Annotated in this window: 91 protein-coding genes and 2 pseudogenes (1 of these 93 only partly in view); 43 read left to right on the forward strand and 50 right to left on the reverse strand. The window is 71.7% G+C overall.

Going from position 1 to position 83819, the window contains the following annotated elements; translation table 11 throughout:
- Window positions 1–641 carry the 5' portion of a PaaX family transcriptional regulator gene (locus tag FZ988_RS08230; RefSeq protein WP_149203516.1) on the reverse strand. The gene continues 166 nt to the left of window position 1, outside the view, so the window shows 641 of its 807 coding nt (coding positions 1–641); its start codon is at window positions 639–641; its stop codon lies beyond the left edge, outside the window.
- Window positions 638–1228 carry a GNAT family N-acetyltransferase gene (locus FZ988_RS08235; RefSeq protein WP_149203517.1) on the reverse strand — a complete coding sequence of 197 codons (591 nt, stop codon included), beginning with the start codon at window positions 1226–1228 and terminating at the stop codon, window positions 638–640. The genes FZ988_RS08230 and FZ988_RS08235 overlap by 4 nt, the downstream gene beginning before the upstream one ends.
- 27 nt (window positions 1229–1255) lie before the next feature.
- Here FZ988_RS08235 and FZ988_RS08240 point away from each other — a divergent pair, with 27 nt between their 5' ends.
- Window positions 1256–2275, forward strand: a complete 1020-nt coding sequence (locus tag FZ988_RS08240; protein ID WP_246169320.1) for an alpha/beta hydrolase family protein — start codon at window positions 1256–1258, stop codon at window positions 2273–2275.
- Here the strand turns inward: FZ988_RS08240 and FZ988_RS08245 are convergent.
- Both FZ988_RS08245 and FZ988_RS08250 read right to left on the reverse strand, forming a co-directional pair.
- Window positions 2242–2754, reverse strand: coding sequence for an SRPBCC family protein (locus tag FZ988_RS08245; RefSeq protein ID WP_149203518.1), 513 nt, complete (start codon window positions 2752–2754; stop codon window positions 2242–2244). The two genes, FZ988_RS08240 and FZ988_RS08245, sit on opposite strands and share 34 nt — an antisense overlap.
- On the reverse strand, window positions 2751–3074 hold the full coding sequence (locus tag FZ988_RS08250; RefSeq protein WP_223145062.1) for an ArsR/SmtB family transcription factor: 324 nt from the start codon (window positions 3072–3074) through the stop codon (window positions 2751–2753). The genes FZ988_RS08245 and FZ988_RS08250 overlap by 4 nt, the downstream gene beginning before the upstream one ends.
- A gap of 89 nt (window positions 3075–3163) precedes the next feature.
- Between FZ988_RS08250 and FZ988_RS08255 the strand changes: the two genes are divergently transcribed.
- From FZ988_RS08255 to FZ988_RS08265, 3 genes are all read left to right on the forward strand, one after another.
- Window positions 3164–4294 (forward strand): serine hydrolase domain-containing protein, encoded by a 1131-nt coding sequence (locus FZ988_RS08255; RefSeq protein ID WP_188079030.1) that lies wholly within the window; start codon window positions 3164–3166, stop codon window positions 4292–4294.
- A gap of 83 nt (window positions 4295–4377) precedes the next feature.
- A complete protein-coding gene (locus tag FZ988_RS08260) occupies window positions 4378–6489 on the forward strand; it encodes a bifunctional copper resistance protein CopD/cytochrome c oxidase assembly protein (protein WP_149203520.1) in 2112 nt (703 codons plus the stop codon).
- A gap of 107 nt (window positions 6490–6596) precedes the next feature.
- Window positions 6597–6827 carry a DUF6458 family protein gene (locus tag FZ988_RS08265; protein ID WP_149203521.1) on the forward strand — a complete coding sequence of 77 codons (231 nt, stop codon included), beginning with the start codon at window positions 6597–6599 and terminating at the stop codon, window positions 6825–6827.
- A gap of 264 nt (window positions 6828–7091) precedes the next feature.
- Here the strand turns inward: FZ988_RS08265 and FZ988_RS08270 are convergent, their stop codons facing one another.
- The 5 genes from FZ988_RS08270 to FZ988_RS08290 form a co-directional block, all read right to left on the reverse strand.
- Complete coding sequence (locus FZ988_RS08270) at window positions 7092–7460, reverse strand: hypothetical protein (RefSeq protein WP_149203522.1); 369 nt, start codon at window positions 7458–7460, stop codon at window positions 7092–7094.
- The gene (locus FZ988_RS08275) at window positions 7457–11332 is read right to left on the reverse strand and encodes a phage tail protein (RefSeq protein WP_149203523.1); all 3876 of its coding nucleotides are present in this window, start codon (window positions 11330–11332) and stop codon (window positions 7457–7459) included. Before FZ988_RS08275 ends, FZ988_RS08270 begins: the two co-directional genes overlap by 4 nt.
- A 57-nt stretch (window positions 11333–11389) precedes the next feature.
- Window positions 11390–13042, reverse strand: a complete 1653-nt coding sequence (locus FZ988_RS08280) for a methyl-accepting chemotaxis protein (RefSeq protein ID WP_149203524.1) — start codon at window positions 13040–13042, stop codon at window positions 11390–11392.
- A 358-nt stretch (window positions 13043–13400) separates the two neighbouring features.
- A complete protein-coding gene (locus FZ988_RS08285) occupies window positions 13401–13772 on the reverse strand; it encodes a hypothetical protein (RefSeq protein ID WP_149203525.1) in 372 nt (123 codons plus the stop codon).
- Window positions 13773–13793: 21 nt separating this feature from the next.
- A complete protein-coding gene (locus FZ988_RS08290; RefSeq protein ID WP_149203526.1) occupies window positions 13794–14282 on the reverse strand; it encodes a flagellar protein FlhE in 489 nt (162 codons plus the stop codon).
- Between the two features lie 84 nt (window positions 14283–14366).
- Here FZ988_RS08290 and FZ988_RS08295 point away from each other — a divergent pair.
- Window positions 14367–14737, forward strand: a pseudogene (locus tag FZ988_RS08295) (transposase); the annotation flags it as partial.
- Window positions 14738–14739: 2 nt separating this feature from the next.
- On the opposite strand, the pseudogene FZ988_RS08300 reads toward FZ988_RS08295, so the two are convergent.
- Window positions 14740–14907 (reverse strand): annotated as a pseudogene (locus FZ988_RS08300) (IS256 family transposase); the annotation flags it as partial.
- A gap of 217 nt (window positions 14908–15124) precedes the next feature.
- Between FZ988_RS08300 and FZ988_RS08305 the strand changes: the two are divergent.
- Window positions 15125–15829, forward strand: a complete 705-nt coding sequence (locus tag FZ988_RS08305) for a shikimate kinase (RefSeq protein ID WP_149203527.1) — start codon at window positions 15125–15127, stop codon at window positions 15827–15829.
- A 311-nt stretch (window positions 15830–16140) separates the two neighbouring features.
- On the opposite strand, the gene FZ988_RS08310 is transcribed toward FZ988_RS08305, so the two are convergent.
- The 4 genes from FZ988_RS08310 to merA all read right to left on the reverse strand — a co-directional run bounded on the left by FZ988_RS08310 (window position 16141) and on the right by merA (window position 20738).
- Window positions 16141–16959, reverse strand: coding sequence for an AAA family ATPase (locus tag FZ988_RS08310; RefSeq protein WP_149203528.1), 819 nt, complete (start codon window positions 16957–16959; stop codon window positions 16141–16143).
- Window positions 16956–18368, reverse strand: coding sequence for a Mu transposase C-terminal domain-containing protein (locus FZ988_RS08315; RefSeq protein WP_149203529.1), 1413 nt, complete (start codon window positions 18366–18368; stop codon window positions 16956–16958). The genes FZ988_RS08310 and FZ988_RS08315 overlap by 4 nt, the downstream gene beginning before the upstream one ends.
- Window positions 18369–18375: 7 nt before the next feature.
- A complete protein-coding gene (locus FZ988_RS08320; RefSeq protein WP_149203530.1) occupies window positions 18376–18975 on the reverse strand; it encodes a recombinase family protein in 600 nt (199 codons plus the stop codon).
- A 374-nt stretch (window positions 18976–19349) separates the two neighbouring features.
- Window positions 19350–20738: a mercury(II) reductase gene (gene merA / locus FZ988_RS08325; RefSeq protein WP_149203531.1), complete on the reverse strand. Its 1389-nt coding sequence runs from the start codon at window positions 20736–20738 to the stop codon at window positions 19350–19352.
- A 98-nt stretch (window positions 20739–20836) separates the two neighbouring features.
- On the opposite strand from merA, the gene FZ988_RS08330 reads away from it, so the two are divergent.
- A complete protein-coding gene (locus tag FZ988_RS08330; RefSeq protein ID WP_019285885.1) occupies window positions 20837–21226 on the forward strand; it encodes a heavy metal-responsive transcriptional regulator in 390 nt (129 codons plus the stop codon).
- 116 nt (window positions 21227–21342) lie between these two features.
- Here the strand turns inward: FZ988_RS08330 and FZ988_RS08335 are convergent, their stop codons facing one another.
- Window positions 21343–21936, reverse strand: a complete 594-nt coding sequence (locus FZ988_RS08335; protein WP_149203532.1) for a cadmium resistance transporter — start codon at window positions 21934–21936, stop codon at window positions 21343–21345.
- Between the two features lie 146 nt (window positions 21937–22082).
- On the opposite strand from FZ988_RS08335, the gene FZ988_RS08340 reads away from it, so the two are divergent.
- The 11 genes from FZ988_RS08340 (at window position 22083) to lnt (ending at window position 32931) form a co-directional block, all read left to right on the forward strand.
- Window positions 22083–22466, forward strand: coding sequence for an ArsR/SmtB family transcription factor (locus FZ988_RS08340; protein ID WP_425457962.1), 384 nt, complete (start codon window positions 22083–22085; stop codon window positions 22464–22466).
- A complete protein-coding gene (locus tag FZ988_RS08345) occupies window positions 22463–24427 on the forward strand; it encodes a heavy metal translocating P-type ATPase (RefSeq protein WP_149203534.1) in 1965 nt (654 codons plus the stop codon). The genes FZ988_RS08340 and FZ988_RS08345 overlap by 4 nt, the downstream gene beginning before the upstream one ends.
- Window positions 24428–24459: 32 nt before the next feature.
- A complete protein-coding gene (locus tag FZ988_RS08350) occupies window positions 24460–24954 on the forward strand; it encodes a signal peptidase II (RefSeq protein ID WP_013882300.1) in 495 nt (164 codons plus the stop codon).
- Between the two features lie 87 nt (window positions 24955–25041).
- Complete coding sequence (locus tag FZ988_RS08355; protein WP_149203535.1) at window positions 25042–25437, forward strand: ArsR/SmtB family transcription factor; 396 nt, start codon at window positions 25042–25044, stop codon at window positions 25435–25437.
- A 79-nt stretch (window positions 25438–25516) separates the two neighbouring features.
- The gene (locus FZ988_RS08360; protein ID WP_246169322.1) at window positions 25517–26110 is read left to right on the forward strand and encodes a TlpA family protein disulfide reductase; all 594 of its coding nucleotides are present in this window, start codon (window positions 25517–25519) and stop codon (window positions 26108–26110) included.
- Between the two features lie 2 nt (window positions 26111–26112).
- Window positions 26113–26853: a cytochrome c biogenesis CcdA family protein gene (locus tag FZ988_RS08365; protein ID WP_246169323.1), complete on the forward strand. Its 741-nt coding sequence runs from the start codon at window positions 26113–26115 to the stop codon at window positions 26851–26853.
- A gap of 30 nt (window positions 26854–26883) precedes the next feature.
- Window positions 26884–27522, forward strand: coding sequence for a thioredoxin-like domain-containing protein (locus FZ988_RS08370; protein WP_013882296.1), 639 nt, complete (start codon window positions 26884–26886; stop codon window positions 27520–27522).
- Window positions 27522–28211, forward strand: a complete 690-nt coding sequence (locus FZ988_RS08375; RefSeq protein WP_149203634.1) for a DUF305 domain-containing protein — start codon at window positions 27522–27524, stop codon at window positions 28209–28211. The genes FZ988_RS08370 and FZ988_RS08375 overlap by 1 nt, the downstream gene beginning before the upstream one ends.
- Window positions 28212–28411: 200 nt before the next feature.
- A complete protein-coding gene (resB, locus tag FZ988_RS08380) occupies window positions 28412–29917 on the forward strand; it encodes a cytochrome c biogenesis protein ResB (protein ID WP_246169325.1) in 1506 nt (501 codons plus the stop codon).
- Between the two features lie 2 nt (window positions 29918–29919).
- The gene (gene ccsB / locus FZ988_RS08385) at window positions 29920–30906 is read left to right on the forward strand and encodes a c-type cytochrome biogenesis protein CcsB (protein WP_149203537.1); all 987 of its coding nucleotides are present in this window, start codon (window positions 29920–29922) and stop codon (window positions 30904–30906) included.
- Window positions 30907–31080: 174 nt separating this feature from the next.
- Window positions 31081–32931 carry an apolipoprotein N-acyltransferase gene (gene lnt / locus FZ988_RS08390; protein ID WP_246169326.1) on the forward strand — a complete coding sequence of 617 codons (1851 nt, stop codon included), beginning with the start codon at window positions 31081–31083 and terminating at the stop codon, window positions 32929–32931.
- A 10-nt stretch (window positions 32932–32941) separates the two neighbouring features.
- Here lnt and FZ988_RS08395 read toward each other — a convergent pair whose 3' ends face one another.
- Entirely contained in the window at window positions 32942–33934 is a 993-nt protein-coding gene (locus FZ988_RS08395; protein ID WP_149203538.1) for a cytochrome c oxidase assembly protein, read from the reverse strand.
- A 129-nt stretch (window positions 33935–34063) separates the two neighbouring features.
- Here FZ988_RS08395 and FZ988_RS08400 point away from each other — a divergent pair, with 129 nt between their 5' ends.
- From FZ988_RS08400 to FZ988_RS08420, 5 genes are all read left to right on the forward strand, one after another.
- Window positions 34064–34441: an ArsR/SmtB family transcription factor gene (locus FZ988_RS08400; RefSeq protein WP_013882290.1), complete on the forward strand. Its 378-nt coding sequence runs from the start codon at window positions 34064–34066 to the stop codon at window positions 34439–34441.
- Window positions 34441–35355, forward strand: a complete 915-nt coding sequence (locus tag FZ988_RS08405; protein WP_013882289.1) for a cation diffusion facilitator family transporter — start codon at window positions 34441–34443, stop codon at window positions 35353–35355. Before FZ988_RS08400 ends, FZ988_RS08405 begins: the two co-directional genes overlap by 1 nt.
- A 595-nt stretch (window positions 35356–35950) precedes the next feature.
- Window positions 35951–36187, forward strand: a complete 237-nt coding sequence (locus FZ988_RS08410; RefSeq protein ID WP_149203539.1) for an antitoxin VbhA family protein — start codon at window positions 35951–35953, stop codon at window positions 36185–36187.
- Window positions 36187–36981, forward strand: a complete 795-nt coding sequence (locus FZ988_RS08415; RefSeq protein WP_149203540.1) for a Fic/DOC family protein — start codon at window positions 36187–36189, stop codon at window positions 36979–36981. The genes FZ988_RS08410 and FZ988_RS08415 overlap by 1 nt, the downstream gene beginning before the upstream one ends.
- Before the next feature lie 7 nt (window positions 36982–36988).
- Window positions 36989–37573 carry a recombinase family protein gene (locus tag FZ988_RS08420; protein WP_149203541.1) on the forward strand — a complete coding sequence of 195 codons (585 nt, stop codon included), beginning with the start codon at window positions 36989–36991 and terminating at the stop codon, window positions 37571–37573.
- Between the two features lie 559 nt (window positions 37574–38132).
- Here the strand turns inward: FZ988_RS08420 and FZ988_RS08425 are convergent.
- Together FZ988_RS08425 and FZ988_RS08430 are read right to left on the reverse strand one after the other, a co-directional pair.
- On the reverse strand, window positions 38133–38477 hold the full coding sequence (locus tag FZ988_RS08425; protein WP_149203542.1) for a hypothetical protein: 345 nt from the start codon (window positions 38475–38477) through the stop codon (window positions 38133–38135).
- 898 nt (window positions 38478–39375) lie between these two features.
- A complete protein-coding gene (locus FZ988_RS08430; RefSeq protein WP_149203543.1) occupies window positions 39376–39876 on the reverse strand; it encodes a hypothetical protein in 501 nt (166 codons plus the stop codon).
- Window positions 39877–40017: 141 nt separating this feature from the next.
- Between FZ988_RS08430 and FZ988_RS08435 the strand changes: the two genes are divergently transcribed.
- Window positions 40018–41985 carry an NHL domain-containing thioredoxin family protein gene (locus FZ988_RS08435; protein ID WP_149203544.1) on the forward strand — a complete coding sequence of 656 codons (1968 nt, stop codon included), beginning with the start codon at window positions 40018–40020 and terminating at the stop codon, window positions 41983–41985.
- Window positions 41986–42112: 127 nt separating this feature from the next.
- Here the strand turns inward: FZ988_RS08435 and FZ988_RS08440 are convergent, their stop codons facing one another.
- Window positions 42113–43087 (reverse strand): helix-turn-helix transcriptional regulator, encoded by a 975-nt coding sequence (locus tag FZ988_RS08440; protein ID WP_149203545.1) that lies wholly within the window; start codon window positions 43085–43087, stop codon window positions 42113–42115.
- A gap of 80 nt (window positions 43088–43167) precedes the next feature.
- On the opposite strand from FZ988_RS08440, the gene FZ988_RS08445 reads away from it, so the two are divergent.
- On the forward strand, window positions 43168–43902 hold the full coding sequence (locus FZ988_RS08445; RefSeq protein WP_149203546.1) for an alpha/beta fold hydrolase: 735 nt from the start codon (window positions 43168–43170) through the stop codon (window positions 43900–43902).
- 93 nt (window positions 43903–43995) lie between these two features.
- On the opposite strand, the gene FZ988_RS08450 is transcribed toward FZ988_RS08445, so the two are convergent.
- From FZ988_RS08450 to FZ988_RS08460, 3 genes are all read right to left on the reverse strand, one after another.
- On the reverse strand, window positions 43996–44496 hold the full coding sequence (locus tag FZ988_RS08450; RefSeq protein WP_149203547.1) for a CinA family protein: 501 nt from the start codon (window positions 44494–44496) through the stop codon (window positions 43996–43998).
- A gap of 307 nt (window positions 44497–44803) precedes the next feature.
- On the reverse strand, window positions 44804–46282 hold the full coding sequence (locus FZ988_RS08455; RefSeq protein WP_149203548.1) for an amino acid permease: 1479 nt from the start codon (window positions 46280–46282) through the stop codon (window positions 44804–44806).
- A 31-nt stretch (window positions 46283–46313) separates the two neighbouring features.
- Complete coding sequence (locus FZ988_RS08460; RefSeq protein WP_149203549.1) at window positions 46314–46913, reverse strand: TetR/AcrR family transcriptional regulator; 600 nt, start codon at window positions 46911–46913, stop codon at window positions 46314–46316.
- A 55-nt stretch (window positions 46914–46968) separates the two neighbouring features.
- On the opposite strand from FZ988_RS08460, the gene FZ988_RS08465 reads away from it, so the two are divergent.
- The gene (locus FZ988_RS08465) at window positions 46969–47496 is read left to right on the forward strand and encodes a DinB family protein (protein ID WP_149203550.1); all 528 of its coding nucleotides are present in this window, start codon (window positions 46969–46971) and stop codon (window positions 47494–47496) included.
- A 694-nt stretch (window positions 47497–48190) separates the two neighbouring features.
- Here FZ988_RS08465 and FZ988_RS08470 read toward each other — a convergent pair.
- Window positions 48191–49432: a GGDEF domain-containing protein gene (locus tag FZ988_RS08470; RefSeq protein ID WP_149203551.1), complete on the reverse strand. Its 1242-nt coding sequence runs from the start codon at window positions 49430–49432 to the stop codon at window positions 48191–48193.
- A 98-nt stretch (window positions 49433–49530) separates the two neighbouring features.
- Here FZ988_RS08470 and FZ988_RS08475 point away from each other — a divergent pair, with 98 nt between their 5' ends.
- Window positions 49531–50295 carry a copper homeostasis protein CutC gene (locus FZ988_RS08475; protein WP_149203552.1) on the forward strand — a complete coding sequence of 255 codons (765 nt, stop codon included), beginning with the start codon at window positions 49531–49533 and terminating at the stop codon, window positions 50293–50295.
- 164 nt (window positions 50296–50459) lie between these two features.
- On the opposite strand, the gene FZ988_RS08480 is transcribed toward FZ988_RS08475, so the two are convergent.
- Window positions 50460–50825 carry a winged helix-turn-helix transcriptional regulator gene (locus FZ988_RS08480; RefSeq protein WP_223145063.1) on the reverse strand — a complete coding sequence of 122 codons (366 nt, stop codon included), beginning with the start codon at window positions 50823–50825 and terminating at the stop codon, window positions 50460–50462.
- A gap of 141 nt (window positions 50826–50966) precedes the next feature.
- Between FZ988_RS08480 and FZ988_RS08485 the strand changes: the two genes are divergently transcribed.
- Window positions 50967–51374, forward strand: coding sequence for a RidA family protein (locus FZ988_RS08485; RefSeq protein ID WP_149203554.1), 408 nt, complete (start codon window positions 50967–50969; stop codon window positions 51372–51374).
- 45 nt (window positions 51375–51419) lie between these two features.
- On the forward strand, window positions 51420–52019 hold the full coding sequence (locus FZ988_RS08490) for a class I SAM-dependent methyltransferase (protein ID WP_149203555.1): 600 nt from the start codon (window positions 51420–51422) through the stop codon (window positions 52017–52019).
- Window positions 52020–52083: 64 nt separating this feature from the next.
- Here FZ988_RS08490 and FZ988_RS08495 read toward each other — a convergent pair whose 3' ends face one another.
- The 6 genes from FZ988_RS08495 to FZ988_RS08520 all read right to left on the reverse strand — a co-directional run bounded on the left by FZ988_RS08495 (window position 52084) and on the right by FZ988_RS08520 (window position 56094).
- Entirely contained in the window at window positions 52084–52647 is a 564-nt protein-coding gene (locus FZ988_RS08495) for a DUF6318 family protein (RefSeq protein WP_149203556.1), read from the reverse strand.
- A gap of 156 nt (window positions 52648–52803) precedes the next feature.
- Window positions 52804–53334, reverse strand: coding sequence for a DinB family protein (locus FZ988_RS08500; RefSeq protein WP_149203557.1), 531 nt, complete (start codon window positions 53332–53334; stop codon window positions 52804–52806).
- Window positions 53335–53539: 205 nt separating this feature from the next.
- Complete coding sequence (locus FZ988_RS08505; RefSeq protein ID WP_223145064.1) at window positions 53540–54412, reverse strand: PKD domain-containing protein; 873 nt, start codon at window positions 54410–54412, stop codon at window positions 53540–53542.
- Complete coding sequence (locus FZ988_RS08510; protein WP_149203558.1) at window positions 54409–54993, reverse strand: DUF6318 family protein; 585 nt, start codon at window positions 54991–54993, stop codon at window positions 54409–54411. Before FZ988_RS08510 ends, FZ988_RS08505 begins: the two co-directional genes overlap by 4 nt.
- Window positions 54994–55074: 81 nt before the next feature.
- Window positions 55075–55596 (reverse strand): hypothetical protein, encoded by a 522-nt coding sequence (locus FZ988_RS08515; RefSeq protein ID WP_149203559.1) that lies wholly within the window; start codon window positions 55594–55596, stop codon window positions 55075–55077.
- 135 nt (window positions 55597–55731) lie between these two features.
- The gene (locus FZ988_RS08520) at window positions 55732–56094 is read right to left on the reverse strand and encodes a nucleotide pyrophosphohydrolase (RefSeq protein WP_223145065.1); all 363 of its coding nucleotides are present in this window, start codon (window positions 56092–56094) and stop codon (window positions 55732–55734) included.
- 204 nt (window positions 56095–56298) lie between these two features.
- Here FZ988_RS08520 and FZ988_RS08525 point away from each other — a divergent pair, with 204 nt between their 5' ends.
- A complete protein-coding gene (locus tag FZ988_RS08525; RefSeq protein ID WP_223145066.1) occupies window positions 56299–58158 on the forward strand; it encodes a DUF2075 domain-containing protein in 1860 nt (619 codons plus the stop codon).
- Window positions 58159–58213: 55 nt separating this feature from the next.
- Here the strand turns inward: FZ988_RS08525 and FZ988_RS08530 are convergent, their stop codons facing one another.
- Window positions 58214–58522 (reverse strand): type II toxin-antitoxin system TacA family antitoxin, encoded by a 309-nt coding sequence (locus FZ988_RS08530; RefSeq protein WP_149203560.1) that lies wholly within the window; start codon window positions 58520–58522, stop codon window positions 58214–58216.
- Between the two features lie 123 nt (window positions 58523–58645).
- Between FZ988_RS08530 and FZ988_RS08535 the strand changes: the two genes are divergently transcribed.
- A complete protein-coding gene (locus FZ988_RS08535) occupies window positions 58646–61231 on the forward strand; it encodes a helicase C-terminal domain-containing protein (RefSeq protein ID WP_149203561.1) in 2586 nt (861 codons plus the stop codon).
- Window positions 61232–61343: 112 nt separating this feature from the next.
- Window positions 61344–61751, forward strand: coding sequence for a nitroreductase/quinone reductase family protein (locus FZ988_RS08540; protein WP_188079031.1), 408 nt, complete (start codon window positions 61344–61346; stop codon window positions 61749–61751).
- A gap of 112 nt (window positions 61752–61863) precedes the next feature.
- Here FZ988_RS08540 and FZ988_RS08545 read toward each other — a convergent pair whose 3' ends face one another.
- The 7 genes from FZ988_RS08545 to FZ988_RS08575 all read right to left on the reverse strand — a co-directional run bounded on the left by FZ988_RS08545 (window position 61864) and on the right by FZ988_RS08575 (window position 67245).
- Window positions 61864–63069, reverse strand: a complete 1206-nt coding sequence (locus tag FZ988_RS08545; protein ID WP_149203563.1) for a hypothetical protein — start codon at window positions 63067–63069, stop codon at window positions 61864–61866.
- A gap of 7 nt (window positions 63070–63076) precedes the next feature.
- Complete coding sequence (locus FZ988_RS08550) at window positions 63077–63715, reverse strand: ABC transporter ATP-binding protein (RefSeq protein WP_188079032.1); 639 nt, start codon at window positions 63713–63715, stop codon at window positions 63077–63079.
- Window positions 63706–64734, reverse strand: a complete 1029-nt coding sequence (locus FZ988_RS08555; RefSeq protein WP_188079033.1) for a peptidoglycan-binding protein — start codon at window positions 64732–64734, stop codon at window positions 63706–63708. The genes FZ988_RS08550 and FZ988_RS08555 overlap by 10 nt, the downstream gene beginning before the upstream one ends.
- Before the next feature lie 28 nt (window positions 64735–64762).
- Window positions 64763–65392 carry a hypothetical protein gene (locus FZ988_RS08560; RefSeq protein ID WP_149203565.1) on the reverse strand — a complete coding sequence of 210 codons (630 nt, stop codon included), beginning with the start codon at window positions 65390–65392 and terminating at the stop codon, window positions 64763–64765.
- Window positions 65393–65400: 8 nt separating this feature from the next.
- Window positions 65401–65709 (reverse strand): hypothetical protein, encoded by a 309-nt coding sequence (locus FZ988_RS08565; RefSeq protein WP_149203566.1) that lies wholly within the window; start codon window positions 65707–65709, stop codon window positions 65401–65403.
- Between the two features lie 149 nt (window positions 65710–65858).
- Window positions 65859–66488, reverse strand: coding sequence for a DUF1795 domain-containing protein (locus FZ988_RS08570; protein WP_149203567.1), 630 nt, complete (start codon window positions 66486–66488; stop codon window positions 65859–65861).
- Window positions 66489–66567: 79 nt separating this feature from the next.
- Entirely contained in the window at window positions 66568–67245 is a 678-nt protein-coding gene (locus tag FZ988_RS08575; RefSeq protein ID WP_246169327.1) for a TetR/AcrR family transcriptional regulator, read from the reverse strand.
- A gap of 175 nt (window positions 67246–67420) precedes the next feature.
- On the opposite strand from FZ988_RS08575, the gene FZ988_RS08580 reads away from it, so the two are divergent.
- Both FZ988_RS08580 and FZ988_RS08585 read left to right on the forward strand, forming a co-directional pair.
- Window positions 67421–69340 carry an oxidoreductase gene (locus tag FZ988_RS08580; RefSeq protein WP_149203568.1) on the forward strand — a complete coding sequence of 640 codons (1920 nt, stop codon included), beginning with the start codon at window positions 67421–67423 and terminating at the stop codon, window positions 69338–69340.
- 187 nt (window positions 69341–69527) lie between these two features.
- Window positions 69528–69944, forward strand: coding sequence for a transferase (locus FZ988_RS08585; protein WP_149203569.1), 417 nt, complete (start codon window positions 69528–69530; stop codon window positions 69942–69944).
- Window positions 69945–69971: 27 nt separating this feature from the next.
- Here the strand turns inward: FZ988_RS08585 and FZ988_RS08590 are convergent, their stop codons facing one another.
- Both FZ988_RS08590 and FZ988_RS08595 read right to left on the reverse strand, forming a co-directional pair.
- On the reverse strand, window positions 69972–70481 hold the full coding sequence (locus tag FZ988_RS08590) for a GNAT family N-acetyltransferase (RefSeq protein ID WP_149203570.1): 510 nt from the start codon (window positions 70479–70481) through the stop codon (window positions 69972–69974).
- A 41-nt stretch (window positions 70482–70522) separates the two neighbouring features.
- Window positions 70523–71995, reverse strand: coding sequence for a vWA domain-containing protein (locus tag FZ988_RS08595; protein WP_188079034.1), 1473 nt, complete (start codon window positions 71993–71995; stop codon window positions 70523–70525).
- A 283-nt stretch (window positions 71996–72278) separates the two neighbouring features.
- Here FZ988_RS08595 and FZ988_RS08600 point away from each other — a divergent pair, with 283 nt between their 5' ends.
- The gene (locus FZ988_RS08600) at window positions 72279–72842 is read left to right on the forward strand and encodes a membrane lipoprotein (protein WP_149203572.1); all 564 of its coding nucleotides are present in this window, start codon (window positions 72279–72281) and stop codon (window positions 72840–72842) included.
- Window positions 72843–72855: 13 nt separating this feature from the next.
- On the opposite strand, the gene FZ988_RS08605 is transcribed toward FZ988_RS08600, so the two are convergent.
- Window positions 72856–73056 carry a hypothetical protein gene (locus FZ988_RS08605; RefSeq protein WP_149203573.1) on the reverse strand — a complete coding sequence of 67 codons (201 nt, stop codon included), beginning with the start codon at window positions 73054–73056 and terminating at the stop codon, window positions 72856–72858.
- 490 nt (window positions 73057–73546) lie between these two features.
- On the opposite strand from FZ988_RS08605, the gene FZ988_RS08610 reads away from it, so the two are divergent.
- A complete protein-coding gene (locus FZ988_RS08610) occupies window positions 73547–73957 on the forward strand; it encodes an NUDIX hydrolase (RefSeq protein ID WP_149203574.1) in 411 nt (136 codons plus the stop codon).
- 164 nt (window positions 73958–74121) lie between these two features.
- Here FZ988_RS08610 and FZ988_RS08615 read toward each other — a convergent pair whose 3' ends face one another.
- Entirely contained in the window at window positions 74122–74769 is a 648-nt protein-coding gene (locus tag FZ988_RS08615) for a response regulator (RefSeq protein ID WP_149203575.1), read from the reverse strand.
- Window positions 74766–75914, reverse strand: coding sequence for a sensor histidine kinase (locus tag FZ988_RS08620; RefSeq protein ID WP_149203576.1), 1149 nt, complete (start codon window positions 75912–75914; stop codon window positions 74766–74768). The genes FZ988_RS08615 and FZ988_RS08620 overlap by 4 nt, the downstream gene beginning before the upstream one ends.
- Window positions 75915–76076: 162 nt before the next feature.
- Here FZ988_RS08620 and FZ988_RS08625 point away from each other — a divergent pair, with 162 nt between their 5' ends.
- Window positions 76077–76610, forward strand: a complete 534-nt coding sequence (locus tag FZ988_RS08625; RefSeq protein ID WP_149203577.1) for a DUF6326 family protein — start codon at window positions 76077–76079, stop codon at window positions 76608–76610.
- Here FZ988_RS08625 and FZ988_RS08630 read toward each other — a convergent pair.
- The 3 genes from FZ988_RS08630 to FZ988_RS18500 all read right to left on the reverse strand — a co-directional run bounded on the left by FZ988_RS08630 (window position 76574) and on the right by FZ988_RS18500 (window position 78633).
- On the reverse strand, window positions 76574–77254 hold the full coding sequence (locus tag FZ988_RS08630) for a DUF6348 family protein (protein ID WP_149203578.1): 681 nt from the start codon (window positions 77252–77254) through the stop codon (window positions 76574–76576). The two genes, FZ988_RS08625 and FZ988_RS08630, sit on opposite strands and share 37 nt — an antisense overlap.
- 66 nt (window positions 77255–77320) lie before the next feature.
- The gene (locus FZ988_RS08635) at window positions 77321–78004 is read right to left on the reverse strand and encodes a hypothetical protein (RefSeq protein WP_149203579.1); all 684 of its coding nucleotides are present in this window, start codon (window positions 78002–78004) and stop codon (window positions 77321–77323) included.
- Window positions 78005–78354: 350 nt separating this feature from the next.
- Window positions 78355–78633 (reverse strand): hypothetical protein, encoded by a 279-nt coding sequence (locus tag FZ988_RS18500; RefSeq protein ID WP_188079035.1) that lies wholly within the window; start codon window positions 78631–78633, stop codon window positions 78355–78357.
- A gap of 279 nt (window positions 78634–78912) precedes the next feature.
- Between FZ988_RS18500 and FZ988_RS08640 the strand changes: the two genes are divergently transcribed.
- On the forward strand, window positions 78913–79221 hold the full coding sequence (locus FZ988_RS08640) for a hypothetical protein (RefSeq protein ID WP_188079036.1): 309 nt from the start codon (window positions 78913–78915) through the stop codon (window positions 79219–79221).
- 491 nt (window positions 79222–79712) lie between these two features.
- Window positions 79713–80207, forward strand: coding sequence for a hypothetical protein (locus tag FZ988_RS08645; RefSeq protein WP_188079037.1), 495 nt, complete (start codon window positions 79713–79715; stop codon window positions 80205–80207).
- 193 nt (window positions 80208–80400) lie between these two features.
- Here FZ988_RS08645 and FZ988_RS08650 read toward each other — a convergent pair whose 3' ends face one another.
- Window positions 80401–80706: a hypothetical protein gene (locus FZ988_RS08650; protein WP_149203581.1), complete on the reverse strand. Its 306-nt coding sequence runs from the start codon at window positions 80704–80706 to the stop codon at window positions 80401–80403.
- A gap of 90 nt (window positions 80707–80796) precedes the next feature.
- On the opposite strand from FZ988_RS08650, the gene FZ988_RS08655 reads away from it, so the two are divergent.
- Window positions 80797–81297: a hypothetical protein gene (locus tag FZ988_RS08655; protein WP_149203582.1), complete on the forward strand. Its 501-nt coding sequence runs from the start codon at window positions 80797–80799 to the stop codon at window positions 81295–81297.
- A 28-nt stretch (window positions 81298–81325) separates the two neighbouring features.
- On the opposite strand, the gene FZ988_RS18505 is transcribed toward FZ988_RS08655, so the two are convergent.
- The gene (locus FZ988_RS18505; protein ID WP_188079038.1) at window positions 81326–81490 is read right to left on the reverse strand and encodes a hypothetical protein; all 165 of its coding nucleotides are present in this window, start codon (window positions 81488–81490) and stop codon (window positions 81326–81328) included.
- A gap of 438 nt (window positions 81491–81928) precedes the next feature.
- Between FZ988_RS18505 and FZ988_RS08660 the strand changes: the two genes are divergently transcribed.
- The 3 genes from FZ988_RS08660 (at window position 81929) to FZ988_RS08670 (ending at window position 83387) form a co-directional block, all read left to right on the forward strand.
- Entirely contained in the window at window positions 81929–82393 is a 465-nt protein-coding gene (locus tag FZ988_RS08660; protein WP_149203583.1) for a hypothetical protein, read from the forward strand.
- Entirely contained in the window at window positions 82390–82677 is a 288-nt protein-coding gene (locus FZ988_RS08665) for an Imm31 family immunity protein (RefSeq protein WP_149203584.1), read from the forward strand. Before FZ988_RS08660 ends, FZ988_RS08665 begins: the two co-directional genes overlap by 4 nt.
- Before the next feature lie 146 nt (window positions 82678–82823).
- The gene (locus FZ988_RS08670) at window positions 82824–83387 is read left to right on the forward strand and encodes a hypothetical protein (protein WP_149203585.1); all 564 of its coding nucleotides are present in this window, start codon (window positions 82824–82826) and stop codon (window positions 83385–83387) included.
- On the opposite strand, the gene FZ988_RS08675 is transcribed toward FZ988_RS08670, so the two are convergent.
- Together FZ988_RS08675 and FZ988_RS08680 are read right to left on the reverse strand one after the other, a co-directional pair.
- On the reverse strand, window positions 83380–83583 hold the full coding sequence (locus tag FZ988_RS08675) for a hypothetical protein (RefSeq protein WP_149203586.1): 204 nt from the start codon (window positions 83581–83583) through the stop codon (window positions 83380–83382). The genes FZ988_RS08670 and FZ988_RS08675 overlap by 8 nt on opposite strands.
- A 44-nt stretch (window positions 83584–83627) precedes the next feature.
- Window positions 83628–83819: integrase core domain-containing protein (locus FZ988_RS08680; RefSeq protein ID WP_149203587.1), on the reverse strand; the 192-nt coding region annotated here is incomplete at its 5' end.

An 83819-nucleotide genomic window follows, 5' to 3' on the forward strand; every position in this document is an offset into this window, starting at 1 on the left:
TCGAGCGCGTCCGCGAGCCGGAGCTGCCGCACGGCGACAGGGACCGAGGTGTCATGCGCGTCCTGCGCGAGCGCGGTGGCCAGGGTTCGGTAGGCGCTCCTGACGGGTGCGGCCGGCCAGAGCGTCTCGGCGAGAGCCCGAGGGTCGCGGGTGCCGCGGACGTCGAGGTCGGCGGTGGTCGCCGTCGTCAGGTGTGCGCGCGCGACGGGGGAGAGCGTGTCGGCGAGGTCGTGAGGACTGACGTACAGGCCGGTGGACACGGCGACCGCACCCAGCTCGCGGAGGTCGCGCCGCAGGGCGTCACGCAGCGCGCGCTCCTGCTCGGGGACGCTGAGCGCGACCAGCCGCCACCGCCCGTCCCACGGTGCCGCGCCGGCGTCCTGGGCGTGAGCCAGCGCGAGACCCATGCGGTCCCGATGAAGGCGGTCGCGTCCCGCCGTGGTCAGCGACAGGGCTCCGGACCGGCCGCGTCCCGCCTGGACCACGTCGCCCGCGGCGACCATGCGCCGGATCGCCAGGCGCAGCGGCTGGTCGTCGACGCCGGCGAGGTTCGCCGTGTCGTAGACCGCGGCGAGCGGCACCGTCCCCTCGGCAGGCAGGAATGCCTCGACGACCGTCCGGGGCGCGATCGCCGCCCTCACCGGGCGACCGCCCGTTCCATGACGGTGTACCCGGAGAACCCGTAGACGGCACCGAACGGGCCGAGCGACCCCGAGCCGGCGGGCTCGAAGCCCAGGCGGTCGTACAGGGCCCTGGCGCGTGGGTTGGTGTCGACGACCGAGAGCCGGACCGCCCGGGCCCCACGGCTCCGCGCGTGGTCGGTCGCGGCCTCGAGGAGCGCTGACCCGATGCCGCGGCCGCGCAGCGCCGGGTCGACGCAGATGCCGTCGAGCACGAGCGCGTCGCGCTGCGCTCTCCGGGACAAGGGGGCGAGCAGGAGCAGCGCGCGGACGGACGCAGCGGCGGACAGCCGGCCGCGCAGGCCCGCCCAGGTGAGGTCCACCGCTCCCTTGTTCCCCTCGTAGAAGCCGCAGATGCCGACGACGGACCCGCCCGCGCGTGCGACGAGGACCCGGTCCGGGCTCAGTGCCGTGCGGACGAGGGCAAGGCCCGTCGCGTCGTCGACCAGGGCGGGACGCAGCTTGCGGCTGAAGGCCTCCCAGTAGAGGTCGGCGGCGCGCGCTCGCTCGTGCTCGGTGAAGCCGCGGCTCGTCCGGGGTGCGTCCATGCAAGAACTATCGCATACGCTACGACCGTGAAGAGAAAGACACATCGAGTCCGGACGACCATGCTCTGCCTCGCCGCGGTGCTCGTCGGGCTCGCGGGGGTGGCCCTCGTCGGGAACGACTTCCGGTACGTCCAGCGCGCGGTGACGATCGACGGCCCCGCAGGCCGGCTCGACGGCGTGCTGACCTCTCCGGCGGACGGTCCCGTGCGCGGGCTCGTGCTCATGGTGCACGGCGACGGGCCCGTGGACGCGACCCAGGGCGGTCTCTACGCGCCGTGGTTCGAGGCTGCGGCCGACGCCGGGTACGTCACGCTCTCGTGGAGCAAGCCCGGAGTCGGCGCCTCCGAGGGCGACTGGCTCGCCCAGAGCATGGACGACCGGGCGGAGGAGGTCGGGGCGGCCCTGGACTGGGCGCACGATCAGGGCGACCTCCCCGTCGACACGGTCGTGCTGTGGGGGGCGAGCCAGGCAGGCTGGGTCGTGCCCAAGGTGGTCGCCGCCCGCCCCGACGTGGACGCCGTCGTCGCGGTGGGGACCGCCGTCAGCTGGCTACGGCAGGGCCGGTACAACCTGCTCGCCGAGCTCGACCACCGCGGCGTGGACCCGGAGGAGCGTGCCGGTGCCCTCGCGAGGAGCGACGAGACCCGCGCGCTGCTCCGCCGAGGCGCGAGCTTTGACGAGTACCGGGAGCAGACCACCGACCCGGAGCCGATGACCGCCGAGCGGTGGGGCTTCGTCCTGCGCAACGTCCGCTCGGACGCGACCGACGACCTGCGTGCGGCGTCGGCGCGCGACATCCCGGTCCACCTGATGATCGGCACCGGCGACCGCAACGTCGACGTCGACGAGACCGAGAGCGCCTACCGGGAGGCCTTCGGTACGCGGCTCAGCGTGGAACGCCTCCGAGCGGCGCACTCGCTCGCCCGTCCCGTGATGGAGGACGTCCCGGCCGTCGGGCTGGTCACGGCCGTGGTGTGGCCCCGGGCACTTCTGGCCCCCGGTGCGCTCGAGAGCTACAGGGAATTCTTGGCGTCGGCCGCGCCCTGACGCCCGCCGCGCACGTAGTCCGCGTACCGGGCGAGGTACAGCGGCCAGCCGTCGTCGTCCGCGACGCCGTCACGGACGTCGCGCCAGTCGGCGCCGTGCCGCTCCAGGTTGCGGTGCTCGACCTCGACGCGCGTGCGCTCCGGGGTCTCCGCGATGAAGCGGACCTCGACCTCGCTCGTGCGCGCGGGGTCGGGCTCGAGCTGCCACTCGGGGCTGATGTCCCAGCTGAACACGAGCCGGTCCGGCGGGTCGAAGGCCAGGATGCGTGCCCATCGGCACTCGCTCCCGTCGGCGCCGCGGTCGACGATGTGGCCGCCGACCTTCGGTTCGAGCACGGTCTCCACGACCGGGACACTCAGGAGGTTGTGCTCAGGTGGCTTGATGTCGCCGAAGTTGTCGGTGAACACCGCGAAGGCCCGCTCGATGGGGGCCTCGACGACGACCTGCATCATCACGGCGTCGTCTGCTCGCTGCTTCATGGTGTCTCCTCGGAGGGTTGCTCGACCAGGTGCTGGTAGCCGCTGAGCGTCCGGGTCCAGAAGGTCTCCAGCTGGTCCCGCAGAGCGTTCATCGCGATGGGGTCGAGCCGGTAGACCCGGCGGGTCCCCGACGGCTCGTCCACCACGAGCCCCGCGTCCTTGAGCACCTTGAGGTGCTGGGACACCGCCGGGCGGCTGATGGGCAGCTCGGCCGCCAGCTCCCCCACGGCCAGGGGGCGCTCGGCGAGGCGCGCGACGATCGCCCGACGGCTGGGGTCGCCCAGGAGGTCCCAGCCGGTCGCTGCTTGGTTCGTCGCCACGAACGGTAAGTTACGACTTACGGGCCTGTCGGTCAAGACCAGGGTCTTCCCCGATGGCCCGGGTCGCACCGCCCTGTGACGATCACGTCATGACCCGACGCCACCTCTCCCTGCTCCTGCTCGCACCGCTCCTCCTCGCCGGATGCGGGTCGCCGGACCGTGGCCCGGCCACCTCCCCCTCGCCCGAGCCCAGCACCTCGGCGTCCGAGACCGAGGCCGCTGACTGGCAGACCTGGCTCGACGAGCACGCGACCGCGGCGGTCGCGGACGGTGTGGCGCCCGGGTTCGCGATGGCCCACGTCGGACCCGACCGGGACGTCACGGTCGCCGTCGCCGGGCAGCGGTCACGCCAGGACGCGACACCGCTCGGACCAGACGCCGCGTTCCACCTCGGGTCGGACACGAAGGCCATGACGGCCGTCCTCCTCGCGACCTACGTCCAGGACGGGGTCCTCGACCTGGACGCTCCGCTGAGCGAGCTGTTCCCCGAGGCTGCGCTCGTGGAGCCGACGGCGTCAGTCACCCTGCGTGACGTCCTCGGCCATCGCGCCGGGCTGAGTGACGACGGCCTCGACCTGCTCGCGCTCCACGCCGCGACGGACGTCCCCGCGGCGCGCGCCGACGCCGTCGTCGACGCGCTCCGCGCCGCCGGTGAGCCGGGGACGTTCGCCTACGCGAACGTCGGGTACATGCTCGCCGGGGCCGTGGCCGAGCGGATCGGCGGCGCCCCCTGGGAGGAGCTGCTCACGGACCGGGTGTTCGAGCCCCTCGGCATGGAGTGCGGGTTCGGCGCCCCGGCCGGGCCCGGTGACCCGCTCGGCTCCGGGCCCGACGGTGCCGGGGTAGCCGCCGACGACCCGTACTCCGACAACCCTGCCGCGCTCGGCCCGGCAGGCACGGTCCACTGCCCGATGGCCGACTGGGCGGCGTTCGCCACGGCCGTCCTCGACGGGTTCCGGGGCGAGGGCTCCCCGGTGCTCGGGGCCGACGCCGCCGCGGACCTCCTCGGCGGCGACGAGGACTACGTCGCGGGGTGGTCCCGCTTCGACGCGGACGGCCAGACGGTGTGGGCGCACGACGGCAGCAACACCCTCTGGTATGCCCGCGCCGTCCTGCTCGTCGAGGAGGACGAGGTGCTGCTGCTCGCCGCGAACACCGCCGACGAGGCGGCCGTGACGAGGATGGACGAGCTGCTGTCGACGTCCGGCGAGCGCGGGTAGGCCCGGCCCGGCCGGGCCCGGACCAGAGGGCAGCCGTCGCGCCCGTCGGCCCCGGCGTCACGCGCCCGCCGTAGGCTGGCGACGTGCCCCAGCCCGCCCCCGTCGCCCTCGCCCGCCTGTCGCGGACCGGCGTCGTGGCCGGCGTCGTCGCCGCACTCGGGGTAGGGGCGTCAGCCCTCCTGTTCTCCGGCGCAGCCGCCCCCGGCGGGCTCGTCGACCCGGGCGCCGTGGTGCGCTGGGGGTATCCCGCGAGCCGCGTGCTGAGCGAGCTCGCCACCGCGGTGACGCTGGGCGCGCTCCTGCTCGCGGCGGCCGTCCTGCCGCGCACCGGTGGACGCGCCAAGGCCGACGGCGCCGCGTGGCCGGCCACCGTCGTCGTCGCCGCGTTCGCGTCCGGCGCGTGGGCCGTCGCGAGCGTCGCGCACCTGGTGCTGAGCTACGGCTACGTCTCGGGCCGGCCGATCGGTGGCCCGACGTTCGGCTCCGAGCTGGGCCTGTACGTCGGTCAGGTGTCGATCGGGCGCACCTACCTCGCGGTCACCGTGGTCGCGGCCCTCACGTGCGTCCTCACGTTGCTGGTCACGGGCCCGCGCGGGGCCCTGCTCACCGGGCTCTTCGCGACGTCCGCGCTCGTCATGCAGTCGACCACCGGCCACGCGAGCGGCGCGTCCAACCACGAGCTCGCGGTCTCGTCGATGTTCCTGCACCTGATGGGTGCGGCCCTGTGGATCGGTGCGCTCGCGGCGCTCGCGCTCGTCGCCCACCGGCTTGGCCGGGACCTGGGCCCGAGCGTCGCCCGCTACTCCGCCGTGGCCGGCTGGTGCTTCGTCGCCGTCGGCGTCTCCGGGGCCGTCAACGCCGCCGGGCGCCTGGGGTCGCTCGACGACCTCGGCACCACCTACGGCCTCCTCGTCGTCGCCAAGATCGCTCTGCTCGGCATGCTCGGCCTCCTCGGCTGGGCGCACCGCCGCGCCGTCATCCCCGCGCTCGCGGGCGCGCACGCCGCCCCCCGCGGGCGCGCCACTGCTGCACGGGCCGGGACCCCGGCGTCGGGCAGCTCTGGTGCGGGCTCGCCCCGGGTCAACGCCCGGGTGGGGGACGGGGCCTCCGCGCGTGCGCCGTGGCTCTTCTGGCGGCTCGTGCTCGTCGAGCTCGCCGTCATGGGGGCCGTCTCCGGAGTCGCCGTGGCGCTCGGCTCGGCCGAACCGCCCGTGCCCGAGGTCGCGTCCGGGGACCTGACCGCGGCCGAGATCGTCACCGGCCACCCGCTCCCGCCCGCGCCCACAGCCGAGCTCTGGCTCACCGCGTTCCGCTGGGACCTGATCCCGGCGCTCGGGTGCCTTGCGGGGGCGATCGTCTACCTGCGCTGGGTGCGCCGGCTCCGCCTCCGTGGCGACCGGTGGCCCGTCGGCCGCACGCTCAGCTGGCTCGCCGGCATGGTGCTCCTCGCGTGGACGACGTCGGGCGGCCCCGCGGTCTACGGGCACGTCCTGTTCAGCGCGCACATGCTCCAGCACATGGTGCTCGTGATGATCGTCCCGATCCTCATCGCGCTCTCGGGCCCCGTGACGCTCGGCGCCCGGGCTCTGCCGGCACGCACCGACGGCTCACGCGGACCGCGCGAGTGGCTCCTCGGCGTCGTGCACTCGACGTGGGCGGGGTTCTTCGCGAACCCCATCGTGGCCGCGGTCAACTTCGCGGGGTCGATGTTCGTCTTCTACTTCTCGGACGCGTTCGAGCTGGCCCTGACGACGTACCTGGGCCACATCGCGATGGTCGCCCACTTCACGCTCGCCGGGTACCTGTTCGTCAACGCGCTCGTCGGCATCGACCCCGGGCCGCGCCGTCCGGGCTACCCGCTGAGGCTCCTGCTGCTCTTCGCGACCATGGCGTTCCACGCGTTCTTCGGCCTCGCGATCGTCAGCTCCGAGATGCTGCTGGTCCCCGAGTGGTTCGGCCTCCTCGGGCGTCCCTGGGGCGAGTCCGCGCTCGACGATCAGCGGACCGGCGGCGCCATCGCCTGGGGCATCAGCGAGCTCCCGATGCTCGCTCTCGCGATCGCCGTCGCCGTCTCCTGGACCAGGGACGACGAGCGCACGGCCCGACGTCGCGACCGTGCGGCGGACCGCGACGGCGACGCCGAGCTGGCCGAGTACAACGCGATGCTCGAGAAGATCGCCCGCCGCGACGGCTGACCGGCCCCTCGGTCCTTCACCCTCTCTCGACAGGCGGCCTCCGCCGACCTCGGCCATGCTCGGACCGAACCGGTCGGTCGTCCGACCGCCGACAAGGAGGTACGACCATGGGAATCGGAAGCGGGATCTTCCTCATCGTCGTGGGCGCGATCCTCGCGTTCGCCATCGCCCCCGACACCTGGGACGTGGTGAACCTCAACATGGTGGGCTACATCATGATCGGGGCCGGCATCATCGCCCTGATCATGGGCATGGTCTACAACAAGCAGCGCGCCAACACGAGCCACCGCGAGGTCGTGGAGCGCTACGACAACCGGACGCCCCCGCCGGCCGTCTGACCCCGGCACACCGCTCCACCGGGTCGCACGCCCGGAGCACGCCGACGCCCGCATCCCTCTGGGGTGCGGGCGTCGGTGTGCCCGACGGCATGGCCGGCCGTTCGGCATAGCGCCCCTTGAGCAGAGACCACCTGAGGCAGCGCACATCGCTGGGGTTGAGCCACACAGGCCGCACCCGGTGCGACGACGTCACCGCTCAGATCAAGACAGGAGGGCCTGCGCCACTACGAGTTGTGCTCGGCCTGCTCGACAGGGGCTCGCCAACTACCTCACCTCCACGGTGCCGTCCTCGCGGACGTAGATCGTGGTCTCGCCGCAGAGCGGTGGATCGACGGTGCCCAGGATCTGGCCGGTGGCGGTGTCGGTCACCGTGGCACCCACATCGACGCAAGGCTCCTCCTCTTTGATGGTCCGGTCCTCGTACCGGACCAGTGAGTCTCTGCGTGCAGTGACCTCTTGGGGCTCGGCAGCCGCGCCGTCCAACGTCAGCGTGACCGAGGTCGTGCGCTGGTTCACCAGCGCGGCTCGGCCTGGTGGGTTGTCGTAGATGCAGCCCGTCGTCGTGAGAGCGCAGGTGGCTGCCAGCGCGAGGGCTGACAGGGTCTGGCGTGCGCCTGCGGGGTGAGAGGTCACGGTGCGGCTCCACTGGTGGGCGTGGTGGCTCGATAGGCGAAGATCCCTGTCGCCGACTGGTCGGGTACCTGCCATGACGGATAGGCGAGGTAGAAGATGTCGGCGTCCACGGCGGCCACGGCTGCTTCCGCATCGGCCTTGGTCAGGGCGACGCCGTAGTAGAGGGTGAAGGAGACCGAGTCCCCTGGGGCGATCACGCCCAGGTCGAGGTCGAGGGTGCTGCCGGCGCTCCAGTGCGGCCCCGATGTGGCGTAACCGGAGGTCCCCCACGGGGCAACGGACTGGTCGGTCCATGTCGCTTTGTCCGTGATGTCGATCACACGCGAGTCGTCGCCGCCTGCACTCTGCGACCAGCTGGACTCCATCTCCCACACGTACCGTGACCAGGTCACGTCCCACGACGTGGTGCGTCGGTAGTAGACGTGGCCCCCTTCCGACGGCGTCTGCAGCGGCAGTGGCTCAGGACGTTCCACGGCGATGTCCACCGCGTAGAGGTTGGGGTTCTGCGTCGGGTGCACCTGTTGGCGGACGATGAGCCCGGCGCCGTCGAGTGGGTTGACCGGGCCGACGGAGGTGCCCGTGTAGGCCGTCGACCGCTCGGGGTTGAAGGTGAACGAGCCTGCCTGGACTGTCTTCTCGCCGTTGTAGTCGAAGTCCTGTCCCGCGACCTCATCGTCTCGCAGCGCCCAGCCGTCGCTCAAGGACACGTGATAGGTACCCTCGCGCTGGACGCCGCTGCGGTACCCGACCACTCCGGTGTTGCCGATTCCCAGCGCGAGCTTGTCGCTCTGCAGCATCACCATGTCCGGGACGAATGTCGCCGTCCAGCTGACGGTCGTGGCACCGGTCGACGGCCTGTTCAGTTGGGGTAACGGCACAGCGGTGTTGGTGATCACCAGCACCGCGTTGCCGCACCCGAGCTCGTCCTTGGGACCGATGGTGGCGGTGTTCTCTGCGGCCGCCGCGGACGAGGCCGCCAGCCGACTGGGAGTGATGCCCCGCGGGCAGACCGTGGGGAAATCGGCGACCTGGCCGATGAGGGTCGCCGCCGCCCCCGCGTCGACCGTGACGGTCAACTGACCCGTGAGGTCCACCGGTCCGGTGAACTCGATGTAGGAGGCACCTCCTGCCCCCAGGCGCACGGTGCCGGACTGCTGACGGTGCGTCTCGCCGAAGGTCACCTCCTCCAACGGCTCGATGTGCGGGGTGTCGAGCCGGTCGTGCCAGAACCGGCCCGGCTGCGCGTCCTCGGTCGTGAAGCCGCCGAAGCCATCGACGTAGCCCAGGGAGTACATCCACGTTCGGAACAGGTGGATCTGCTCGCCGTACCTGTCTCCGTGGTCGGCCATCACGGACGCGACGGCGCTGGCAGCGCTAAGGGGCAGGAAGAGGCGACCGATCTTGCGCCACGTCCCCTCGATGGCGGCAGCGCCGCCGGTCGCCTCGTCGGAGTACTGCTGCTGTAGGAACTCCGCCACGGGGAAGGCCCCGTACTCGGGGCCGCCGCCCGTCATAGGTTCGGTTAGTGCGCCGGTGTCGAGGCTGTTAGCCGAGTTCTCAAGGAACGTCGACAGGAAGTTCGCGTACGTGCCCCGGTGCTGGAACGTGCCCCCGGCATCGGTGCTCTGCACCAGGTGTGCGCCCCAGTTCGCGGTCGCCTCGACCCACCAGTAGATGTCGGTGGATCCGGGGGCCATCCGCAGGGCCTGCACGGACGGCTGGAGGTAGCGGTACTGCACCTGGTGGAAGAACTCGTGGTGGGGAAGCCATTCCTCGATGTCGAGGGGGCTCATTGCGATGACCGGTGGAGTCAGCGGGTTCAGCGACGGCAGGGAGATGCCCTCTCCCTTGTTGAGGTTCGGGTTGAGGAGGGCGAGTGTCCAGTCCGGCACGGCGAACCCGTGGTCGCTGTACACGGCGCGCGCTCGCTCGAGTGACGTGAGGGCGAGCTCGACCTCCGCTGGAAGCGTCGAACCAGGGGCCGGGGATCCGATGGTGAGGGAGTGATAGAGCACGGTGAAGTGATCGGAGGTGGCTGCGCAGTCGAGTACGACGCGCAGGATCGTCACCCTCTGGTCGCACGAGGTCTCGAAGTCGGCAGCACCCATGGGGGTGCCGCCCGCGACCGCCTGTCCCGTCGATCGCGCCTGCGGCTCGTCGAGGACCGTCGGGATGAGGTCGGCCAGCAGAGACTCGGGAACCTCTCCGCCGGCCATCAGCGCAGAGACGAGGGTCCCCGCGTCGGGCACCTCGGCGACACCGCTTGCCTGGTACTCGAGCGGCAGGCCCGCCGGCTCTGCCATCGCTTGGATCAACAGGTCCGCCTGCTCCGTTGCGGTCAGCAGGCCGGCGGCGTGGTCAGCAACTATCCGGGCGACCGAGCCCGCGTCGGCCGCGATCGTGACCCGCACGGGCGCGGAGACGTCCGTGCCACCCTCAACGATCACGAGGTCGTAGTCCCCGTCCGTCCACACGCGGGCACCGGCACGCTCCTCGACCACGTTCCAGTCGACGCCGCAGGCGCCGTCCGAGGTCGTGAGCGCCCCGACATCAGTCCGTGTCCCGTCGGCAGCGATGGCCTGGACTGAGACAGCCGTGGCCGCCGGGCAGATCGCCTCGACGTGCACAGGTCCTGAGAACAGCCGACCGGCAGGCACGTCCAGGACGTAGTCGTCCGGCGTGACAGTGATCGGGACGTCAGTGGTCGCGCCGAGCCGACCTGCAGAGTCCACGCCAGCGGCGTGAAGCCACCACTGCCCAGGCTCCAGGGTGGTCACCAGACGTGACTCTGGCCGCGCCTGGACCGAGTCCAGGCTGGCCGTGGGCGAGTGGTCCACGGTGGCAACCCACGCCACCACGCCGTCGCTGGGGTCAGCCGGCGCGAAGCCGGCGACCAGGTGACGCTGGCTCGTCGACGCTCCCGGCTCCGGGAGGCCGACCACGGTCGGCGCCTGCGGTGCAGCCGCGTCGACGAGCACTTCGTACGTCGAGAACGGTCCCCACAGCCCCGCAGCGTCCACCGCCCTGACGTTGATCGACCACACCCCGTCGCCGGGCACGTCGACCGTTGCCTCTGGCGTCTTAGTCGTGATCTCCGGCTCGTCCACGAGCGGCGAGTCCGCGCCCGACAGGACCGTCTGGTAACCCACTACCCCGGACGTGTCCGGCGGGACTGTCCAAGACAGTCGCACCTGGGCGCTCGTCGAGACCTCTCCCGCAGGATGCGACTCCGATATCAGGTCGACGACCTCCGGTGCGAGCGTGTCGATCGCTAGTCGCGTGTGCGCGACGGCGCCGACGGTTCCGTCGGGTGCCACGGCCCGGACGTGGAGCCAGTGCACCCCATCCGGCAACGAGGACGACCAGTACGGGTCTAGCTGCGTGATCTCCTGGCCGGGATCGGACTCCGCCTCCTGGTCGACAGTGAGCGCCCATCCGGCGACATCGGCCTCACCCTCGATCGCCCACGAGGCGCCCACCCATGACGTCGTGATCCACGCATCCGGAGGATCGGTCCACACCACGGGCGCAGGAATCTCGTCCGCCGCGGCCGCCGGCAGTCCCTGGAGCGTCAGTGCGACGCCTATCAGCACACCGGTGGCCATGACGCGATGGCGCGACCTCGCCCGTTGCCGATGCTTGCGATCTGTTGAGCCACCATGCAGAGCCATGTCGACGCCCCCCGTCTGCTCCGTCCGGCTCGACCGTGGCACTCGGCGCCGCAGTGGGCAACGAAACGCCCGGCCAGTCATCCGAATGGAGCAGGCAAGAGGCGCATGTCGCCGGGGGCGAGGTCTTCCCGCTGAGGGATCGCTCACCGAGCAGTCCGGCGTCGGGCGCCACGCCCGGGCTCGTTGGCGATCGCCGGCCACGTCGCCGGTGGCGCCACCACCAGAGGCGACGCCGGGTGCGCTCGTGCGGCCGCGCCCTCAGTACACGAAGCGGGAGGCTTGCATACGCAGGTCGGCGGCCATCCGGGCGAGCTCGGCCACGGCCTCGCCGGTCTGCCCGACGATGGACGTGGTCGTCTGGGCCGCGGAGGCCACGCCGGTGATGTTCGCCGCGATCTCGCCCGACCCCGACGCCGCCTGGTTGACGTTGCGGGTCATCTCGCTGGTGGTGGCGGTCTGCTCCTCGACAGCGGAGGCGATCGTCGTCTGGTAGTCGTCGATGGCGCCGATGATCGTGGAGATCTCGCCGATCGCGCCGACGGCACCATCCACGTCGTTCTGGATCGCCTCGATGCGATCGGCGATCTCCTCGGCCGCCTTGGCCGACTCCCGCGCGAGCTCCTTGACCTCGGATGCGACCACGGCGAAACCCTTGCCGGCCTCCCCGGCCCTGGCTGCCTCGATGGTGGCGTTCAGCGCGAGCAGGTTCGTCTGCTCGGCGATGGTGGTGATCACCTTGATGACGTTGCCGATCTCCTTCGAGCTCACCCCGAGCTTGGCGACCGTCTCGTTGGTGGTCGACGCCGCCCGGGTGGCCTGGCCGGCCACCTTTGCCGCCTCGGTCGCGTTGTGCGCGATCTCCCGGATGGATGCGCTCATCTGCTCCGCACCGGCAGCCAGGGTCTGGACGTTCCGTGAGACCTGCTCGGCCGCAGCCGCGACCACTCCCGCCTGGGCGGACGTCTCGTCGGACGTCGTGGAGATCTGCGCCGACGAGGCCGAGAGCTCCTCCGCCGCGCTGGCCACCGTCTCGGAGGTCGACACCACATTGGTGATCGTGGCGCGCAGGCCGGCCTGGGCGCGCCCCAGGGCGGACGCCATCCGGCCGACCTCGTCCGCGGAGGTGACGTCCGCGCTCACCGTGAGGTCACCCTCCGCCATCGCCTCCAGCGAGCGCTGCACCCGAGCGATCGGGCGACGCACCACGTTCGCGATGATCAGGCCGAACGTCACCGCCAGCAGCGTCCCCACCGCGGCCGAGACACCGATCGCGACGACACCACGTGCGGCGGCGGCGTCAGCCTCGTCCGCCAGCTCACGCAGGTAGGTACCGGTCTCATCGTTCACGGCGGTGAGGTTCTCCACCATCGTCCCTCCGATCGGCGTGACCTCCTCGTCCGCAACCAGGTAGCTGGCAAGGTCGCCCGCCTCCGCGGCGGGAATCATCCCGGTGTCGACGATCTCCCGGTAGCCGTCCAACGCGGCAGTGAAGTCGGCGAAGTTGGCCGGTTCGCGCCCGGTGGCGGCTCGGAACTGCTCCTCGAAGTCGATGACCGCGGCATCCAGCTGCTCGTACGCGGCCCCCACCGCGTCGACGGGCCCCGAGACGTCGCCACTGATGTAGCTGCCGAGCATCGAGATCCTGTTGCGCATGTTCCACACGCCGTCCTTGAGCGTCGCCAAGGACGTGTTCAGCTCGGTCTGCGTCTGGACCATCTCGCGGGTCGTCGTGCGCAGGCTGGACAGGGACTGCAGAGCGATCCCTCCGAGCACGGCTGTGGTCAGCGTGGCGATGGCGACGAGGGAGAGCAGCTTCGCGCGGATCGACCGATCCGCGAAGACGCCAGCGATGCCTCGGCGCGGGGCGATCGGGCGGGACTCACGAGCATCTGCGAGGGCGTTGTGGGCCATGGGGGGGGCTCCGTGTCTAGGGACAAGACTCGACCTCCTATCGGCCGCGCACCGCGCAGGGTGAGGCTTCCCGCCACGACTGAGCTCAGGTGCCGCCACAGGAAGCGGTGCCGGTGTGCACGTCGCTCAGCGTTCAGGACACGGGCCGGCCATGCGGTGACCTCCTTGGGCTCTGCAACGCCGACGGCGAGCTGGGCAAGGAACTCGGCGAGGCGCTCCTTGCCCAAGCGCGTGCGGTCACCCCCGTGCCGGAGGAGCCCACGCTCGATGAGGTCCGCGCCAACCAGGCCGCGAGGGAGTGATCAGCGGGGTACCGCTCGGCTCCGTCGCCGCACCACGGGCGTCGTCTGGGCTGACGCTATGCGGTGACCTCGAGCAGCGAGTCGACCGAGTCGCTCCCCGGCACCTCGAGATACTTCATGGCCGCGGCGATCCACGCGTTGGTGAACGGTCGCTCCGTCGGTGCGGAGTCGGCGTACTTCGCCGAGAGGTGCGCCAGCCACTCCCGGCCGACCGCGCCCTCGACCAGCCCCATCCGCCGTTCGGAGGCGAGCTCGAAGGCGATATCGGGTGCCAGCACGGTGTCGTCGGTGATCTCGGTGCCGGTCGTGGCCTTGATGAACGCCCGGTCCTGGGCGGTCAGGTCAGCCAGAACGTTCCGCTCTGGCGCACCCGAGATGTAGTGGCTGCGCCATCCTGCTGCAGCCGCAGTCGATGCTCCTACCTCCATGACAGAGTCCCCTCGCTCGGTCTAGGCCGTCCAGTCGACGGACAGTCGGTACTCACTGCTCTCAATCGGGTTGGTGAGCACCTTTGTTACTGAAGCGTCGACACGAAGGGAGTAGCGGAACTGAGTGTTGGCAGGCAGACCGGCGAGCGCGGTAGTGATCACGCTCGTGCTGGACTCGTAGTACGGGCCGTTCGGGCCCTCGACGAGCCGAGGTGTACCGGTGATGTCGATGCACCGGTTTGTTGCGGCAACACACGCCTTGACAACGAGGGTGCCGTTGGTCCCGGGGCCGTCCCAGACGCGCCAGCGGTGATAGGTCTGGACGATCTTGCCGGTGCTCGACACGGTGGCCGGGGCGACGAAGTTGGCCGTGTAGTAGGTCATGTTCGTCTGGTAGATCGTCGGGTTGAGCGTCATCTGGGTCTTGGACCACTGCTCGGTCACGACAGCGGCCTGAGCCGGTGCCATCGCCAGCAGCGCCGTCGCCACTAGCCCGATGATCGACAGCACTGAACGTCGAACGCGCATCATTCCCCCTGTTGCTGAAGCGGTCACCACGAGAGTAGGCCGATCATGGACCACCTCCGCGCGGGCCTATCCGCGGACGCTCTGACGATGAAGGTCCGCGAGGACGGGCGCGTGATCAACGCGGTCGTGCTCGTGGCGACGGGCGTCAACAGTGACGGGCACCGCGAGGTCCTGGGCTGCACCGTCACCACGAGCGAGACCAAGGAAGCGTGGAACGCGTTCTTCGCCGACCTGGTCGCCCGCGGCCTGGGCGGGGTCAAGCTCGTGACCTGCGACGCCCACGCCGGCCTGGTCCAGGCCATCGCCGCGAACCTGCCCGGGCGACCTGGCAGCGGTGCCGCACCCACTACGCAGCCAACCTCATGTCCGTGACCCCGAAGAGCTCATGGCCGGCGGTCAAGGCCATGCTCCACAGCGTCTACGACCAGCCCGACGCGACCCGCTCCGGGGACGGCTGGCCCCACTCCGCCCCGCAGACCGCGTCGGCCTCCGCCGACAACAGCGAGTTGATCACCGTGGAGAGCAGGTGACGCATCAGATCCGGCGAGGCCCCCACCAGGGCCTGGCCCAACACGGTGGCAGGGTCAACAATGCGAGGTGCGGTCATCGTGATGCTCCGTTCGAGAGTGCTGTGAGAGGTTCACTCGAAGGATCACGCGGTGACCGCCTCGTCGTCTACGACGACCACGGTCCCGGCGCTACACCACTATCAGGGACGCAACTCACTCGCGATCTGTAGGCGGCCTCGCGGCTGAGGCTTCGCCGGAAACGATCGGATACGGCGCGTTGTGGAGATCCGACAACGACGGTCGGCCAGCTGCCGCGTGGCGACTGTGACGGCCGCCGAGACGACAGGCGCGGTCATGCCGATGAGCGGCCGGTCCAGCCTTCTGTCGAAACCGCTGGCTGCTCGACGGCGTCGACGACCGCAAGTGCCTCCGTGCGACGATGGCGACGTGGATGGTGCGCCTGTCTTGGTGCTGGTCGGACCGGCTGCGGTCGGCAAGTCGACTCTGGGGGCGCTCGTCGCCGATCGCCTGGGGGTTCCCTTCGTCGACGTCGACGAGTTGGGTGACCAGTACTACGTCGAGGTCGGGTGGAGCATCGACCGACTCGTGGAGCGGGCCACGGTTGTAGGTCGCGTCGCCGCGGAGAGAGAGTGGGAGCCCGCGCGAGCCCACGCGGTGTGTCGTGTGCTCGACGACCACCCGGGCGCAGTGGTCGCGCTCGGCGCTGGGCATACGAGCTTCACCGATCCCCGCATGGCGGGCAAGGTCAGCCGTGCGCTCTCAGCGGTGCCGCACGTCGCGCTCATCTTGCCGTCGCTGGATCGCGACGACGCACTCGTCGAGCTGCGCGGGCGATCGCTCGCGACGAAAGGTACCGATTGGGTCGCCTCGGGACATGACTTCCTTGCCGAGTGGCTCGACGACAAGGACAGCCGACGGGTGGCGACACTCGTCGTGATCACTGACGGGGAGGCTCCAAGCGAGACAGCTGGACGACTTCTCGATCATGTACGCAGGTAGATCCCGTCAGACCAACGCGTCGCACCACGGTCCTAGCCGGCGCTCATCTGGCCGTCCCCGCCTGCGCGGGCACTGGGAGCCCGCATCTGCCGCTGTCGGAGCGCCAGCGTCCGACCATGCCGCGACCAGCGCGCGAGGCCATCACGGCGCCACGCGCCCGACGGTTGTAGTCATCCACAGCGCGGGCCCAGCGACCGAAACCCGCCACCGGAACCGGGGCGAACCGAAACCACGTTCCGGGTGACCATGGGTTCCGGTCCTGTGGCTTTGGCCGGTACGCGGCGGGGTGCTGGTGCTGGTCGATGGCGGTCTTAGGTCGTCCCGATGACGAGGGTGCTGGCGGCGGCTTCGACGACGTCGTTGGTGATGGTCTGCAGCTCGTTGATCTTCAGGACGCGTTCGATCTGGGGGAAGAGTCGCTCGAGGAGGCGGAAGTTGCCTCGGGTGACGCGGGCGATCGCGGCGATGGCTTGGGCGTCGGTGAAGTCCTCAGGGTCGAGGGTCTTGCCGAGGGCGCGCCAGTGGCGTTGGAGGACGAAGAGCAGCTCGTCGTTGCCCAGGGGGCGGTACTGATGGGCGAAGCCGACACGGCTGTAGAACTGGGGGTAGTGGCTGAACTGCTTCTCCAGGCCGGGCATCCCGATCAGGATCAGGGCGATGTTGTCGTGGTCGTAGCGGTCGCGGAGCAGCTCGAGGGCGGTGGCGCTGAGGCGTTCGGACTCGTCGACGACGATGAGCTGGACGTAGTTCTTGGTGCGCCGCGAGCCCCACCTGTCGAGCGGGACGCCGCCGGCGACCTCGACGTGCTGCTCGATGCAGATGTTGGTCCGGCTCACCGCACGGTCCAGCTCGTCTCTGAGCAGGCGCGGGGTCGTCAGGACGCTTGGGGTGTAGAGGACGGTGCGGGCCTTGGCGAGTGCGGCGTAGATCTTCGCGTCCCCGTCGGAGCGCGGGCCCCAGTCGGTGAGCAGCTCGTGGGCTTGGTCCCAGTGGGCGTAGCGGCGTGCGGAGACGGTCTTGCCGACGCCGGCCGGTCCGAAGCAGAGCCCGATCGTGTGGCCGCGGCGGACGGAGTCGGCGAACTCTGTGAAGCGGCGGTGCTCTTTGGTGATGATGAAGTGCTCGCTCACGTCAGGTCCTCCTTGTAGACCTTCAGCGTCCAGGCGGGTCGAGCAGGCGTCGGCGGCACGGGCAGTTGCCGCCGCCCAGCGGCGGTGGAGGTGTGGGTGGCCGCGACGGCGATCCGCTCGTTGATCCCGCGCCGCAGGGCGCGTCGTCGGGCACTGCGGGCGGCCTGGATGTCTTTCAGGCTGACCTGCTCGCCGTGGTGCTCCTGGTCGACGGCCTTGCACACGAACTGGTCGTGGTCGAAGACCCGGATCTCGGTGATGTCGCGCGGGTCATAGCGGATGGTCACCGCCCGTCCGACGTAACCGGCGAGCGTGGGGCTGACGAATCGCAGGCCCTGGAAGTGGATGCCGTCTCGGCGCACCGTCCGCGGGCGAGGGACGGTGAGCAGCAACCCGTCCAGGGCGCCGAGGCTCTCCGGCATCCGAGGCAACCACCCGTCCGCGATCCACGCAGACCTCGGCGAGACCCCGAGCTCACTGTGGGGTCGGTTGTTGTAGAGGGTCAGGAACCCCTCGACGGTGCCATCGAGATCGGGCAGGGACAGCACAGGGGCCGGAGATCCTTGGCCGGGCGCGAGGTGGCCGGGCAGGGTCGTGAGCAACTCGGTGTTGATGGTGCCGAAGAGGCGCTCGACCTTCCCGCGGCCCTGGGGACGGGCGACGGCTGAGTGGATGAGGCGGATGTGTAGGTCGACGGCGGTGCGGGTCAGGTGGTGGCTGGTGAAGTCCGAGCCGTGGTCGACGTAGAGCACGTCAGGGATCCCGCACATCGGAAAGGCGGGGTCCGCCTTGTGCCAGATCGCTCGCCGCAAAGCCAGTGCGGTGTGCATCGCCGAGGGCGCCTCCAGCGACACGGAGTACCCGCAGACCGCCCGTGAGCAGTCGTCCATCACGACGGTCAGCCACGGCCGGGCCAGCTTGCCGTCGGTACCGGCAAGCACGATGTCCAGCAGGGTGTGGTCGGCCTGCCACATCGCGTTGGGGCTCTCGGCCGTGCGTCTCAACGCGAGCTCGTACTTGTCCCGGTAGGAGGCTGGTCCCTCGAGGGCGAGGGTGACCATGCCGGGGTCCAGTGCGGTGATGATCGACCGGACGACGCCGTAGGACGGGACCGGCCACCCGGTGCCGGCGCAGACCTTCACCACCGTCCGGTGGATCGCGGCGATCGGTGGGCGGGGCCGGGTCAGCCCGAGTCCTTCGATCAGCGCGATGAGGTCCGCCGGCAGGCGATGCCCGCCCGCGTCCGCTCGCGGCAGTCGGCCCAGGGCTTGCAGGCCGCCGGCGCGGTAGCGGGCATGCCAGCGTTCCAGCGTGCGCACGCCCAGGCCGTGGTGACGGGCCAGCGCGGCGAGCGGGACCTGGTCCTCGACATGCGACCGCAGGATCTGCCACCGCCCGTCCGCGTCCACGGCCGGCCTACACGGCGCTCGTGGCTCGTCGTGACGGCACCACACCGGCGGGTGGGCGGTTCAAGGCCCGGTAGATCGTGGTGCGGGAGACGCCGAGCACCTGACCGATCTGGGCGACGGTCATGTCCTTCTGCTCATACATCCGCCGGGCAGCCCGGACCTGGTCCGCGGACAACGCCGACGGCCGCCCACCGGTGCGGCCCCGAGCACGAGCGGCCGCCAGGCCGGCGTTGGTCCGCTCTCGGATCAGGTCACGCTCAAACTCGGCCAGGGCCGCGAAGACGTGGAACACCAGCCGTCCGCCCGGGGAGGTGGTGTCGATCGTCTCCTGCAAGGACCGGAACCCCACGCCACGGTCGGCCAGGACCTGCAGCTGGTCGATCAGGTGGCGTATCGACCGGCCGAGCCGGTCCAGCCGCCACACCACCAGGGTGTCCCCGGGGCGCAGCTGGTCCAGCAGCTTGTCCAGCTCGGGCCGGTGCTGCAGCGACCCGGAGCCGGTGTCCACGAACACCCGGTAGCAGCCAGCCTTGGTCAGCGCGTCGACCTGCAACGACGCGTCCTGATCGGTCGTCGACACGCGCGCGTAACCCAGGAGGTGTCCCACCCGTCGACCGTAGCGAAACCCGTCCGACACGGGAAGTATCGCGCCGTAGATTCCGGCACACAGTTCCGCTACATCAGGCGCTTCGTCGCCGACTCACCCTGGAGGAGGATCTGGCGGGTGTAGCGGAAACGTTCGTTTCCGGCGATGGCGTGAGACGGTCGGCGGCAGCGCCTGGTTCGGCTCAGCGCGGAACGGCGGGCGGCCCAGAGCGCCCAGCCGCCGCCAGGTGTAGAACCGGGCGTGTGGCTGAGCTCGGCGGCATGGGGCCGAAGCTGGCCACAGCATCCGGGTCGCGAGCGACAGTGCCGGGTTTGGTGCGGTCAGCACATAGCGCGGCCGGAATGACAGCGGGGGCGTCGAGGGCGCTGGACCGGTCAGGCGCAGCAGGACGTCGGCAAATGGTTGCGGAACAGCCCTGCGGCGATCCGCAGGCTCTCGGCCATGGTCAGGTAGGGCGCCCAGGTGTCTGCGAGGTCGTCGACCGTCATGCCGGTTCTGATGGCGTAGGTCGCGGCGAGCATGATCTCGCCGGCACCGTCGGCGAGGGCGTGCACCCCCAGGACCTTGCCTGTTGTGGCGTCGGCGACGATCTTCACGGCCCCTCGGGTGTCGCGGTTGACCAGGGCGCGCGGGACCTCTGAGAGGTTCAGTACTCGGGACCTGCAGTCGTGGCCGCGCTCGAGGGTCTCCTTCTCGCTCAGCCCGGCCGAGGCGAGCTGGGGGTTGGTGAAGACCACGGTGGGCAGGCCGGTGTAGTCGACCCGCGCCCCAGGACCGTCCGGGCCGGTCAGTGCGTTGGTGGCGGCGGCGCGGCCTGCGGCGGCGGCGACGTAGACGTACTGCGGGGCACCGGACACGTCGCCTGCGGCGTAGACGCGCGGGTTGGTCGTGCGCTGGAACTCATCCGTGACGACGAAACCCCGCTCGTCGACGTCGACGCCGGCTGCGGCGAGCCCCAGCCCGTCGGTGCGGGCCGTGCGACCGGTGGCGATCAGCAGCCGTTCTGCGCGGACGGCAGCACCCGAGGCGGCCCGTACGACGACCTCGCCTCCGTCGACCGAGACGGCGACGGCGTGCTCCTCGAGGACACCGATGCCGTCCTCGGCAAAGACCGCACGCAGGCGTTCGGCCAGCTCCGGCTCGGCCCGGGGGGCCACGCGCCCGACCAGGGACACCCTCGCACCGAGACGGGCCAAGAGCTGCGCCTGCTCGAGCCCGACGTAGCCGCCACCGATCACCACCAGGGACCTCGGCACCTGCTCGAGTTCCATGGCCGTCGTCGACGTCAACCAGTCCACGCTGTCCAGACCCGCCAGCTCGGGCACCGCCGGCGCGGCCCCGGTGGCCACCACGTACGCCTGGGCGCGCAGCGGCTCGCCGTCGACCGCGAGCGTGTCGCGATCGAGGAACCTGGCGTGCCCAGGCACGACCTCGAACGCATAGGCGGCGGCGACGTGGGCGTACTTCGTACTGCGCATGCGCTCGACGAGCTCGTCCTTCTGGTGAACCAGCGCTCGTAGGTCTACGCCACCTGCGGACGTGGGAGCGCCGTCGAAGGGATTGGTCAGGGCGGAGTGTCGGGCGCCGGCGGCCGCCAGGAGCGTCTTGGACGGCACGCAGCCGATGTTCACGCAGGTCCCACCGAGAACGCCGCGCTCGATCAGGACCACGGTGTGCCCAGCCTGCCGAGCGGTGATCGCAGCCGCCATCGCCGCACCACCGGAGCCGACCACCGCCAGGTCCACGTCATAGCCCGCGCTCATGCCAGATCCCTTCGTCGTCGGTCCTGCTCCAGGCGCCAGCCTGGACCTTCTAGCGCACTGGAAGGTCAAGGCCGGTAGGCTCGGCAGCTGGAGGCGATGTGCGTATCGGAGAGCTGGCCCAGGCGAGCGGCACCACGACCAAGACGCTGCGCTACTACGAACAGGCAGGGCTCCTCCCGGCGCCCGAGCGCACCACCACCGGCTACCGCGACTACGAGCCCGCGACCCTCCAGCGACTGAACTTCATCCGCCGTGGTCAGGCCGCCGGCCTGACCCTGGCGCAGATCCGAGAGGTGCTGCACGTACGAGACGCCGGTGCGGCGCCCTGCCACCACGTCCGCCAGCTGCTCGACAGCCGCGTCCACCAGCTCGACCGCCAGATCGCGGACCTTCAGGCGCTGCGCGAGAACGTCACCGAGCTGCGAGACGCCGCCGCCGCACCTGACCCCGGGGCCTGCGACCCGACCGACGTCTGTCGGTACCTCTGAGCCGCGACCGCCATCTGCGCGCATCGGCAGCAGGCCAGGGGGCGGCCGAGAACCGTGACCGGCAATCGCCCGCCGACGATGACCTTCTCCGCCGCCACCGGGAACGGCCAACGGCTCTACAGCCCGAAGGCGCCGCCCTCGAGGAGGATGACGATGCCCAGTCCGATCAGGACGAGGGGGAACAGGACGTGTTCCCAGCGTTCGAGGACTTCGGCGATGGGTCGTCGGGTGGCGACGTACCTGGCGGCCAGGACGAGCACGGCGACCAGGGCGAGGAACACGACGGCGTACGCGGCGGTCGCGGCGGGGCCGACGGTGAGGAAGACCGGGACGTAGACGCCGATGTTGTCGCCGCCGTTGGCGAAGGTGACCGCTGCGACGGTCCAGACGGCGACGGCCTTGCCCGGGTCGTCATCGTCGGCGTCGCGGCCACGCCAGGCCCGCCAGGCGGCGTAGAGGCCCAGGAGCAGGGGGATGAGTCCGAAGTAGGCGATGGCGTCTTCGGGCAGGAAGGCGTTGGCGCCGAGTGCGACCAGGACGGAGGCGATGAGGATGGCGCCGAAGCCGAGGTACTGCCCGGCGACGATCTTGGCGGTGGTGCCTGGGGCGCCGGCGCCGCGGGCGAAGAACAGTGAGAGCACGATGATGTCGTCGATGTTGGTCACGAGGAACAGACCGACGGCCTGCAGGGCGGCTACGGCCAAGTCCATCGAGGGGCCTTTCGGTTGGTTGCGGTGCGAGGCCCGCGCGCTACTCGCGGCTGTGGCCGGGGCGGCCGATAGATCGGACACAGCAGCCCGCAGAGCCCGACCGGGTCGAACCCACACCCGATAGGCGCTAGCATCGACCCATGCCGATGATTATCGCAAGTTCTGATGTGAGTGGCCGGGCCGAGCTCGCGCCCGCGGGGGCGTTGTTCCGAGGCCTGGGCGACCCGACGCGCCTGGCGCTGGTGCGCCGCCTGGCGAGGGGCGAGGCGCGGGTCGTGGACCTGTGCACCGAGCTGGGCCTGAGCCAGTCCACCGTGTCCTCACACCTGGCCTGCCTGCGGGACTGCGGGTTGGTCGACTACCGCGCGCAGGGACGCGCGTCGGTCTACCACCTGACCCGCCCTGAACTGCTGGACCTGCTGGCTGTGGCCGAGGGCCTGCTGGCCGCGACCGGCAACGCTGTGGCCTTGTGCCCCACCTACGCAAACCCCACCACCTCTGACCCGATCACCAAGGAGAGCGCACGATGAGCGACGCCTGCGGCTGCAGCGACGACGAGACCACCCCCGGCGGCGAGGAAACCGAGGAGCACGAGGCCGAGCGGCTGTGGGAGGTCAGCGAGCTCCGCTTCGCCGCCGTCGCCGGCGTGCTGCTCCTGGCGGGCCTGGTCGCAGGGTCCAGGGATCAGTCCGCCGTTGCGACGGTGCTGAACTGGGTGGCGCTGCTGGTCGGTGCGTGGACGTTCGTCCCCAGCACGATCCGGCGACTGGTCAAGGGCAAGATCGGCGTCGGGACCCTGATGACGATCGCCGCGATCGGCGCGGTGCTGCTCGGTGAGGTCGCCGAGGCGGCCGCACTGGCGTTCTTGTTCTCCATCAGCGAGGGCCTGGAGGAGTACTCCCTGGCCCGCACCCGCCGCGGCCTGCGGGCGCTGCTGAACCTCGTGCCCGCTACCGCGACGGTGCTGCGCGACGGCGCAGAGACCACGGTAGCTCCCGGTGAGCTGGGCATCGGGGACCTGATGGTGGTCAGGCCCGGGGAGCGGGTCGCCACCGACGGGATCATCCGCACCGGTCGCACCGCCCTGGACGTCTCAGCCATCACCGGTGAGTCGGTGCCCGTGGAGGCCGGACCCGGACAAGACGTCTACGCGGGGTCGATCAACGGATCCGGCGTCCTCGAGGTGGAGGTGACCACCACCGCGCAGGACAACTCCCTGGCGCGGATCGTGCGGATCGTCGAGGCCGAGCAGTCCCGCAAGGGCGAAGCCCAACGCCTGGCGGACCGCATCGCCAAGCCGCTAGTGCCCGGTGTGATGATCGCCGCCGCGCTCATCGCCGTCGTCGGCAGCCTGCTGGGCGACCCGGGCACGTGGATCGAGCGGGCCCTGGTCGTGCTCGTCGCAGCGTCACCGTGCGCCCTGGCGATCTCCGTGCCGGTCTCCGTGGTCGCCGCCGTCGGGGCCGCCTCCAAGCAGGGTGTGCTCATCAAGGGCGGCGCGGCCGTGGAGGCCCTCGGTGCCATCCGCGGGGTCGCCCTGGACAAGACCGGGACGCTGACCCGCAACGCCCCTACCGTCGTGGCCGTCGTCGCCGCGCCCGGCCGCACCCAGGAGCGCGTCCTGCAGGTCGCGGCCGCCCTCGAAGCACGCAGCGAGCACCCCCTGGCACGGGCCATCCTGGCCGCCGTAACCCCGGCCACCCCCGCCACCGACGTCGAGGCAGTCCCCGGTGCGGGCCTGACCGGGACGTTCGAGGGTCGGCCTGCCCGGCTCGGGCGACCCGGATGGGTCCACGCCGGATCACTGGCCGCTGAGGTGGAGCGGATGCAGCAGGCGGGGGCGACCGCCGTCCTGATCGAGGAGAACGGCTCGCTGCTCGGTGCGGTCGCCGTGCGCGACGAGCTGCGGCCCGAGGCCGCGCAGGTCGTGGCCCAGCTGCGCCGCGATGGCTACCACGTCGCCATGCTCACCGGCGACAACACGCTGACCGCGACCGCCCTGGCCCGCGAGGTCGGCATCGACGAGGTCCACGCGGACCTGCGCCCGGAGGACAAGGCCGCACTGGTCGCCCAGCTGCGCACCCAGCGCCGCACCGCGATGGTCGGTGACGGCGTCAACGACGCCCCCGCGCTGGCGACCGCCGACCTCGGCATCGCGATGGGAGCGATGGGCACCGACGTGGCGATCGAGACCGCCGACGTCGCGCTCATGGGTGAGGACCTGCGTCACCTGCCCCAGGCGTTCGCCCACGCCCGCAGGGCCAGGCGCATCATGCTGCAGAACGTCGGGCTGTCCCTGGCGATCATCATCGTGCTCATGCCCCTGGCCCTGACCGGTGTCCTGGGCCTGGCCGCCGTGGTCCTCGTGCACGAGGTGGCCGAGGTCGTAGTGATCGCTAACGGCGTCCGCGCCGGCCGCACTCGCCCACTGCCGCAGGCCATCACGGGGACTGCTGCGGCCGTCGAGCGTCCGGCGCTGGCTACGCGGTGACCGCTGGCACCGCAAGGGAGGAGAAACGGGGCTTGGCCAGCCCGACGCGGCGGCGCCTGGCGGCAGGGCTGGGCGCTGCTGCGTTGGCCGCTGTCGACCTGGGCGTCAAGGCCTGGGCAGTGGGTTCGCTGCAGGAGCGGGTCATCCCTTTGGGTCCGGTCGAGCTGAGGTTGGCCTACAACGCGGGGGTGGCATTCTCCGTCGGGGCTGGCGTCCCGACCTGGCTCGTGCTCACTATCACCGCGCTCGTCACCGCTGCGGTCGGTGTGGTCGCCTGGCGGACCGGCGCCGCTCTTTCGCGCGGGCGGTTGCCTGCCCTCGCCCTGGTCCTGGGTGGGGCGATCGCGAACGTCGTGGACCGGGCTGGGGACGGGGTGGTCACCGACTACCTGCACAGCGGGTGGTTCCCGACCTTCAACATCGCCGACACCGCGATCGTCACCGGCGTCGCTTTGCTGGTGCTGGTCACCCTGCGCCACCCGACACCCGCAACACCGAGCGGGGACGGCACGAGCGGGATCGGGTGAGTGGCACTCGCGCGGGCCTCGCGTCGGTAGTGGCCACCAGCACGATCGGCGGCCGGTGCTCACATCAACGCTCGCTACCATGACCGCATGACGGCCGAGGCGTGCGACCTGCTGTGCCTGGACGTGGCGCGCGCCGAGTCGGTCCGCGCAGCCCTGCCGAAGGCGCACCGCTCCCAGGCGATGGCGGTTACTGCCAAGGCACTGGCGGACCCGGTGCGCCTTCGCACGGCAACGGCCCTGGCCCTCGGGGCCGAGCTGTGCGTCTGCGATCTGGCGTGGGTCGTCGGCGCCGCGCCGAATCTGGTTTCGCACCACCTGCGCGTTCTGCGCCGCGCCGGCCTGGTGACCTCCCGCCGGCACGGCAAGCTGGTCATGTGCCGGCTGACCTCCCAGGGCGCGGCGCTACTGGACGCCCTGGGCGTCGCCGCACCGGGTGAGAGTCTGTGGGCGGAGCCGTCCGAGCTGATCACCGCTCGTGGATGAGCCGACCGCGGCCGGCGGACCTCCGGTCCAGGGATCGCCCGCACGGGCACGGCCGCGCTGGCCACTGACCGGCCCGCGGGTGATCCTCCTGGTCCTGGTCCTGGTCCTCGTCACTGGAGGCGTGGTGGCGGTCCAGCTCACCGGCTTCCTGTCGGCGGGCCAAGGCGCGGCGCTCGGGGGGTCCTCAGTGACTGCGGGCAGCAGGACGGTGACGGAGTACGCACCTGAGGACCGGGCTGGACCGGTGGCACTGTCGGGAACCGGGCTGACTGGTGAGGCGATCGACATCGCCGCATGGCGCGGCGACGTCGTGGTGATCAACGTGTGGGGTTCGTGGTGTGCGCCGTGCCGGGAGGAGGCGCCGATCCTTGCCGCCACTTCGGCTGCGTACGCGGACCAGGGGGTGCGGTTCGTCGGGGTCAACGTGCGCGACAATCCGGCCGCGGCGATCGCGTTCGAGGAGAGCTACGGGATCACCTACCCGAGCATCGACGACAGGAATGGCAAGGCCCTGCTGAGCCTGGCCGATCACCTCCCCGGAGCCGGGGTCCCGGTGACCCTGCTCCTGGACCGGGACGGGAGGCCGGCGGCGCGCGTCCTCGGCGCGGTGCAGGAGTCGACCCTGACCGCGCTGCTGGACACGGTCCTGGCCGAGCCCGCCACGTCGTCGTGAGCGTGCTCCAAGACCTGGTCGCGACCGGCCCGATGCTGGCGGCCATGGCCGTCGCGGCCCTGGCGGGGCTGGTCTCCTTCGTGTCCCCGTGCGTGCTGCCCGTGGTGCCCGGGTACGTGTCCTACGTCGCTGGCGGCCCCTTGCTCGATGAGGGCGTCGCGACGCGGCGACGTCCGGTGGTGAAGGGTACTGCCTTGTTCATCCTGGGGTTCGCCTCGGTCTTCGTCGCCTACGGCGCCCTCTTCGGCGGTCTTGGTGCGACGCTGCAGTCCTCGCAAGCGGTGCTCACCCGTGTCCTGGGCGTCGTGGTCGTGGTGATGGGTCTGGTCTTCGCCGGCTGGCTGCCCCGGTCCCAGCGCCAGATGCTGCCGCGGCTGCGTCCTAAGTCGGGCCTGGTCGGCGCCCCGCTGATGGGGGTCACCTTCGGGCTGGGTTGGACACCGTGTCTGGGTCCGACTCTCGCCACGGTGCAGACCTTGGCGTTCACCGAGGCCAGCGCCGGGCGCGGGGCGACGCTGGCCGCGGTCTACGCCGCCGGGCTCGGTCTTCCGTTCATCGCGGTCGGTCTGGGCATGCGGCGGGCACTGACGGCGACCCAGTGGGCACGTGGGCACACCGTGGGGATCAAACGCGCTGGTGCGGTCATGCTCATCACCACCGGTCTGCTGCTGGCCACCGGGGTGTGGGACCACCTGATGCGGGGCCTGCAGTCCACGATCTCGGGCTACACCACCGTCCTGTGAACGACGTCGACGAGCGAAAGGCCTCCACTGATGGCAACCCGTAAGCACGAAGCGGCCGAGCGCGCTGCCCGGCTGGCCGAGATCCGCGAGCAGCAGCGGCGCGCCGAGCGCCGCCGCACGGCGGTCATCACCGGCACGAGCGTGCTCGTGGCCGGGGTCCTCATCGGAGCGACGGCCGTCGTGCTCGTCGGCGAGCAGCAGCGCGCCGCCGAAGTCACTGAGGCAGCGTCGGGGGACATCGAAGGCGTTGCGACCTTCAGCGACCTGTCGGCCAGCCATGTCCAGGAGCCGGTGCGGTACGACCAGACGCCGCCCGTCGGTGGCGACCACGCGGGTGTGTGGGCCAACTGCGGGACGTACACCGAGCCGATCGCCAACGAGCTCGGGGTCCACTCCCTGGAGCACGGTGCCGTGTGGATCACCTACAGCTCGGACCTGCCGGCCGAGCAGGTGCAGCGGCTCGCCGAGCTGGCCGACGGCAACGCGTACGTGCTGCTCAGCCCCTTCGATGGCCTGCCCGAGCAGCCGGTGGTGGCCAGCGCCTGGGGGACCCAGCTGGCGCTGGGAACGGCGGATGACCCGCGCCTGGAGCAGTTCCTGGTCAAGTACCAGCAGGGTGAGCAGACACCGGAGCCGGGTGCGCCGTGCACGGGTGGGGTGGACGCGTGATGAGCGAGAGCGCTGGCGCGCCGCGCAGGGTCCCGACCGTTGCGGTGGTGATCTTGGTGGCCGCCGTTGTGGGGGTCGCCGGCCTGGTCGCCGGTTCGGCCCTCACCAGCGGAGGCGACCGGGTCTCGCGGCCGGCCGAGGGGTCAGCCGAGGCTGGGTTCGCCCGCGACATGCAGGCGCACCACGCCCAGGCGGTGGAGATGTCCACGACGGTGCGTGACGCCACGGAGGATCCCGAGGTCCGGTCGCTGGCGCTGGACATCATGCTGACCCAGCAGCAGCAGGCTGGGCAGATGTATGGCTGGCTGGAGCAGTGGGACCTTCCGCAGGCCAGCCTGGCCGCTCCGATGCAGTGGATGAGCGAGACCGGCTCCGGCATGGGGTCCATGGACAACCGTGCTGACGCGACCGCGGCGCCGGGACCCGACGCGGTGATGCCCGGGATGGCGAGCGATGAGGACCTGGGCAGGCTCGCCCAGGCAGGAGGGCTCGACGCTGAGGTTCTGTACCTGCGGCTCATGGTGGCGCACCATGAAGGCGGCGTGGCCATGGCTCAGGCGGCCCTCGACCTGGTCCAGTACCAGGACGTGCGTCGTCTGGCCCAGGCGATCGTTGGCTCCCAGACCGCCGAGCTCGCGGTACTCAACGACATGCTCGACGCGCGGGAAGCCGGGTCTGCGGGCCGGTGACCGAACCAATCGGCGCCTTGCCCGGTAACGCCGTCGCCGGGGCAGCGGCATCCCGGCCAGCCGGGGACACGCTCGAGGACACTGCGCTCAGCCACCGTCTCGAGGAGGCGGCTCGCCCTGGGGTGATGGCGGTGCCACCGCGCCCGACGGGGCAGGGGCTGGTGGCATGGGCCAGGTGGGCGTGGCGGACGCTGACGTCCATGCGGACCGCGGTGCTGCTCTTGCTGGCGCTGGCCCTGGCCGCCGTGCCCGGGTCGTTGCTTCCCCAGCGCGGGGTCGCGTTCGACCCCGGCGCCGTGACCCGCTTCCTGGCTGACAACCCGGTGGTAGGCCCGTGGTTGGACCGCCTCGGGTTCTTTGAGGTGTACTCCTCGCCCTGGTTCGCCGCGATCTACCTGCTGCTCATGGTCTCCATGACTGGATGCGTCCTGCCACGCGCGGCGCGCCTGTGGCAGTCGGCGCGCGCCGAACCCCCACGGGCACCGACCAACCTCGCGCGCCTGGACGACCACCGTCGTGCGACCGTGGCCGCGGAGCGGGCGCAGATCCTGCAGGCAGCCGCCTCCCATCTGCGGGCCCGGAGGTTCCGCGTCGTCGTCGAGGACGATTCCGTGCGGGCGGAGAAGGGGTACCTGCGCGAGGCCGGCAACCTGGTGTTCCACCTGTCACTCCTGGTCCTGCTCTTCGGCGTCGCGATCGGGTCGCTCTTCGGCTTCGAGGGGCGGGTGATCGTCGTGGAGGGTGCTTCCTTCACGAACACGCGGCTGCAGTACGACGAGTTCACCCCGGGGCCTTTGACTGACGCCGAGGGCCTGAGCCCGTTCTCGGTCACGCTGGACGACTTCACTGCCAGGTTCGAGACGGCCGGCCCCCAACGCGGCAGCGCCCGGGACTTCCAGGCCGACCTGACTGTGCTGCGCACCCCCGGCGGCGCCGCGGAGAAGGTCACCGTCGAGGTGAACCACCCGCTGCAGGTGGAGGGCACCAAGATGTTCCTCACCGGCCACGGCTACGCCCCGGTGGTCAGCGTCACCGATGGCCGCGGTCAGACGGTGTTCTCCGGGCCGGTGGTGTTCGTGCCCTTCGACGGCAACCTGTCCTCCGAGGGCGTGATCAAGGTCCCGGACGGGCAGCCGACGCAGCTGGGGTTCGAAGGGTTCTTCCTGCCCACCGCCTCCGTCGACCCCGCGGCCGGCCCTCGATCGCTCTACCCGGACCTGGTCGATCCCCAGCTGCTGCTGACCGCATACACCGGTGACCTCGGCCTGGGCGACGGCGCACCGCAGTCGGTCTTCCGCCTGGACAAGACCAATCTGAGCCAGGTCATGGACGGGGACGAGCCGTTCGCGCGCGCTCTGCGACCCGGTGAGTCGATGACGTTGCCCGACGGGCAGGGCACCTTGACGTTCGAGTCGGTCTCGCGGTTCGCAAACTTCCAGATCGCCCACGACCCCGGCAAGGAGCTCTCCTTGGTCGCCGCGGTCGCCCTCCTGCTGGGCCTGACGGTCTCACTGGCCGTCCGCCGACGCCGGGTCTGGGTCCGTGTCACCGCAGCGGCTGGCGGCGGCGGCGCGACTGTCGAGGCAGCCAGCTACGCACTGACCCGACGTGAGCCGGTCCCCGGCGAGCTCTCGTCGCTGCTCGCCGCCCTGCCGGGCGCCGAACCGGGCGGCAGCGGCACTTCCCCGCACGACCGAGAGGACTGAACATGCCCACCCCCAACCTCCTGGCCGAGCTGAGCGACCGGCTCATCTACAGCGCCATCGCGGTCTATGCGTTGGCGATGCTCGCCTACGCCTACCAGGCGGCCCGCCGGTCGCACCCGGTGCCTGAGGACGCGCCTCGCCTCGAGGCGGTCGCCGCCGGCGCCCATGCCGCCGTTCGCGACCCGCAGCCGCCGACCGCTGGGGCCCGGCCCGCGATCCGCGATGCAGCCGCGCGTCGCACGGAGCGGATCGCGGCCGCCTTGACCACGCTCGCGTTCGCGCTGCACCTGGCCGGAGTCGTCTCCCGGGGCCTCGCGGCGGGCCGGGTGCCGTGGGGCAACATGTATGAGTTCACGACCGCCGCCACACTGGCCGCCACGTCCGCCTACCTGGTGTTCCTGCGCCGCCGCCAGCCGGTGCGTGACCTGGGTGTGTGGGTCCTCGCTCTGGTCACCTTGTGCCTGGGCCTGGCCGTGACGGTGCTCTACACCCCCGCCGGGGACCTGGTCCCGGCGCTGAACTCGTACTGGTTGGTCATCCACGTCGCGGCGGCGATCATCGCCGGTGGCGTCTTCACCGTCGGCGCCGCCGCAACCGGCCTGTACCTACTGCGCCGACGCGCCGACGCGCGCGATGCCGGCGGGCAGGCGACCCGCGGCTACGCCGGCCGGCTGCCGGCTGGCGCCACCCTGGAGCGCGTCGCCCACACCGCCCACCTGTTCGCCTTCCCGGTGTGGACGTTCGCCGTGCTGGCCGGTGCGATCTGGGCCGAGGACTCCTGGGGCCGGTACTGGGGCTGGGACCCCAAGGAGACCTGGGCCTTCATCACCTGGGTGCTGTACGCCGCCTACCTGCACGCCCAGTCCACCGCCGGGTGGCGCGGCAGGAAGGCCGGGTGGCTCGCCTTGGCCGGATACGCCGCGTTCTGGTTCAACTTCGTCGGCGTCAACCTGTTCATCACGGGCCTGCACTCCTATGCCGGCGTCTGAGGACCGGCCGACGCCGATGTGCGCCCAGCAGGTGCGTGACGACCCACCGGGAGGCGCTGAGTGAGCACGGCTCCGGACCGCCCTTCCTTGTCGGCCGCGCGGCCCGGTCCAGCTCGTACGGCCGGCGGGGATCCTCGCGTCGACGTCGGGTCGCCCCGGCAGGAGGTCGAGCGCGTGAATGCGCGACACCGCAACGGTGGCACCTCATTACCTGGCCTCATGGCGCCGGGGCTGGCGCTGGTCGGAGCAGGCGTGGGTGGCTGGGCGACGAGTCTCGCGTTTCCTGACCGGGGATGGTGGCCGCTGGCCTACGCCGGCATGGCGTGCCTGCTGCTCGCGATGCGCGGCGCGTCACCGGTCCGCGCCGCAGGCATCGGCCTGGTCTGGGGCCTGGCCTTCTTCTTGCCGCTGGTCCACTGGGCACTGCAGGCCACCGGATCGGCGCTCCCGTGGGTCGCGCTCAGCGTGTTCCAAGCGCTGTACGTCGCCGGCTTCGGCGCGCTGTGGGCGTACGCGCGCAGGGCCGTCTGGCTCACCGGTCGCCCGCTGGCCCAGGCGGTCACCGCAGCCGTGCTGTGGGTCGCCATCGAGCAGGTCCGCGGCTCCTGGCCCTTCGGGGGCTTCCCGTGGGGCTTCCTGGCGTTCTCCCAGACCGAGGCGCCCCTGCTGCGACTCGCGCCCTACGGAGGGGAGGTCCTGGTCTCCGCGTTCGTCGCCGCGACGGGGGCGCTGATCGCGCTGTCGCTGCAGTACCTGCGCCGCACCGCGGTTATCCCCGCGACGCGGGCGCTGCTCGCCGCGGGGCTCCTGGCCGGGGCCCCGGGCCTGCTTCCCCTGACCGCGGGCCCGGAGAACGGCTCACTGCTGGTCGGCGCCGTCCAGGGCAACGTCCCGCAGCAGGGCGCCGACTGGGCCGAGCAGGCCCGCGACGTCACGGCCAACCACGCCGAAGGCACCGAGCGGCTCGCGGCGACCGCCGGAAGGCGCCAGCTGGACCTGGTGGTGTGGCCGGAGAGTGCCGCCGACATCGACCCCCGCACCGACCTGGCGCAGGCTTCGGCCGTGGACCGCGCCGCCGCAGCGGTTGGCGCCCCCCTGCTGCTGGGGACCCAGCGGTTCCCCGACGGGCAAGACATCCGCTACAACGAGATCATCACCTGGACCGCCGGTGCGGGGAGTGGCGACGCCTACGCCAAGCAGCACCCGGTCCCCTTCGGGGAGTACGTCCCCTTCCGCGCATTCTTCCGCCAGCTCACTCCACTCGTCGACCGGGTCGCCACAGACATGGCAGCCGGCGGCGACCCCGCCGTCATGGACGTGCGGATCGACGCGCTCGGACGAGACGTGCGCCTCGCCACCGGGATCTGCTTCGAGGTCGCCTACGCAGACCTCATCCGCGAAGGGGTCCTCGACGGGGCAGAGCTGATCGTCATCCCGACCAACAACGCCTCCTTCGGGCGCACCCCGGAGTCGACCCAGCAGCTGGCGATGTCCCGCTTCCGCGCGGTCGAGCACGGCAGGTCGACCGTCCAGGTCTCCACCGTCGGCGTCAGCGCGATGATCATGCCGGACGGGACGGTCGTGGCGCGGACCGGGCTGTTCACCGATGAGGAGCTCATCGCCTCGCTCCCGCTGCGCACCACGCTCACCCCGGCGGCGCGACTGGGCACCACGCCGCAGACCGCCGTCTACCTCCTGGCGGCGGCCGCTGTCGTCAGCGGTGCGCTGGCAAGCAGCCGACGACCCGGCCGCGCCCGCAGCCGCCGCCCCTTCCCGCGGCGGCTCCCCGCGGCCGACGACCACGCCCCGACGCTGCGGGTGCGGGCCCAGCGGGGGCGCGCCCTGCGGGTGCCGGGCCGGGTGTGGGTCACCCGCGTGTGGCCCTCGTGGCTGGAGTGGCGCCTGATCGTCGGGTTCCTCGCGCTGATGGCCGTCGCGGCCTACGTCGGAGTCCGGCTCGGGCAGGACATCGTCGAGAAGACCACCACCGCGGTGTCGACAACGTCCGATGCCACGGTCCCGTGAATCTCGACCATCACAGTTGTGCAGGTGGCGCCCCCGAGGGCCCCGAGCCGTTCAAACGCGCGAGGTAGGCGTTGTACTCCTCGAGCTCGGCGTCGGCGCCGCCGTCACGGTCGATCTGCCGGTCCCGCGCCCGGGACCGCTCGGTGTCGTTGCGCTGCCACCTGCTGGCGATCAGCAGGAGCATCAGCAGTCCCGGCGCCTCCCCGTAGGACCAGGCCAGCCCACCGGCCAGCTGCTGGTCGCGCAGGGGATCGATCCCCCAGCCGGCCGGCGGCGCAGCGAACAAGGGGACCATCGGCGCGGTGGCCATCATCACGATCACCCCGAAGAACGCGTGCAGGGGCATCTCCAGCACCAGGTCCAGTGCCCGGCCATGATGGGTCTGCCGGATCGGCAACGGGTCGGTGGACAGCACCGGCACGGTGAACAGCAGACCGGCCACCAGGAACCCCACCTCCAGGGCGAGGTGCCCGGTCCAGGTGCGCAGCAGCGGGTCGGCGAGCTCGGCCAGGTACAGCCCGTAGAACGCCAGCAGGAACAACGGCACCATCACCGCCGGGTGCAGCACCACCCGACTGACCCGGCTGCGCAGGGCCCGCCGCGCCGTGACCAGCACCACCGTGCCCACCCCCCGGTGCGGGGTCGCGCGCAGCAGCAACGTGCCGGGCCGCCCCAGCACCAGCAGCGGTGGGACGAGCATCATCAACGTCAGCTGCTGGAACATGAACGCCGAGAACAGCCGCAACCCGTACCCCTCGATGCCCGCACCGGTCACCAGCGCCAGCACCACACAGCCCACCGTGAACGAGATGGTCGCACCGATCGACCAGCGCCGACCCCGCAGCCACAGCCGGCACGCGCCCGCCAGGTACAGCACCAGCAGCACCACCGCCAGCACCGGAAGGACCGGCACGGGCTGCAGCGTCGGGGCCAGCATCGTCTCCAGGGACGCCGGTGCGGTCGGCAGCCACACCGGCCCCGTAACGCCCGGGTCGTCCTGCATACGTTCCTCCCCGCCTGCACACCCTGACAGCGACATGGGTCTGAACACCGATCGACCGGTTGCGCCCCCACGGCGATCGCAGCGCTAGGGTGACGTTATCTGAAGATCCGCGTAGATGAGGAGATGACCATGGGTCGGGTCCTGCCGTTGGACGGCTGCGTCGGTGATGATCCCCTGTCGCAGCGCGTGGCGCTGGTCCGCGCCAGCGTCCCGGACGACGCCGAGGCAGGGACGCTGGCCGAGCTGTTCCGGTTGCTCGGTGACGTACGGCGCACCAAGATCCTCTACGCGCTGCTGGAGGCCGGTGAGCTGTGCGTGTGCGACATCTCCGCAGCGGTGCAGGTCCCAGAGGCGTCGGTGTCCCAGACGATGCGTCTACTGCGGGCCTCGGGGGTGGTGGGCAACCGGCGAGAGGGCCGCCGGGTGTACTACCGGTTGGCCGATACCCACGTGCGGATGCTGCTGGACGTGTGCCGCGAGCACACCGGACACGAAGGGATCCGCTGATGGGCGCCGGGCACGCTCACGCCCCCGTCGCTGAGCACGCCGGCGGGCGCTACCGCCGCCGCCTCGCCGCAGCGTTCTTCCTGACCGCGACGTTCTTCGCCGTCGAGCTGGCAGCGGGGCTGATCTCCGGCTCGCTCGCGCTGATCTCCGACGCCGGGCACATGGCCGCCGACGTCGTGGCCCTGGGGGCGTCCCTGCTCGCCACCCGGATCGCCACCCGCCCCGACCCCACCGGAAGAAGAACCTACGGCTCGTACCGCGCGGAAGTCTTCGCTTCCGGCCTGACCGTGCTGATCATGCTCGGCGTCGGGGTGTACGTGGTGGTCGAGGCGATCAGCCGGATCGGCGAGGACCCGTCCCTACCCTCGGGCGTGATGCTCGCGGTCGGTTTCGTGGGCCTGGTGATCAACCTTGTCTCCATGCTGCTGCTGCGCAGCGGGTCCAAGGACAGCCTCAACGTCCGGGGCGCCTACTTCGAAGTGGTGGCCGACGCTGCCGGCTCCGTCGGTGTCATGGTCGCCGGTGTTCTGATCATCGCCACCGGGCGACCGGTCTGGGACCTCGTCGTCGCCCTGGCGATCGCCATCTTCGTCATCGTGCGTGCCGTCACCCTGGGGCGGCAGGTCGTCGCGGTACTCGGCCAGCACGCACCCGCCGGCATCGACCCGGAGGCCGTCAGCCGAGAGCTGAGCGCCGTGCCCGGCGTGAGCGCCATCCACGACCTGCACCTGTGGGTGCTGACCTCCGGGATGAACGTCGCCACCGCTCACCTCGTCGCGAGCAGCGGATCGGATCACGCCGCGGTCCTGGCCGCCGCGCGGGACATCCTGCGGGATCGCTTCGGCATCGCCCACGCCACGCTCCAGGTGGAGACGGCCCAGCAGCAGCACGAGTGCTCAGACCTGACCTGGTAGCCGCTCAGTCCCTCGACACCTCCGCCGAGCGCTTGGGGGGCCCCTGGTTGCTGGGTGCGCCCAGGGGCGGTGGCATCGGCGCGCCGGGCCAGGCGTGCGAGCATCGCGTTGTAGGCGGCCAGGTCGGTGTCGCCCCTTCGTCGGCACGCTCGGGCGACGGCTCAGATGTGCTCGCGCTTTCAGGCGCCGCCTCAACGGTGAAGCGGAAGGTCCCGTCGACAGGGTGGCCGTCACCGGACACGGAGCGCAAGCGACCTGGAAGTCCCCGGCCGGGAGGCCATCGCCAAGGCGCTGGGTAACAGTGGCGCCGGACACCGTCGTGGCTCCGTCGCCCCACTCCTGCCCGTCAGGTCCGTTCACCGCGACGACGGCACCCACGGCCAGCTGGTCAGCGGATCGAACGCCCGGCCAGCCCACCGCCACTTAGTCCCGGCAGGAGCCCGCCAACTTCCGCCGGGAGTCACACCGTCACGAACTAACGGCCGCCGATACACCTAAACTCGCCACCGAAACCCAGGTGCACCGAAACCCGCTGTAGACCGTTTTTGGGTGGTCCGGTAGACTGGTTCTTCTGTCAGGAGAGGGGAGCCGCGCCGTGGCCACCAGGTTCGACGTCGAGGAGCGCTGGCCCGAGCTGTTCGCACAGCTCGACGACACCCAGCGCCGCGCGGTCGTGCAGTCTCTGGCCAGCGCGTGGCACGAGGGCTGGGAGCCCAACCGTGAGGATGTGGAGAACCTGACCGACGAGGCCCGCGGTGCGATCGATGCTGCGGAGTACCGTCGCCGCGCGCACGCCGCTGCTCGTCGACGGACGGCTGCCGTCGCACGCTGATGGCGTTCGACACCTGGGAGTCGTACTTCTACCCACCGCCCGACGAGGGCACGCTGCGCAATCTCTTCGACGAGCGTGACGCGCGCACGCTCTCGCTGTTGGAGTACGTCGAGACGATGCGCCGGCAGCGTGAGTTGCTGTCCGGTGACGTGGCGTTCACCCGGACGTACGACGCTGCGCATGTGCGTGCGATCCACCGGCACCTGTTCCAGGACGTCTTCGAGTGGGCCGGGGAGTTCCGCGGTGTGAACATCTCCAAGGGGGTCGGGCGTGGGTTCGGTGACGTGAAGGCTGGAGAAGTCGACCGGTTGCTCGAGGACGTTCGGGCGCGCGTGGCGGGCACTGACTGGTCCGTGTTGGACCGCGAGGCGTTCGGGGAGAAGGCCGCGGTCGTTTTCGCCTACCTGAACCAGGCGCATCCGTTCCGGGAGGGCAACGGTCGGGCCGGCAAGGTCTTCATGGAGCACGTCGCGGAGCTCTCGCGCTTCACGCTCGACTACGGCCAGGTCAGCCCCGAGGTGTGGAACCAGGCATCCCAGCTCAGCCGGCCCAACATGTTCGACTACGACCCCGACCCGGCCTCGCTGGTGCCGGTGTTCAGGGCGATTGCGCAGCCACGCACGAACGACCCTGCCGGGCTGTCGTCGACGAGCCCGGGTCGGTCGGTGCTGCGCGCGTCCTACCCGCAGGCGGCGAGCGAGGCGACCAGCCAGCCGTCGCAGACGGGGCCGCAGAGGCGCCGCAGCGGCCCGTACATGCCGGGGCGTGGCAGCGGGCAGGGGATGGGGGAGTGAGGTCGTGGTGAGCAACGTCGTTGGCTATGCGCGGGTGTCGCGCAACGATCAGAACCCGGCTGCGCAGGAGTCCGAGCTGCGCGCCGCCGGTGCGGTCAAGGTGTTCGTTGATCAGGGTGAGTCCAGTCGTGTGAAGGACCGCCCGCAGTGGCTCGCGTGCCTGGACTACCTGCGGGCTGGGGACACCCTTGTCGTGCGCCGGCTCGACCGGATCGCGGGCAGCGAGAAGATGGCGATCGAGACGATCAGCGAGTTGCACGAGCGCGGGGTGAACATCAAGTCCCTGACTGAGCCGGACATCGACACCACGACTCCGATGGGTCGGGCGCTGTTCGGCATCGTCGCGGTGTTCGCGCAGCTGCGTGTCGACACCATCCGTGACAACACCCGGCGCGGCCTGGCGCACGCCCGGGCGCAGGGCCGCGTCGGTGGCCGGCCGTCGGTGATGACCCCGGAGCGGACCGCGGCTGCGTTGCGGATGCACGAGCGGGGCCAAAGCATCGCGCACATCGCGCGCGTGCTTGGCGTCGGTGCGTCCAGCGTCTCGCGCGCCCTCGCCAAGGCAGGCGAGCAGACCACCGCGTCGTTGTAGGTCGTCTTGAGGGTGACGCGGCCCGTGGTCCGGGGCAGACTGCAAAGGGACCTGAGCGATGGAGCCGAAGGGGTGGGCGGAGATGATGATCGGCCGCGGACATAGGCGCAGACCGCTAGAACCCGTTGACCGCTGGTTGAACGAGGCGGGCCACGACACCCACGACCGGATCAGCGCGGTCTATGAACAGCTCCGGGGCGAGGACGCCGCGACGGTGCTCGCCGGACTCGAGCAGGCTGGGGTCGAGGGTCCGCCTGAGGCAGTGCAGGGATTGGTGCGCCGGATCAGCGAGATGCCCACATGGGCGGGGGCGCCCGAGGGCGCCGAGTGGCGCGATGCGAAGGGCCGCAGGCACCGGATCGCAGTCACCACAAGGTTTCAGGTGCGAGGGGATTTCCGCAGGCCTGAGTAGTGCCTCGCCCGGTACGAGGCGCGCAGGTGTTGCGTGAGGAGACTCGTCAGCGCAGGTCCGTGCTCGCACTTCCGGGCGACGTCGGGCGTTGAGCAGGGGGCGCTGAAGCGGCACCGTCGGCGGCTGCGTGAGTCTGTGCACCCGCCCTCACCGCCGAGCCGGCGCCAGGGCAGCGTCAACGGTCATGAGACCCTCGGGGACCCCTCGCGCCAGCGACTCGAGGGACTCGCTGACGAACCTCACCTCCATGTGCACCACGACGAGTCCGGCGCGGGTGATGCCCCGTTCGACACCTGCGAGCACCTGCTCCGTCTCCGCGGCGGTGATGACGTCGTCGACCGCGCGGTAGGCGTCGGGCCCCCACGGGCTCACCACCACGTGCAGAGCGGCCCCGTACACGGGTGCGAGCGCCGCCTCTACGGCGTGCCCGTCGTGCGCCGCGACCAGCACCTGCCGCCCAGCAGGGCCCTGCAGGGCAACGCGCCAGATCATGGCGCCGCTCGCCCATAGGGGTGCTTCCGCGGTGAGCGCGCGATCAGGGGTGCTGCCATCGACTGGCGCCGATCCGAACCCGCCCCCGCCGACTGCGGCGTAGGTGTGTGGCTCGAGCTTGGCCGGTTTCGCGCCCATGACGCGTTCCACCCGGAGTTCGCCTTCGCGCCACACGCCAACAGCGGTGGCGTACTTTCCCTCAAAGCGACGCAGATCGACGGCGCCGGCGCCCTGGATAGGCACTAGCGCGGCGGTGGCCGGGTAGGGGACGCCTGTGGGGACGCCAAGCGCAGCCACGTCGCGCCCTATCGCGTAGCCGCCGGACTCGGTGCGGACGACCGTACCTGTCGACTCGGCACGGTCGCCCGCCGCACGACGAGGTCTGCGAGGGCCACTGGATCAGCGTGGCATCGCGGCGCCCGTCACGCCGCTGCGGCCGCCGGCCTGCTCGTGGTCGGCTCCACCGTCCAAGGCCATCACGCCAGGTCACTGCCCCGCCACTGCTTCCCCGGTGCGGCGCGGGAGGCTGAGCTCACCCGAGCCGTCGTCCTCGCCTACGACCTCGGGCTGGCGGCGGCGGCGGGTGCGGCGGCAGCGGCGACGATCAGCGCGGCGGCGCCGGCGGAGAAGAGACGGGTGCGCATGGTTCCTCCTGGATCAGCCCCGAAGGGCTCGGAAGTGCTTGACACCTGTACTACTTCCGGAGGGTGGCGCGTGGATGCAGCGAGTTTCGAGGAACTTCTGACGCGCCTCGCCGGGCGGCGCGCCCGCTCGCTGCGGGGCCTGTGCCGCCCTCCCCGACCGGGCCCCGCACGACGAGTCGCGTGGGGGAGCGTGTGCCGGGGAGGACGTCAGGCGGCGTGCGCGCCGGGAAGGGCGGCCGCTATGCGGACCGGGGTCAGCGGCGGCCCCGCCGCAGCGTGACGTCGCCCACGGCAACTGCGACGTCGACCATCCCGTCCTGCACGGCGAGGTCCGTGACCGTCAGCCCCGCGGACCGCGCGTCGACGGCTGCCTGCACCGCGACGTCGACCAGCGCGTCGCCTGGCGTCCGGCGAACCGTCACGAGCCCGGCGGGCAGGCCGCGCCGACGCAGCGCCGACTCGAGCGGGTCGGCGATGTGCCCGAGCAGCTTGTGTGCAGGCAGGGCGCGCGCGTGCGCGGTGACCCGGAACGTCGCGACGCCCGCCGCGAACTCGACCATCTCGGCCGTGACGGACACGGTGCCCGCCGCGGCGGCGGCGAGGCGCAGCGGCGCCGGCGGGTCCGGGATCTGCCGCAGGTCGACCTCGACCTGGATGACCGACCCCTCCGCGCTGATCGACCGCACGAGCGACGGCAGCGGCCGGGCGGCGCGCGCGAGGGTGAGGGCTTCGGTCAGCGTCATGGTGAGGCGCACAGGTACTCCTTGGGGTCGACGGGGTGCCCGGACACGCTACGGCTCCGCGAGACGCCGCGCGGGCGATCCGAGGCGATTCGTGCGGAGTTGCGCGCGGTGCGTCGTGAGCGTCGGGGCGGCCCGGCCGACGGACAAGCGGGCATGCGGTGCCGCCGGCTCGTGTTCACTACACCTGTGACCCAGAGCAGCACGCGTCTCCCGAAGGTCCGCGCCTCCGAGCTCGTCGGCCGCGGGTGGCTCAACACGGGCGGGCGCGACGTGACGCTCGCGGACCTGCGCGGCAAGATCGTCGTGCTCGACTTCTGGACGTTCTGCTGCGTCAACTGCCTGCACGTCCTCGACGAGCTGCGTGAGCTCGAGGAGCAGCACCGCGACGTGCTCGTGATCGTCGGGGTCCACTCGCCGAAGTTCGTCCACGAGGCCGACCCGGTCGCGCTCGCGGCCGCCGTCGACCGCTACGAGGTGCGGCACCCGGTCCTGGACGACCCGGAGCTGACCACGTGGTCCGCGTACTCGGCGCGCGCGTGGCCGACGCTCGTGGTCGTCGACCCGGAGGGCTACATCGTCGCGCACATGGCGGGCGAGGGGCACCGGCACAACCTCGCGGTCCTGGTCCGCGAGCTCGTCGCCGAGCACGAGGCGAAGGGGACCCTGCACCGCGGTGACGGCCCCTACGTGCCCCCGCCCGCGACGTCGTCCACGCTCCGCTTCCCCGCGAAGGCCGTGCGCCTGCCGAACGGGAACCTCCTGGTGGCCGACGCCGGTCACCACAGCCTCGCGGAGCTCGCGCCCGACGCCGAGACGCTCGTGCGGCGCATCGGCTCCGGGGAGCGCGGGTTCGTCGACGGCGAGCTCGACGAGGCCCGTTTCAGCGAGCCCAACGGCCTGACGCTCGTGCCCGAGGGGCGGCGTGCGGAGCTGGGGTACGACGTCGTCGTCGCGGACACGGTCAACCACGCGTTGCGCGGCGTGCGGCTCGAGGACGGGACGGTCCGGACGCTCGCGGGCAACGGGCAGCAGTGGATGGTGGGGGCGGCGGACAACCTCGTCGAGGGCCCTGACGCGATCCCCGCGGGCGTGCAGTACACGGGCCCGGCGCAGACCACCAAGCTGTCGTCGCCGTGGGACGTCGTCTGGTTCGAGCCGCTCGCGGCGTTCGTCGTCGCGATGGCCGGCAACCACACGCTGTGGACGTTCGACCCTGAGGCGCGCGTGATCAGCCACCTCGCGGGCACCATGAACGAGGGACTGCTCGACGGCCCGGTCGAGGACGCGTGGTTCGCGCAGACGTCGGGCCTCGCCGTCGGGCCCGACGGGCGGCTGTGGCTCGCGGACTCCGAGGTGTCGGCGCTGCGCTGGGTCGACTCGCCGCCCGGGAGCGCCGACCTCACCGTGGGCACCGCCGTCGGTGCCGGCCTGTTCGACTTCGGCTACCGCGACGGTGCCGCCGACCAGGCGCTCCTCCAGCACCCGCTCGGTGTCGCGGTGCTGCCCGACGGATCGATCGCCGTCGCCGACACCTACAACGGTGCGGTCCGGCGGTACGCACGCGCGGACGGGGGCGCCGCGGGCGTCGGCGAGGTCACGACCCTGGCCCGGGACCTCGCGGAGCCGTCCGGCCTGGTCGTCGAGGCGCACGACGACGGGGCGATCGACCTCCTCGTCGTCGAGTCAGCGGCGCACCGCCTCACCCGCGTGCGGCTCCCTGCCAAGCTCGCGGGCGAGATCCGCGACGCCGGAGCCCACCGCACCCGGCGGCCCGTGTCCGAGATCGGCTCGGGGGACGTGCTGCTCGACGTGGTCTTCACACCCGCCGTCGGGCAGAAGTACGACGACCGGTACGGCCCGTCCACGAGGCTCCAGGTGTCGGCCACACCCCCGGAGCTCCTGCTCGACGGCGCCGGCGACGACATCCCGCTCGAGCGCGCCCTGCGGATCAACCCGGCCGTCGCCGAGGGGGTGCTGCACGTGACCGCCCAGGCGGCGTCGTGCGACGCGGACCCCGCGATCGAGTACCCGGCGTGCCACCTCAACCAGCAGGACTGGGGCGTCCCCGTCCGGGTGGTCGACGGCGGTCCGACGGTGCTCACGCTGCCGCTGCACGGCTGACCGGGGCGCCGCCGCGGTCGTCGACGGCGGTCCCGCGACGCTCGCGCCCAGCTGCCCAGCTGCCCAGCTGCCCGGCTGAGCACGCCGACGCAGCGCGGCGCCGCGTCGCGACGACGGACGGCCGGCGTCACGGCTGGGCTTCTCCCGGTAGGCGTTCTGCGGACTCGGCGAGCCGGGCGGCCAGGCCCTTGACCTCTCCGCGCAGCTCGTCGGGCCCGTGGATGGTGAAGGGCCACTCCAGGGAGGCGAGCAGGTGGGCCATGCCGTCCAGCCGTTCGGCACGCGTGTGCAGCAGGACGCCGGTGGGCTGGGCGGTGAGCGTCACCGCGGCGCGAAGCAGGCGGCGGGCGACCTCGTCGAGCGGTCCGTGGATCGTGACCTCAACCCGCCAGCGGTAGGACCCCTGCCCGAGGGTCGACGTCAGGTGGTCCACGGGGTCGAAGCCGTCGGGCACGGTGAAGGCGCCGACCCGGGGGGTGACGGAGGCGATGCGGTCGATGCGGAAGCTCCTTAGGTCGTCGCGCAGGTGGTCGTGCCCGACGACGTACCAGCGGCCCGTGTGGAACACCACGCCGTAGGGGTCGACGTCGCGCTCGGTGTGCTCCTCGCGTGAGGACACGTGGCTGATCCCGACGGTCGCGCGGGCGCGGGACGCCTCGGCGAGGGCCAGCAGCACGCCCGTCCCGGGCGCCTGCCCGGGCACGGTGCTCGCGGTGAACGACAGGGTCTCCCGCATGGCGGCGAGCGGCTCGCGCAGGGCCTGCGGGAGCACCCGCTCGATCTTGGCCATGGCGCCCGCGCCGGCCGGTGCCGCGGTCTCCATGCCCAGCCGCTCGGCCGCGAGCAGGCCGAGGACGACGGCCAGGGCCTCGTCGTTCGTGAGGACCAGCGGGGGCATGCGGTAGCCGCGGGCCAGCCGGTAGCCGCCGTAGCGACCTCGCTCCGCCTCCACGGGGATGCCCAGCTCCCGCAGGTGCGCGGTGTACCGCCGGACGGTGCGCACGTCGGTGCCCAGCCGCTCGGCGAGCTCGGCACCGGTGAGCCGGACGTTGGACTGGAGCAGCTCCAGCAGGGTCAGCACGCGGGTCAGGGGATGCGACATGGATCACTCTGCTTGTGAGGGCGGATTCTGTCCTGTATCGACTTTACGCTCCCCACAACACCTCACCTCAGGGAGATCACATGGCCACCTTCGTCCTCGTTCCCGGCGCCTGGCTCGGCGCATGGGCCTGGGAAGACACCGCCCGGGCGCTCCAGGATCGCGGTCACACCGCGTTGCCGCTGACGCTGACCGGCCTGGCCGAGCGCGCCGACCAGGGCGGCCCGCAGACGGACCTCGAGACGCACGTCGCGGACATCACGGGCCTCGTCGAGGAGCACGACCTGCGCGACGTCACGCTCGTCGCCCACAGCTACGCGGCCGCCCCGGTCACCGGCGCTGCGGGACGCCTCGGCGACCGGCTGGAACGCGTCATCTACGTGGACAGCGCCCCGTTCGCCCCGGGCATGTGCATGCTCGACCTCATGCCCCCGCAGGCAGCGGACCAGCTACGCCAGGAGGCCGACACCTCCGGCGACGGGTGGCGGCTGCCGATGCCGCCGTTCGACGTCGTGGGCCTGTCCAGCAGCCTCGACGGCCTCGACCAGGGTGCCCTGGACGTCCTGCGCTCACGTGCCACGCCTCAGCCGTTCGGCACCTACACCCAGCGCCTCGCTGGCTCCGTCGAGCTCGACGCCGGTGTGGACCGTGTGCTGGTCGCGTGCCACGACTTCGCCGGGCTGCTCGACGCCGGGGTGCCCATGCTGGCCTACCTGAACGAGGCGCCGTGGCGCCGCCTCGACCTGCCCACCGGCCACTGGCCGATGCTGTCGGCCCCCACCGAGCTCGCCGACGTGCTCGACAGGGCCGTCTCCTGACCGTCGCGTCGACAGGCGCTGCAGGAGGAGGGCGCTGCGAACGGGGCCCGCCTGGTGGCCGCACACGGCTACGTCGGCCGCGTGCACCGTGGGCTACAGGGCGCCCGCCGCGGCGTCGTGCAGGAGGGCGAGTGCACGCTCCGTCGTGGCGGTGAGCACCTCCGCGGGCGAGCCGGGGAAAACCTCCTTGACGGTGTGCTCCCCGCCCGGCGACACGACGGCGAACCACACGGTCCCGGCGGGCTCGCCCTCGTCGGGCTCCGGTCCGCCGACCCCGGTCATCGCGACGCAGAGCTCGGCGCCGAGCAGCTCGGCCGTGCGGCGGGCCATGAGGACGGCGCACTCCCGCGTGACGACGGGCCCGCGCGGCACGTCGAGCAGCGAGAACTTCACCTCGGGGGAGTACGCCGCGATGGTCCCGCGGTACCAGGACGTCGCGTCGGGTGCGGCGGCGAGGACTGTCCCCACGGTGCCGGCCGTCAGCGACTCCGCCGTCGCGACGTGCCATCCGCGCTGGGCGACGGCGGCGGCGAGCCCCTCACAGAGCTCGGCGGCGGCCGCGGTCGCCTCGACGGCGGTGCTCAGGTGGGACATGCCCCCAGGTTCCCCGATCCGCAACGCCCGCGCACCCGCAGCGCCCGCGCACCCGCAGCGCCCCCCGCGCACCCGCAGCGTCCCCCGCGCACCCACCACCTCGCCCGGGCCCGCCGCGCCGGCGCACCCACAACGCCCGACGCCCTCGCCCGGGCCCGCGCCGCCTCCGTCCCCTCCCTGACGGCGAGATCGCACATCTGCACCGAGACCGTCCGTGCGCGAGTGCGACCTCGGTGGGAATGTGCGACCTCGGCGGGCTTGGCGACCCCGGCGGCCGGCGGCATGGGACGGGCGGAGCGCGCGGGGACTATCTGGGGGTGGGGGTTGCCTTGCGGGCGGAGCGGGCGCGCAGCAGCTGGGTGAGGAAGAAGATCCCGGCGACGACGGCGAACAGCAGCGTCGTCGACAGCGCCTGGGCGCGTGCGGCGCCGTCGGTCAGCATGAGCGCGACCAGGCCGGCGAGGAGCGCGAGCGTGAACCAGCTCAGCCACGGGAACCCCCACATGCGGACCGTGAGGCGCCCGGCGGTCTCGAGGCGGCGCCGCAGCCGGATCTGCGAGACGGCGATCATGACCCAGATGCCGATGAGCGACGCCCCGACCGCGTTGAGCAGGATGCCGAGCAGACGCTCGGGCAGCAACCAGTTCAGCAGCACGCTGACCAGCGCGAACACGATGGAGACGAGCACCGCGACGACGGGGATCTCGTGCCGCGAGACCCGCAGGAGTCCCCGAGGCCCGTCACCGCGCTGGGCCAGGGAGAACGCCATGCGCGACGTCCCGTACACGTTCGCGTTGAACGCGGACAGCAGCGCGACCACGACGACCACCTCCATGATCGCCGGGAGCGCTGGCAGCTTCGCGAGGCCGAGCACGGCGACGAACGGGCCGGCGAGCAGCTCGGGCGAGTCCCACGGCAGCACCAGGACCATGATCGCCACGGAGCCGATGTAGAAGAGCAGGATGCGCCACACGATCGACCGGGCGGCCTTGGCGATGCTGCGCTCCGGGTCGTCGGACTCCGCGGCCGCGATGGTGATGATCTCGATCCCGCCGAACGCGAAGACGACCACGAGCAGCCCGGTCGCGACGCCGGCGATCCCGGTGGGCGCGAACCCGCCGTGGCCGACGAGATTGCTCACCCCGACGGGGTCGGTCCCGGGCAGCACGCCGAGCGCGAGCAGGGTCCCGACGACGAGGAACACGACGATCACGGCGACCTTGAGGGCCGCGAACCAGAACTCGAACTCGCCGAAGGACCGCACCCCGAGCAGGTTCACCGCGGCGAAGAACAGCACGAGGACGAGCGCGATCACCCACGGCGGCACACCGGGGAGCCAGCCGTTGATGATCATCGACGCGCCGGTGATCTCCACGCCCAGCACCATGATCAGCGTGAACCAGTAGACCCAGCCCAGCGTGAACCCCGCCCAGCGGCCGATCGCGACCTCGGCGTACGTCGAGAACGAGCCGCTCGACGGCACCGCCGCGGCCATCTCGGCGAGCATCCGCATCACCAGGATCACGATGACCCCGGCGATCGCGTACGAGAGCAGGATGGCGGGCCCGGCCGTGCGGATGCCCTGCCCGGTGCCGAGGAACAGGCCGGCACCGATCGCCGAGCCGAGCCCCATCATCGTCAGGTGCCGCACCTTGAGGCCGTGCCCCAGGCGTCCGGACGGTTCGACGCCCGACGCCCCCGCCCCGTGCGTCGAGTCGCCGTCGTCGGGCGCGACGTCGTCGGGCGTGCTGGACGTGGTGGGGCCGGGCGGGGGCGTGCTGCTCACCGCACGAGGGTAGGGGAGCGGGAGGGTGCTCTCAGACCGGGAGCCGCGCCCCGACCGCGCGCAGCAGGAACGCCTCGGTGGCCTCGATCGCGGGGTCGCGCGAGGGCCCGCCGTCCGGCACGGCGCGGCTCGACAGGCACGCGTTGACGAGCCGGACGGTCGTGTCGACGGGCTGCTCCTCGAAGGCGCCCGACGCCATCCCGGCGATGAGGATGCGACGCAGGATTCCCTCGACGAGCTCGGCGTGGTCACGCAGCCGCGCCTGCGTCCCGTGGGAGAGGACGCTGCGCAGATCCGGCCCGGGCGCGAGGTGGTAGACGCGCTTGAGGCGGGCGCGCTGGCGCACGTAGGTGCGGAGCTGCTCGATCGGGTCGACGACGCCGTCGAGCGCGCGCTCGAGCGTCGCGACGTACTGCTCGGTCTCGTGCATGATCAGGGCGATGAGCAGGGACTCCTTGTCCCTGAAGTGGTTGTAGACCGCGGTGCGGCCGATGCCTGCGGCGTTCGCGATGTCCGCGAGGGTGATCGAGTCGAACCCCTGCTCGGTCATCAGCGCCGTGAGGGCGGCGAACAGCTTCTGACGAGTCTGCTCGCGGTGCTCCGTCAAGGAGCCACCGATGATCTTCGGCATCCGACCATTGTCCCACCGCTGACGCCCGGTGTCCGGGGCCGTTATGGTCGGCGCCATGACGGACGACGCGATCGTGCCCGACACCAAGGACTGGACGTGGGTGCTCCGGGAGCGCTGCCCCGAGTGCGGGCTGACCTCCGCGGACGTCGACGTGCGCACCCTCCCGGCGGCGATCCCCGTGCAGGCGACGCACTGGGAGGCGGTCCTGAGCCGCCCGGAGGTGCGGGTGCGTCCGGCGCCGGCGGTGTGGTCCCCGCTCGAGTACGCGTGCCACGTGCGTGACGTGTACCGGCTGTTCGACCAGCGCGTGCACCTCATGCTCGACGAGGACGAGCCGACGTTCGCGAACTGGGACCAGGACGAGACCGCGGTCACGGGCCGCTACGGGGAGCAGGACCCGGCGACGGTCGCGGTCGAGCTGCGCGAGGGTGCGGAGCGGATCGCGGCGACGTTCGCGCAGGTGCCCGACGACGCGTGGGCGCGCCGCGGGTTCCGGAGCAACGGCGACGACTTCACGATCGAGACGCTCGCGCAGTACATGGTCCACGACGTCGTGCACCACCTCCACGACGTGCGGGGCTGACCCCCGCCGACGGGTTGCCGCGCCCCGGTGCGGCCGCCGAGCACCCTCAGGATCACCCGAACGGCGGGCGTCCGCCGCGGCGTCGTGCACATCTTTCGTCCACAGGCCTGTGCGCCATCCCCCGTGTGAGCGCGGCTGGCTGTGGACGAACCTGTGGGTCAAGAGGTGGACAAAAGTGACCCGCGTCACGGTCTTGTGAGCCCCATCGGCTGGTACTAGACATGAGCCAACGGCAAGGACGGAACAGCCGCACCGACCGGGGAGACCCGGGAGGACCCGACCAGGACGACCCTGGGAGGAACCGATCGGGGAGACCCGCGAGGAACCGACCAGCAGAAGCCGGGACCCGGGGCGACGCACCGCACCTGTCGGCTGACCGGAGAACGAGGGACCATCTCGACGGGGCAACCCGAAGAGCCGCGGATGACGCCGCGGGTGTCCTGACGTACCGGGAAGCGTGATCGCTGGGTCACGAGCGCAGGGGCCGCTTCGGCGGCGCCGACGTGACAGGCCCACCGCACCGTCGGAGCGGGGTCGGCGGAACCGGGCAACCGGATCCGTGACCGCTGATCACAGCAAGGCCCCTCGGACGCTTACTCCGAGGGGCCTTTGCTGCGTCTCCAGGGTACGAGCCACCCGGTGACGTCCGCGCGAGCGACACGCGGCGCCCGGATGAACACTGCGCCTGTGGTGCCTACGAGCGCCCGGACCCGACCGACTCCAGGTCCGGGTCGTCGGGGCGGCGCGCGTCGGCGGGCTCGCCCCGTCCGCGGGGAGGCCGCGGCCGGCTGCGGGTCTGGGGCTGGCCGTGCGGGATCTGGTGGCCGTGTGTGCTCTGCTGGCCGTGCGGGATCTGGTGACCGTGCGGGCTCTGCTGGCTCGGGCGGGTGGCGACGGCGTCCCTGCCGGCCAGCTTGGCGTCGTAGAGGGCGGCGTCGGCCGCGGCGTACAGGTCTTCCCACTGCCCGTGCCCGACGTCGACCTGCGCCGCGCCGACGCTGACGGTGACCGCGACGGGTCCGGCGGCCGTGTCGACGGGGGCGCGCCGCACGGTCGCGTGCACCGCGCGGGCCCGCGCCGCGATGTCCAGGGACGGGCCTTGGAGGAGCACCGCGAGCTCGTCGCCGCCGAGCCGCGCGACCGTGTCCGAGGGGCGCACAGCCGCGCTGACCAGCCCCGCGACGTGCACCAGCACCGTGTCGCCGATCGGGTGCCCGTGCGTGTCGTTGAGGCCCTTGAAGTGGTCGACGTCGACGAGGAGGAGCCCGACGCTCGTGGCCCGCCCGTCCTCACGTGGGACCGAGCGCGCCGGGTCGAGGAGCTCGCGCGCCGTCTCCACGAGCTTGCGCCGGGTGACCAGGCCCGTCAGGCCGTCGACCCACGCGAGCGTGTGGAGCCGGTCCATCAGCCGCTCCTGCCGTGTCACGCCGCTCACGAGGACGGTGGTGAGCATCACGAGGGCGGTGCCCACGAGGAGGAGGTCGGCGAGGCTGTCCGGCGAGGGGAGGAGGACGGTCGTCACGATGCCGCCGCCGACGACGGCGAGGCCCGTGACGAGCCAGGCGACCCGCCGACGGAAGTGCGCGGCCGCGAAGACGACCGGGTAGAGGAAGCCGTAGAGGCCGGCGGCGCTCGCGTCGCGGTTCGCGAGGCAGGTCGCGGAGACGAGCGCCACGCCGAGGACCGCGAGCCCGGCGAAGAGCCAGCCGGGCACGCGCTGCGGGTCGCGTGCGCACACGCCTGCGACGACCAGGATGACGAGCGCGCCGCCGATCGCGAGGGTGCTCGTGGCGAGGGTTGTGCCAGGCCGGGCGGAGGCGTGGGCGAGGATCTCCCACCCTGCGGTGACGACGGTGGCGATCGAGGCGACGACGAGGAGGGTCCGTGCGGTGGCGGCACGGTTGCGCGGCTCTGCGGCTTCCCGCCAGGTGGCCATCCGGTGATGATCCACCTCCGCGGCAGTGACGACCCGGGACCTGCGGTCGTGCTGCCGTGCCTGAAGTGATCCGGCGGCCGCTGCGGGAGACTGAGCGGATGGAGCAGCGCACGGGTCGGCGTGACGGCGGGCGGACGGTTGCCGTCGAGGTCTGCCTCGAGGACGTCGGCGGAGCTCAGGTCGCGGAGGCCGCCGGCGCGGATCGCGTCGAGCTGTGCGCCGCCCTGAGCGAGGGCGGGCTGACGCCGAGCCTCGGGTTCGTCGAGGCGGTGCTCGACGACGTGCGGCGGGTCGCGGTGCAGGTTCTCGTGCGTCCGCGCGGCGGTGACTTCGTGGTCGACGACGCCGACCTGGCCGTCATGGTCGCCGACGTCCACGCGTTCGCGCGCCTGCCTCGCGCCGTCGAGCTCGGGTTCACGGTCGGCACCCTGACACCCGACGGGCGCGTCGACGAGCGCGCGCTGGGCCGGCTCGTCGGGGCCGCTGACGGCCTGCCTGTCACGTTCCACAAGGCGTTCGACGCGGTGCCGGACCGGTCCGCGTCTCTCGAGGCGCTCGTCCGGCACGGCGTCGGGCGGGTCCTCACGTCCGGCGGAGCGCCCGATGCGCTCGCCGGTGCGGACGCGCTCGCAGCGCTCGTCGAGCAGGCCGACGGCCGGGTCGCGGTCATGGCCGGCGGCTCGGTCCGACCGGCGAACGTGGCGCGCGTCGTGGAGCTGACCGGTGTGCGCGACGTCCACCTGCGGGCCCCGCGCGAGGTGCCGAGCCGGAGCACGACCGGGCCGAGCGCCTACGACGACGGGCGGCGCACGGTGACGTCCGGGGAGCTGGTGCGGGACGTGGTGGCGGCGCTCCGCGCCTGACGCGCGGCGGCGGAACACCTGTCGGGCGCGACCGTCGGGCGACCCGGCTGTCGGGCGACCCGGCTGTCGGGCGACCCGGCTGTCGGGCGACCCGGCTGTCGGGTGATCCGACCGTCGGGCGAGCGACCCGGCTGTCCGCCGACCCGAACCGTCCGCCGGTGACCTCAGGCGTCGAAGCGGTGGCGGGACGCCTCGATGGCGTGCAGGTGCGCGTGCGTCCAGTCGCACATCGCCTCGACGGTGACGAGCAGCGCCCGGCCGGCCGGGGTCAGCGCGTACTCGACGCGCGGCGGCACAGTGGGGTGGACGGTCCGGTGGACCAGGCCGTTGCGCTCCATCATGCGCAGGTTCTGGGTGAGCATCTTGTGGCTGATGCCGTCGACCATGGTGTGCAGCTCGCTGAACCGCAGGGTCCGCTCGTCGAGCACCGCGATGATCAGCAGCGCCCACTTGTTGGCGAGGTCGCTGAAGATCTCGCGGGCGAGCGAGTCTGCCCGCAGCAGATCGGCGTCGTCGATCTCATCCCTCACCTGCGTGCTCACCATCGGGTTCCCCAGTCACTGGAAAGTGCGTTCTTCCACGTCAGCGGTCACTCTCCTACGGTTCTTCAGTAACCACAAGAGAGCGCGCGGGCGTTCCTGTCCGCGACGCCGAGCCAGGAGGACAACCGAATGACCATCACGCTCATGAACCCCGCCGGTCTGCCCGAGGTCGACGTCTACCGGCAGGTGTCGGTCGCGACGGGGTCGCGCCTCGTCTTCATGGCCGGTCAGGTCGCGTGGGACGCCGACGGCACGACGGTCGGCGTCGGCGACCTCGCCGCGCAGGTCGAGCAGTGCTACCTCAACGTCGCGACAGTGCTCGCGGGCGTCGGTGCGACGTTCGACGACGTCGCCAAGGTCACGGTCTACGTCGTCGGCTGGACGCCGGACATGATGCCGCTGTTCCTCGAGGGGGCAGCGCGTGCGGCGACGCGACTCGGCGCGACGCCCGTGCCGCCGGCGACCCTCATCGGGGTGGCGGCGCTTGACATCCCTGAGCACCTCGTCGAGATGGAGGCCGTGGCCGTGCTCGACTGACTGCCCGGGGGTCCCTCGACTGGCCGGGGGTCTACCGTGTCGGGGATGAGAGCGAACGAGCCGCACCCGTTCGCTGCGCGGTGGAACCACAACACCCACTACTTCCCGCTGCTCGCGTCCCGCATCCCGCCGTCGGCCGATCGTGTGCTCGACGTCGGGTGCGGCGACGGGATGTTCTGCCGCTTCGTCGCCGACGAGGGGCGCGCGGTGGTGGGGATGGACGTCGACGTCACGCTCGTGCCCTCGCCATCGCGCGGGGTGGGGTACGTCGCGGGGTCCGCGGACGCGCTGCCCTTCGCCGACGCGAGCTTCGGCGCGGTGACCCTCGCCATGGTGCTGCACCACGTCGTCGCTGACCGCGCGCTCGCGGAGGCGGCTCGCGTGCTGCGGCCGGGCGGCGTGCTGCTGGTCCTCGGCTACGGCCGGTTCAGCGGGTGGCGGGACGTGCTGCCCGAGGTGCGTGACGTCGTCGTGCACCGGGTGGTCTCGCGGCGGATGCAGGGGTGGGACCCACCGACGGCGAAGGCGGAGCCGTCGGGCACCTGGGCGCAGGCCCGCGCGACGGCGCACGCGGTGCTGCCGGGCAGCACGTACCGGCGTCTGCCGATGTGGCGGTACGTGGTGGAGTGGCGCAAGCCTGGGTGACGGCGCGCGGTGGACGTGGTGGCTGGTGGGCGCGGCAAGCGTTGACGCCGGACCGTGCTCACGGTCAGGCGACCCACACTTCGCGTACGGACCACGTGCCGCCCTGCACCGTCAGGCGGAGGGTCACGGTGACGCGATCACCGTTGGTCACGAGCAGGGCGTCGCCGGTCGGTGACCTCTGCGTGGCGGGCGCCTCGTCGACGATGCCCGTCAGCGTGAACTCACCCTGCGGCGAGCTGGCGCTTGGGACGAGCTTGACCCTGGTGCCGCCGCCCTCCACGCGGTTGCCGAGTGCGACCAGCGCCTCGACCTCCGCGATGACCTGCGTGCAGAAGACGCACTCGGGATGGCTGAGCGCGCGCCACTCGGTGAGGTCACCGGTGGCGTACGCGTAAGGGAAGAGCTCGAAGACGTAGACGCCGACCGCCTCGGCGGTCTTCCCATCGACCCGACCCGTGTCCGGCCGCTGGGGCGGGCTAGTGACGTCGCGGATCGGCGGCAGCGTGGGGTTGGGGGCCGACGACGCGTCGGGCACCGGGGTCGCGGCCGGCGACGCGGAGGGCGCCGCCGTGCGCCCCCTCGACGGCGTGGCGTTGTCGGCCGCGCCTCCGCAGCCTGCGATCAGCATGACTGCGAGCACTGTGGACGTGGTTGTCAGCATTCCCCTGCGCATGCGGCCGAACGTAGCCAGGCGTCGGGTCGGTCGGGCCGGGGGACCCTGACGCCTGTGGACGACGTCGGTGCCTGTGGGTAGTCGGGGTGCGGGGCCGGCCGGGGCCGGTGGTCACTCGCCGGTGGCGCCGTCGATCGACTCGCGGATGAGGTCGGCGTGCCCGTTGTGCCGGGCGTACTCCTCGATCATGTGGAGAAGGATCCAGCGCAGGCTGTACTGCTCGCCCGTGCGTCGGCTCGCCGTCACGGAGAGGTGGTCGAGGCCGCCCTGGCTGAGCGCCTCGTCGATGCCACGACGGGCCTGCGCGACCGCGTCGTCCATCAGCTGACGCAGCTCCTCGGGAGTGTCGTCGTTCGCGGAATGGAGCTCCCAGTCAGGGTCGGCGTCCCAGTCCGCGGAGTCCCACGGTTCCCCCATCGGCTGGCCGTGGAGCACCTCGCTGATCCAGCTCACCTCCACCAGGGCCAGGTGCTTGAGCAGTCCACCCAGCGTGAGGGTCGACGGGGGATGGGTCCGGCGCAGCTGGTCCGCGCTGAGCCCGTCCACCTTCATCCGGAGGGTGTCCCGGTGATAGTCGAGGTAGGCCACGAGCATCGTGGCCTCGTCCGCGGCCAGGGGCGGGTCGGTTCGCTCGATCGTCATCGGTCCAAACGTAGCCACCGAGCCCGGGTCAAGGCATGCCGATTCCGGGTGCGCGCGAGGTGAGGCGGCCGTCGCGGGGTGAGGTCGCCGTTGTGGGTCGAGGCCGCCGTCGTGAACCGAGGTAGCCGGTTCGGACCGGCGCTCTCGGTCTCGGGGGGCGCTCTCGCGGTGCCGGGTCTGGCGGTCGGGCGGTGCAGGGGCGGTGTCAGCAGTTGTGGGTGGTGCAGGTGTCTTGGACGAGGTGGGTGGGGGCTTCGACGGTGGTGATCGGGGCCGAGGTCGTGGTGGTGGTGGCGGTGCCGTTGATGGTGTGCCAGGTGGGGTCGTCGGCCAGGGTGTAGCGGCCGGTGTAGGTGGTGGTCAGGGTGATGGTCCAGGTCCCGACCTTCGTGTAGGGGTGGGTGACGTCGTGGTCGGGGTAGGGGTGGCCGGGGCTGGTGGTGGTGATGGTGGTGCCGTCGCCGAAGTCCCACGTGTAGGAGGTAGGTGTGGCTTCGACCTGGACGGGGACGCCGAGGAGGTCGGTGGTCAGGGTCTGGGCGGGGGCCTGGGTGTAGGCGATCGCGGGCATCGTGACCAGGTGCTCACCCGTGGCGGGTTGGATGCCCAGGACGGGTGGGGCCAGGGGTAGGCGGCGGAAGTCCTCCGCGGTGAAGACCGGGGTGTAGTCGGCGGGGCAGGTCCAGCCCATCACGTTGCGCCACGGCCCCCACGCCGTCGTCGCGGTGGCGCGTTCGCGCATCCACAACGGTTGGACGGGTTCCTCACCCTCACAGCCGGGCAGGGCACTGAACTCCGCCGGCGAAGACACCGGCAAGCACACACCACTACCGGCCTCCGTCCCGACCGCCGACGGATCACAGTCCGCCATCCGCTTGAACTCCCGCAGGCGGACGGCGGGATCCGTCGCTGCCGCCTCCGCCTCGGCTCCCGCGGCCGCATGGGCGTTCATCTCCACGGCGTCGTCCTTGGCCTCCCCGCCGATGTGAGGCGGACCGGCGTACGCGGGCGTGCCCAGAAGGACCACCAGGGCGACGACGGCCGCCGACAGCCCCGCGCCGCGTGTACGTGCGGTCAAGCGACTGAGGTCTCGAAGTCGACTCCCCGAACCGTCCACGATCCACCCTGCGCCAGCACGACGACGGTCAGTGCGTAGTCGCCCGGCTCGGAGGCGCTGATGACGTTTCCCTTGGTGTCGTACTCGTGTCCTGCGTCTTGGGTAGCGGACGCTGTGACGGAGAAGTGGCCGGTCGTCAGCTCGGCGACGGCAACGTCCCGAACGGTCAAGATGCCGCCGTCCGCGCGGTTCCCGTTCGCGCTCATCTCCTCGACGTTCGAGACGACGCTCGCGCAGAACTCGCACTCGGGGTGGCTCAGGGCCCGCCACTCGGTCAGGTCCCTGGTGGCATACACGTACGGGTAGAGCTCGAGGAAGTAGGTCGCGACCGCCTCGGCGGTGGCGTCGTCAACCTGGCTCATGTCCGGCCGCTCGGGCGGGATCGCAGCCTCGGGCGTCGGCGTCGGAGTAGGGGTCGGGCTCGGCGTGACAGACGGGGACGGCGGCTCCGTCGTCGGCGGATCACCGGCCTGACCGGTGCAGCCCACCGTCAGCATGACGGCGAGCACCGCGAACGTGAGTCCCAGCTTCCCCCTGCGCACGCGCCAGAACCTAGCGTGAACCGGGCATACCGGTCAGTCGATCCAGCCACCTGTGGACGACGGCCGACGTGCCAAGCGCGGTCAGCGGTCGGGCAGGAGCGCGGCCGACGCGAGCGACAACGCGCCCATCAAGGCGCCGGCGACCACACCGATCCGCGCGTGCGGGTGGCCGACTCCACGGGAGCCGAGCCGTTCGCCGAAGCGGTAGATGCCGCGCTCTGCCGCGACGGTGCCGACGGCGATCCCGGCGAGCGCCGCGACCCCGGCGGTCACGAGGGCGACCTGACGGGCCGACGGGAGGCGTCCGTCGGTCTCGCCGTCGGCGCTGATCGTCGAGGCGTCGAGCACGGGAGCCGTGCCGGTCAGTGCGCGGATGCGACCGAGGGCGTCGTCGGCGCGGCTCGGTTCGTCCTGGGCGGCAGCCTGTGCGGTGGCCCGGGTGGCCTGCGCGCTGGCGATCGCCAGGACGGGAACCATGAGCCCGGTCTTGGCGACGGCCCGGCCGCGACGCGTCCCGACGGCGTCGGGCAGCGCGTACCAGGCGAAGGTGACGGCCGCTGAGACGAGAGCCTCGGCGGCGTCGAGACGGGTGATCGTGCGCATCGTGTCCCCCCAAGGTGGTCGTCGTCTGCCGGGACAACGGGGTAGGGAGGGTCGGGGTTCCCGCTCGTCCCGGCCTGAGCACGGAGCGGGCGGCGTCAGCAGTCCCGCTTGCCCTGATGCGCGAGGCGGGGTCGGCTAGACCTTGTCGGGCGCGACCCCCCGGAACTCGTCGACCGGGAACCTGGTCAGCGACGCCGCGTGCTTGGTGCGTGCAGCCTCCATCAGGTCGATGTCGAGGACGTCGGCGAGCCGCACGAGGTACAGCAGCACGTCAGCGATCTCCTGGCTCACACGCTCCCGGCGGCCCGCGTCCTCCACAGCGGCGATCGCCGCATCGGCGGGCAACCACTGGAACAGCTCGGCGAGCTCTCCGACCTCGCCGACAAGGGCAAGGATGAGCGACTTGGGGTCGTGGAACGTCGCCCACTGGCGTTCCTCAGTCAGCTCCCGCATGAGACGGGTCAGCTCGGCGATCTGGGGCTCCGGCGTCGTGCTCACCACGTCACTGTGGCACGCCAGGCGACGGTGACTCATCGCTCGGCCCGTGTGCCGCGGCGCCGGTACGGGGGAAGCAGGCTAGTGTCCGCCGGGTAAGCGGGCCGACGGACTTCCGCCGCGCGTCCTCACCGGGCGCCACAGGACATGTCCCCTCCGCACGATCCTTCGTGCTGCCAGGGGACGACGTCGGTGGGCTTGAACCGGATGAGCGCTGCCGCGCTTGCGGCGATGACGGACAAGGACGCGACCGAGCTGGAGCGGGTCCTCGCGGAGCACTTCTTCGGCAGCGGCTGGGGCGCGCCGGGCGCCGGTGAGCGGCGTTCGTGGCGCAACAGCCTGCCCGTCCTCGCTCGGGACCTCCAGGACGCCGGCCTGGGCGGTGTTGAGGTCATCCTCGAGCACCGCCTGCCATTGAGCAGCAAGCGGGCCGACGTCGTGCTCGCCGGTGTGCACCCACGATCAGGGGCGCCGTCGTACGTGGTGGTCGAGCTCAAGCAGTGGGCGAACGCGCACCGCTGGGAGGACAGCGACACGCTCGTCGAGGTCGACGGCGCCCCCTACCGGCCGTCGCTGCACCCGGCCGTGCAGGTCGCCGGGTACGTGGACTACCTGCGGGACTTCACAGCCACGCTGTCAGAGGCGCCCGATGCCGTCACGGGAGTCGCGTACCTGCACAACGCCACGGACTACGGCATCGAGGACCTGCGCGTCATGCCCGCGGCCCAGGACGCACGCCTCGTCACCGGACAGCGTCGCGCCGACCTGCACGAGCTCCTGCGCTCACGCCTCGCGCCGGAGCCGGGGGCGGCCGCAGCCGACGAGCTGCTCGGCTCGGCCATCCGACCGTCGAAGCAGCTGCTCCGCGTCGCCGCGAAGGAGATCCGGGAACGGGAGCAGTTCGTTCTGCTCGACGAGCAGCGGGTCGCCTACGAGCTCGTGCTGGCCGCGGTTGACGGCGCGCGCCATGCCGACGCGAAGACGGTGATCGTGGTCGCGGGCGGACCGGGGAGCGGCAAGAGCGTGATCGCCCTGTCTCTGCTCGGAGAGCTCGCGCGGCAAGGCCGCTCCGTCCTCCATGCGACCGGCTCCAAGTCGTTCACCCAGACGCTGCGGCAGGTGGCGGGCAAGGGCTCCACGCGCACCAAGGACCTCTTCAAGTACTTCAACAGCTTCATGACGGCGGAGAAGAACGGCCTGGAGGTGCTGATCCTCGACGAGGCGCACCGCCTCCGCGAGAAGTCCGTCAACCGGTACACGCCCAAGCCGTTGCGCGAGAGGGCGCGCCCGCAGATCGAGGAGCTGCTCGACGCTGCGCGCGTGCCCGTCTTCCTGCTCGACCAGTACCAGGTGGTGCGCCCGGGGGAGATGGGCAGCGTGCCCGACATCGAGCAGGCTGCTGCCGCGCGTGGGCTCGAGGTGCGCCACGTCGACCTCAACGCGCAGTACCGGGCGGGCGGGAGCGAGAAGTACATCGACTGGGTTCTGCGGCTGCTCGGGCTGCGCGGGGACGGGCCGGTCGAGTGGCGCGACGAGCCGTACTTCAGCGTCGAGGTCGCCGACTCGCCTGCCGAGATGGAGGCGCGTCTGACCGGACTGCTCGCCCAGGGCTACGGGGCCCGTATGACCGCCGGGTACTGCTGGCCGTGGAGCGATCCGCGCATGGACGGGACACTCGTGCCCGACGTCCAGGTCGGCTCCTGGTCGCGACCGTGGAACCTCAAGAGCGACCGCTCGGTGGGCGGTGCGCCGCCCTCGTCGCTGTGGGCGACCGATCCTGCGGGCTTCGGGCAGGTCGGGTGCGTCTACACGGCGCAGGGCTTCGAGTACGACTGGAACGGCGTGATCATCGGGCCCGACCTGGTGTGGCGCGGCGACAGGTTGGTCGCGCGGCGCGAGCACAACAAGGACCCGGACTTCCGGAGCCGGGCGAGTGTCGATGACGCGACGTTCGACCGACTCGTCCGGCACGTCTACAAGGTGCTGCTCACGCGCGGGATGGTCGGGACGGTGCTGTACTCCGCCGACGAGGAGACGCGGGAGATGCTGCGGGCGACCGCGCGCTGACGACATCCGCCGAGTCGGGTGTGCGGACGCGGTCTGGCACACCCGACTCCGGGAGTCAGCGAGTTGGTACCTGGGTCCGCGTCGTGAACTGCGAGGTGCGGGCAGCACGAATGAGCGCGGCAAGCTCAGGGACAACGCGCGGCTCCGCATCCAGGGCGGCGTCGATCTGGGCTGCCTCTGTGGGCGTGAGCCGCATGACACGCTCCGTGACCAGCACGAAGCGCGCCTGATCCATCGCTGCGCCGAGCACGAAGGACCTCACATCTTGCTGCTGCGCTGCGGCGGCCTCGCGAATAGTCGCGAGGGCTTCAGGGGTGAGGCGCATGTTGAGGCGTGCGGAACGGTCAGTGGCAGAAGTGGGCATCGTGAGCGAACCTCCGTGCGCACACTGTACGTACGACGTGCGTACGGGGGCCGACCGGGTACCGGCCGCCCCGGCGTCCCCAGCCCCGTGCACGGACCACGCCCCTCCGGGCAGGATGGGCACGTGCCGACCGCAGACCTCCCCGAGTGGCTCGAGACGCTCGACGGTCCGGCCCTGGAGCACCTGGTCGTGCTGCGGCCCGACGTGCTGCTCGGCGCCCCGGTCCGTGACCTCGCGGACCTCGCCGACCGCCTCACCCACCCGGCGTCCGTCGCGACGGTGCTGCGCGAGCTGCCCACGCCCGCCCTGCAGGCCCTCGAGGTGATCACCGCTCTTGGCGCCGGCGCCTCTTCCGCCACGGTCGCGGCCCTCCTCGACCGGGGCGCGCGGAGCGCCGAGGACCACTCCGAGGCGGTTGCCGGCTGGGTCGAGCACCTGGTCGCCTGCGCTCTGGTCTGGCCCGACGGCGGCGACCGCCTACGACCGAACCCAGGGGTCCTCGTCGTCCTCGACACCCCGCTCGACCTGGGCGTCCCGGGCGTGCTGCTCGTCGGACAGACCTCCGCCGCTGAGCTCCATAAGGTCGCCCGACGCTGGGGGCTCGACGTGCCCAAGCGGAAGGCCGAGCTCGTCGACGCGGTGCTGACGGAGCTCGGTGATGCTGCCTTCGTCCGTCGCGTCGCCGGTGCGGCGCCGTCGGGCGTGACCGAGGTGCTCCTCGACCGGTCGGCTGCGGCCGTCGCGCGCATGGGGCGCGGCTGGTCGGCGCGCGGCCCGTACGGCGACGACGACACCGACGAGCCGGCCCTGCCCGCGTACCTGAGCAGCCCCGCAGCCTTCGGCCAGTACCGCGTCGCCGCCACCTGGGCGATCGACAACGGGCTCGCCTACGGCCCCCGGTTCGACCCGTACGACGCCCAGCTGCCGACCGAGGTCCTGCTGGCCCTCGCCGACCCCGGCGCACGGGCGCCGTTCGCGCCGGAGCCGCCCTCCGTTCCGACGGCCCCGGTGGCGCCCGAACGGGTCGCCGCTGAGGCGTCGTCGGCGCTCACCGAGCTCATGAGCACCGTGATGGCGGTGCTCGAGCACCTGTCGCGCACGCCCGTGCCGCTCCTGAAGACGCGCGGTGTCGGCGCCCGTGAGCTCACGCGACTGGGCAAGGCCGTCGGTGGCGCGGCGCCCGACGTCCGGCTCGCGCTCGAGCTGACCGCCCACGTCGGGCTGCTGCAGTCCGACGACGCAGGACGTCTCGGTGTCGGCGAGGACTTCGCGCGGTGGCGTTCTCAGGTGCCCGCGCGTCGGGCGGTCGACCTCCTGCAGGCGTGGGCCGACCTGCCGTACGCCCCCACCGAGGAGCGGGACGCGGACGGCAAGGCGATGCCGGCGCTGTCCCGCCTCGACGTGAGCGACGCCGCCGTCGCTGCCCGCGCCATGATGCTCGGGGTGCTCCAGGACCTGCCCGACGGCGCGGGCGCCACGTCGTCGGACACCGTCGCCGGGGCGGCGACATGGCGGCTGCCCGTCGTCGTCGGCGGGTCCGGGACGCACGCCGTGCGGCTCGCTCTCGCCGAGGCGGAACGGCTGGGCCTGGTCGCCCTCGGCGCGCTCTCCGCCGTCGGCCGCACGATGCTCGCCGGGGGTGGCGGCGAGGACCTGACCGCCGGGTACGCCGGGATGCTCCCGGAGGTTCAGACCCGCGCCGTCGTGGGCTCGGACCTGACGGTGGTCGTCATGGGCAGTCCGGCACCGGAGGTCGTCGACCTGCTGGACGCCGTCGCCCACCGCGAGGCACGTGGCCAGGCGTCGACATGGCGCATCTCCGCGGCCAGCGTCCGCGAGGCGCTCGACGCCGGGTACGAGGTCGACGACATGCTCTCGGCCCTGCGCCGCGTGGCGGGCGGCGACCTGCCGCAGGCGCTCGAGTACCTCGTGCACGACGTCGCGCGCCGCCACGGCCACATGAGCGTGCGACCCGCCGCGGCCGTCGTCCTGAGCCCTGACGAGGCCCTGACCGCGCAGGTCGCAGCCGACCGGTCTCTGCGTCGCCTCGGGCTGCACGCCGTCGCGCCGACCGTCGTCGTGGCGTCCGCGCCGGTCGCGGAGGTCCTCGCCGGCCTGCGCGCCGCCGGGTACCTGCCCGTCGAGGTCCAGGCCGACGGCGCTCCCGTCGTCGCGCTGCAGAGACTCGCCTCCCCCGCTGACCGGCAAGGTTCGCCCGACGACGACCACGCCGCACGCGGTGCGATGCACGAGGGCCCCGCGTCAGCCGGCGCCGATCCGGCCGCACCGGTGCTCGACGACGCCGACGCTGCCTTGTCCCGGTGGGCCGAGGACCTCGCGGACCTGGCCGACGCCGGGCCGCACAGCACCTACGCCCCGCCCGCCCCGGAGTCCCCGGACGCGCTCGTCTCGCGGCTGCTGCGCGGTGAGGCCCCTCCTGTGCGCGACGACGTCACCGAGCTGGAGCGCGTCCTCGCGCACGAGGCGACCCGCTTGGCGCCGTTCGAGGTGCACCAGCTCGCCCACGCCGTCACGCACGGCCTTGCCGTGCGGATCCGCTACCGGTCCCGGACCGGGGGCGTGACCGTGCGCATGGTCTCCGACCTCGAGGTGCGCCACGGCTACCTCATCGGGTGGTGCCACCTTCGCGAAGACGCACGGTCGTTCGTGCTCTCGAGCATCCTCGGCGTGATCGCCGAACCGGGCTGACTGCGCGGGGTCGGGCACCCGCCGCGCGCCTGACCGCCGCGCGCGCGAGGATGGCGGTCCGTCGACGTCGACAGGAGGCGCCACCGTGCCGAGCAGGTTCACCCTCGTGGCCATGAACACCGTCCACCGCGCGATGATCGCCGTGTCGTTCGGTCGGCTCGGGTGGCGCATCGGGACCACGCCCGTGCTCGAGCTGACGACGGTCGGCCGCAAGACCGGGCGGCCGCGCTCGACCATGCTGACGTCGCCGCGTCAGATCGGGGACGCGCTCGTCGTGGTCGCCTCACGCGGCGGCGACGACCATCACCCCGCCTGGTTCCTCAACATCGAGGCGAACCCCGACGTGCGGGTCGCGCTCGCCGGCCGGCCGGCGGTCCCGATGAAGGCCCGCGTGATGTCCGACACCGAACGCGCCGACCTGTGGCCCCGGATCACCTCGACCCACACCCACTACGCCGGCTACCAGCGCAAGACCGACCGCGTGATCCCCCTCGTGCTTCTGGAACCCGTCGAGGGCTGAGCGCGACGAACGAGCCGGGCGCCTGATCGGCGACGCACCCTCCCGGAAGCCCGCGCGTCCCAGTGATCGGTGGGACCCGGCCGCGGGGTCGCCGCTCACCGGTCCTTGAGCCTCACCGGTCCTTGAGCACAGCGAGGGCAGGTTGCAGCGGCACGAGTGCGACGAGCGCCGCCCCGGCCGTCGAGCTCAGCGTCGCGACCAGCACGAACCGCAGCACGTGCGGCACCGTGATGGCCGGCTCCACCCCGGAGAGCAGGAGGATCGCGCCGCTGAGGACCACCGCCGCGAGTGCGACCGTGCCGACCAGCGCGCACCACTCGACGAGCCGCATGGTGGTCCGCACCGGCCAGCGCGCCCCGAGCGTCGCGTAGAGGCCTTCCTGCCCGCGGCGCACCCATCGGACGAGCAGCCACAGCATCGCCGCGGCGAGCCCGATCGCCCAGGGGGCGTTGCGCAGGCCGCGACCGTCGTACTCGGCCGCGTAGTCGCGGGCGAACTCCCCGCCGAGGAGCCGGTCCGTGACCACGGCCGGTGTCCCGTCGGCCTGCAGGACGGCAGGGAGCGCCGCGCGCGCAGCCTCGACGTACCCGGGCGCGAGCCGGACGAAGCACGCGTCGGCGGTCCCCTCCGCGGCGACCGTGAGGAGCATCCCGCCGCTGCGCTGCTCCCCGAGGAGCGACAGATCAGTGACGGCGGCGACGGTGAGGACCCCGGCGGGCAGTGCACGCGATCCGTCGGAGCGACCGCCTGGGTCCGGTCCGGCAGGGGACCCGGGCCCTTCGTCGGCGGGAGTGAGCGCGAGCGTGTCGCCGGGCCGCAGGCGCAGCGTCTGCCCGAGGTCGGTGGCCAGGACGGCGCCCGAGCCGACGGGCCCGATCCCCAGGAGGTCGGCGACGCCCTCGGTCGCAGCGACCACGGGGATCGCTGCGCCCGGCGCGGTGACCAGCGCGGCCGGGCGGACCAACCGGGTCAGGGACGCTGACGCCTCGACGCCCGCCAGGTCCGTGAGGCGTTCGCAGGCGAGCCTCGGGACGCCTGCGGCCTCGTTCGTCGCCACGAGCAGGCGTCCGCCCGCGGCTTCCCAGGCGCGCTCGTCCTCGACCATGCGGCTGACCTGCAGCGTGTCGGCGACGGCCGGCACCGTGAAGCCCGCGACGAGGAGGACGGCCAGGAGCGCCGTGAGCCACCGGCCGCAGCGCCAGTTGCGCAGACCCTCGTCGATCGCGACGCGAAGACGCCAGCCGGGTCGCCGGTCCGTCGACCCGCCGCCCCTCGTCGGACGCCGCGCCGCGCCGCGCCGACGGTCGTCCACGCTCATGGGGGGCTCACGGTGCGCTCAGGTGGCCGGAAGCCAAGCGGTACGTCCGGCTGCACCGTGCCGCCACGTCGAGGTCGTGGGTGACGACGATGAGCATGCGGTCGACCGCAGCCCGCAGGAGGGCGTCGACCACGGTCGCACTCGTCGCCTGGTCGAGCTGGCCGGTCGGTTCGTCGGCGAGCACGACGACGCGGCGGCTGACGAGGGAGCGGGCGATCACCACGCGCTGGTTCTCACCGCCGGACAACGTCCGGACCGGCCTGCTCGCATGCTCGGCCAGGCCGACGGCGTCGAGCGCCTCCCGGGCACGTTCGACGGCCTCGGCACGCGACGCACCGTCCGCGTAGGCGCCGACCGCGACGTTGTCGAGCACGCGCCTGTCGGGGAGGACATTCACCGTCTGCAGCACCCACGACGCCTCGTCCGCCACCGGTCGCGGCGGCGTCCCCGGCTCGTCGACGAGGTGGATCGCACCGGACTGCGGGCGCAGGAGCCCGCCGATGAGTGCGAGGAGCGTCGTCTTGCCCGAGCCGGACGGGCCCACCACGGCGAGGCTCTCGCCGCGTTCGACGACCAGTGACACGTCCGTCAGGACGGGCGCGGACCCGGGGTGCGCGTACCCGACACCGTCGACCCTCAGCTGCACGTGACCTCCGGTCGGACCTCGTGCGGGTTGGCGAGCACCTCGCTCACCGGGGTGTCCGGGGCGAGCTCGACGGTCGCGAGCCCGCCGCCCGTCGGCTCGACCACCGTCCCCCGGCCGTGCGCGTCCGTGAAGACGCAGGTCACACCATCGGAGTCGACGACGACGGCTGACGACGGCACGACGAGCACTCGCCGCGGCACGGCGCTGACGACGTCGCCGACCCCTTCCCCGGTGGAGCCGAGCACCTCCGTCACCGCAGCGACGGCGACCGGGTCCGTCACTGCGCCCGACCCGGGGACGTAGGGGGCCCGTACGTCGCCCACGACGAGCGCGAACCCGCCGTCGTCGGCCGGGACGCCACCGACCGGCTCGGCCACGGTCAGGGCGACGGGACGCGCGGGCCCGCGCAGCAGCGGCGTCCCGGCGCCGACCACGTCCCCGGGCCGGACGACCACCTCGACGACCGTGAGCGGCGCGTCGCCGAGCCACGCGACCGTCCCGGTCGAGAACGCGCCACCGAGGTCCTTGCGGCCGACCTCCGTGTTGAAGGCGGCGACAGCCGTGCGGGTCGACCGCCCGAACGTCCCGTCCTCCGGCCCGGAGTAGAGGCCGAGCTCCCGGAGGAAGGTCTGCAGGCGCGCGACGTCGGGCCCCGTGTCCGCCTCGGAGAGGTCCCGCCACAACGGCGCCGGCGCGACCATGCCGACGACGGGCCGGTCGTCGACGGTGCCGATCACGGCGCCGGAGGCCAGGGTGTCGCCCACGGAGACGCCGACCCCCGTGACCGTCCCACCGCGGCTGCTGGTGACCTCGAGCCCGGGCTCCTCCACGACTGCGACACCCACGCCGACGGTGACGGACCGCTCGGAGCTCGTGGCGGGCACCATCAGCGGCTCGGCCGGCACGTCGCTGCTCATCGGGGAGCCCGTCCGGTCGTCGAGCGCCCATGCGGTGCTCACGAGCGCCCCGGCGATGACGACGAGTGCGACCGCGCCTGACGCGACAGCCCGCCGGCTCACGGGTGACCCCGAACAGCGCATCGCCCGGTCACGGCTGGAACCCGGACTCCGCCAGGCAGTCGACACCCTCGTCCTGGACCGCGAACACCGCGAGGAGGACCTGTTCGCGGTCGGCGTCGTCCTCGACGTCGCCGCCGTTGGCCCGGATGCACTCGACGATGGCGGCCCGGTAGGGCTCGAACCGCGCGTCCTGGGCCTCGATCGCCGCGGGTGACGTCTGGTACGCCATCTCGACGAAGAAGCTGTGGGTGTAGATGCACTCGTCCGCCAGTGCGAGCGTCTGGTCGTCGGTCCTCCCCGGTGACGAGCCCGCGAACGAGTAGTCGATCTCCGGGAACCCTCGGGCCTCGCTGACCTCGCCCCCGACGACGTCGATGCCCGCCTCCCGCAGGCACGCCAAGGTGCGCCCGACGGCGGCGTCGTAGTCGGCGAACGCGACCTCGCCGCGTTCGAGGACCGCGATCTGCTCGTCGCTGGCGCCCCGGTTGCGCGCCTCCTCGACGATGCCGCCCGATCCCGCGGCCTCGCCCCCCTCGCCCCCGTCGCCCTCGACGCTCGGCGAGCTCTTGGGTTCGCTCAGCGTGCAGCCCGACGAGAGGACGAGAAGCGCGAGGGCGCCGACGAGCGCGGCCCCGACCCGACGCGATCGGTGAGGCATCACCCTCATCAGTAGCCGGTGTGCTGTCCGCTGATGAGCTCTGCCGCAGCGGTGGACTGTGCGACGTCGCCGCCGTACTTCCAGGAGCTGTAGTAGTTGTTGCTGCTCCAGACCGGGTCGTAGTAGTGGCGGGCGGCCACCTGCGTGCAGCCTCCGCTGACGTCAGTCGTCCTGGCGTAGTCGCCGGAGTACGTGATGTATCCCGCGTAGTTGCAGGCGACCGCCTGCGCGGGCGATCCTGCGACCAGGACGGTCGGGACCAGGAACGCGAACGTGAGGACGGCCGTACGTGCGAAGCGACGTGGACGTGCAGACATGGTTGATCTCCCCCTGACGGGCCCGCGCGTCATCGAGCGAGCTCTCACCGACGGTAGCCCTGCGAGGGACCGGCGACAACGGTCGGCCCCTCGCTGCGAGCGTCGGAGCCCGTGCGCCTCGGGTCGACGGGTGACCGTCCGGGCGGACCTCAGCCTTCGGTGGGCTGGACGGTGAGCATGTACGGGTAGACGGCGTCCAGGGTCTCCTCGAACCGGTCCGATGTGGTCGTGAGCGTGATGACGACGGAACCTGCGGAGCCCATGGCCATGATGCCGAGGAAGTGCGCGCCCCCGCCGCTGTACTCGATCACCGCGAGCTCGTGACCGTCCGGTCCCGTGACGACGGTCGACTCGATGAGCTCGAAGTCCTCGAGCAGCGTCGGCGCGTTCTCGAGGCTGAACTGGACGTACTCGTCCAGGGTGGCGCCCGCAACGTCCTCGGTGAGGACGTTGATGTTCGGTGCGAAGTCGTCGGTGATCTCCCCGACGGACCAGAACTCGATGCCCTCGCCGATGGCCCCGTGCATCGGGTCCCAGTCGGCGGGGACGGTCAGTGTGTAGCGGCCCTCCGGGTCGGCGAACACGGTGCCGTCCAGCGCGGGCTCGTCGGGCGGGGGCGTGTCCGTCTGCGCTGCCGTGTCCGAGCGGCCCGACTTCTGCGGCTTGTCGGCGGCGTCGCCGCCGGTCGGGATGACGCCGCACCCGCCGAGGATCGCGAGAGCGGCGACCACTGCGAGCGCTCTCCGGACGCCGGCATGACGCTGCTGAGTGGTGTTCATGGTGTGCCCCCTGGACGTGGCTGCGGCGTGGTGCTGGCCCGCAGCGTAGCGTCGGGGGGCGACGCGCCGTGGGCAGTCGTCAGGCCGGGAGCCCCGCCCGGATCAGGGCCCCGCCAGCCGTGAGCAGCGTGTCGACGACGTCCTGAGCCCCGCCCCCCTCGCCGGCGACCATCGCGCCGTCGCGCAGCATGATCAGCGCCGTGGCGACGGTCGCGTGGTCACGGACGCCGAGCTGGTCGAGCAGCTCGTCCGCGGTCCGGCGCAACCATTCCCGGTGCACGGCGACGGCCGCGCGCACGCGGTGGTCGAGTGCCGGGTACTCGGCGGTGGCGTTGAGGAACGGGCACCCGCGGAAGCCTGGGCGGCAGACCTCCGCGCCGAGGGCGTGCGCGTAGGCGCGCAGGACGGCTGCGGGGTCGTGCGGGTGCTCCGCGCGCCACCGGGCGACTGCCGACTTCTCGCCCTCGACGAGCGCCAGCAGGTAGGCGGTGACCAGGTGGTCCTTCGTGGGGAAGTGCCGGTAGAAGGTGGCCTTCGTGACGCCGGCCGCCTCCAGGATCACCTCGGCGCTGACCGCTCGGATGCCCTGGCCGTAGAAGAGCGGCGTCGCGGCGTCGAGGATGCGCCGCGCGACGGGGGACTGGCTCCCGTCGCGTGCTGGTCGGCCGAACACGAGCGACGTCGGTGTCGGCGGGTCGAGCGGGGTGCCGAGCATCGAGGCTGGGGAAGGTCCGGTCGCGTGGGCGATCGCGGTCATCGGTCCTCCTCCTCTGTGGGCGCTGACAGGCGGTGGCGGGCACTACTGGTCCGGAGGCTCCTGACCGGTGCCCACGGTACCGGCCGTCATCGAGCGAGCCTTTGGTCCCCAGGATAGACAGACGGGTCGGTCTACCTTCGCGGGGAAGGCACCACGGCACAGCGAAGGAGCCACCATGGCCGCATTCCCCCACCTGCTCGCCCCCGCCACCGTCGGCGGGGTCGAGCTGCGCAACCGCGTGATCATGCCCCCGATGGGCACCGCTCTCGGCACCCCCGAGGGCTACTTCTCCGACCGGCAGGCCGCCTACTACGGGGAGCGCGCCCGCGGCGGTGTCGCCCTGGTCGTGACCGAGCTGACCGCCGCGTGCACCGCGTTCGAGGACCTCACGGGTCTGACCCGCATGGACGACGACGCGTGCATCCCCGGGCTGGCCGCCGTCGCCGACGCGGTCCACGCCGCGGGCGGTCTCCTCGCGGTCCAGCTCACGGCCGGGCAGGGCCGCAACAACCCGTCGTTCACCCCGGAACGCCCCCCGGTCTCCGCCTCGGACAACCCCGACTACTGGGACCCGACCACGCTGTGCCGTCCGCTCGAGACCGACGAGGTGCAGGCGCTCGTGCGGAGCATGGGCGAGGCTGCCGCGCGCTGCGTCGCCGCAGGGGTCGACTGGATCGACGTGCACGGGCACACCGGCTACCTCATCGACCAGTTCCTGGGCCGCCAGTGGAACCGGCGCACCGACCAGTACGGCGGCTCGGTGGAGAACCGCACGCGCTTCGCCACCGAGATCATCCAGGCGATCAAGGGCGCCGCACCGGGTGTTCCCGTGAGCTTCCGTCTCTCGGTCGACAACCACGTGGCGGGTGGGCGCGACGTCGCCGAGGCCCAGCAGATCGCGGTGCTGCTCCAGGAGGCGGGGCTGGACCTGCTCATGGCCGACGACGGCTCCTACGACGCCATGGACTGGGTCTTCCCGCCCTACTACCTGGGCGATGCGTGCATGCTCCCGGCTGCTCGCGCGATGAAGCAGGTGCTGAGCATCCCGGTGATGGCCGTCGGCAACCTCACGCCCGAGACCGCGGAGGCCGCGCTCGCCGCGGGAGACGCGGACTTCGTGGGCATCGGCCGCGGCCTCATCGCCGACCCGGAGTGGGTCGACAAGCTCGCCACCGGTCGGCGCCTGGACGTCCGCCCCTGCATCCGCTGCAACCAGATGTGCATCGGCAACGAGTTCGCCGGCGCGCCGCTCGGTTGCGCGGTCAACCCCGAGGCCGGCCAGGAGCTCACGCTGTCGATCACGCCCGCGGACACGGCCAGGCACGTCGTCGTCGTCGGGGCCGGGCCGGCGGGCCTCGAGGCCGCACGTGTCGCGGGCCTGCGCGGGCACCGCGTCGACGTCTACGACCAGGCGGACCACCTCGGCGGCGTCCTGTGGCCCGCGGCGTCGCCCGAGTTCAAGCGCGAGCTCCGGTCGATGGTCGACTGGTGGGCGCGGCAGCTCGCCGACCTGCCGGTCACCGTGCACCTCGGCACGCGGATCGACGCCACGTCACCCGAGCTCGCCGACGCGGACGAGATCGTCGTCGCGACCGGTTCCGTGCCCTTCGCGCCGCCGGTCCCGGGCCTCGACGGGCCGAACGTCGTCGACGCGCTCGCGGTCCACGAGGGCGCGACGGTGGGCCGCCGCGTGGTCGTCGCGGGTGGCGGGCTCTCGGGCGCCGACCTGGCGCTGGAGCTCGCGATCGAGGGGCACGAGGTGACGATCGTCGAGATGGCCGACGACATCGCGCGGGACATGCTGTTCCTCAACAAGCTGCCGCTCGTCCGCCAGCTCGCCGAGCACGGGGTGCGCGTCCTCACCGGCCACACCGTGACCGAGGTCGACGCCGCGGGACTGACCGCGGCGGGGCCCGACGGCCCGGTCCGGGTCGACGCGGACACCGTGGTCGCGGCGTTCGGTGTGCGACCCGCGACGGGTCTCGCCGAGGCGCTCGCCGGCCGGCCCGGCGTCAGGGCTGTCGGCGACTGCGTGACGCCCGCCAAGGTCGGGGAGGCCGTGAACGCCGGCTACCTCGCGGGACTCGCCGTCTGAGGACGCGCGCGGCTGCATGAGCACGGAGGGCCGGGCCGGGGCATGCGCCTCGGCCCGGCCTTCGTCGTCGGGCCAGTCCCCGTGCCATGTCGGGGACGCGGAGCGGCTCGCCGGTGAACGATGCGGAATCTCCGCAGCCGCCCGGTCGTTATGTCATACCGGAGACAGACGGCAGTGAGGGAGACGCATGGCAGCCAAGGTCGAGTACGAGGACGACGACGGCCGCGTAGTCCGCTACGTCCGGCACGGCAACGGGGGTGGCCTGGTCGCGCCAGGCGCGCTCGTGCACGAGGGCGCGTCGATCGCACCGACCGCCTACGTGGAGGCCGGCGCCCGCGTGGGTGACCGGTCGCGCGTCGCCGACGGCAGCTGGCTCGACGAGGACGTGCTCGTGGGACGGGACGTCGTGGTCGACCGGAACGTCCACCTCGGCCCGCGGACCCGGGTGCACGACGCCGCGCGCATCGGTGCAGGTGCCCGCGTCGGGGCCGACGTCGTCGTCGCGCGGGGCGCCCGGGTGGTCGCCGACGCGATCGTGCCGGACGGCGCGGTCGTCGGGAGCCTTCGCCGGTCCACCCGGTCGGACCTCGGGATCGCCGCCTGACGCCTGCGCGTCACGGTGGTGCAGGGGTCAGCCCGCCGGCGCGTCGCGCGCGAACCAGAGGACCTCCCCACGCTCGTCGGACGTCGTGCGCACGTGATCGAACCCGCCGAGCTTCTCGAGGACGCGCAGGGACGCCGCGTTCCATGGCCGGATGGTGGACCAGATCCGTCGACGACCCGTCGCGAATGCCGCCTCGAGCACCGCTGTCGCCGCCTCGGTCGCGTACCCGCGGCCGTGCGCGTCGGGCAGCAGCTCGTACGCGAGCTCAGGTTCGGCGACGGAGCCGCGGCCGATCACGATCGCCGCGTAGCCCACGGGCGGGCTCCCGTCCCTGGGCCGCAGCACGTACGCGCCGATGCCGTGGGCGCTGGTCAGCTCGTGCATCGCGGCGATGCGCGTCTGGGCGTCCGCCTCGGTCACGGTGCCGCCGCCCCGGGCGGTGAACAGCTCCGCGAGCCATGCGGCGTCGTCGAGCTCCTCGTGGGTCAGGACGAACCGCTCGGTCGCGAGCTCGGCCGGCATCGGGGCGAAGGTCATCGGGCCAGTGAACACGTGGCGGGACGACCACGCGCCGCCGCTCAGGTGGTGACCTGGTGGACGAGGTCGACGAGCTCGGTCACGTCGGGGTCGCCGTCGAGCGCCGCGGGCAGGGTCTCGGCCTCGGCACGCAGGTCCTCGCCGCTCACGACGCTCGACCACGGCCCGCCGACCAGGCGATCCGTGAGCAGCGCGACCACGAGGTCCTGGCGCAGGCGCGGCGACGCCTCACGCGGCGACGTGGCGCAGGCGGAGCCGGCGAGGGTGCTCGAGCGCTCGACGGCGGCACCCGAGTCGTCGAGGTAGCGGACCGTCGCCGTGACGAAGGGCTCGCGGGACTTGCTGTCACGGAGGGCGACCTCGTAGAGCGCCGTCGTCGTGTGCCCCGCGAAGACCTCGCCGCCGTCGACCGCGTCGTTGCGGAAGTCCTCGTCGGCCATCGCGCGGTTCTCGTAGCCGAGGAGCCGGTAGCCGGACACCTGGGCGGGGTCGAACTCGACCTGCGCCCTCGCGTCCGTGGCGGCGACGACGAGCGAACCGGTGAGCCCCGTCGCGAACACGCGCTCGGCCTCGGCCTCGGTGTCGATGTAGACGTGCCAGCCGTCGCCCTGGTCCGCGAGCTGCTCGAGCAGGTGGTCGTTGTAGGTCGTGATGCCGACGCCGACCGAGATGAGGTTGATCCCGGACTTCGCCTCCGTGCTGATGCGGGACAGGATGCCGTCCGGGTCCGTCTCGCCGACGTTCGCGACACCGTCGCTGATGAGGACGACCCGGGTCATCCGGCCCTCGGTGCGCATGGACATCGCCATGTCGTAGCCGAGTGCGAGGCCGGCGGCGGCGTTCGTGGACTCCTGGGGTGCGAGGTCGTCGATGGCCGCGAGCACGCCGTCGCGCTCCGACAGGGATGTGGGCTCGAGGACGGTGCGGGCCTCGGTGGAGTAGCAGACCATGCCCACCCGGTCGGTGCTGCGGAGCGAGGCGACGAGGGTGCGCAGCGCCGTCTTGGTCGTCTCCATCTTCCCGGCGTCGCCCATCGACCCGGAGCAGTCGACGACGAGCGCGAGGTCGGCGTCGTCGCGGGCTGCGTTCGAGACGGGGGCGCTGCTGATGCCGACCCGGACGAGCCGGTGCTCGGGTTCGAAGGGCAGCGCGGCGCCGTCGACGCTGACGCCGAGCCCGCTCTCCGGTGCTGCGTAGTCCTGGGCGAAGTAGTTGACGAACTCCTCGGTGCGGACCTCGCTCGGGTCGATCGACATCCCGTTGGCGACCGCGTCGCGGAAGCGTGTGTAGGAGCCGGTGTCGATGTCGAGCGCGAAGGTCGACAGGGCGTCCTGAGCCGGGTCGGTCAGGTCGGGGTCAACGGCGAGCTCCGAGGTCTCGGGGTCCGGGTAGGGCACGTCGGCGTTGTCCGGCCCGGGCCCGACGGCCTCACGCCCGTCCGACGTGCTGCCGCTCGCCGAGCAGCCCGTCAACGCGACCGCGGCGACCAGCAACGCTCCGGTGAGACCGGTCATCCTGCGGTGGCTGATCCTCATGTCTGCCCCATCTCCGTCGTCGTGGCGTCTTGATCGGACGCTAGGGGGATGGGTGCTCGCTCATGGTCGGAGTAGCCGAGTCGTGACCGGAACGATGGCCTTCCGTGTCCCAGGGGGTACCCGCGTGATCATGGCGTGACCTGGCGTTATGCATCCGGGATACGCGGTGGGCGTCCCGGGTGGACGCCGCGTCGCGATCGACCTCCGTGCATCCGCGACCCGTAGGCGACATCGCGACGGGCTGGCACCGCTACGGTGCCTCGTGACCACCGCTCGGAGCGCTGCCATCGTCCTCGTCGTGCTCGCCCTCGCGGGCTGCGCGGGGAGCCTCGGAACTCGCGACGGTGCGTCGCCGACCGAGATCGCCCGGTGGTCGGCGCCGGTGGGGATCGCCCCGGAGCTCGTCTACGTGACCGAGATCGAAGGGTTCACGCTGAACACGCAGTCCGTTGGCGTGATGGGTGATGACGGCATGTCGGCGATCTACGTGAGGCAGGACGGCGAGGCGCTCTCCATCGTCGCTCTCACGACCTCGCGCGAGGCCGGCCCGGACGACGTGCCGTGCGCCGACCTCCCCGACGCACCGGAACCCGCTCCGGCGCTCCGGTGCGTGGTCGACCGTGGCGACGCGTTCATCGCGCTCGACGGCGAGGGGGTCGCGCCGGCGACCTTGCGTGCCGCCGCGGAGGCGGTACGGGTGCCCCCGCAGAACGATCTCGACCAGCTCTTCTCCGACGTCCCGGTGCCCGAGGAGCCGGTCGAGCGCGGTGACCTGCCGCCCGAAGGTGACGGCGCCCCGATCAACGACGTGGGCGTCGGCGGCTGATGCGGCGCAGCGGTCAGACCGGCGTCGGGCGATCGGTGGTCTGCTCGCCCGGGCGCACCTCGAAGCCGTCGACGTCCCGTCGCAGGGCACCCAGGACGTCGGCGGCGTCGAAGGCCTGTCCCGGCGCGAGGGCTCCGGTGGCGTCGTGCTGGCCCGCGAGCAGGCGGGGCCGCGCCTTCCACGACGATCGGCGCGGTGACCGCGTAGATGTCACGGCCGGTAGCGCGGACACGACGCGTGCGGTCGCCACGACGCGCGACGACGTCCACGACGAATCGCTGGGCTGAGCGCCCGTCCTCGTCGGTGGCCGACGGCGGGGGTGTCGTCTCGTCGTGCAGGTCGTCGAGAGGAGCGGTGTTGAGGTAGGAGTGCAGGTCGCGGACATGCAGGTGCCGGTCGACCGTGATGACCTCGGAGAACGGGAGCTCGACGACGGGCTGGGTGCCCAGGGGCGCGGGGAAGGACCAGGTGCCGGTCGGCGCGGGGTCGGCCAGCGGGGTGACGTCGGCAGGCCTGTGAGGAACGGCGCGGACCGGAAGGATGAAGGAATGGCGGGTCGTGGCGACGTTCTGCGCGCGGTTCGGGGAATGCCGCCAGGCTGAGAGGCCTGTGATGCCCTCCTGGCTGACGCCGCCGCTGGGAGAGACCCACGAGCGCCGAAGGGGCCGCCCTCAGGCTTCGCGGTCGGCCGCTAACGTGCGGGCATGCCCACTGCGAACCGGTACGTCGCCCATGGCCTCGTCGAGCAGGGCGGCGCGTACTTGATCCTCCGACGGCGTGACGGGCGCTACATGGGCGGCCGGTGGGACATCCCCGGTGGGACCGTCGAAGAGGGTGAGTCACCAGCAGAGGCTGCGGTTCGCGAGTGCTTCGAGGAAGCGGGCATCCGCGCCACAGCTGGACCTGAGGTCGCTCACTATGAGAACGCGGACACCGAGGGACGCCCCCTCGTGTTTCACACCATCACGTATCTCCTGCACTCTCCGTCAGCTGTTCCTGAGGTTGTCCTGAGCGCCGAAGAGCACGACGACTTCCGGTGGATGCTGCCGAGCGACGCACTCGGGATGCCGTTGGTGTGGCACGTCGAGCGGACCTTTCGATCCCTGCTGGACTGAGGCCCGGGGCGGCCCAGCCGGGCTGCCGGCGTCATCGGCCGTGCCGCTCGCGTCGTCGCATGGGCGGCGTCATCGGCGCGGCGCTTGCGTGTCATCGATGAGTGCTGGTCGGACACTTGCGAACCTACGCGGAGAACGACGTCCCGTCGGAGCCTCGCCGAGCGCTACACGCGGCCGGTCTCATGGGCCCACATGGCGATCTCCACGCGGTTCCGGGCGTCGAGCTTCCTCATGAGGCTGGCCAGGTGGGCCTTCACGGTGCTCGTGCTGATGTGCAGCTCGGTGGCGATCTCGTCGTTGGTGCGGCCCTTCGCCACCGGGACGAGCACTTCTTCCTCACGGGGCGTGAGCGGCTCGCTGGGCTGCCGTGCGGGTCCGGGCTGCGAGTGCGCGAACGCTGCGAGCAGGCGGACGGTCACGCTCGGCGCGATGAGCGCGTCCCCGTCGGCCGCGGCGCGTATCGCCTGGGTCAGCAGCGCGGGACCGGCGTCCTTGAGCAGGAACCCGCGGGCACCGGCCTTGAGCGCGCCGTGGACGTACTCGTCGAGGTCGAAGGTGGTGATCACCACGATCGGAAGGGGGTCGGCGACATCGGGTCCGGCGAGCCGACGGGTGGCTTCGATGCCGTCCATCAGCGGCATCCGGATGTCGAACAGGCCCACGTCCGGGCGGAGCTCGAGCGCCAGACGCACCGCCTCACGGCCGTCCGCTGCCGCGCCGACCACCTCGATGTCGGGTTGGGCGTCGAGCAGCATCGTCAGACCGGTGCGCACGATGAGCTGGTCGTCGGCGATCAGCACCCGGATGCTCACCGGGCGGTCCAGGTCCTGGGCAGCGTCGCTTCGACCCGCCAGCCACGGTCGGCGCTCGGGCCCGCGTGGAACGTGCCACCGAGCAGCATCGTTCGTTCCCTCATCCCGACGAGGCCGTAGCCTCCGGCCCCGCCGCCGGCCGTCGTCGGGGCCCCGTCGTCGTCCACGGTCAGCCGTACGCCCTCGGCGTCGCCGACGACATCCACGGTGACCCGCGTCGCGTGGCGGGCGTGCCGGCGAGCGTTCGTGACCGACTCCTGCGCCAGGCGGTAGATCGCGGCCCCGACCGCGGGGTTGAGGTCCTCGAGCTCGCCGGAGAGCGTCACCTGGACGTGAGGACGCGCCGCGAGATCGCCGGCAAGCCGCTCGAGGTCGGCCACACCGGGCTGCGGCGCGAGCTCCGCGTCCTGCGAGGCGCGCAGGACGCCCACCATGGCGCGCAGCTCAGTGAGCGTCCGGGTGGCGGCGTCCTCGATGGTGACCAGGGCGTCGACGGCGCGTGCGGGGTCCGAGGAGGCGACGGCACGTCCCGCCTGGGCCTGGATGGCGATGCCGGAGACATGGTGGGCGACGGTGTCATGGAGCTCGCGGGCGAGCTGCTCGCGCTCGCGGGCCTTGGCGTCGTCGATCTCACGCATGCGGTTCCGCGCGTGGTACCGGACAGCGGCGCCGAGCGCCGCCGAGAACAAGAAGAAGGCGTAGGCGGCCACCGCATCCGCCAGGCTCGTCGGGTCTGCCACGAGGCTGACGGTCAACCAGACGACGATGACACCGAGGCCTGTCACCGCCTCGCGACCTGCGCCCCAGCGGAAGAGCGAGTAGGCCAGGACCAGCACCCCGCCGACGCTCGTCAGCAGGACCGCACCCTGCCCCGCGAGGATCCGCACGACGTCGACCACCGTCAGCAGGCCGAACGAGGCGACGACGGCACCAAGCGGGTGAGTGCGTCGCCAGAGCAGGGGTGCCAGGGCCGCGAGCACAGCGACGAGCACCAACGGGCGCGAGACCAGGTCGTCACGGAGCACCGCCTCGGCCACGGACCAGACGGTCAGCGTGGCGACGAGGGCCCAGTCCTGGGAGACCCGGGCGGGCGGGTTCGCCGGTCGAGTCTCGGCCCACAGCCCGTGCAGGACGTCGGTGACCATGCGGCCAGCCTAGGGACGCGCCGAGAGGGGCGGATCAGCCGAAAGCACGAGAAGTCCACTGCACGAACGGCCAGGACAAGTCGGGCTCCCAGGCGGGTGTGCCCGGCACGGGGGGCGGCGATGGTGAAGGAGCCACACCTCACCGAGACACCGGAGCCCATGATGAGAACACCCCGAGACAGCACCGCCGCGCTGGACGAGTCGCGACTGCGGGTGCGAGCCAAGCTCGTCGCGGCGTGGACGGCCTTCATGTTCCTGTACGTCTACGTGGACATCGTGGGCTTCTACGTGCCCGGCAAGATCGAGGACATCCTGGTGGGCGTCGTCTTCGAGTTCGACATCACCCAGGCCTGGGCGATCACCGTGCTGACGCTCATGGCCATCCCCATCCTGATGATCGTGCTGTCCGCGCTGCTGCCGGCCCGCGCGAGCCGGATCACGAACCTCGTCGTCGCATCGGTCCAGGTCCCCTACGCGACGTTCAACGCGGTGGGCGAGTCCTGGGCCTACTACTACTGGCTCGCCGTCGCGTTGGAAGTGATCCTGCTCGCCGTCATCCTCCGGCTCGCCTGGACCTGGCCCCGCCGCGTCGCGTCGCCGGTGAGCACGGGGGCCGAGGGCTTTCGGGAGCCGCGGGCTGGGCGCCCTGGCGCGTTAGGTCACTCGGGAATCGACAAGATGAATGCACGGGCGTAGGCGGGCTGCTGGAAGCGGGGCCAGTCCTGCTGGAGAAGGAGCTCGGCGGCTTGCACCAACGGAGTCCCGTTGAGCCGGACCTCGGCAGTGCTCTGGCCGCGCTGGGAGCCGAAGAAGACGCGGAGTGCCCCTAAGACGGGCCACTCCCTGTGCTCAAGGGCCGGAGCGATGAGGGGAAGGACGGGGTTGGCCATCCACCATTGTTGGAGCTGGTCGGGTCCGTCACCTACTCCCCAGCCAAGGATCGCGCCGTGGATGGCGTGACGACCGGGCAGCCCGCACTCGGCGCTCGAGTAGTGGTCCGCAAAGGTCCCCTCTTGGGTGAGCAGCTCCAGCACCACCGGCGCTGTGGTCTGGAGCCAGGCGTCGACGGCTGCGTTCACGGCGTCGGATCGCGTCGCGCCAAAGCCGGATGCGCGGTCCCAGACGGTCGAGTCGTCGCGAGCTCGGTTCAGGGCGAAGCCGATGTCCAGGTGCGCGGACTGCTCTGTGTCGACAACCTCCGGGTGGGACGCGATGACCAACGAGGTCGTCCCCGGCCCCACCACCTCGCTGCCGTCGACCCGATGGGCGCGGCCCGTCATGCGCTCGAGGCCCTCGGCAATCCTTGCGAGCGGGCCCGGCCCGGCAGCATCGGGTGTCACGGCAACGATTCTCTACCGTGCCGGACTGCTCGGGAGCCGGTGCGCGGTCATGCCGCGAACCGCGTGTCAGGAGGCCCCAACCGCTGGCTGACCGTCGGTCGCCCAGCCGCGCCACTGCGGCGCGCCCTGTTGCGCCGCCTGTTGCGACTCGACCGACAGGCGTTCGTCGCGGGCGTACACGGCGTTCCAGTACCGGACTCCGTCGTCGATGAAGGTCTCGACGGGAAGCTCACTGCCGACCGCGTCGAACACGCGGATATCGCCGAAGGTGACAGTGCCCTCGATGCAGTAGCCAGCGGCCCCGCCGGGGCCCTCGAGACCACACTCGTTGAACCAGTAGAAGGTGTGATGGTCCGTCGGGGTGTCCTGCAGTCGGACCGCGAGGCTTGACTCGGGAGGCCAGTCCGCTGTCAGCTGCGGATCGTCGAAGAACCGCCAACCGTAGATCGAACCTCCCCAGGCCAACGAGTCGAAGAACTGCTCGACCGCCTCGAGGTCGACGAGGGGTATCACTGGCTGATCTGAGACGTGCTTGCCGGCCTGGTCAGCGCGAAGCAGGAATCGGAGCTCGGATGCTGCGGTGAGGCGTAGGCGTCGGCGTCCGTCCTTGAGGAGCGGGCCAGAGCGCGGTAGCGAGAGCACGTGCAGCAGGATGTCCACGTCACCGGACGGCGTCAGCCGCACGCCGACGACGTCCGACTCGTTGAGCGCAACCTCAAGGCGTGACCGTTCGGCGTCATCCCACCGCATGCGCTCATCCTGTCGGATTGGCGCCGGCGCCGAGCAACCACTGAACACCGAGGTTCGCCGACGAGATCTTCGTCGCGGTGGCCTGCCGGGGCTCAACGTCTCCCGCTCGCGCTTCTGGGACTGGTCGACCCGCCCGCCGTCGGCTCTAGCGGTCGCCGACGCCGGCCCCGGACCACTGCGCGATACGACCCGAGTGCGCCACCCTGAACCGACACCCCAACTGCATCCTGGCCGCGCCCATGGCCTCCGGGGTCTTCACGCCCCGAGTACTGGATTCGCCACGGCGTTCCGCAGCCTTGCCTACACGGATATCAACCCAGAGGCACTGATCTGAACCCCCTTACGGCACGCTATGGCATGCCACCCGGGGCTGACTCGGTGGGTTCCTCGTGGCCTCGGGCGCGGCGGAGCAGGTCCGCATAGGCCTCGTCGGGGCTGCTGCCGCCGCCGACGTCGTGGCGCGTCTCCCAGAACCTCAGGCACGTGACGTCGTCCGCGTTCCACTCGTTCGGGAGCTCGCTAGGGGTGAGGGCGAACGCCAGCCACTCGCCGGGCTCGTAAATGCCGCCATACCGGGCGCGCGTGATCGTGACCGGGCACGGGTGTGCATCCCGGGCCCGAGTCGTCATGAGCCGATCCTTCCAGCCGCCAGTGGTGTCGTCACCGCTCCGTTGCCTATCGACCGTGCGAGGCTCGTCATGGTGGCCGCCGGATTCCTCGAGCGGACCGCCGACCTCCGCGCGCGGATCGCGCGAACGGCAGTCTCCGCCGGGCGTCTCAGAATTGGACCCCTCCCACGCGCGGATGCGCTCCTAGGCTTGGCGCGTGCTCAGGGACATCGCGCAGGTTCGCGCCACGACGCAGCTCGTCGCGGCGGACCTTCAGCGGGTCTTGGGGACCACCTGGTCGTGCGAGCTCAGCAGATGGTGGGTCTCCTCAACGCGGCCGTCGACGACGGCGATTGGCTCTCGACCGAGGACCTGGCCGCCGGGCTGAGCCGGGTCGGCGAAGCCGCCGCAGTTCCCGTTCTCACGCGGGCGTGGAGCCGCACACTCCACTCCCACGCGCGGGCCGCCTATCTGCGGTCGCTCACAGTCCTGCGCGCGGACGGACTCGCAAAGCTGTACGCGGAGGCGGTTGACGACTGCGAGAGCGAGGTCCGGGGACTGACCAGCTGCCCGCACGATCTGACGACTCGGGACGACGGCGCGAACTGACCCAAGGCGCCAGGAGCCCGCCGTCGGCCGTGCATCGTTAGTGTTGGGCGAGTGTCCGATGCGCGAGCGGCGTCGGCGGTCTCGAGGCGATGGCGGGCTGCGAATCTGCTTGCACCACGGTGCCGGTGGTTGCTTCCCCGGTCCGTGCCAACTCCCGCGTCCAGTCCGTCATCGACGGTCTGCCAGCCATGGGCTCGGACCGCCGCCTCTGCCGTCGTGCCCTCAACGCGGTGCACTGTTCTCGTCATCGAAGCCGTCTAGCTGTTGTGGCTCATGAGGTGGTGACGCCCGCCGGGGTGTGAGGGAGGGCTAGGCCCGGCGGCAGGATGGAAGTGCGACCAACGATCGAGAAGTGGGGATCCGGCCGGACCGCGACTCATCGTGAGGGGTGGCCGCACATGCCACGATCCGGCATGGCGGCATACCGCTACACGGTCATGCCGGGCTCGGGGCGCCAGCCCGTGGTGACTTCCTTCTGCCACGATGGCTCCATGTCATACGACCTGGCGGTGTGGGCAGGGACTGCACCGGCTAGCGCCCGCGCCGCGACCGATGAGTACGAGCGGCGCATGGACGCCCTGGAGGCCTCGCTTGACCAAGCCGGTGGGCCCCCGTCTGCCACTCCGGCCATCCGGGCGTTCGTCGAGGCCGCGCTCGCTCGGTACCCGGACCTGGACGACGACGCTGGTGATGAGTGTCCGTGGGCGAGTTCGCCGCTGATCGGCGAAGCCGCGGGTGACTTCATCTACTTCCCGATGACGTTTTCCGGCGCCACGTACGCGAGGGACGTGCTGGCGGCCATTGCGCGAGACCAGGGACTCGTCTGCTACGACCCTCAGATTGAGCGGCTACTGCCTGCTTCAGATGCCACGTCGGCGTCTGAGATCGGAGCGAGGGCAGCCGCGGCGATGAAGGCACACGGCGAAGAACATCTCGTGCGGCCGAGCCAAGGCGGTTGGCTTCGCCGGTTGTTCCACCGAGGCTGAGTCCCGCCTGACTGGAAGACGCGCGCAGTCGTTCGGTGGCGCTGCTCGACACCGTCCGCCCAAGCGTCCGCTCATGCCGCTGCGGCTCGACGGCATGGCGTCGAGCGCTCGTCCCGAATCGGGGCGCTGCCATTGTGGCGCCGGCGTCGGTCGCCGCCAGCTTGGCGGCGTGCCCGTCGCGTCAGCCAGGCCCCTATGTGGCCAGGCCGATCACGAGGTCCAGAGGGAGGTGCAGCGCGAGCTCCCAGGTCTCGTCGTCGCGGCCCACGAGGATCACGGCGGTGTTCGTGGCCTCGTCGTCTCGGCACCAGAAGACGCGATTTCCCAGGGCCGTCCCCGCGGCGATCGACCTCCGCTGAAGCCACCAGGCCGACGGGATCCCGGCGAGCAACTGCAGGTCGCTGCGCTGGATCCGGATCAGAAGCGAGACACCGTCGGCGGAAACGGTGAGCAGTCCGTCGGGCTCGTCGTAGTCGACGCTGGGTCGGTCGTCGCGCATGCGAGCGAGTCTGCCAGCGAGAGTTTGCGGACACGCCGCCGTCGGGACACGTTGCGCGGCACGCTGGCCTTTGCCGCCATGCTGGACGGCGTGGAGATCGCAGTGAATGCCGCGATGGAGCCGGTCTTCCGGGCAGCGGCCGCAGACGACTGCGAGCCCGGCCTGCCGTCCGACCTGGAGGAACTCGTCCGGGCCGGGCTCGTCCGCTCCGGCGGGCGCCTCTATTTCGCACGCCCGGAGCACAAGACGCCCCCGCCGAGCCCCCTTGATGACTTCGAGTCCGAGCGATGGGTGAACACGATTCACCTGGACACCCAGACACCCGCATCCGACCCGTCATGGCGGATCGAGCTGCTTCGCCATGGGCTGACAGTCGCCAGACGTCTCTTGCCGCAGGCCATCACCCTCACGCGGCTGCCCGTGCAGATCGTCGTCAGCCTTCAGTCGGCCCCTGATGGCGTCGATCCCGAGCTCGACTTCGCCACAGGAGCCGTGCACCTGGCCCTCATTCGCGCGCCACACGACGACGTCGCTGCACACATTGACGGCTTCGGGCAACCTGTGATTGCCATGACGGCGACCGCGAGGTGAGCACCCGGTCATGCCGCTGCTCGCGCGGTCAGTCGTCTTCTTCGGCGCGCAGGTCGTCGATCAACCAGAGCAGTGCGGACACGGCGCTCGAGTAGCGCAGGTATCGCGGGTTCTGGTTCGACTTCGGTTCACAGTCGTTCCGCTGGCGGCGGAGTGACTCGACCATCCGCTCGAGATCGTCGATCTTCGACATGGTGTCAGCCTGGCCGGAGCCAGCTCGGGAGGCAACGTCCGCTGCTGCCGCGCCGCGGGCACACATTGCCGCTCAGAGGCGGTGCCACACCAAGCCGTCGGGGAAGCTCCCGCGAGCGAACTCCTGGACAACCACGCGCCCGGTCTTGCACGAGACGCGAAGGAGCTGGCGACGGTCGCAGTCTCATCGAGAGCGGGCACGTCAATAGCTGCGCCCGGGATAGGTCCCACCCCTGGAGCAGGGAGACCATGCCGGCTCTTCGCAAACGAGGGTGTTGCAGCGTGGAGCGAGACGATGTCTCGTGCTCCGCGGCTCCGGGCGTGGGTCGTGAAGTACTCACGTGAGTACTCGACGACTCACGCTTGTGCTCCGTTGCGGCTCGACGGCCCGCGCCCCCGGATTGCGGCCATCTCGCGCGCGCTCGGGCAGGATGCTCGTGTGGACGTGACCTTCGTACGAGCCAAACACGGTACTCCCTACGTGCGTCTCGGGCTGGGGTGGGTCGGGTTCGACGAGGCTCTCGCTGACGCGGTGAGCCCTCTGCCGCCGCGGGGCTCTGCGGAGCTGTCGGTCTCCACGTACTGGATCGACCGTGCGCTCTCGCAGGTGCGCCGGATGGTGACCGCAGGAGAGACGGGCCCGTTCCAGGGAGGGAACGCGACGGCGTTGTCCGTCGTCGAGGGCCAGGTCGTCGCTAGTTCGGACTACGACATGTTCGACCCAGAGGTAATGACGGTCGCGGCCTTCGAGGAGGTCCTGCAGGCGTGGCGTGATGAGGTGGTCCGGGTGCGTGACAAGGAGCGCCCACAGATCCCGGAGACCTACCGCCGCAATCCCTACCCGGGCGACGACGAGCGCGCGGCGCCGCGCTCGTCGGAAGGTGAAAGGGGGACACGACGTTGAGCGATGACGAGAGTTGCGACGAGCGGCCGTTCAGCCTCGACTTCTTCGAGGTCGTGGTGGTGCGCCCTGGTGCCGCTGACAACCTCCTTGCTGCCCGCGGGGCTGTCCTTGGGCGGACACGTGACGACGACGGCACCGAGTTCTACGCGGCCCAGCTCGATGGGTCGATAACGACCTCAATGGCTGCTCTCTCCGATCTGGAAACCACAGGCGAACGCCGACGGCGGGAGGACTTCTATGACGGAGCCTGCAGCAGCGTGAGCCGCCTCGGCGAGCGGCTCTGAGCTGTGGGTTGGTTCCCCCGGTCCGCGTCACACTCCCGCGTCCAGGCCGTCATCGACGGTTTGCTGCGCCCTGGGAGAAGCGCTGACGACATCTGATATGCCGATGATCGAACCGGCCAAGGCGCTCCCCGGGGCATGATCTGTTCATGGTGAATCGACTCACATTGGTGCCAGGAGAGTCGCGCAAGTTCGGGCCGCACTTCTGGGAGCCGATGGTCGATGGACAGGCGCCGCGAGCGATCCTCGCTAGCGCAATCGGTAGCGACTCGATGGACGGCGCCGTCGGTGACAACGTTCCGCTGTTCGTGCACAACTGGCCGGTCGGGATGTTCGATGACGCTCGAGGCCTGCTCGGGGAGGCCCCCGCACCACTCGCCAACGGCCGCGTCCCGATCTTCATCTGCGCGGCGTGCGGCGACCTGTCGTGCGGTGCGATCACGGCGGCGGTCGAGTGGAACCCTGACACGGTGGTCTGGCGCGACTTCGGATGGGACACGGCCGGCGGGCGTGATGACGACGACCCTGAGGACTACCTGTTCGTTGGCCCGCTGGTCTTCTCGCGCTTGGAGTACGAGGCCGAGGTCCGTCGGTTCATCGAGACGTTCGACCAAGTCCGGGCCGCAGTCCCACCTCGTGATGAAGCGGCCAAGACTCGGCGTGAAGGCACCCCGGCTCCGAGGCGCCACCGATGGTGGTGGCCCTTCACCTGAGAGTCACGCGCGCGGGCCCGACGACACACCAGGGCATTGGTGCGGGCGCCTGAGCAGGTGGTCGGGAGAGCATCCAGCTGCGGACGGCAGCAACTTCCTCGAACGTGGCGATCAGGCCGTCCCGGTTGGTGCGGATGCTCAGCTCGGCCGCCACCTCGTCGGCGAGGAGGGCGTCGAAGATCGCCAGGGCCGTCACCCTCGCGGCGTGGACGGTGGTGCCATCGAGGGAGCGCCAGACGCCTAGGTGTACTGACCCGGCAGGTTGATCAATCGGGTGACTGGTGGCTTGTTCTCGCAGGCGGTGTGGGGTCGGTGGTGGTTGTACTCGTGGAGCCATGCTGCCAGGGCGGCTCGGCGTTCGGCTTCTGAGGTGTAGCAGCGGGCGTAGCCCCAGCCGTCGGCCATGGTGCGGTGGAAGCGTTCGATCTTGCC

This window comes from Actinotalea subterranea, assembly GCF_008364845.1.
In the GTDB taxonomy this organism is placed as follows: Bacteria; Actinomycetota; Actinomycetes; order Actinomycetales; family Cellulomonadaceae; genus Actinotalea; species Actinotalea subterranea.

Bases quoted from the DNA above. Each gene is read 5' to 3' on its own strand.
- FZ988_RS08235 (WP_149203517.1), bottom strand. From the start codon at position 1,228: ATGGACGCACCCCGGACGAGCCGCGGCTTCACCGAGCACGAGCGAGCG.
- FZ988_RS08245 (WP_149203518.1), bottom strand. From the start codon at position 2,754: ATGAAGCAGCGAGCAGACGACGCCGTGATGATGCAGGTCGTCGTCGAG.
- FZ988_RS08255 (WP_188079030.1), top strand. From the start codon at position 3,164: ATGACCCGACGCCACCTCTCCCTGCTCCTGCTCGCACCGCTCCTCCTC.
- FZ988_RS08265 (WP_149203521.1), top strand. From the start codon at position 6,597: ATGGGAATCGGAAGCGGGATCTTCCTCATCGTCGTGGGCGCGATCCTC.
- FZ988_RS08280 (WP_149203524.1), bottom strand. From the start codon at position 13,042: ATGGCCCACAACGCCCTCGCAGATGCTCGTGAGTCCCGCCCGATCGCC.
- FZ988_RS08285 (WP_149203525.1), bottom strand. From the start codon at position 13,772: ATGGAGGTAGGAGCATCGACTGCGGCTGCAGCAGGATGGCGCAGCCAC.
- merA (WP_149203531.1), bottom strand. From the start codon at position 20,738: ATGAGCGCGGGCTATGACGTGGACCTGGCGGTGGTCGGCTCCGGTGGT.
- FZ988_RS08335 (WP_149203532.1), bottom strand. From the start codon at position 21,936: ATGGACTTGGCCGTAGCCGCCCTGCAGGCCGTCGGTCTGTTCCTCGTG.
- FZ988_RS08340 (WP_425457962.1), top strand. From the start codon at position 22,083: ATGATTATCGCAAGTTCTGATGTGAGTGGCCGGGCCGAGCTCGCGCCC.
- FZ988_RS08345 (WP_149203534.1), top strand. From the start codon at position 22,463: ATGAGCGACGCCTGCGGCTGCAGCGACGACGAGACCACCCCCGGCGGC.
- FZ988_RS08355 (WP_149203535.1), top strand. From the start codon at position 25,042: ATGACGGCCGAGGCGTGCGACCTGCTGTGCCTGGACGTGGCGCGCGCC.
- FZ988_RS08370 (WP_013882296.1), top strand. From the start codon at position 26,884: ATGGCAACCCGTAAGCACGAAGCGGCCGAGCGCGCTGCCCGGCTGGCC.
- FZ988_RS08375 (WP_149203634.1), top strand. From the start codon at position 27,522: ATGAGCGAGAGCGCTGGCGCGCCGCGCAGGGTCCCGACCGTTGCGGTG.
- resB (WP_246169325.1), top strand. From the start codon at position 28,412: ATGCGGACCGCGGTGCTGCTCTTGCTGGCGCTGGCCCTGGCCGCCGTG.
- ccsB (WP_149203537.1), top strand. From the start codon at position 29,920: ATGCCCACCCCCAACCTCCTGGCCGAGCTGAGCGACCGGCTCATCTAC.
- FZ988_RS08395 (WP_149203538.1), bottom strand. From the start codon at position 33,934: ATGCAGGACGACCCGGGCGTTACGGGGCCGGTGTGGCTGCCGACCGCA.
- FZ988_RS08400 (WP_013882290.1), top strand. From the start codon at position 34,064: ATGGGTCGGGTCCTGCCGTTGGACGGCTGCGTCGGTGATGATCCCCTG.
- FZ988_RS08405 (WP_013882289.1), top strand. From the start codon at position 34,441: ATGGGCGCCGGGCACGCTCACGCCCCCGTCGCTGAGCACGCCGGCGGG.
- FZ988_RS08415 (WP_149203540.1), top strand. From the start codon at position 36,187: ATGGCGTTCGACACCTGGGAGTCGTACTTCTACCCACCGCCCGACGAG.
- FZ988_RS08425 (WP_149203542.1), bottom strand. From the start codon at position 38,477: ATGATCTGGCGCGTTGCCCTGCAGGGCCCTGCTGGGCGGCAGGTGCTG.
- FZ988_RS08435 (WP_149203544.1), top strand. From the start codon at position 40,018: ATGCGGTGCCGCCGGCTCGTGTTCACTACACCTGTGACCCAGAGCAGC.
- FZ988_RS08440 (WP_149203545.1), bottom strand. From the start codon at position 43,087: ATGTCGCATCCCCTGACCCGCGTGCTGACCCTGCTGGAGCTGCTCCAG.
- FZ988_RS08445 (WP_149203546.1), top strand. From the start codon at position 43,168: ATGGCCACCTTCGTCCTCGTTCCCGGCGCCTGGCTCGGCGCATGGGCC.
- FZ988_RS08450 (WP_149203547.1), bottom strand. From the start codon at position 44,496: ATGTCCCACCTGAGCACCGCCGTCGAGGCGACCGCGGCCGCCGCCGAG.
- FZ988_RS08460 (WP_149203549.1), bottom strand. From the start codon at position 46,913: ATGCCGAAGATCATCGGTGGCTCCTTGACGGAGCACCGCGAGCAGACT.
- FZ988_RS08465 (WP_149203550.1), top strand. From the start codon at position 46,969: ATGACGGACGACGCGATCGTGCCCGACACCAAGGACTGGACGTGGGTG.
- FZ988_RS08470 (WP_149203551.1), bottom strand. From the start codon at position 49,432: ATGGCCACCTGGCGGGAAGCCGCAGAGCCGCGCAACCGTGCCGCCACC.
- FZ988_RS08475 (WP_149203552.1), top strand. From the start codon at position 49,531: ATGGAGCAGCGCACGGGTCGGCGTGACGGCGGGCGGACGGTTGCCGTC.
- FZ988_RS08485 (WP_149203554.1), top strand. From the start codon at position 50,967: ATGACCATCACGCTCATGAACCCCGCCGGTCTGCCCGAGGTCGACGTC.
- FZ988_RS08490 (WP_149203555.1), top strand. From the start codon at position 51,420: ATGAGAGCGAACGAGCCGCACCCGTTCGCTGCGCGGTGGAACCACAAC.
- FZ988_RS08495 (WP_149203556.1), bottom strand. From the start codon at position 52,647: ATGCTGATCGCAGGCTGCGGAGGCGCGGCCGACAACGCCACGCCGTCG.
- FZ988_RS08500 (WP_149203557.1), bottom strand. From the start codon at position 53,334: ATGACGATCGAGCGAACCGACCCGCCCCTGGCCGCGGACGAGGCCACG.
- FZ988_RS08515 (WP_149203559.1), bottom strand. From the start codon at position 55,596: ATGCGCACGATCACCCGTCTCGACGCCGCCGAGGCTCTCGTCTCAGCG.
- FZ988_RS08525 (WP_223145066.1), top strand. From the start codon at position 56,299: ATGAGCGCTGCCGCGCTTGCGGCGATGACGGACAAGGACGCGACCGAG.
- FZ988_RS08530 (WP_149203560.1), bottom strand. From the start codon at position 58,522: ATGCCCACTTCTGCCACTGACCGTTCCGCACGCCTCAACATGCGCCTC.
- FZ988_RS08540 (WP_188079031.1), top strand. From the start codon at position 61,344: ATGAACACCGTCCACCGCGCGATGATCGCCGTGTCGTTCGGTCGGCTC.
- FZ988_RS08545 (WP_149203563.1), bottom strand. From the start codon at position 63,069: ATGAGCGTGGACGACCGTCGGCGCGGCGCGGCGCGGCGTCCGACGAGG.
- FZ988_RS08560 (WP_149203565.1), bottom strand. From the start codon at position 65,392: ATGCCTCACCGATCGCGTCGGGTCGGGGCCGCGCTCGTCGGCGCCCTC.
- FZ988_RS08565 (WP_149203566.1), bottom strand. From the start codon at position 65,709: ATGTCTGCACGTCCACGTCGCTTCGCACGTACGGCCGTCCTCACGTTC.
- FZ988_RS08570 (WP_149203567.1), bottom strand. From the start codon at position 66,488: ATGAACACCACTCAGCAGCGTCATGCCGGCGTCCGGAGAGCGCTCGCA.
- FZ988_RS08575 (WP_246169327.1), bottom strand. From the start codon at position 67,245: ATGACCGCGATCGCCCACGCGACCGGACCTTCCCCAGCCTCGATGCTC.
- FZ988_RS08580 (WP_149203568.1), top strand. From the start codon at position 67,421: ATGGCCGCATTCCCCCACCTGCTCGCCCCCGCCACCGTCGGCGGGGTC.
- FZ988_RS08585 (WP_149203569.1), top strand. From the start codon at position 69,528: ATGGCAGCCAAGGTCGAGTACGAGGACGACGACGGCCGCGTAGTCCGC.
- FZ988_RS08590 (WP_149203570.1), bottom strand. From the start codon at position 70,481: ATGACCTTCGCCCCGATGCCGGCCGAGCTCGCGACCGAGCGGTTCGTC.
- FZ988_RS08595 (WP_188079034.1), bottom strand. From the start codon at position 71,995: ATGACCGGTCTCACCGGAGCGTTGCTGGTCGCCGCGGTCGCGTTGACG.
- FZ988_RS08610 (WP_149203574.1), top strand. From the start codon at position 73,547: ATGCCCACTGCGAACCGGTACGTCGCCCATGGCCTCGTCGAGCAGGGC.
- FZ988_RS08620 (WP_149203576.1), bottom strand. From the start codon at position 75,914: ATGGTCACCGACGTCCTGCACGGGCTGTGGGCCGAGACTCGACCGGCG.
- FZ988_RS08625 (WP_149203577.1), top strand. From the start codon at position 76,077: ATGAGAACACCCCGAGACAGCACCGCCGCGCTGGACGAGTCGCGACTG.
- FZ988_RS08635 (WP_149203579.1), bottom strand. From the start codon at position 78,004: ATGCGGTGGGATGACGCCGAACGGTCACGCCTTGAGGTTGCGCTCAAC.
- FZ988_RS18500 (WP_188079035.1), bottom strand. From the start codon at position 78,633: ATGACGACTCGGGCCCGGGATGCACACCCGTGCCCGGTCACGATCACG.
- FZ988_RS08645 (WP_188079037.1), top strand. From the start codon at position 79,713: ATGTCATACGACCTGGCGGTGTGGGCAGGGACTGCACCGGCTAGCGCC.
- FZ988_RS08650 (WP_149203581.1), bottom strand. From the start codon at position 80,706: ATGCGCGACGACCGACCCAGCGTCGACTACGACGAGCCCGACGGACTG.
- FZ988_RS18505 (WP_188079038.1), bottom strand. From the start codon at position 81,490: ATGTCGAAGATCGACGATCTCGAGCGGATGGTCGAGTCACTCCGCCGC.
- FZ988_RS08670 (WP_149203585.1), top strand. From the start codon at position 82,824: ATGGTGAATCGACTCACATTGGTGCCAGGAGAGTCGCGCAAGTTCGGG.